The organism is Pseudomonas sp. NFPP28 (genome assembly GCF_900115535.1).
Classification (GTDB): domain Bacteria; phylum Pseudomonadota; class Gammaproteobacteria; order Pseudomonadales; family Pseudomonadaceae; genus Aquipseudomonas; species Aquipseudomonas extremorientalis.
Window position 1 is genome coordinate 1 of sequence record NZ_FOWT01000010.1, and the last position, 111,351, is coordinate 111,351.

The 111,351-nt window shown below is 59.2% G+C and carries 122 protein-coding genes, 4 tRNA genes and 1 rRNA gene (1 of these 127 only partly in view); 87 read left to right on the forward strand and 40 right to left on the reverse strand.

Annotated features, from left to right (window positions below; genetic code table 11):
* The first annotated feature begins 174 nt into the window (after positions 1–174).
* The 50 genes from rrf to bfr all read left to right on the forward strand — a co-directional run bounded on the left by rrf (position 175) and on the right by bfr (position 35,871).
* Positions 175–290 (forward strand): 5S ribosomal RNA (gene rrf / locus BM110_RS23965).
* A gap of 159 nt (positions 291–449) precedes the next feature.
* Positions 450–1,409, forward strand: a complete 960-nt coding sequence (gene birA / locus BM110_RS23970; protein ID WP_093125520.1) for a bifunctional biotin--[acetyl-CoA-carboxylase] ligase/biotin operon repressor BirA — start codon at positions 450–452, stop codon at positions 1,407–1,409.
* Positions 1,399–2,145 (forward strand): pantothenate kinase, encoded by a 747-nt coding sequence (locus BM110_RS23975; RefSeq protein WP_092250506.1) that lies wholly within the window; start codon positions 1,399–1,401, stop codon positions 2,143–2,145. Before birA ends, BM110_RS23975 begins: the two co-directional genes overlap by 11 nt.
* 7 nt (positions 2,146–2,152) lie before the next feature.
* A complete protein-coding gene (locus tag BM110_RS23980) occupies positions 2,153–2,599 on the forward strand; it encodes a hypothetical protein (RefSeq protein ID WP_092250509.1) in 447 nt (148 codons plus the stop codon).
* Between the two features lie 143 nt (positions 2,600–2,742).
* Positions 2,743–2,827 (forward strand) — tRNA-Tyr (locus tag BM110_RS23985).
* Between the two features lie 24 nt (positions 2,828–2,851).
* Positions 2,852–2,925: transfer RNA gene (locus tag BM110_RS23990), tRNA-Gly, on the forward strand.
* Between the two features lie 25 nt (positions 2,926–2,950).
* Positions 2,951–3,026: transfer RNA gene (locus tag BM110_RS23995), tRNA-Thr, on the forward strand.
* Positions 3,027–3,187: 161 nt separating this feature from the next.
* Positions 3,188–3,263, forward strand: a tRNA-Trp gene (locus BM110_RS24000).
* Positions 3,264–3,308: 45 nt separating this feature from the next.
* The gene (secE, locus tag BM110_RS24005) at positions 3,309–3,677 is read left to right on the forward strand and encodes a preprotein translocase subunit SecE (RefSeq protein ID WP_071489830.1); all 369 of its coding nucleotides are present in this window, start codon (positions 3,309–3,311) and stop codon (positions 3,675–3,677) included.
* A gap of 9 nt (positions 3,678–3,686) precedes the next feature.
* Positions 3,687–4,220 carry a transcription termination/antitermination protein NusG gene (nusG, locus tag BM110_RS24010; protein ID WP_003176436.1) on the forward strand — a complete coding sequence of 178 codons (534 nt, stop codon included), beginning with the start codon at positions 3,687–3,689 and terminating at the stop codon, positions 4,218–4,220.
* 117 nt (positions 4,221–4,337) lie between these two features.
* A complete protein-coding gene (gene rplK / locus BM110_RS24015; RefSeq protein WP_003176435.1) occupies positions 4,338–4,769 on the forward strand; it encodes a 50S ribosomal protein L11 in 432 nt (143 codons plus the stop codon).
* On the forward strand, positions 4,769–5,464 hold the full coding sequence (gene rplA, locus BM110_RS24020; RefSeq protein WP_003232403.1) for a 50S ribosomal protein L1: 696 nt from the start codon (positions 4,769–4,771) through the stop codon (positions 5,462–5,464). Before rplK ends, rplA begins: the two co-directional genes overlap by 1 nt.
* Before the next feature lie 200 nt (positions 5,465–5,664).
* Positions 5,665–6,165 carry a 50S ribosomal protein L10 gene (rplJ, locus tag BM110_RS24025; protein WP_016969477.1) on the forward strand — a complete coding sequence of 167 codons (501 nt, stop codon included), beginning with the start codon at positions 5,665–5,667 and terminating at the stop codon, positions 6,163–6,165.
* 78 nt (positions 6,166–6,243) lie between these two features.
* Positions 6,244–6,609: a 50S ribosomal protein L7/L12 gene (rplL, locus tag BM110_RS24030; protein ID WP_071489831.1), complete on the forward strand. Its 366-nt coding sequence runs from the start codon at positions 6,244–6,246 to the stop codon at positions 6,607–6,609.
* Positions 6,610–6,828: 219 nt separating this feature from the next.
* On the forward strand, positions 6,829–10,902 hold the full coding sequence (gene rpoB, locus BM110_RS24035) for a DNA-directed RNA polymerase subunit beta (RefSeq protein ID WP_010206926.1): 4,074 nt from the start codon (positions 6,829–6,831) through the stop codon (positions 10,900–10,902).
* Positions 10,903–10,966: 64 nt separating this feature from the next.
* Entirely contained in the window at positions 10,967–15,166 is a 4,200-nt protein-coding gene (gene rpoC, locus BM110_RS24040; RefSeq protein ID WP_071489832.1) for a DNA-directed RNA polymerase subunit beta', read from the forward strand.
* A 217-nt stretch (positions 15,167–15,383) separates the two neighbouring features.
* Positions 15,384–15,755 (forward strand): 30S ribosomal protein S12, encoded by a 372-nt coding sequence (gene rpsL / locus BM110_RS24045; protein WP_002555494.1) that lies wholly within the window; start codon positions 15,384–15,386, stop codon positions 15,753–15,755.
* A gap of 118 nt (positions 15,756–15,873) precedes the next feature.
* Complete coding sequence (gene rpsG / locus BM110_RS24050; protein ID WP_002555493.1) at positions 15,874–16,344, forward strand: 30S ribosomal protein S7; 471 nt, start codon at positions 15,874–15,876, stop codon at positions 16,342–16,344.
* A 30-nt stretch (positions 16,345–16,374) separates the two neighbouring features.
* Positions 16,375–18,480: an elongation factor G gene (gene fusA, locus BM110_RS24055; protein WP_010206921.1), complete on the forward strand. Its 2,106-nt coding sequence runs from the start codon at positions 16,375–16,377 to the stop codon at positions 18,478–18,480.
* A gap of 30 nt (positions 18,481–18,510) precedes the next feature.
* Positions 18,511–19,704, forward strand: a complete 1,194-nt coding sequence (gene tuf / locus BM110_RS24060) for an elongation factor Tu (RefSeq protein WP_010206920.1) — start codon at positions 18,511–18,513, stop codon at positions 19,702–19,704.
* A 159-nt stretch (positions 19,705–19,863) separates the two neighbouring features.
* The gene (rpsJ, locus tag BM110_RS24065) at positions 19,864–20,175 is read left to right on the forward strand and encodes a 30S ribosomal protein S10 (RefSeq protein WP_003186070.1); all 312 of its coding nucleotides are present in this window, start codon (positions 19,864–19,866) and stop codon (positions 20,173–20,175) included.
* A gap of 81 nt (positions 20,176–20,256) precedes the next feature.
* Positions 20,257–20,892: a 50S ribosomal protein L3 gene (gene rplC / locus BM110_RS24070; protein ID WP_003194649.1), complete on the forward strand. Its 636-nt coding sequence runs from the start codon at positions 20,257–20,259 to the stop codon at positions 20,890–20,892.
* A 12-nt stretch (positions 20,893–20,904) separates the two neighbouring features.
* On the forward strand, positions 20,905–21,507 hold the full coding sequence (gene rplD, locus BM110_RS24075) for a 50S ribosomal protein L4 (RefSeq protein WP_003176424.1): 603 nt from the start codon (positions 20,905–20,907) through the stop codon (positions 21,505–21,507).
* Positions 21,504–21,803 (forward strand): 50S ribosomal protein L23, encoded by a 300-nt coding sequence (rplW, locus tag BM110_RS24080; RefSeq protein ID WP_002555488.1) that lies wholly within the window; start codon positions 21,504–21,506, stop codon positions 21,801–21,803. The genes rplD and rplW overlap by 4 nt, the downstream gene beginning before the upstream one ends.
* Positions 21,804–21,817: 14 nt before the next feature.
* Entirely contained in the window at positions 21,818–22,642 is an 825-nt protein-coding gene (gene rplB / locus BM110_RS24085) for a 50S ribosomal protein L2 (protein WP_003186055.1), read from the forward strand.
* A 16-nt stretch (positions 22,643–22,658) separates the two neighbouring features.
* Complete coding sequence (gene rpsS, locus BM110_RS24090) at positions 22,659–22,934, forward strand: 30S ribosomal protein S19 (protein ID WP_003232420.1); 276 nt, start codon at positions 22,659–22,661, stop codon at positions 22,932–22,934.
* Between the two features lie 11 nt (positions 22,935–22,945).
* A complete protein-coding gene (gene rplV, locus BM110_RS24095; protein WP_003103908.1) occupies positions 22,946–23,278 on the forward strand; it encodes a 50S ribosomal protein L22 in 333 nt (110 codons plus the stop codon).
* Between the two features lie 13 nt (positions 23,279–23,291).
* Positions 23,292–23,978 carry a 30S ribosomal protein S3 gene (gene rpsC, locus BM110_RS24100; protein WP_003176422.1) on the forward strand — a complete coding sequence of 229 codons (687 nt, stop codon included), beginning with the start codon at positions 23,292–23,294 and terminating at the stop codon, positions 23,976–23,978.
* Positions 23,979–23,990: 12 nt separating this feature from the next.
* On the forward strand, positions 23,991–24,404 hold the full coding sequence (rplP, locus tag BM110_RS24105; RefSeq protein ID WP_003176421.1) for a 50S ribosomal protein L16: 414 nt from the start codon (positions 23,991–23,993) through the stop codon (positions 24,402–24,404).
* Positions 24,404–24,595, forward strand: a complete 192-nt coding sequence (gene rpmC / locus BM110_RS24110) for a 50S ribosomal protein L29 (RefSeq protein ID WP_002555481.1) — start codon at positions 24,404–24,406, stop codon at positions 24,593–24,595. The genes rplP and rpmC overlap by 1 nt, the downstream gene beginning before the upstream one ends.
* A gap of 2 nt (positions 24,596–24,597) precedes the next feature.
* Entirely contained in the window at positions 24,598–24,864 is a 267-nt protein-coding gene (gene rpsQ / locus BM110_RS24115) for a 30S ribosomal protein S17 (RefSeq protein ID WP_003176419.1), read from the forward strand.
* Between the two features lie 23 nt (positions 24,865–24,887).
* Positions 24,888–25,256, forward strand: coding sequence for a 50S ribosomal protein L14 (gene rplN, locus BM110_RS24120; RefSeq protein ID WP_002555479.1), 369 nt, complete (start codon positions 24,888–24,890; stop codon positions 25,254–25,256).
* 11 nt (positions 25,257–25,267) lie between these two features.
* Complete coding sequence (gene rplX, locus BM110_RS24125; RefSeq protein WP_003176416.1) at positions 25,268–25,582, forward strand: 50S ribosomal protein L24; 315 nt, start codon at positions 25,268–25,270, stop codon at positions 25,580–25,582.
* Positions 25,583–25,604: 22 nt separating this feature from the next.
* Entirely contained in the window at positions 25,605–26,144 is a 540-nt protein-coding gene (gene rplE, locus BM110_RS24130) for a 50S ribosomal protein L5 (RefSeq protein WP_003194642.1), read from the forward strand.
* A 13-nt stretch (positions 26,145–26,157) separates the two neighbouring features.
* Complete coding sequence (gene rpsN, locus BM110_RS24135) at positions 26,158–26,463, forward strand: 30S ribosomal protein S14 (protein ID WP_003176414.1); 306 nt, start codon at positions 26,158–26,160, stop codon at positions 26,461–26,463.
* Between the two features lie 206 nt (positions 26,464–26,669).
* Positions 26,670–27,062 (forward strand): 30S ribosomal protein S8, encoded by a 393-nt coding sequence (gene rpsH / locus BM110_RS24140; RefSeq protein ID WP_010206883.1) that lies wholly within the window; start codon positions 26,670–26,672, stop codon positions 27,060–27,062.
* A 12-nt stretch (positions 27,063–27,074) separates the two neighbouring features.
* The gene (gene rplF, locus BM110_RS24145) at positions 27,075–27,608 is read left to right on the forward strand and encodes a 50S ribosomal protein L6 (protein ID WP_003194640.1); all 534 of its coding nucleotides are present in this window, start codon (positions 27,075–27,077) and stop codon (positions 27,606–27,608) included.
* A gap of 10 nt (positions 27,609–27,618) precedes the next feature.
* Positions 27,619–27,969 carry a 50S ribosomal protein L18 gene (rplR, locus tag BM110_RS24150; RefSeq protein WP_003186037.1) on the forward strand — a complete coding sequence of 117 codons (351 nt, stop codon included), beginning with the start codon at positions 27,619–27,621 and terminating at the stop codon, positions 27,967–27,969.
* A 3-nt stretch (positions 27,970–27,972) separates the two neighbouring features.
* The gene (gene rpsE, locus BM110_RS24155; protein ID WP_093514287.1) at positions 27,973–28,473 is read left to right on the forward strand and encodes a 30S ribosomal protein S5; all 501 of its coding nucleotides are present in this window, start codon (positions 27,973–27,975) and stop codon (positions 28,471–28,473) included.
* Positions 28,474–28,475: 2 nt separating this feature from the next.
* Entirely contained in the window at positions 28,476–28,652 is a 177-nt protein-coding gene (gene rpmD, locus BM110_RS24160) for a 50S ribosomal protein L30 (RefSeq protein ID WP_003176408.1), read from the forward strand.
* A 3-nt stretch (positions 28,653–28,655) separates the two neighbouring features.
* Entirely contained in the window at positions 28,656–29,093 is a 438-nt protein-coding gene (gene rplO / locus BM110_RS24165) for a 50S ribosomal protein L15 (protein ID WP_003176407.1), read from the forward strand.
* Positions 29,094–30,422 (forward strand): preprotein translocase subunit SecY, encoded by a 1,329-nt coding sequence (gene secY / locus BM110_RS24170; protein ID WP_003176406.1) that lies wholly within the window; start codon positions 29,094–29,096, stop codon positions 30,420–30,422.
* 28 nt (positions 30,423–30,450) lie between these two features.
* Entirely contained in the window at positions 30,451–30,567 is a 117-nt protein-coding gene (gene rpmJ, locus BM110_RS24175) for a 50S ribosomal protein L36 (RefSeq protein ID WP_002555468.1), read from the forward strand.
* A gap of 129 nt (positions 30,568–30,696) precedes the next feature.
* The gene (gene rpsM / locus BM110_RS24180; RefSeq protein ID WP_003194635.1) at positions 30,697–31,053 is read left to right on the forward strand and encodes a 30S ribosomal protein S13; all 357 of its coding nucleotides are present in this window, start codon (positions 30,697–30,699) and stop codon (positions 31,051–31,053) included.
* A gap of 30 nt (positions 31,054–31,083) precedes the next feature.
* Positions 31,084–31,473, forward strand: coding sequence for a 30S ribosomal protein S11 (gene rpsK / locus BM110_RS24185; RefSeq protein ID WP_002555466.1), 390 nt, complete (start codon positions 31,084–31,086; stop codon positions 31,471–31,473).
* 18 nt (positions 31,474–31,491) lie between these two features.
* Positions 31,492–32,112, forward strand: a complete 621-nt coding sequence (rpsD, locus tag BM110_RS24190) for a 30S ribosomal protein S4 (RefSeq protein WP_003176404.1) — start codon at positions 31,492–31,494, stop codon at positions 32,110–32,112.
* A gap of 22 nt (positions 32,113–32,134) precedes the next feature.
* Positions 32,135–33,136 carry a DNA-directed RNA polymerase subunit alpha gene (rpoA, locus tag BM110_RS24195; protein ID WP_003176403.1) on the forward strand — a complete coding sequence of 334 codons (1,002 nt, stop codon included), beginning with the start codon at positions 32,135–32,137 and terminating at the stop codon, positions 33,134–33,136.
* Positions 33,137–33,177: 41 nt separating this feature from the next.
* The gene (gene rplQ / locus BM110_RS24200) at positions 33,178–33,564 is read left to right on the forward strand and encodes a 50S ribosomal protein L17 (protein WP_003176402.1); all 387 of its coding nucleotides are present in this window, start codon (positions 33,178–33,180) and stop codon (positions 33,562–33,564) included.
* Between the two features lie 238 nt (positions 33,565–33,802).
* Positions 33,803–35,251 carry a catalase gene (locus BM110_RS24205; RefSeq protein ID WP_092250512.1) on the forward strand — a complete coding sequence of 483 codons (1,449 nt, stop codon included), beginning with the start codon at positions 33,803–33,805 and terminating at the stop codon, positions 35,249–35,251.
* Positions 35,252–35,406: 155 nt separating this feature from the next.
* Entirely contained in the window at positions 35,407–35,871 is a 465-nt protein-coding gene (gene bfr / locus BM110_RS24210) for a bacterioferritin (RefSeq protein WP_033900044.1), read from the forward strand.
* 65 nt (positions 35,872–35,936) lie between these two features.
* Here the strand turns inward: bfr and uvrA are convergent, their stop codons facing one another.
* Complete coding sequence (gene uvrA / locus BM110_RS24215) at positions 35,937–38,771, reverse strand: excinuclease ABC subunit UvrA (RefSeq protein ID WP_071489834.1); 2,835 nt, start codon at positions 38,769–38,771, stop codon at positions 35,937–35,939.
* Positions 38,772–38,949: 178 nt separating this feature from the next.
* Between uvrA and BM110_RS24220 the strand changes: the two genes are divergently transcribed.
* Positions 38,950–40,344, forward strand: a complete 1,395-nt coding sequence (locus BM110_RS24220; RefSeq protein WP_071489835.1) for an MFS transporter — start codon at positions 38,950–38,952, stop codon at positions 40,342–40,344.
* A 9-nt stretch (positions 40,345–40,353) separates the two neighbouring features.
* The gene (locus BM110_RS24225) at positions 40,354–40,869 is read left to right on the forward strand and encodes a single-stranded DNA-binding protein (RefSeq protein WP_003232445.1); all 516 of its coding nucleotides are present in this window, start codon (positions 40,354–40,356) and stop codon (positions 40,867–40,869) included.
* Between the two features lie 57 nt (positions 40,870–40,926).
* On the opposite strand, the gene BM110_RS24230 is transcribed toward BM110_RS24225, so the two are convergent.
* Complete coding sequence (locus BM110_RS24230; protein WP_175538865.1) at positions 40,927–41,844, reverse strand: LysR family transcriptional regulator; 918 nt, start codon at positions 41,842–41,844, stop codon at positions 40,927–40,929.
* A 101-nt stretch (positions 41,845–41,945) separates the two neighbouring features.
* On the opposite strand from BM110_RS24230, the gene tam reads away from it, so the two are divergent.
* Positions 41,946–42,707, forward strand: coding sequence for a trans-aconitate 2-methyltransferase (gene tam / locus BM110_RS24235; RefSeq protein ID WP_093125540.1), 762 nt, complete (start codon positions 41,946–41,948; stop codon positions 42,705–42,707).
* Positions 42,708–42,728: 21 nt separating this feature from the next.
* Here tam and BM110_RS24240 read toward each other — a convergent pair whose 3' ends face one another.
* Positions 42,729–43,289, reverse strand: a complete 561-nt coding sequence (locus tag BM110_RS24240; protein WP_093125544.1) for a cysteine hydrolase family protein — start codon at positions 43,287–43,289, stop codon at positions 42,729–42,731.
* 96 nt (positions 43,290–43,385) lie between these two features.
* Here BM110_RS24240 and BM110_RS24245 point away from each other — a divergent pair, with 96 nt between their 5' ends.
* The 3 genes from BM110_RS24245 to BM110_RS24255 all read left to right on the forward strand — a co-directional run bounded on the left by BM110_RS24245 (position 43,386) and on the right by BM110_RS24255 (position 46,371).
* Entirely contained in the window at positions 43,386–44,345 is a 960-nt protein-coding gene (locus BM110_RS24245; RefSeq protein ID WP_093514289.1) for a GlxA family transcriptional regulator, read from the forward strand.
* Positions 44,346–44,516: 171 nt separating this feature from the next.
* On the forward strand, positions 44,517–45,626 hold the full coding sequence (locus tag BM110_RS24250; RefSeq protein ID WP_093514290.1) for a DUF3182 family protein: 1,110 nt from the start codon (positions 44,517–44,519) through the stop codon (positions 45,624–45,626).
* Positions 45,616–46,371, forward strand: coding sequence for an alpha/beta hydrolase family protein (locus BM110_RS24255; protein WP_092250535.1), 756 nt, complete (start codon positions 45,616–45,618; stop codon positions 46,369–46,371). Before BM110_RS24250 ends, BM110_RS24255 begins: the two co-directional genes overlap by 11 nt.
* A gap of 4 nt (positions 46,372–46,375) precedes the next feature.
* Here the strand turns inward: BM110_RS24255 and BM110_RS24260 are convergent, their stop codons facing one another.
* The 3 genes from BM110_RS24260 to BM110_RS24270 are packed head-to-tail and all read right to left on the reverse strand — an operon-like array spanning position 46,376 to position 49,351.
* Positions 46,376–47,323: a lysylphosphatidylglycerol synthase domain-containing protein gene (locus BM110_RS24260; protein ID WP_071489843.1), complete on the reverse strand. Its 948-nt coding sequence runs from the start codon at positions 47,321–47,323 to the stop codon at positions 46,376–46,378.
* On the reverse strand, positions 47,313–48,575 hold the full coding sequence (gene clsB / locus BM110_RS24265) for a cardiolipin synthase ClsB (protein WP_093514291.1): 1,263 nt from the start codon (positions 48,573–48,575) through the stop codon (positions 47,313–47,315). The genes BM110_RS24260 and clsB overlap by 11 nt, the downstream gene beginning before the upstream one ends.
* Complete coding sequence (locus tag BM110_RS24270) at positions 48,572–49,351, reverse strand: endonuclease/exonuclease/phosphatase family protein (RefSeq protein WP_071489845.1); 780 nt, start codon at positions 49,349–49,351, stop codon at positions 48,572–48,574. The genes clsB and BM110_RS24270 overlap by 4 nt, the downstream gene beginning before the upstream one ends.
* A 171-nt stretch (positions 49,352–49,522) precedes the next feature.
* Here BM110_RS24270 and BM110_RS24275 point away from each other — a divergent pair, with 171 nt between their 5' ends.
* Positions 49,523–51,628: a mechanosensitive ion channel family protein gene (locus BM110_RS24275; RefSeq protein WP_093514292.1), complete on the forward strand. Its 2,106-nt coding sequence runs from the start codon at positions 49,523–49,525 to the stop codon at positions 51,626–51,628.
* Between the two features lie 56 nt (positions 51,629–51,684).
* On the opposite strand, the gene BM110_RS24280 is transcribed toward BM110_RS24275, so the two are convergent.
* Entirely contained in the window at positions 51,685–55,953 is a 4,269-nt protein-coding gene (locus tag BM110_RS24280; protein WP_093514293.1) for a DEAD/DEAH box helicase, read from the reverse strand.
* A 141-nt stretch (positions 55,954–56,094) separates the two neighbouring features.
* On the opposite strand from BM110_RS24280, the gene BM110_RS24285 reads away from it, so the two are divergent.
* A complete protein-coding gene (locus BM110_RS24285) occupies positions 56,095–56,979 on the forward strand; it encodes a sugar nucleotide-binding protein (protein WP_083351508.1) in 885 nt (294 codons plus the stop codon).
* A gap of 92 nt (positions 56,980–57,071) precedes the next feature.
* Here the strand turns inward: BM110_RS24285 and BM110_RS24290 are convergent, their stop codons facing one another.
* The 5 genes from BM110_RS24290 to BM110_RS24310 form a co-directional block, all read right to left on the reverse strand.
* Positions 57,072–57,770, reverse strand: coding sequence for an OmpW/AlkL family protein (locus tag BM110_RS24290; RefSeq protein ID WP_071489849.1), 699 nt, complete (start codon positions 57,768–57,770; stop codon positions 57,072–57,074).
* A gap of 94 nt (positions 57,771–57,864) precedes the next feature.
* Positions 57,865–58,377 carry a DUF3299 domain-containing protein gene (locus BM110_RS24295; protein WP_071493720.1) on the reverse strand — a complete coding sequence of 171 codons (513 nt, stop codon included), beginning with the start codon at positions 58,375–58,377 and terminating at the stop codon, positions 57,865–57,867.
* 11 nt (positions 58,378–58,388) lie between these two features.
* Entirely contained in the window at positions 58,389–59,654 is a 1,266-nt protein-coding gene (locus BM110_RS24300) for an ABC transporter permease (protein WP_016978529.1), read from the reverse strand.
* Position 59,655: 1 nt separating this feature from the next.
* A complete protein-coding gene (locus BM110_RS24305; protein ID WP_093514294.1) occupies positions 59,656–60,366 on the reverse strand; it encodes an ABC transporter ATP-binding protein in 711 nt (236 codons plus the stop codon).
* A gap of 150 nt (positions 60,367–60,516) precedes the next feature.
* Entirely contained in the window at positions 60,517–61,119 is a 603-nt protein-coding gene (locus BM110_RS24310; protein ID WP_092250553.1) for a DUF2796 domain-containing protein, read from the reverse strand.
* Positions 61,120–61,250: 131 nt separating this feature from the next.
* Here BM110_RS24310 and BM110_RS24315 point away from each other — a divergent pair, with 131 nt between their 5' ends.
* On the forward strand, positions 61,251–61,592 hold the full coding sequence (locus tag BM110_RS24315) for a hypothetical protein (RefSeq protein ID WP_092250554.1): 342 nt from the start codon (positions 61,251–61,253) through the stop codon (positions 61,590–61,592).
* Here the strand turns inward: BM110_RS24315 and trxA are convergent.
* Positions 61,589–62,461, reverse strand: a complete 873-nt coding sequence (trxA, locus tag BM110_RS24320; protein ID WP_092250557.1) for a thioredoxin — start codon at positions 62,459–62,461, stop codon at positions 61,589–61,591. The two genes, BM110_RS24315 and trxA, sit on opposite strands and share 4 nt — an antisense overlap.
* Positions 62,462–62,746: 285 nt before the next feature.
* On the opposite strand from trxA, the gene BM110_RS24325 reads away from it, so the two are divergent.
* Positions 62,747–64,219, forward strand: a complete 1,473-nt coding sequence (locus BM110_RS24325) for a trypsin-like serine peptidase (protein WP_092250560.1) — start codon at positions 62,747–62,749, stop codon at positions 64,217–64,219.
* A gap of 33 nt (positions 64,220–64,252) precedes the next feature.
* On the opposite strand, the gene BM110_RS24330 is transcribed toward BM110_RS24325, so the two are convergent.
* Together BM110_RS24330 and BM110_RS24335 are read right to left on the reverse strand one after the other, a co-directional pair.
* Complete coding sequence (locus tag BM110_RS24330) at positions 64,253–64,906, reverse strand: class I SAM-dependent methyltransferase (RefSeq protein WP_092250563.1); 654 nt, start codon at positions 64,904–64,906, stop codon at positions 64,253–64,255.
* Entirely contained in the window at positions 64,903–65,358 is a 456-nt protein-coding gene (locus tag BM110_RS24335) for a YbaY family lipoprotein (RefSeq protein ID WP_093125597.1), read from the reverse strand. The genes BM110_RS24330 and BM110_RS24335 overlap by 4 nt, the downstream gene beginning before the upstream one ends.
* 140 nt (positions 65,359–65,498) lie before the next feature.
* Here BM110_RS24335 and nrdR point away from each other — a divergent pair, with 140 nt between their 5' ends.
* The 11 genes from nrdR (at position 65,499) to BM110_RS24390 (ending at position 73,689) form a co-directional block, all read left to right on the forward strand.
* Positions 65,499–65,963, forward strand: a complete 465-nt coding sequence (gene nrdR, locus BM110_RS24340; protein WP_010206843.1) for a transcriptional regulator NrdR — start codon at positions 65,499–65,501, stop codon at positions 65,961–65,963.
* Positions 65,960–67,096 (forward strand): bifunctional diaminohydroxyphosphoribosylaminopyrimidine deaminase/5-amino-6-(5-phosphoribosylamino)uracil reductase RibD, encoded by a 1,137-nt coding sequence (gene ribD / locus BM110_RS24345; RefSeq protein WP_071489858.1) that lies wholly within the window; start codon positions 65,960–65,962, stop codon positions 67,094–67,096. The genes nrdR and ribD overlap by 4 nt, the downstream gene beginning before the upstream one ends.
* 47 nt (positions 67,097–67,143) lie before the next feature.
* Positions 67,144–67,806: a riboflavin synthase gene (locus tag BM110_RS24350; protein WP_071489859.1), complete on the forward strand. Its 663-nt coding sequence runs from the start codon at positions 67,144–67,146 to the stop codon at positions 67,804–67,806.
* Between the two features lie 15 nt (positions 67,807–67,821).
* Positions 67,822–68,913 carry a bifunctional 3,4-dihydroxy-2-butanone-4-phosphate synthase/GTP cyclohydrolase II gene (ribBA, locus tag BM110_RS24355; RefSeq protein ID WP_093514295.1) on the forward strand — a complete coding sequence of 364 codons (1,092 nt, stop codon included), beginning with the start codon at positions 67,822–67,824 and terminating at the stop codon, positions 68,911–68,913.
* Between the two features lie 90 nt (positions 68,914–69,003).
* Positions 69,004–69,480 carry a 6,7-dimethyl-8-ribityllumazine synthase gene (gene ribE / locus BM110_RS24360; protein WP_003176356.1) on the forward strand — a complete coding sequence of 159 codons (477 nt, stop codon included), beginning with the start codon at positions 69,004–69,006 and terminating at the stop codon, positions 69,478–69,480.
* Complete coding sequence (gene nusB, locus BM110_RS24365; RefSeq protein ID WP_093514296.1) at positions 69,477–69,977, forward strand: transcription antitermination factor NusB; 501 nt, start codon at positions 69,477–69,479, stop codon at positions 69,975–69,977. The genes ribE and nusB overlap by 4 nt, the downstream gene beginning before the upstream one ends.
* Positions 69,978–69,995: 18 nt before the next feature.
* Positions 69,996–70,961: a thiamine-phosphate kinase gene (thiL, locus tag BM110_RS24370; protein ID WP_093125603.1), complete on the forward strand. Its 966-nt coding sequence runs from the start codon at positions 69,996–69,998 to the stop codon at positions 70,959–70,961.
* Between the two features lie 66 nt (positions 70,962–71,027).
* Entirely contained in the window at positions 71,028–71,747 is a 720-nt protein-coding gene (locus tag BM110_RS24375) for a substrate-binding periplasmic protein (protein ID WP_092250575.1), read from the forward strand.
* Positions 71,748–71,876: 129 nt separating this feature from the next.
* Positions 71,877–72,494 (forward strand): GTP cyclohydrolase II, encoded by a 618-nt coding sequence (gene ribA / locus BM110_RS24380; RefSeq protein WP_016978544.1) that lies wholly within the window; start codon positions 71,877–71,879, stop codon positions 72,492–72,494.
* Positions 72,491–72,910, forward strand: coding sequence for a nuclear FMR1 interacting 1 family protein (locus tag BM110_RS24385; RefSeq protein WP_093125609.1), 420 nt, complete (start codon positions 72,491–72,493; stop codon positions 72,908–72,910). The genes ribA and BM110_RS24385 overlap by 4 nt, the downstream gene beginning before the upstream one ends.
* A complete protein-coding gene (locus BM110_RS24390) occupies positions 72,907–73,689 on the forward strand; it encodes a cobalamin-binding protein (RefSeq protein WP_093125614.1) in 783 nt (260 codons plus the stop codon). The genes BM110_RS24385 and BM110_RS24390 overlap by 4 nt, the downstream gene beginning before the upstream one ends.
* Here the strand turns inward: BM110_RS24390 and BM110_RS24395 are convergent.
* The 6 genes from BM110_RS24395 to BM110_RS24420 form a co-directional block, all read right to left on the reverse strand.
* On the reverse strand, positions 73,686–75,575 hold the full coding sequence (locus BM110_RS24395) for a TonB-dependent receptor domain-containing protein (RefSeq protein ID WP_093514297.1): 1,890 nt from the start codon (positions 75,573–75,575) through the stop codon (positions 73,686–73,688). The two genes, BM110_RS24390 and BM110_RS24395, sit on opposite strands and share 4 nt — an antisense overlap.
* A 140-nt stretch (positions 75,576–75,715) precedes the next feature.
* On the reverse strand, positions 75,716–77,614 hold the full coding sequence (gene dxs, locus BM110_RS24400) for a 1-deoxy-D-xylulose-5-phosphate synthase (RefSeq protein WP_093514298.1): 1,899 nt from the start codon (positions 77,612–77,614) through the stop codon (positions 75,716–75,718).
* 110 nt (positions 77,615–77,724) lie between these two features.
* Positions 77,725–78,612 (reverse strand): (2E,6E)-farnesyl diphosphate synthase, encoded by an 888-nt coding sequence (ispA, locus tag BM110_RS24405; RefSeq protein WP_093514299.1) that lies wholly within the window; start codon positions 78,610–78,612, stop codon positions 77,725–77,727.
* Positions 78,609–78,851 (reverse strand): exodeoxyribonuclease VII small subunit, encoded by a 243-nt coding sequence (locus tag BM110_RS24410; RefSeq protein ID WP_003176346.1) that lies wholly within the window; start codon positions 78,849–78,851, stop codon positions 78,609–78,611. Before BM110_RS24410 ends, ispA begins: the two co-directional genes overlap by 4 nt.
* Before the next feature lie 158 nt (positions 78,852–79,009).
* Positions 79,010–79,387, reverse strand: a complete 378-nt coding sequence (locus tag BM110_RS24415; protein ID WP_093514300.1) for a MerR family transcriptional regulator — start codon at positions 79,385–79,387, stop codon at positions 79,010–79,012.
* Entirely contained in the window at positions 79,326–79,970 is a 645-nt protein-coding gene (locus tag BM110_RS24420; protein WP_093514301.1) for an NAD(P)H-dependent oxidoreductase, read from the reverse strand. The genes BM110_RS24415 and BM110_RS24420 overlap by 62 nt, the downstream gene beginning before the upstream one ends.
* Positions 79,971–80,156: 186 nt before the next feature.
* On the opposite strand from BM110_RS24420, the gene BM110_RS24425 reads away from it, so the two are divergent.
* Positions 80,157–81,188 (forward strand): PDDEXK nuclease domain-containing protein, encoded by a 1,032-nt coding sequence (locus BM110_RS24425; protein ID WP_093514302.1) that lies wholly within the window; start codon positions 80,157–80,159, stop codon positions 81,186–81,188.
* A gap of 15 nt (positions 81,189–81,203) precedes the next feature.
* Here BM110_RS24425 and BM110_RS24430 read toward each other — a convergent pair whose 3' ends face one another.
* The 3 genes from BM110_RS24430 to ycaC (BM110_RS24440) all read right to left on the reverse strand — a co-directional run bounded on the left by BM110_RS24430 (position 81,204) and on the right by ycaC (BM110_RS24440) (position 83,016).
* Positions 81,204–81,638: a hypothetical protein gene (locus BM110_RS24430; protein WP_093514303.1), complete on the reverse strand. Its 435-nt coding sequence runs from the start codon at positions 81,636–81,638 to the stop codon at positions 81,204–81,206.
* A 29-nt stretch (positions 81,639–81,667) separates the two neighbouring features.
* The gene (locus BM110_RS24435) at positions 81,668–82,234 is read right to left on the reverse strand and encodes a hypothetical protein (protein WP_093125643.1); all 567 of its coding nucleotides are present in this window, start codon (positions 82,232–82,234) and stop codon (positions 81,668–81,670) included.
* A gap of 149 nt (positions 82,235–82,383) precedes the next feature.
* Positions 82,384–83,016 carry an isochorismate family cysteine hydrolase YcaC gene (gene ycaC / locus BM110_RS24440; protein WP_071489873.1) on the reverse strand — a complete coding sequence of 211 codons (633 nt, stop codon included), beginning with the start codon at positions 83,014–83,016 and terminating at the stop codon, positions 82,384–82,386.
* A 208-nt stretch (positions 83,017–83,224) separates the two neighbouring features.
* Here ycaC (BM110_RS24440) and BM110_RS24445 point away from each other — a divergent pair, with 208 nt between their 5' ends.
* Together BM110_RS24445 and BM110_RS24450 are read left to right on the forward strand one after the other, a co-directional pair.
* Entirely contained in the window at positions 83,225–83,989 is a 765-nt protein-coding gene (locus tag BM110_RS24445) for a type IV toxin-antitoxin system AbiEi family antitoxin (protein ID WP_093514304.1), read from the forward strand.
* Positions 83,979–84,911, forward strand: a complete 933-nt coding sequence (locus BM110_RS24450; protein WP_092250899.1) for a nucleotidyl transferase AbiEii/AbiGii toxin family protein — start codon at positions 83,979–83,981, stop codon at positions 84,909–84,911. The genes BM110_RS24445 and BM110_RS24450 overlap by 11 nt, the downstream gene beginning before the upstream one ends.
* 66 nt (positions 84,912–84,977) lie before the next feature.
* Here BM110_RS24450 and ycaC (BM110_RS24455) read toward each other — a convergent pair whose 3' ends face one another.
* The 11 genes from ycaC (BM110_RS24455) to BM110_RS24505 all read right to left on the reverse strand — a co-directional run bounded on the left by ycaC (BM110_RS24455) (position 84,978) and on the right by BM110_RS24505 (position 95,422).
* Entirely contained in the window at positions 84,978–85,610 is a 633-nt protein-coding gene (gene ycaC, locus BM110_RS24455; RefSeq protein ID WP_093514305.1) for an isochorismate family cysteine hydrolase YcaC, read from the reverse strand.
* Positions 85,611–85,628: 18 nt separating this feature from the next.
* Positions 85,629–86,018 (reverse strand): hypothetical protein, encoded by a 390-nt coding sequence (locus BM110_RS29940; protein ID WP_256575455.1) that lies wholly within the window; start codon positions 86,016–86,018, stop codon positions 85,629–85,631.
* Between the two features lie 89 nt (positions 86,019–86,107).
* The gene (locus tag BM110_RS24465) at positions 86,108–86,884 is read right to left on the reverse strand and encodes a LexA family transcriptional regulator (RefSeq protein ID WP_092248102.1); all 777 of its coding nucleotides are present in this window, start codon (positions 86,882–86,884) and stop codon (positions 86,108–86,110) included.
* Between the two features lie 215 nt (positions 86,885–87,099).
* Entirely contained in the window at positions 87,100–87,627 is a 528-nt protein-coding gene (gene ppa, locus BM110_RS24470) for an inorganic diphosphatase (protein WP_003219382.1), read from the reverse strand.
* 109 nt (positions 87,628–87,736) lie between these two features.
* Entirely contained in the window at positions 87,737–88,552 is an 816-nt protein-coding gene (locus tag BM110_RS24475) for a M90 family metallopeptidase (protein ID WP_092248105.1), read from the reverse strand.
* A 6-nt stretch (positions 88,553–88,558) separates the two neighbouring features.
* A complete protein-coding gene (locus tag BM110_RS24480; protein ID WP_028618093.1) occupies positions 88,559–89,215 on the reverse strand; it encodes a DedA family protein in 657 nt (218 codons plus the stop codon).
* A 306-nt stretch (positions 89,216–89,521) separates the two neighbouring features.
* Complete coding sequence (locus BM110_RS24485; protein WP_017528964.1) at positions 89,522–89,980, reverse strand: GNAT family N-acetyltransferase; 459 nt, start codon at positions 89,978–89,980, stop codon at positions 89,522–89,524.
* Positions 89,981–90,072: 92 nt separating this feature from the next.
* Positions 90,073–90,906: an ethanolamine ammonia-lyase subunit EutC gene (gene eutC / locus BM110_RS24490; RefSeq protein ID WP_092248108.1), complete on the reverse strand. Its 834-nt coding sequence runs from the start codon at positions 90,904–90,906 to the stop codon at positions 90,073–90,075.
* On the reverse strand, positions 90,903–92,297 hold the full coding sequence (locus tag BM110_RS24495; protein ID WP_093125660.1) for an ethanolamine ammonia-lyase subunit EutB: 1,395 nt from the start codon (positions 92,295–92,297) through the stop codon (positions 90,903–90,905). The genes eutC and BM110_RS24495 overlap by 4 nt, the downstream gene beginning before the upstream one ends.
* A gap of 52 nt (positions 92,298–92,349) precedes the next feature.
* On the reverse strand, positions 92,350–93,783 hold the full coding sequence (eat, locus tag BM110_RS24500; protein ID WP_092248114.1) for an ethanolamine permease: 1,434 nt from the start codon (positions 93,781–93,783) through the stop codon (positions 92,350–92,352).
* Between the two features lie 118 nt (positions 93,784–93,901).
* Positions 93,902–95,422, reverse strand: a complete 1,521-nt coding sequence (locus BM110_RS24505; protein ID WP_093125664.1) for an acetaldehyde dehydrogenase ExaC — start codon at positions 95,420–95,422, stop codon at positions 93,902–93,904.
* A 272-nt stretch (positions 95,423–95,694) separates the two neighbouring features.
* Here BM110_RS24505 and BM110_RS24510 point away from each other — a divergent pair, with 272 nt between their 5' ends.
* The 5 genes from BM110_RS24510 to BM110_RS24530 all read left to right on the forward strand — a co-directional run bounded on the left by BM110_RS24510 (position 95,695) and on the right by BM110_RS24530 (position 101,189).
* Positions 95,695–97,611 (forward strand): sigma-54-dependent Fis family transcriptional regulator, encoded by a 1,917-nt coding sequence (locus BM110_RS24510; RefSeq protein ID WP_093514306.1) that lies wholly within the window; start codon positions 95,695–95,697, stop codon positions 97,609–97,611.
* Positions 97,612–98,101: 490 nt separating this feature from the next.
* Complete coding sequence (locus BM110_RS24515) at positions 98,102–98,839, forward strand: hypothetical protein (RefSeq protein WP_256575456.1); 738 nt, start codon at positions 98,102–98,104, stop codon at positions 98,837–98,839.
* Between the two features lie 97 nt (positions 98,840–98,936).
* Positions 98,937–100,286: a UDP-N-acetylmuramate:L-alanyl-gamma-D-glutamyl-meso-diaminopimelate ligase gene (gene mpl, locus BM110_RS24520; protein ID WP_093125669.1), complete on the forward strand. Its 1,350-nt coding sequence runs from the start codon at positions 98,937–98,939 to the stop codon at positions 100,284–100,286.
* Complete coding sequence (gene ubiX / locus BM110_RS24525) at positions 100,283–100,912, forward strand: flavin prenyltransferase UbiX (protein WP_093125672.1); 630 nt, start codon at positions 100,283–100,285, stop codon at positions 100,910–100,912. The genes mpl and ubiX overlap by 4 nt, the downstream gene beginning before the upstream one ends.
* Complete coding sequence (locus BM110_RS24530; protein ID WP_071493681.1) at positions 100,905–101,189, forward strand: YceK/YidQ family lipoprotein; 285 nt, start codon at positions 100,905–100,907, stop codon at positions 101,187–101,189. The genes ubiX and BM110_RS24530 overlap by 8 nt, the downstream gene beginning before the upstream one ends.
* A 53-nt stretch (positions 101,190–101,242) precedes the next feature.
* On the opposite strand, the gene BM110_RS24535 is transcribed toward BM110_RS24530, so the two are convergent.
* From BM110_RS24535 to BM110_RS24545, 3 genes are all read right to left on the reverse strand, one after another.
* Positions 101,243–101,884 (reverse strand): oxidoreductase, encoded by a 642-nt coding sequence (locus BM110_RS24535; protein ID WP_092248126.1) that lies wholly within the window; start codon positions 101,882–101,884, stop codon positions 101,243–101,245.
* Positions 101,885–101,913: 29 nt separating this feature from the next.
* On the reverse strand, positions 101,914–103,632 hold the full coding sequence (locus BM110_RS24540; protein ID WP_092248130.1) for a C13 family peptidase: 1,719 nt from the start codon (positions 103,630–103,632) through the stop codon (positions 101,914–101,916).
* 105 nt (positions 103,633–103,737) lie between these two features.
* Positions 103,738–104,193: a MaoC family dehydratase gene (locus BM110_RS24545; protein ID WP_071489885.1), complete on the reverse strand. Its 456-nt coding sequence runs from the start codon at positions 104,191–104,193 to the stop codon at positions 103,738–103,740.
* A gap of 163 nt (positions 104,194–104,356) precedes the next feature.
* Here BM110_RS24545 and BM110_RS24550 point away from each other — a divergent pair, with 163 nt between their 5' ends.
* The 3 genes from BM110_RS24550 to BM110_RS24560 are packed head-to-tail and all read left to right on the forward strand — an operon-like array spanning position 104,357 to position 106,035.
* Positions 104,357–104,710 (forward strand): CidA/LrgA family protein, encoded by a 354-nt coding sequence (locus tag BM110_RS24550; RefSeq protein ID WP_015886074.1) that lies wholly within the window; start codon positions 104,357–104,359, stop codon positions 104,708–104,710.
* Positions 104,707–105,423: an LrgB family protein gene (locus BM110_RS24555; RefSeq protein ID WP_092248136.1), complete on the forward strand. Its 717-nt coding sequence runs from the start codon at positions 104,707–104,709 to the stop codon at positions 105,421–105,423. Before BM110_RS24550 ends, BM110_RS24555 begins: the two co-directional genes overlap by 4 nt.
* A gap of 21 nt (positions 105,424–105,444) precedes the next feature.
* Positions 105,445–106,035 (forward strand): LON peptidase substrate-binding domain-containing protein, encoded by a 591-nt coding sequence (locus BM110_RS24560; protein ID WP_058427778.1) that lies wholly within the window; start codon positions 105,445–105,447, stop codon positions 106,033–106,035.
* Here the strand turns inward: BM110_RS24560 and BM110_RS24565 are convergent.
* Positions 106,032–107,348: a bifunctional DedA family/phosphatase PAP2 family protein gene (locus BM110_RS24565; RefSeq protein WP_071489886.1), complete on the reverse strand. Its 1,317-nt coding sequence runs from the start codon at positions 107,346–107,348 to the stop codon at positions 106,032–106,034. The two genes, BM110_RS24560 and BM110_RS24565, sit on opposite strands and share 4 nt — an antisense overlap.
* A gap of 16 nt (positions 107,349–107,364) precedes the next feature.
* Positions 107,365–108,048 (reverse strand): DNA-3-methyladenine glycosylase, encoded by a 684-nt coding sequence (locus tag BM110_RS24570; RefSeq protein WP_093126020.1) that lies wholly within the window; start codon positions 108,046–108,048, stop codon positions 107,365–107,367.
* Positions 108,049–108,222: 174 nt separating this feature from the next.
* Between BM110_RS24570 and BM110_RS24575 the strand changes: the two genes are divergently transcribed.
* The 5 genes from BM110_RS24575 to mrdA form a co-directional block, all read left to right on the forward strand.
* Positions 108,223–109,488 carry a glutamate-5-semialdehyde dehydrogenase gene (locus BM110_RS24575; RefSeq protein WP_092248139.1) on the forward strand — a complete coding sequence of 422 codons (1,266 nt, stop codon included), beginning with the start codon at positions 108,223–108,225 and terminating at the stop codon, positions 109,486–109,488.
* A complete protein-coding gene (nadD, locus tag BM110_RS24580) occupies positions 109,488–110,132 on the forward strand; it encodes a nicotinate-nucleotide adenylyltransferase (RefSeq protein ID WP_071489888.1) in 645 nt (214 codons plus the stop codon). The genes BM110_RS24575 and nadD overlap by 1 nt, the downstream gene beginning before the upstream one ends.
* 69 nt (positions 110,133–110,201) lie before the next feature.
* Positions 110,202–110,696, forward strand: coding sequence for a ribosome silencing factor (gene rsfS / locus BM110_RS24585; protein ID WP_003176298.1), 495 nt, complete (start codon positions 110,202–110,204; stop codon positions 110,694–110,696).
* A gap of 9 nt (positions 110,697–110,705) precedes the next feature.
* Complete coding sequence (gene rlmH, locus BM110_RS24590) at positions 110,706–111,173, forward strand: 23S rRNA (pseudouridine(1915)-N(3))-methyltransferase RlmH (RefSeq protein ID WP_003176297.1); 468 nt, start codon at positions 110,706–110,708, stop codon at positions 111,171–111,173.
* A 15-nt stretch (positions 111,174–111,188) separates the two neighbouring features.
* Positions 111,189–111,351 carry the beginning of a penicillin-binding protein 2 gene (mrdA, locus tag BM110_RS24595; protein ID WP_071489890.1) on the forward strand. It continues 1,736 nt past the right edge of the window, so only the first 163 of its 1,899 coding nucleotides appear in the window; it begins with the start codon at positions 111,189–111,191; its stop codon lies off the right edge, out of view.

A 111,351-nucleotide genomic window follows, 5' to 3' on the forward strand; every position in this document is an offset into this window, starting at 1 on the left:
GCCCGTGAGGCTTGACCATATAACACCCAAGCAATTTGACTACTCTAACGAGCATCAGATTGCGGTGTGTGAAGACGAAATGAACCGAAAGTTCGACGTTCACAAAACACCGAAAGCTGTCACATACCCAATTTGCTGAAGCGAGGCCCAGGCCGCGACTCAGTACCCGAATTTCTTGACGACCATAGAGCATTGGAACCACCTGATCCCATCCCGAACTCAGTAGTGAAACGATGCATCGCCGATGGTAGTGTGGGGTTTCCCCATGTGAGAGTAGGTCATCGTCAAGATTAAATTCCAGAACCCCTGATTGCTAACGCAGTCAGGGGTTTTGTTTTGGGCGGTCGGAAAGTGCGCTGAGTGTGGCCTCCAGCGCTAAAGTCCAGCCTTTCTATGCAATGACCCTGCGCATGGCTATCATGCGTGCCTCATTGTAAGGCGATGCTTGCATGCTGACGTTGTTGAAACTTCTGAAAGATGGCCGATTCCATTCCGGAGAAGCACTGGGTGCCGCCCTCGGCGTCAGTCGCAGTGCTGTATGGAAGCAGCTGCAGCACCTGGAGGCAGAGTTGAATCTGCCAATTCATAAGGTGCGAGGCAAGGGGTATCAGCTGGCATCCCCATTGGTGTTCTTGAGTGCTGAAGAGATTTCGCGGAGTGCGCCATCGCTGAGATGGCCCGTTCATATCTCCGACTCCATTGACTCCACTAATGCTGAAGCTTTGCGGCTGGTAGACGCTGGATGCGCGGCGCCGTTCCTGGTGCTCGCGGAGCAGCAAACTGCGGGAAGAGGTAGGAGAGGGCGAAAGTGGGTCAGTCCGTTCGCGCAAAACGTTTATTACAGCCTCGTATTGCGTATTGAGGCGGGTCTGCGCCAACTGGAGGGACTAAGCCTGGTTGTGGGTTTGGCGGTCGTGCAGGCCTTGCGCGAGTCTGGTGTTCAGGGCCTGGCCTTGAAGTGGCCGAACGATGTTTTGGTAGGGCAGAAGAAAATTGCTGGAATTTTGCTGGAATTGGTAGGTGATCCCGCGGATATCTGCCACGTGGTCCTGGGAATAGGTATCAACGTGAATATGCAGAGGGCTGACGAGGTCGATCAACAATGGACCTCGGTGCAGCTTGAGACGGGGGTTCAGGTGGATCGCAACCTTCTGGTGTCGCAACTGGGGCGGCAGCTGCAAGGCTACCTTGAGCGGCATCGGGAAGGCGGTTTTGTCGCGCTTCAGGGAGAGTGGGAGCAAAATCACGCTTGGCAGGGCCGGCCGGTCTCCCTTATCGCGGGTGTCCACCAGGTCGATGGGGTTGTGCTGGGTGTAGATCGCCAAGGGGCATTGCGCTTGAGTGTTGATGGCGTTGAGAAAGTATACAGTGGTGGTGAGTTAAGCCTGAGGTTGCGTGATGATTCTTGAGCTCGACTGTGGGAATAGCTTTATCAAATGGCGTGTACTTGCTGATAGCCCCAGTGCCTCGTCGGAGGGGGTGGTTGGTTCGGACCTGGCTTTGATTGAAAGCCTGTTGGCCCTTCCTGGATTGTTGCTGACGCGCTGTCGCTTGGTGAGCGTTCGTGCGCTGGAAGAAACAAGCAAGTTGGTCGCGGCTCTGCATGAGGCGTTCGGTATTACTGTTTCGTGCGCTGCTCCCGCGCGTGAAATGGGCGGAGTGCGCAACGGTTACGAAGATTTCGAGCGTCTCGGCCTTGACCGCTGGTTGGCGATGCTAGGTGGATTCAAGCTCGCGCGAGGCGCTTGCCTGGTGCTTGATTTTGGTACGGCAGCCACAGCGGATTTCATTGCGGCCGATGGCGAGCACTTGGGCGGTTTCATTTGCCCGGGTATGCCTCTCATGCGCAACCAACTGCGCACTCACACGCGTAAAATACGCTACGACGACGCAGCTGCTGAAAGGGCGCTTGAGCGCCTCTCCCCTGGCCGTACGACCGTCGAGGCAGTGGAGCGCGGCTGCACACTGATGCTGAGAGGGTTTGTACTCACTCAGTTAGAGTTGGCGCGAAGCTACTGGGGTGATGACTTCATCGTGTTCCTGACTGGGGGGGACGCTGATTTAGTGGCTGATGCAGTGCCGCAGGCGCGGCTCGTGCCCGATCTGGTGTTTGTCGGTTTGGCGATGGCTTGTCCTTTGTCCTGAGGTGGTTATGCGTTGGTTGTTTTTGCTTTTACTTGTCCTCAACGCCTTCTATTACATTTGGCATCAGCAAGAAGCGCCGCTGCGCGCCAAGGATGTCACGCCTCTAAGCCTGTACAGGGGAGCGCAGCAGGATATTCGGCTTCTCAGCGAATCTTCTGATGCCGTGGTGCGCAGAGACCGCGTAAAAGCATCTGAAGCGCAAAATACTTGCTTGTACATCGGTGGTTTTGCGGATCAGCGTCAAGCACAGTCTGTTGAGCAGCGGCTCACAAGTCTGGATATAAAGGTCAAGCTTCTATTGCTCAATACTACAGACGCCTCCGGCTATTGGCTTCGAGTAGCCCCTGAAAGCCGACGCCTGGCTGACGATCTGCCCTTTGAAAACCTTGCTAAGGAATTCAATGAGTTAAAACATAAAATAATGTTGTGCGAAGGCGTTGCAACTCTCGAATAGTTTGCATAGAATGGCGCCCGCTTCGCAGTGAAGACCTTCTAGGCCTACAGTGTGAAGCGAAGGTCAATGCAGCTAACCTCATATTTTTAAATGAGAAAATGCTTGACAGAAGGTCGGCGTAATGTAAAATGCCGGCTCGCTTAGGAGGGGTTCCCGAGCGGCCAAAGGGATCAGACTGTAAATCTGACGTCTACGACTTCGAAGGTTCGAATCCTTCCCCCTCCACCATTTTTAGCGTGAGCTGCAAGCTCCGCGGGTATAGTTTAGTGGTAGAACCTCAGCCTTCCAAGCTGATGATGCGGGTTCGATTCCCGCTACCCGCTCCAAGTTTGCAGGTTGTGCAGGTGTTTTGCTCTTGTAGCTCAGTTGGTAGAGCACACCCTTGGTAAGGGTGAGGTCAGCGGTTCAAATCCGCTCAAGAGCTCCATATAACAAGGCAGATATGAAAATATCTGCCTTTGTTTTAACAGCTGCCTCGGCTTGAAGGTGTTGAGACTGGCGTTATTGCCAGGTGATTTCAGGTCTAGTGGGGTTGGTTGTTGTAAAGTCTTTTTCGGGCCTGCATAATGGTCGGCCTGATTTTGTTTTAGGTCAGTAGCTCAATTGGCAGAGCGACGGTCTCCAAAACCGTAGGTTGGGGGTTCGATTCCCTCCTGACCTGCCAGATTCACGTGGTGTGTCTGGCTTTCTTTTCACAGGATCTTCATAGATGACTCCTAAGGCTGAAGCTCAAAGCTCTCGTTTCGATCTGGTCAAGTGGCTCGCTGTAGTCGCCTTGGTGGTCGTAGGCGTTGTTGGCAATCAGTACTACTCTGCTTCGCCGATCCTGTACCGCGTGCTCGCATTGCTTGCCCTAGCTGCTGTGGCTGCCTTTGTGGGCCTGCAGACCGCCAAAGGCAAATCTTTCGCGATCCTGGTAAAGGAAGCTCGCACCGAAATTCGTAAAGTCGTTTGGCCGACTCGCCAAGAAACCACGCAGACCACGTTGATCGTTGTGGCTGTTGTTCTGGTTATGGCGTTGCTGTTGTGGGGTCTTGATTCCCTGCTCGGCTGGCTTGTTTCCTTGATTGTTGGCTAAGGGTGTCCCGTGGCTAAGCGTTGGTACGTTGTTCATGCTTACTCGGGTTACGAGAAGCATGTTATGCGCTCTTTGCTGGAGCGCGTAAAGCTGGCAGGCATGGAAGATGGCTTCGGCGAAATTCTGGTTCCCACTGAAGAAGTGGTTGAAATGCGGAATGGTCAGAAGCGCAAAAGCGAACGCAAGTTCTTCCCTGGCTATGTGCTGGTTCAGATGGACATGAATGAAGGTACTTGGCACTTGGTCAAGGACACTCCTCGTGTCATGGGTTTCATTGGCGGTACCGCTGATAAGCCTGCTCCTATCACCGACAAAGAGGCAGAAGCGATTCTGCGCCGCGTTGCTGATGGTAGCGACAAGCCTAAGCCGAAGACGCTTTTCGAGCCGGGTGAGGTTGTTCGTGTCACAGATGGTCCGTTTGCTGATTTCAACGGTACTGTCGAAGAAGTTAACTACGAAAAGAGCCGGATCCAAGTGGCAGTGCTCATTTTCGGTCGCTCTACTCCGGTAGAGCTGGAGTTCAGCCAGGTCGAGAAGGTCTAGCTGAGCAAGCATCCCAACCCCGCAGCCTTAGGCTGTGGGGTTTTGTCGTCACTGGGATAAACGCGCAAGTAACCGGGGAGCCTTTCGAGGCGTTTGAACCCGTAATTGGAGTGCCTCATGGCCAAGAAGATTACCGCTTACATCAAGCTGCAAGTGAAGGCCGCTCAGGCCAACCCTAGCCCACCCGTCGGTCCAGCTCTGGGTCAGCACGGCGTGAACATCATGGAATTCTGCAAGGCCTTCAACGCCCGTACTCAGGGTCTTGAGCCAGGTCTGCCGACTCCAGTGATCATCACTGTATACAGCGACCGTAGCTTCACTTTCGAAACCAAGTCGACTCCGGCTTCGGTTCTGTTGAAGAAAGCTGCTGGTCTGACTAGCGGTTCCGCTCGTCCTAACACCGTTAAGGTTGGCACCGTAACTCGTGCTCAGCTGGAAGAAATCGCGAAAACCAAAAACGCGGATCTGACTGCAGCTGATATGGATGCAGCCGTGCGTACCATCGCCGGCTCTGCTCGTAGCATGGGCCTTAACGTGGAGGGTGTGTAATGGCTAAGCTGACCAAGCGCCAAAAGGCTATCGCCGGCAAAATCGAAGCAGGCAAGGCCTACAATTTTGTAGACGCCGCTGCCCTGCTGACCGAGCTGTCGACTGTCAAGTTCAGCGAGTCTGTTGACGTTGCTGTAAACCTGGGTGTTGACCCACGTAAATCCGACCAGGTCGTTCGTAGCGCTACTGTGCTGCCACACGGTACTGGCAAGACTGTACGTGTAGCTGTCTTCACCCAAGGCCCAGCAGCTGAAGCTGCTCTGGCCGCTGGCGCTGACCGCGTTGGCATGGACGACCTGGCTGCCGAAATGAAAGGCGGCGACCTGAACTACGACGTAGTTATTGCATCCCCGGATGCAATGCGCGTTGTAGGTCAGTTGGGTCAGATCCTGGGTCCACGTGGTCTGATGCCTAACCCGAAAGTCGGTACCGTAACGCCAGACGTAGCCACCGCGGTTAAAAACGCCAAGGCTGGTCAGGTTCGTTATCGCACCGACAAAAACGGCATCATTCACACCTCCGTTGGCAAAGTCGGCTTCGATGCCGTCAAGCTGAAGGAAAACGTTGAAGCCCTGATCGCTGATCTGAAGCGTATCAAGCCAGCTTCTTCGAAAGGTATCTACGTCAAGCGCGTTACCCTGAGCACTACTATGGGCCCAGGTCTGGTCATCGACCAAGGCTCACTGGACGTATAAGACACAGATTGGTGCGAGCGATCGCGCCAATTGAAAAAAATTGGGGTCCCTGCCTGGCGGGGGCTATCCAAGACCGTAGGCGACGCAAGTCTTAAACCACAAGCCTACGCAGATGGTGCTCCCGGTTCCTTACCGAATCAGACACCAAAACGACATCCGGCTCCGGCCAGATGAAACGGTAACAAGCAGGAGTTAAACCCGTGGCAATTAATCTCGAAGACAAGAAGGCCATCGTCGCTGAAGTCAACGAGGCTGCCAAAGCTGCTCTGTCCGCTGTCGTGGCTGATGCCCGTGGTGTGACAGTAGGCGCTATGACCGGACTCCGTAAAGAGGCTCGTGAAGCTGGCGTATACGTACGTGTTGTACGTAACACCCTGCTCAAGCGCGCTGTTGCTGACACTGAATACAGTGTCCTCAACGACGTGTTCACCGGCCCGACTCTGATCGCGTTCTCCAAGGAACATCCAGGCGCTGCTGCCCGTTTGTTCAAGGAATTCGCCAAGAGTCAGGATAAGTTCGAGATCAAGGCAGCTGCGTTCGAGGGCAAGTTCCTCGCAGCTAACCAAATCGACGTACTGGCAACACTGCCGACCCGCGACGAAGCCATTTCGCAGCTGATGAGCGTGATTCAAGGCGCTACCAGCAAGCTGGCTCGTACTCTGGCCGCAGTTCGCGAGCAAAAAGAAGCTGCCGCAGCCTAAGGCTGAGCGACTTCTCTCGCGTATTTTTGTTTATTTCGATGGCCGAGTAGGCCGTCCCCCAATTCAGGAAATACAGCAATGTCTATCTCCCAAGACGATATCCTCAACGCCGTAGCTGAAATGTCGGTTCTGCAGGTTGTTGAGCTGATCAAAGCTTTCGAAGAAAAATTCGGCGTTTCCGCTGCCGCTGCTTCCGCTGGCCCAGCTGTTGCTGCTGTTGCTGCTGAAGAGCAAACCGAATTCAACGTCATGCTGGTAGAAGCTGGCGAGAAGAAAGTAAACGTGATCAAGGCAGTACGTGAACTGACCGGTCTGGGCCTGAAAGAAGCCAAGGCTGTAGTTGACGGCGCTCCTGCCCAGGTTCTGGAAGCAGTGTCGAAAGACGCCGCTGACAAAGCTAAAGCAGTGCTGGAAGAAGCAGGCGCTAAAGTCGAGCTGAAGTAAGCATCGACCTTGCGTCTCCAGCCCAAGCGTTAAGCTGAAGGCTGATGGCTGGTGGCTCTTGCCACCGGCCTTTTTCCGTTCTTGGCTGTCGACTCGGTCGCCGCCACTAACGCGCTGTAACCACCCGATGCGGTGGTGCAAACCATGGGGTTTGCAAGATTTTCTGGCTGCTCCCGTCGGAGGGGCCAAACAAGCAGGTGACCAAGCTGGGGAACGCTGATGGCTTACTCATATACTGAGAAAAAACGTATCCGCAAGGACTTTAGCAAGTTGCCGGACGTCATGGATGTCCCGTACCTTCTGGCTATCCAGCTGGATTCGTATCGTGAATTCTTGCAGGCGGGAGCGACCAAAGATCAGTTCCGCGACGTGGGCCTGCATGCGGCCTTCAAATCCGTTTTCCCGATCATCAGCTACTCCGGCAATGCTGCGCTGGAGTACGTCGGTTATCGCCTGGGCGAACCGGCATTTGATGTCAAAGAATGCGTGTTGCGCGGTGTTACGTACGCCGTACCTTTGCGGGTAAAAGTCCGTCTGATCATTTTCGACAAAGAATCGTCGAACAAAGCGATCAAGGACATCAAAGAGCAAGAAGTCTACATGGGCGAAATCCCATTGATGACCGAGAACGGTACCTTCGTTATCAATGGCACCGAGCGTGTGATCGTTTCCCAGCTGCACCGTTCCCCGGGCGTGTTCTTCGACCACGACCGCGGCAAGACGCACAGCTCCGGCAAGCTCCTGTACTCCGCGCGGATCATTCCGTACCGTGGTTCGTGGTTGGACTTCGAGTTCGACCCGAAAGACTGCGTGTTCGTGCGTATCGACCGTCGTCGCAAGCTGCCGGCCTCGGTACTGCTGCGCGCGCTCGGCTACACCACTGAGCAAGTGCTGGACGCTTTCTATACCACCAACGTGTTCAGCCTGAAGGATGAAACCCTCAAGCTGGAGCTGATCGCTTCGCGTCTGCGTGGTGAAATTGCCGTCCTGGACATCCAGGATGAAAAAGGCAAGGTCATTGTTGAAGCTGGCCGCCGTATCACTGCGCGCCACATCAACCAGATCGAAAAAGCCGGTATCAAAGAGCTGGAAGTGCCTCTGGACTACGTCCTGGGTCGTACTACCGCCAAGGTCATCGTTCACCCGGCTACAGGCGAAATCCTGGCTGAGTGCAACACCGAGCTGAACACCGAGATCCTGGCCAAAATCGCCAAGGCTCAGGTCGTTCGCATCGAGACCCTGTACACCAACGACATCGACTGCGGTCCGTTCATCTCCGACACGCTGAAGATCGACTCCACCAGCAACCAATTGGAAGCGCTGGTCGAGATCTATCGCATGATGCGTCCGGGCGAGCCACCAACCAAAGACGCTGCCGAGACCCTGTTCAACAACCTGTTCTTCAGCCCTGAGCGCTATGACCTTTCTGCGGTCGGCCGGATGAAGTTCAACCGTCGTATCGGTCGTACCGAGATCGAAGGTTCGGGCGTGCTGTGCAAGGAAGACATCGTCGCGGTACTGAAGACCCTGGTCGACATCCGTAACGGCAAAGGCATCGTCGATGACATCGACCACCTGGGTAACCGTCGTGTTCGCTGTGTAGGCGAAATGGCCGAGAACCAGTTCCGCGTTGGCCTGGTACGTGTTGAACGTGCGGTCAAAGAGCGTCTGTCGATGGCTGAAAGCGAAGGCCTGATGCCGCAAGACCTGATCAACGCCAAGCCAGTAGCTGCGGCGGTGAAAGAGTTCTTCGGTTCCAGCCAGCTGTCCCAGTTCATGGACCAGAACAACCCGCTCTCCGAGATCACCCACAAGCGCCGTGTCTCCGCACTGGGCCCGGGCGGTCTGACCCGTGAGCGTGCCGGCTTTGAAGTGCGTGACGTACACCCGACGCACTACGGTCGTGTTTGCCCGATCGAAACGCCGGAAGGTCCGAACATCGGTCTGATCAACTCCCTGGCCGCTTATGCGCGCACCAACCAATACGGCTTCCTCGAGAGCCCGTACCGTGTGGTGAAAGACGCTTTGGTCACCGACGAGATCGTTTTCCTGTCCGCCATCGAAGAAGCTGATCACGTGATCGCCCAGGCTTCGGCCACGATGAATGACAAGAAAGTCCTGGTCGACGAGCTGGTAGCTGTTCGTCACTTGAACGAGTTCACCGTCAAGGCGCCGGAAGACGTCACCTTGATGGACGTTTCGCCGAAGCAGGTAGTTTCGGTAGCAGCGTCGCTGATCCCGTTCCTGGAGCACGATGACGCCAACCGTGCGTTGATGGGTTCCAACATGCAGCGTCAAGCTGTACCGACCCTGCGCGCTGACAAGCCGCTGGTAGGTACCGGCATGGAGCGTAACGTAGCCCGTGACTCCGGCGTTTGCGTCGTGGCTCGCCGTGGCGGCGTAATCGACTCCGTTGATGCCAGCCGTATTGTGGTTCGTGTTGCCGATGACGAAGTTGAAACTGGCGAAGCCGGTGTCGACATCTACAACCTGACCAAATACACCCGCTCGAACCAGAACACCTGCATCAACCAGCGTCCGCTGGTGAGCAAGGGTGATCGCGTTCAGCGTAGCGACATCATGGCCGACGGCCCGTCCACCGACATGGGTGAACTGGCGCTTGGTCAGAACATGCGCATCGCGTTCATGGCATGGAACGGCTTCAACTTCGAAGACTCCATCTGCCTGTCCGAGCGTGTTGTTCAAGAAGACCGTTTCACCACGATCCACATTCAGGAACTGACCTGTGTGGCCCGTGACACCAAGCTTGGCCCAGAGGAAATCACTGCAGACATCCCGAACGTGGGTGAAGCTGCACTGAACAAGCTGGACGAAGCCGGTATCGTCTACGTAGGTGCTGAAGTAGGCGCAGGTGACATCCTGGTCGGTAAGGTCACTCCGAAAGGCGAGACCCAGCTGACTCCGGAAGAGAAGCTGCTGCGTGCCATCTTCGGTGAAAAAGCCAGCGACGTTAAAGACACCTCCCTGCGCGTACCTACCGGTACCAAAGGTACTGTCATCGACGTACAGGTCTTCACCCGTGACGGCGTCGAGCGTGATGCTCGTGCACTGTCCATCGAGAAGACCCAGCTCGACGAGATCCGCAAGGATCTGAACGAAGAGTTCCGTATCGTTGAAGGCGCGACTTTCGAACGTCTGCGTTCCGCCCTGGTAGGCCATAAGGCTGAAGGCGGCGCAGGTCTGAAGAAGGGGCAGGACATCACCGACGAAATCCTCGACGGTCTTGAGCACGGCCAGTGGTTCAAACTGCGTATGGCTGAAGATGCTCTGAACGAGCAGCTCGAGAAGGCCCAGGCCTACATCGTTGATCGCCGCCGTCTGCTGGACGACAAGTTCGAAGACAAGAAGCGCAAACTGCAGCAGGGCGATGACCTGGCTCCAGGCGTGCTGAAGATCGTCAAGGTTTACCTGGCAATCCGTCGCCGCATCCAGCCGGGCGACAAGATGGCCGGTCGTCACGGTAACAAAGGTGTGGTCTCCGTGATCATGCCGGTTGAAGACATGCCGCACGATGCCAATGGCACCCCGGTCGACGTCGTCCTCAACCCGTTGGGCGTACCTTCGCGTATGAACGTTGGTCAGATCCTTGAAACCCACCTGGGCCTCGCGGCCAAAGGGCTGGGCGAGAAGATCAACCGTATGATCGAGGAGCAGCGCAAGGTCGCCGACCTGCGTAAGTTCCTGCACGAGATCTACAACGAGATCGGCGGTCGCAACGAAGAGCTGGACACCTTCTCTGACCAGGAAATCCTGGATCTGGCGAAGAACCTGCGCGGCGGTGTTCCAATGGCTACCCCGGTGTTCGACGGTGCCAAGGAAAGCGAAATCAAGGCCATGCTCAAACTGGCGGATCTGCCAGAAAGCGGCCAGATGCAGCTGTTCGACGGCCGTACCGGCAACAAGTTCGAGCGTCCGGTTACTGTTGGCTACATGTACATGCTGAAGCTGAACCACTTGGTAGACGACAAGATGCACGCTCGTTCTACCGGTTCGTACAGCCTGGTTACCCAGCAGCCGCTGGGTGGTAAGGCTCAGTTCGGTGGTCAGCGTTTCGGGGAGATGGAGGTCTGGGCACTGGAAGCATACGGTGCTGCTTACACTCTGCAAGAAATGCTCACAGTGAAGTCGGACGATGTGAACGGTCGGACCAAGATGTACAAAAACATCGTGGACGGCGATCACCGTATGGAGCCGGGCATGCCCGAGTCCTTCAACGTGTTGATCAAAGAAATTCGTTCCCTCGGCATCGATATCGATCTGGAAACCGAATAACACGTGACGCGAATCGAGAGCGGGGCAGTGATGCCCGCTCTCTGCTCCGCCAGGAGGAAAGGCCTTGAAAGACCTACTGAATTTGCTGAAAAACCAGGGTCAAGTCGAAGAGTTCGACGCCATCCGTATTGGGTTGGCATCGCCTGAGATGATCCGTTCGTGGTCGTTCGGTGAAGTTAAAAAGCCGGAAACCATCAACTACCGTACGTTCAAACCTGAGCGTGACGGCCTGTTCTGCGCCAAGATCTTTGGCCCGGTAAAGGATTACGAGTGCCTGTGCGGTAAGTACAAGCGCTTGAAGCACCGTGGTGTGATCTGCGAGAAGTGCGGCGTTGAAGTTGCACTGGCCAAGGTTCGTCGTGAGCGCATGGCGCACATCGAACTGGCTTCGCCGGTTGCCCACATCTGGTTCCTGAAATCGCTGCCGTCCCGTATCGGCTTGCTGATGGACATGACCCTGCGTGATATCGAGCGCGTTCTCTACTTCGAGAGCTATGTCGTTATCGATCCAGGCATGACCACCCTTGAAAAAGGTCAGTTGCTGAACGACGAGCAGTACTTCGAGGCGCTGGAAGAATTCGGTGACGATTTCGATGCTCGCATGGGTGCCGAAGCTGTCCGCGAACTGCTGCACGCTATCGACCTGGAGCACGAGATTGGCCGTCTGCGTGAAGAAATTCCGCAAACCAACTCCGAAACCAAGATCAAGAAGCTGTCCAAGCGTCTGAAGTTGATGGAAGCCTTTCAGGGTTCCGGCAACTTGCCAGAGTGGATGGTGCTGACCGTTCTGCCGGTTCTGCCGCCTGACCTGCGTCCACTGGTACCGTTGGATGGTGGTCGTTTCGCGACTTCCGACCTCAACGACCTGTACCGTCGCGTGATCAACCGTAACAACCGCTTGAAGCGCCTGCTTGATCTGTCCGCTCCGGACATCATCGTGCGCAACGAAAAGCGTATGTTGCAAGAAGCTGTCGATGCCTTGCTCGACAACGGTCGCCGTGGCCGCGCTATCACCGGTTCCAACAAGCGTCCTCTGAAATCCCTGGCTGACATGATCAAGGGTAAGCAAGGTCGTTTCCGTCAGAACCTGCTCGGTAAGCGTGTTGACTACTCTGGTCGTTCGGTAATTACCGTAGGCCCGACCCTGCGTCTGCACCAGTGCGGTCTGCCTAAGAAGATGGCACTTGAGCTGTTCAAGCCATTCATCTTCGGCAAGCTGGAAATGCGCGGTCTCGCGACCACCATCAAAGCGGCCAAGAAAATGGTCGAGCGCGAACTGCCAGAGGTTTGGGACGTTCTCGCTGAGGTGATCCGCGAACACCCGGTTCTCCTCAACCGTGCACCGACCCTTCACCGTCTGGGTATCCAGGCGTTTGAACCGGTACTGATCGAAGGTAAGGCTATCCAGCTGCACCCGTTGGTCTGTGCTGCGTACAACGCCGACTTCGACGGCGACCAAATGGCCGTGCACGTACCGCTGACACTGGAAGCCCAGTTGGAAGCGCGTGCATTGATGATGTCGACCAACAACATTCTGTCGCCAGCCAACGGTGAGCCAATCATCGTTCCGTCGCAGGACGTTGTATTGGGTCTGTACTACATGACGCGTGAAGCGATCAACGCCAAGGGCGAAGGTCGTGTGTTCGCTGACCTGCAAGAAGTTGACCGTGTGTTCCGTGCCGGCGAAGCCGCATTGCACGCCAAGGTCAAAGTGCGGATCAACGAAACCGTCAACGACCGTGACGGCGGCAGCGTGACCAACACTCGTATCGTCGACACCACTGTCGGCCGTGCGCTGTTGTATCAAGTTGTGCCAAAAGGTCTGTCGTACGACGTCGTCAACCTGCCGATGAAGAAAAAGGCGATCTCCAAGTTGATCAACCAGTGCTACCGCGTGGTTGGTTTGAAAGAGACCGTGATCTTCGCTGACCAGTTGATGTATACCGGTTTTGCTTACTCGACCATTTCCGGCGTTTCCATCGGCGTTAACGACTTTGTTATCCCGGATGAAAAAGCCCGCATCATCGGCGCTGCCACCGAAGAAGTGAAAGAAATCGAAAGCCAGTACGCCTCCGGCCTGGTAACCCAGGGTGAGAAGTACAACAAGGTAATCGACCTTTGGTCCAAGGCGAACGATGAAGTTTCCAAGGCGATGATGGCCAACCTCTCGAAAGAGAAAGTCATCGACCGTCATGGCGACGAAGTTGACCAAGAGTCCTTCAACTCGATGTACATGATGGCCGACTCGGGCGCACGGGGTTCTGCTGCGCAGATCCGTCAGCTCGCCGGTATGCGTGGCCTGATGGCCAAGCCGGACGGTTCCATCATCGAAACGCCGATTACTGCGAACTTCCGTGAAGGTTTGAGCGTACTTCAGTACTTCATCTCGACTCACGGTGCTCGTAAGGGTCTTGCGGATACCGCGTTGAAAACCGCTAACTCCGGTTACCTGACTCGCCGTCTGGTAGACGTTGCACAAGATCTGGTTGTAACCGAGATCGATTGTGGTACCGAGCACGGCCTGCTGATGACGCCGCACATTGAAGGCGGTGACGTTGTAGAGCCGTTGGGTGAGCGCGTATTGGGTCGTGTTATTGCCCGTGACGTGTTCAAGCCAGGCACCGAGGAAGTTATCGTTCCTGCCGGCACCCTGGTAGACGAGAAGTGGGTCGAGTTCATCGAACTCAACAGCATCGACGAAGTGATCGTTCGCTCGCCGATCAGCTGCGAAACCCGCTACGGCATCTGCGCCAAGTGCTACGGCCGTGACTTGGCTCGTGGTCACCAGGTGAACATCGGTGAAGCGGTCGGCGTTATCGCTGCCCAGTCCATCGGTGAGCCGGGTACCCAGCTGACGATGCGTACGTTCCACATCGGTGGTGCGGCAAGCCGGACCTCCGCAGCCGACAGCGTTCAGGTGAAGAATGGCGGTACTGTCCGCCTGCACAACCTGAAGCACGTAGAGCGAGTGGATGGCCACCTGGTTGCCGTGTCCCGTTCCGGTGAGCTGGCAATCGCTGATGACTACGGTCGTGAGCGTGAGCGTTACAAGCTGCCGTACGGTGCTGTGATTTCGGTTAAAGAAGGTGACAAGGTCGACGCTGGCGCAATCGTGGCCAAGTGGGACCCGCACACTCACCCAATCGTTACCGAAATGAAAGGTACCGTGACCTACGTGGGCATGGAAGAAGGCATCACGATCAAGCGTCAGACTGACGAATTGACCGGTATGACCAACATTGAAGTACTCGACGCGAAAGATCGTCCAGCTGCCGGTAAAGACATCCGTCCTGCCGTGAAGATGGTCGATGACAACGGCAAGGACTTGTTGCTGCCAGGCACTGACGTAATCGCTCAGTACTTCCTGCCAGCCAACGCCCTGGTCGGTGTAGCGGATGGTGCGAAGATCGCGATCGGTGATGTTATCGCGCGTATCCCGCAAGAAACTTCGAAAACCCGTGACATCACCGGTGGTCTGCCGCGTGTTGCCGACTTGTTCGAAGCTCGTCGTCCGAAAGAAGCGTCGATTCTGGCTGAAGTCAGCGGCACCATCGCGTTCGGTAAAGAGACCAAGGGCAAGCGCCGTCTGGTCATTACTCCGAACGACGGTAGTGATCCGTATGAAGAGCTGATTCCGAAGTGGCGTCACCTGAACGTGTTCGAAGGCGAACAGGTAAACCGCGGCGAAGTTATCTCCGACGGCCCGAGCGATCCACACGACATCCTGCGTCTGCTGGGTGTGAGTGCGCTGGCCAAGTACATCGTTAACGAGATCCAGGACGTTTACCGCCTGCAAGGCGTGAAGATCAACGATAAGCACATCGAGACCATCCTGCGTCAGATGCTGCGTAAAGTTGAAATCGCTGAATCCGGCGATTCCAGTTTCATCAAGGGCGACCAGATGGAACTGACTCACGTGCTGGTGGAAAACGAGCGCTTGGCGACCGAAGACAAATTCGTGTCCAAGTTCACTCGCGTGCTACTGGGTATCACCAAGGCGTCGTTGTCGACTGAATCGTTCATCTCGGCGGCCTCCTTCCAGGAGACCACTCGCGTACTGACCGAAGCAGCGGTAACCGGCAAGCGCGATTACCTGCGCGGCCTGAAAGAAAACGTGGTTGTGGGTCGTCTGATCCCGGCCGGTACCGGTTTGGCTTACCACAGCGAGCGTAAACGCCGCCGTGATGCTGACAAGCCGTTGCGCGTAAGCGCCAGTGAAGTGGAAGCTGCACTGACCGAAGCGCTGAACTCCAGCGGTAACTGAGTTCTGCGATAAATAAGTCCGGGCCCTGGTAGCCCCCATTCGTCGGATCGAGGCAGTTTTGTCCCGGTTCGATGAGAGGGGATGTCGGGGCCTTGCCTTGACTGGGGGCAAGATCCTCTTTAGACTCTTGTACCCCTAAATTTGGCGGGAATTCGTTCCTGCCATTTTGCTTTTCTTGCAAGACAATAGCGTCGCAAGACAACAGTGGAGCTAGTAGATGGCAACTATCAACCAGCTGGTACGTCAGCCGCGTAAGCGTATCGTCGAGAAATCCGACGTGCCTGCGCTGCAGAACTGCCCGCAACGTCGTGGCGTATGCACTCGCGTGTATACCACTACGCCGAAAAAACCTAACTCGGCACTGCGTAAAGTATGCCGTGTGCGCCTGACCAACGGTTTCGAGGTTTCCTCGTACATCGGTGGTGAAGGTCACAACCTGCAAGAGCACAGCGTGGTACTGATCCGCGGCGGTCGTGTAAAAGACTTGCCAGGTGTTCGTTATCACACCGTTCGCGGCTCCTTGGATACTTCCGGCGTTAAAGGTCGTAACCAGGGTCGTTCGAAGTACGGTACCAAGAAGCCTAAGTAGTAGCGGCTTTTTGTAACACTGAATCATCTTATTTTCTGAGTCGATAAGAGTAAGGTCGGAGGCGTCCCGAAAGGGCACCGATTCCGAGCGAACCTGAAGACCGTTTGAGGGCTTATCCATGCCAAGAAGACGCGTAGCAGCCAAGCGCGAAGTGCTTGACGATCCAAAATACGGAAGCCAAATTCTGGCCAAGTTCATGAACCACGTGATGGAGAGCGGCAAGAAAGCCGTTGCCGAGCGTATCGTTTATGGCGCGCTGGAAAAGGTTAAAGAACGCAAGAACAGCGACCCCCTGGAAATCTTCGAGAAAGCTCTCGACGCCATCGCTCCGCTGGTCGAAGTGAAGTCGCGCCGTGTAGGCGGTGCTACTTACCAGGTTCCGGTCGAAGTTCGTCCGTCCCGTCGTAACGCTCTGGCAATGCGCTGGTTGGTAGACTTCGCCCGTAAGCGCGGCGAGAAGTCTATGGCTCTGCGTTTGGCCGGCGAGCTGTTGGACGCTGCTGAAGGTAAAGGTGCTGCTGTTAAGAAGCGTGAAGACGTGCACCGTATGGCTGAAGCTAACAAAGCTTTCTCGCACTACCGCTTCTAATCTTAGCTTCACTAATTTTGCGAGGGCTTTATGGCTCGTACTACTCCGATTAGCCGCTACCGTAACATCGGTATCGTTGCTCACGTGGATGCTGGTAAAACCACCACCACCGAGCGCGTACTGTTTTACACCGGCAAAAGTCACAAAATGGGCGAGGTGCATGACGGCGCCGCGACCACAGACTGGATGGTTCAGGAGCAGGAGCGTGGTATTACCATTACTTCTGCTGCTATTACCGCCTTCTGGAAAGGTTCCGAGAAGCAGTACAAAGACGAGCATCGCTTCAACGTAATCGATACCCCAGGCCACGTAGACTTCACCATTGAAGTTGAGCGTTCCCTGCGTGTACTCGACGGTGCTGTCGTTGTGTTCTGCGGTACTTCGGGTGTTGAGCCTCAGTCGGAAACCGTATGGCGTCAAGCCAACAAATACGGCGTTCCACGTCTTGTTTACGTAAACAAGATGGACCGTGCTGGCGCCAACTTCCTTCGCGTGATCGGTCAGATCAAACAGCGTCTGGGTCACACCCCGGTGCCAATCCAGTTGGCTATCGGTTCCGAAGACAACTTCCAGGGTCAGATCGATCTGATCAATATGGAAGCGGTTTACTGGAATGACTCCGACAAAGGCATGGTGCCTGTTCGCAAGCCTATCCCTGCAGAACTGCAGGAACTGGCTGACGAGTGGCGCAACAACATGGTTGAGGCTGCGGCCGAAGCCAGCGAAGAGCTGATGAACAAGTACCTCGAGGGTGAAGAGCTCACCAACGTGGAAATCAAGGCTGCTCTGCGTCAGCGTACTATCGCTGGTGAGATCGTCCTGGCTGTTTGTGGTTCTTCCTTCAAGAACAAGGGTGTTCCCCTGGTTCTCGACGCCGTTATCGACTACCTGCCGGCTCCAACCGACATTCCTGCTATCAAGGGTACTAACCCTGATAACGAGGAAGAAGAAATGGAGCGTCACGCCGATGACAGCGAGCCGTTCTCGGCTCTGGCGTTCAAGATCGCAACCGACCCATTCGTGGGTACTTTGACCTTCGTCCGCGTTTACTCGGGCGTGTTGGCCTCCGGCGACGGCGTGATCAACTCGGTTAAAGGCAAGAAAGAGCGCGTGGGTCGTATGGTGCAAATGCACGCAAACGCCCGTGAAGAGATCAAGGAAGTACGCGCTGGTGACATCGCGGCCCTGATCGGCATGAAGGACGTCACCACGGGCGAGACTTTGTGCGACGCTGCCAAGCCAATCATCCTGGTTCGCATGGACTTCCCGGAGCCGGTTATTTCGGTTGCCGTAGAGCCTAAGACCAAGGATGACCAGGAAAAAATGGGTATCGCTCTGGGCAAGCTTGCTCAGGAAGATCCATCTTTCCGCGTCAAGACTGATGAAGAGACTGGTCAAACGATCATCTCCGGCATGGGCGAGCTGCACCTGGACATCCTGGTTGACCGGATGCGCCGTGAGTTCAACGTCGAAGCCAACATCGGTAAGCCTCAGGTTTCCTATCGTGAGCGCATCACGAAGAACTGTGAAATCGAAGGCAAGTTCGTTCGTCAGTCCGGCGGTCGTGGTCAGTTCGGTCACTGCTGGATCCGTTTTGCTCCTGCTGACGAAGGTCAGGAAGGTCTGCAATTCGTGAACGAAGTGGTAGGTGGTGTGGTTCCTAAGGAATACATCCCTGCTATCCAGAAGGGTATCGAAGAGCAGATGAAGAACGGTGTTGTTGCCGGCTATCCGCTGATCGGCCTGAAAGCAACCGTTTTTGACGGTTCTTACCACGACGTCGACTCCAACGAGATGGCGTTTAAGGTGGCTGCTTCCATGGCAACCAAGCAACTGGCCCAGAAGGGCGGTGGTGAGTTGCTTGAGCCAATCATGGCGGTAGAAGTTGTTACACCTGAAGACTATATGGGTGATGTCATGGGCGACCTTAACCGTCGTCGCGGCATGATCTTGGGTATGGAAGACACGGTTTCCGGCAAAGTGATTCGCGCCGAGGTTCCGTTGGGTGAGATGTTCGGTTACGCGACCGACGTTCGCTCCATGTCCCAGGGTCGCGCAAGCTACTCTATGGAATTCAAAAAATACAACACAGCTCCGGCGCACATCGCTGAAACTGTATCCAAAAAACAAGGCTGATTCAGTCCTTTAGGCAAGGAGTTAATTGTCGTGGCTAAAGAAAAATTTGATCGTTCCCTACCGCACGTAAACGTTGGCACCATCGGCCACGTTGACCACGGTAAAACCACTCTGACCGCTGCTCTGACTCGCGTCTGCTCCGAAGTTTTCGGTTCGGCTCGTGTTGACTTCGACAAGATCGACAGCGCACCAGAAGAAAAAGCTCGTGGTATCACCATCAACACCGCTCACGTTGAGTACAACTCGACTATTCGTCACTACGCTCACGTTGACTGCCCAGGTCACGCTGACTACGTGAAGAACATGATCACTGGTGCTGCCCAGATGGACGGCGCGATCCTGGTTTGCTCGGCCGCTGATGGTCCGATGCCACAAACCCGTGAACACATCCTGCTGTCCCGTCAGGTAGGCGTTCCGTACATCGTGGTTTTCCTGAACAAGGCTGACCTGGTAGACGACGCTGAGCTGCTGGAACTGGTTGAGATGGAAGTGCGCGATCTGCTGAGCACTTACGACTTCCCAGGTGACGACACTCCGATCATAATCGGTTCTGCTCGTATGGCTCTGGAAGGCAAAGACGACAACGAAATGGGCACCACTGCCGTTCGTAAACTGGTTGAGACTCTGGACAGCTACATCCCAGAACCAGTTCGTCTGACCGACAAGCCGTTCCTGATGCCAATCGAAGACGTATTCTCGATCTCCGGTCGCGGTACTGTTGTGACTGGTCGTATCGAGCGCGGTATCGTTCGCGTTCAAGATCCACTGGAAATCGTTGGTCTGCGTGACACTACCGTCACCACCTGCACCGGTGTTGAAATGTTCCGTAAGCTGCTCGACGAAGGTCGTGCTGGTGAGAACTGCGGCGTTCTGCTGCGTGGTACCAAGCGTGACGACGTTGAGCGTGGCCAGGTTCTGGTTAAACCAGGTTCGGTTAAGCCTCACACCAAGTTCACCGCAGAAGTTTACGTTCTGAGCAAGGAAGAAGGCGGTCGTCACACTCCGTTCTTCAAAGGCTACCGTCCACAGTTCTACTTCCGTACTACTGACGTGACCGGTAACTGCGAACTGCCAGAAGGCGTTGAAATGGTAATGCCAGGCGATAACATTCAAATGACTGTTACCCTGATCAAAACCATCGCAATGGAAGACGGTCTGCGCTTCGCTATCCGTGAAGGCGGCCGTACCGTTGGTGCTGGCGTTGTAGCTAAAATCATCGAGTAATCATCTCTTCTGAGATAGCTCGGTTTTTTTGAGAAGGCCCCCGCTTAGCGGGGGCCTTTTTTATTGGGTTGACACCCATCGGGGGCGTCTATAGAATTGCGCCTCCTTTTAACGGGCGCATTGCGCCCGGTGGGAATAGCAGCCGGAGTCTGAAATCCAATGCAAAATCAGCAAATCCGTATCAGGTTGAAGGCTTTTGACCATCGCCTGATCGACCAATCCACCCAGGAAATCGTGGAAACCGCGAAACGTACTGGTGCTCAAGTGCGTGGTCCAATTCCACTGCCTACCCGTAAAGAGCGGTTCACCGTTCTGGTCTCCCCGCACGTCAACAAAGACGCGCGTGACCAGTACGAGATCCGTACTCATAAGCGCGTACTGGACATCGTCCAGCCAACGGATAAAACCGTTGATGCACTTATGAAGCTCGATCTGGCGGCCGGTGTGGAAGTACAGATCAGCCTCGGCTAAGACTCGGGTCTTAGTCGTGTAACGCTCTGAAATGGGCGGCCATAGCGGGTGAAAGCCCCGTACACTCATGAGGTTTACAACATGACTATTGGTGTAGTCGGTCGTAAATGCGGTATGACCCGTATTTTCACCGAAGAAGGTGTCTCCATTCCGGTCACGGTCATTGAGATCGAGCCGAATCGCGTCACCCAGTTCAAAACTGAAGAAACCGATGGCTATCGTGCAGTGCAAGTCACTGTCGGCGAGCGTCGTGCTTCGCGTGTGACTGCTGCTCAAGCAGGCCACTTCGCTAAAGCAAACGTTGCAGCTGGTCGCACCGTTATGGAGTTCCGTCTTGAAGACGGCGACTACCAGGCTGGCGATCTGATCAACGCTGAAATCTTCGCTGCTGGTCAACTGGTTGATGTAACCGGTCAGTCCAAAGGTAAAGGCTTCCAGGGTACGATCAAGCGTTGGAATTTCCGTGGACAAGACAACACTCACGGTAACTCCGTTTCCCACCGCGTCCCGGGCTCTATTGGCCAGTGCCAGACTCCTGGTCGTGTATTCAAGGGCAAAAAAATGTCCGGTCATATGGGCGCTGAGCGCGTGACCGTGCAGTCCCTCGAAGTAGTGCGCGTCGACGCTGAACGCAATCTGTTGTTGGTCAAGGGTGCTGTTCCTGGCGCTACTGGCGGCAACCTGGTTGTACGTCCAGCGGCCAAGGCTCGCGGTTAAGGGGAAGCTGACATGCAATTAAATGTAAATGACGCTCAAGCGATCGAAGTTTCCGAACTGACATTTGGCGGCGAATTCAACGAGACGCTGGTTCACCAAGCAGTCGTGGCCTACATGGCCGGCGGCCGTCAAGGTAGCAAGCAGCAAAAGACCCGTTCCGACGTACGTGGTGGCGGTAAGCGCCCTTGGCGTCAGAAAGGTACTGGCCGTGCTCGTGCCGGTACTATCCGTAGCCCAATCTGGCGTGGCGGCGGTACCACTTTCGCAGCTCGTCCGCAGGATCACTCGCAGAAGCTCAACAAGAAGATGTACCGCGCAGCTCTGCGCTCCATCCTTGCTGAACTCGTGCGTACTGACCGTCTGGTCGTGGTTCAGGACTTCGCTGTTGAAAGCCCGAAAACCAAAGATCTGCTGGGCAAACTGAACAACATGAGCCTGACCGACGTTTTGATCGTGTCGGAAGCTGTTGATCAGAACCTGTACCTGGCTGCTCGCAACCTGCCACACGTTGATGTACGTGACGTGCAAGGTTCCGATCCAGTTAGTCTGATCGCATACGACAAGGTGTTGATCACCGTGTCGGCCGTGAAGAAATTCGAGGAGCTGCTGGGATGAACCAGGAACGCGTATTTAAAGTTCTGCTTGGCCCGCACGTTTCCGAAAAGGCTACGGTTCTGGCTGACAAGAAAGGCCAGTTCGTTTTCAAGGTTGCAACTGACGCAACCAAGCTGGAAATCAAGAAGGCCGTCGAAAGCCTGTTCAGCGTGAAAGTAGAGCGTGTTACTACCCTGAATGTTCTGGGTAAGAGCAAGCGCACTGCTCGCGGTCTGGGCAAGCGTAATGACTGGAAGAAGGCAGTTATCTCCCTTCAGCCAGGCCAAGATCTCGATTTCAGCAGCAGTGCTGAGTAAGGAAGGGGTGCATCATGGCAATCGTTAAATGCAAACCGACTTCCCCTGGCCGCCGTTTTGTGGTCAAGGTGGTCAACCAGGAGCTGCATAAAGGCGCTCCTCACGCACCGCTGCTCGAGAAAAAATCGAAGTCTGGTGGTCGTAACAACAATGGTCGCATTACCACTCGTCACATCGGTGGTGGCCATAAGCAGCATTATCGTCTGGTCGACTTCCGTCGCAACGACAAAGATGGCATCGCTGCCACTGTCGAGCGCATCGAATACGATCCAAACCGTACTGCTCACATCGCTCTGCTGCTGTACGCAGATGGCGAGCGTCGCTACATCATCGCCCCTAAAGGCGTGAGCGCTGGCGACCAGCTGATCGCAGGTGCCCTGGCACCGATCAAGCCGGGCAACGCTCTGCAACTGCGCAACATTCCAGTTGGTAGCACCGTACACGGCATCGAATTGAAGCCAGGTAAAGGCGCGCAAATCGCTCGTTCCGCTGGTGCTTCGGCTCAGCTGATCGCTCGTGAAGGTGTCTACGTGACCCTGCGTCTGCGTTCTGGTGAGATGCGTAAAGTGCTGGCTGAATGCCGCGCGACCCTGGGCGAAGTCTCGAACTCCGAGCACAGCCTGCGTTCGCTGGGTAAAGCTGGTGCCAAACGCTGGCGTGGCGTTCGCCCAACCGTTCGTGGTGTTGCCATGAACCCGGTTGACCACCCACACGGTGGTGGTGAAGGTCGTACCTCTGGTGGTCGTCATCCGGTATCGCCATGGGGCTTCCCGACTAAGGGCGCGAAGACTCGTGGTAATAAGCGTACCGACAAAATGATCGTCCGTCGTCGCAAGTAAATAGAGGGATACGACAGTGCCACGTTCTCTGAAAAAAGGTCCTTTTATTGATCTTCACCTACTGAAGAAGATCGAAGTGGCGGCGGAAAAGAACGATCGCAAACCAGTTAAGACCTGGTCGCGTCGTTCGATGATCCTGCCACAAATGGTCGGTCTGACCATTGCTGTACACAACGGTCGCTTGCACGTCCCAGTTCTCGTGAACGAAGACATGGTCGGCCACAAACTAGGCGAGTTTGCCGGTACCCGCACTTATCGTGGGCACGTGGCAGACAAGAAAGCCAAGCGTTAAGGGGTAAGGAAATGGAAGTAGCCGCTAAGTTGTCGGGCGCTCGAATCTCCGCCCAGAAAGCCCGCTTGGTCGCCGACCAGATCCGCGGGAAGAAGGTGGGCGAAGCGCTCAACCTGTTGGCTTTCAGCAGTAAGAAAGCCGCCGAGATCATGAAGAAAGTGCTGGAGTCGGCCGTAGCCAACGCCGAGCATAACGAAGGCGCAGACGTTGATGACCTGAAGGTCAGCACCGTTTTCGTCAACGAAGGGCGTTCGCTGAAGCGCATCATGCCACGTGCCAAAGGCCGTGCTGATCGCATCGTCAAGCGGTCTTGCCATATCACTGTCAAGGTTGCTGACAAGTAACGGAGTCGAAGAGATGGGTCAGAAAGTACATCCCATTGGCATTCGCCTGGGAATCGTCAAGGAGCACACCTCCGTCTGGTACGCAGACGGTCGGACTTATGCGGACTACTTGTTCGCTGATCTGAAGGTGCGTGAGTATCTCCAAGACAAACTAAAAAGCGCGTCCGTAAGCCGTATCGATATCCATCGTCCGGCGCAAACTGCACGTATCACCATCCACACCGCTCGTCCAGGTATCGTTATCGGGAAGAAAGGTGAAGATGTTGAGAAACTGCGTCAGGACCTGACCAAGCAAATGGGTGTGCCTGTGCACATCAATATCGAAGAGATCCGCAAGCCGGAGCTCGACGGTATGCTGGTTGCGCAGAGCGTAGCTCAGCAGCTGGAGCGTCGCGTAATGTTCCGTCGCGCTATGAAGCGCGCTGTACAGAACGCCATGCGCATTGGTGCCAAAGGCATCAAAATCCAAGTGAGCGGTCGTCTCGGCGGTGCTGAAATCGCACGTACTGAATGGTATCGCGAAGGTCGTGTGCCACTGCACACCCTGCGTGCCGACATCGACTATGCCAACTACGAAGCTCACACCACTTACGGTGTGATCGGTGTAAAGGTTTGGATCTTCAAAGGCGAAGTAATTGGTGGTCGCCAAGAAGAACTGAAACCACAAGCACCAGCGCCTCGTAAAAAAGCTGCTAAGTAAGGGGTACGCCAAATGTTGCAACCTAAGCGTACGAAGTTCCGCAAGCAGATGACAGGCCACAACCGTGGTCTGGCTCAGCGCGGTAGCAAAGTCAGCTTCGGCGAGTTCGCGCTGAAGTCTGTAGCTCGTGGTCGTCTCACCGCTCGTCAGATCGAGTCAGCGCGTCGTGCTCTGACCCGTCACGTAAAACGTGGCGGCAAGATCTGGATCCGTGTATTCCCGGACAAGCCGATCTCCAAAAAACCTCTCGAGGTTCGGATGGGTAAAGGTAAGGGTAACGTGGAGTACTGGGTAGCCCAGATTCAGCCAGGCAAAGTCCTGTATGAAATCGAGGGTGTTTCTGAAGAGCTGGCGCGTGAGGCTTTCGCCCTGGCTGCTGCAAAGCTGCCGCTCGCCACCTCCTTTGTTAAACGGACGGTGATGTGATGAAAGCGAATGAACTTCGTGAAAAATCCGCACAGCAGCTGAACGAGCAACTGCTCGGCCTGCTGCGCGACCAGTTCAATCTGCGTATGCAGAAAGCAACTGGCCAGTTGGGGCAGTCTCATCTGCTCTCGCAAGTTAAGCGTGACATCGCTCGCGTGAAGACTGTGCTCAACCAGCAGGCAGGTAAGTGATCATGGCTGAAGCCGAAAAGACTGTCCGTACGCTGACTGGCCGTGTTGTCAGCGACAAGATGGACAAAACCATCACCGTTCTGATCGAGCGTCGCGTTAAGCACCCGATCTACGGTAAATATGTTAAGCGTTCGACTAAGCTGCACGCGCACGACGAAACCAATCAGTGCCACATCGGCGACAAAGTCACTATTCGTGAAACTCGTCCGCTGGCCAAGACCAAGTCTTGGGCACTGGTTGATGTTCTCGAACGCGCTGTGGAAGTCTAAGGACTAGGGGTCGGAGAAATTATATGATTCAGACTCAATCCATGCTCGATGTGGCCGATAACAGCGGCGCTCGCCGTGTTATGTGCATCAAGGTGCTGGGTGGCTCCCATCGTCGTTACGCTGGTATCGGTGACATCATCAAAGTTACCGTGAAGGAAGCAATTCCTCGCGGTAAGGTGAAAAAAGGCCAAGTGATGACTGCTGTTGTAGTCCGCACTCGTCACGGCGTACGTCGTGCTGATGGCTCCATTATCCGCTTTGATGGCAACGCTGCTGTTCTTCTGAACAACAAGCAAGAGCCGATCGGCACCCGTATCTTTGGGCCAGTGACCCGTGAGCTTCGTACTGAGAAGTTCATGAAGATCGTCTCGCTCGCCCCAGAAGTGCTGTAAGGAGATCCGACATGCAAAAGATTCGTCGTGACGACGAGATCATCGTGATCGCCGGCAAAGACAAAGGTAAGCGCGGTAAGGTGCTTAAGGTTCTCGCTAATAACCGTCTGGTTATCGGTGGTCTGAACCTGGTCAAGCGTCATACCAAGCCTAACCCGATGTCGGGCGTGCAGGGCGGTATCGTCGAGAAAGAAGCTCCGCTGGACGCTTCTAACGTCGCCATCTTCAACGGCGAAACCAACAAGGCTGACCGCGTTGGTTTCAAAGTAGAAGACGGTAAGAAAATTCGTGTCTTCAAGTCGACCCAAAAAGCGGTTGATGCTTGAACACTGCTAGGTAGATTAGACCATGGCACGACTACAAGAGATTTACCGGAAGGAAATCGCCCCTAAGCTTAAGGAAGAACTTAAGCTTGGGAACGTGATGGAAGTTCCGCGCGTTACCAAAATCACCCTGAACATGGGTTTGGGCGAAGCGATCGGTGACAAAAAAGTCATCGAGCACGCTGTTGCTGACCTGGAAAAGATCACCGGCCAGAAAGTCGTTGTGACTTACGCTCGGAAATCCATCGCTGGCTTTAAAGTCCGTGAAGGTTGGCCGATCGGCGTCAAAGTGACCCTGCGCCGTGAGCGTATGTACGAATTCCTGGATCGTCTGCTGTCGATCTCCCTGCCTCGGGTTCGCGACTTCCGCGGCCTGAATGCCAAGTCCTTCGATGGTCGTGGTAACTACAGCATGGGCGTGAAAGAGCAGATCATCTTCCCGGAAATCGACTACGACAAGATCGATGCTCTCCGCGGTCTGGACATCACCCTGACCACCACTGCCAAGAACGATGATGAAGGTCGCGCCCTGTTGCGTGCTTTCAAATTCCCGTTCCGCAACTGATTGGAGTAGGACCATGGCCAAGATGAGCATGAAAAACCGCGAGCTGAAACGTCAGCTCACGGTTGCCAAGTACGCCAAGAAGCGTGCAGCACTGAAAGCAATCATCGTTGATCTGAACGCAAGTCCAGAAGCGCGTTGGGAAGCTACAGTTGCTCTGCAGAAGCAGCCACGTGATGCAAGCGCTTCGCGCATGCGTAACCGCTGCCGCCTGACTGGTCGTCCACACGGCGTTTACCGCAAGTTCGGCCTCGGCCGTAATAAACTGCGTGAAGCGGCAATGCGTGGTGACGTACCTGGTCTGGTTAAAGCCAGCTGGTAAGTACTTTCAACGTCCAGGTGGTCGATGTCGCAAGATACTGACCGCCGGTGACCTTGAATCTGGAACAAGCCCCTTTTGGGGCTTGTTTCATTTCTGGAGTGTGTCTAAAATACGCGGCTCGCCTGAGCCCGTGTGTTTTACCCGGAGATTCTCGGCGACATATGTAGCCGCAAGGCTAATTTTTTTGTATTAGGAGCGTCTAGCCCATGAGTATGCAGGACCCGTTAGCGGACATGCTAACTCGTATCCGTAATGCCCAGATGGCTGAAAAGTCCGTCGTAAGCATGCCATCTTCCAAGTTGAAGGTTGCTGTTGCCAAAGTCCTGAAAGACGAAGGCTACATTGCGGGTTATCAGATCAGCAGCGATGTAAAAGCACTGCTGTCCATCGAGCTGAAGTACTTCGAAGGCCGTTCGGTCATCGAGGAAGTGAAGCGCGTTAGCCGTCCAGGCCTGCGTCAGTACAAGTCCGCTGAAGATCTGCCGAAAGTTCGTGGCGGTCTGGGCGTGTCTATCGTCTCCACCAACAAAGGTGTGATGACGGATCGTGCTGCGCGCGCTGCCGGTGTCGGCGGCGAAGTTCTTTGCACTGTGTTCTAAGGGGGGATAAGCATGTCTCGCGTCGCTAAGAACCCCGTTAAGCTGCCAGCCGGTGTCGAAGTCAAATTCGCAGGCCAACAGCTTTCGGTGAAGGGTGCCAAGGGTACTCTTGAACTGAACATCCATTCGTCCGTTGAGATCGTTGAAGAAGCGGGTGAGCTGCGTTTTGCTGCTCGCAATGGCGATCAACAAACTCGCGCAATGGCCGGTACCACGCGTGCGTTGGTAAACAACATGGTCCAAGGCGTAAGCCAAGGCTTCGAGCGTAAGCTCCAGCTGGTCGGTGTTGGTTACAAAGCGCAAGCAAAAGGCACGGTTTTGAACCTGGCCCTTGGCTTCTCGCACCCTGTGGATTACGAACTGCCAGCGGGCATCACTGCTGAGACCCCTAGCCAGACCGATATCCTGATCAAGGGCATCGACAAGCAGCTGGTAGGTCAAGTGGCCGCTGAGATCCGCGACTTCCGTCCACCAGAGCCGTACAAAGGCAAAGGTGTGCGCTACGCGGACGAAGTCGTCCGTCGTAAAGAAGCCAAGAAGAAGTAGGGCATAGCAAATGACCGACAAAAAAGTTACTCGACTGCGTCGCGCTCGCAAAGCACGCCTGAAAATGCACGAACTCGAAGTCGTGCGTCTCTGCGTGTTCCGCTCGTCGCAGCACATCTACGCCCAGGTCATCTCGGCCGACGGCAACAAAGTCCTGGCAAGCGCCTCGACTTTGGATAAAGAACTGCGTGATGGTGCCACCGGCAACATCGACGCGGCCACAAAGGTTGGCCAGCTGGTCGCTACGCGTGCTAAGGCCGCTGGCGTCTCGCAAGTGGCTTTCGACCGCTCTGGCTTCAAGTACCACGGTCGCGTGAAAGCGCTGGCTGATGCTGCTCGTGAAGCTGGGCTGGAGTTCTAAGTTATGTCAAATAACGACCAAAAGCGCGACGAAGGCTACATTGAGAAGCTGGTTCAAGTTAACCGCGTAGCCAAAACCGTTAAAGGCGGCCGTATCTTCACTTTCACCGCGTTGACCGTGGTAGGTGATGGTAAAGGGCGTGTTGGCTTCGGCCGTGGCAAGTCACGTGAAGTGCCTGCTGCAATCCAGAAAGCAATGGAAGCTGCTCGTCGCAACATGATCCAAGTTGATCTGAACGGCACCACGCTGCAGTACGCAATGAAGTCCGCCCATGGCGCTTCGAAGGTGTACATGCAGCCTGCTTCTGAAGGTACCGGTATCATCGCTGGCGGCGCTATGCGTGCTGTCCTCGAAGTTGCTGGCGTTCAGAACGTTCTGGCCAAGTGCTACGGCTCGACTAACCCGGTAAACGTGGTTCACGCCACTTTCAAAGGTTTGAAAGCTATGCAATCTCCTGAGTCCATCGCTGCCAAGCGTGGTCTGAATGTCAAGGAGATCTTCTGATCATGGCTACCGTTAAAGTAACGCTGATCAAAAGCATGACCGGCCGTATCCCTAACCACAAACTGTGCGTTAAAGGTCTGGGTCTGCGTCGCATCGGTCACACTGTAGAAGTCCAGGATACTCCCGAGAATCGCGGGATGATCAACAAGGCTTACTACATGCTGCGTGTAGAGGGTTAATCGATGAAACTCAATGATCTGAGTCCAGCGCCGGGTTCCCGTCGCGAAAAGCATCGTCCGGGCCGTGGTATCGGTAGCGGTTTGGGTAAGACTGGTGGCCGTGGCCACAAAGGTCAAACCTCCCGCTCCGGTGGCACCATCGCTCCAGGCTTTGAAGGCGGTCAACAGCCGCTGCATCGTCGCCTGCCTAAGTTCGGTTTCGTATCCCTGAAAGCCATGGATCGCGCAGAAGTGCGTCTGTCCGAGCTGGCTAAAGTGGAAGGCGACATCGTTACTGTGCAGACCCTGAAAGATGCCAACGTGATCAACGTCAACGTACAGCGTGTGAAAATCATGCTGTCCGGTGAAGTGACTCGCGCTGTCACTATCGGCAAGGGAATCGGCGCCACCAAAGGTGCGCGTTCGGCTATCGAAGCAGCTGGCGGCAAGTTCGAGGAATAAATGGCTAAGCAAGGTGCTCTCTCAGCGCTCGGCAAAGGCGGTATGTCTGAACTTTGGGCTCGTCTGCGTTTTCTGTTCCTGGCGATTATCGTCTACCGAATAGGCGCACACATCCCGGTTCCAGGTATCAACCCGGACCGACTCGCAGACCTGTTTCGACAGAATGAGGGGACCATTCTTAGCTTGTTCAACATGTTTTCCGGCGGTGCGCTGGAGCGGATGAGCATCTTTGCACTGGGGATCATGCCGTACATCTCGGCATCGATCATCATGCAGCTGATGACCGCCGTCAGTCCGCAGCTGGAACAGTTGAAGAAGGAAGGTGAAGCTGGCCGTCGCAAGATTAGCCAGTACACCCGCTACGGCACTGTCATCCTCGCCCTGGTTCAAGCTATCGGCATGTCCGTTGGCCTAGCCGGGCAGGGTGTTGCGTTCACTGGTGACTTTGGCTTCCATTTCGTCGCGGTATCCACGTTTGTGGCTGGTGCGATGTTCATGATGTGGCTGGGTGAGCAGATTACTGAGCGTGGTGTTGGCAACGGTATCTCGATGTTGATTTTCGCAGGTATCGTCGCCGGTCTTCCGAGAGCGATTGGGCAGTCTTTCGAGTCTGCACGTCAGGGTGATATCAATATCTTTGCCTTGGTTGCCATCGGTTTGCTGGCAGTAGCGATTATCGGTTTTGTGGTGTTCATTGAGCGTGGTCAGCGTCGTATTGCTGTTCACTACGCCAAGCGTCAGCAGGGCCGTAAGGTTTTTGCTGCGCAGACCAGCCACTTGCCGCTGAAAGTGAATATGGCCGGCGTTATTCCGGCAATTTTCGCGAGCAGCATTTTGCTGTTTCCGGCTTCGTTGGGTACCTGGTTTGGTCAGTCTGAAAATATGGGCTGGCTGCAGGACCTCTCTCAGTCGATCGCTCCTGGTCAGCCGTTGAATATTCTGCTGTTTAGTGCAGGGATTATTTTCTTCTGCTTCTTCTATACGGCGTTGATGTTCAATCCGAAAGACGTAGCGGAAAACCTGAAGAAGTCCGGTGCCTTTATTCCGGGCATCCGTCCAGGTGAGCAGTCTGCGCGCTACATTGATGGCGTTCTGACTCGTTTGACCCTGTTCGGTGCTCTATATATGACGGCCGTGTGCTTGTTGCCCCAGTTCCTGGTGGTTGCAGCAAACGTTCCGTTCTACCTTGGCGGGACCTCGTTGCTGATCGTGGTCGTGGTTGTGATGGACTTCATGTCCCAAGTACAATCGCACCTCGTTTCGCACCAGTACGAATCCCTGATGAAGAAAGCCAACCTGAAGGGCTACGGCAGCGGCATGTTGCGCTGAGTACCCCATAAGGTTCGAGGAGTTGGTGATGAAAGTTCGTGCATCGGTGAAAAAGCTGTGCCGTAACTGCAAGATTATTCGCCGCGAAGGTGTTGTTCGAGTAATTTGCAGCGCGGAACCGCGTCACAAACAGCGCCAAGGCTGAGTGTGATCCGCTTGAAGCCCGGCAGCTAGTGCGCTGCCGGGTTGATTATTTGTTATTACAGCGATATTATCTCGCGCCCTATTTCTTGGCTTCCGGGGCGTAGGTAGCTGTCAATTGGAGTCCCACTGAATGGCCCGTATTGCAGGCGTTAACATTCCAGATAACAAGCACACTGTTATCTCGCTGACCTACATCTATGGTGTTGGTCGCACTACTGCGCAGAAAATTTGCGCAGTCGCTGGTGTAAATCCAGCCGCTAAGATCAAGGATCTGAGCGACGAGCAGATTGAACAGCTGCGTGGCGAAGTGGCGAAGTTCACCACTGAAGGTGACCTGCGTCGCGAAATCAACATGAAAATCAAGCGTTTGATGGACCTCGGTTGCTATCGCGGTCTGCGTCATCGTCGTGGTCTTCCAGTACGCGGTCAGCGTACCAAGACTAACGCGCGTACCCGTAAAGGTCCGCGTAAGCCGATCCGCAAGTAATCGCCCCAGCGAATCGACAGGAAAATTATCATGGCAAAACCTGCTGCTCGTCCTCGTAAAAAAGTTAAAAAGACAGTGGTTGATGGCATCGCCCACATCCATGCTTCTTTTAACAACACCATCGTGACCATCACCGACCGTCAAGGTAACGCGCTTTCTTGGGCTACCTCCGGTGGTTCGGGTTTCCGCGGTTCCCGCAAGTCCACCCCGTTTGCTGCTCAAGTAGCTGCTGAACGTGCTGGTCAAGCTGCGCTGGAATACGGCCTGAAAAACCTCGACGTTAACGTCAAAGGTCCAGGTCCAGGTCGTGAGTCTGCTGTCCGTGCTTTGAACGGCTGTGGCTATAAGATCGCCAGCATCACCGACGTGACGCCAATCCCGCACAACGGGTGCCGTCCGCCGAAGAAGCGCCGCGTGTAATCCAGGAGATTGTAAAGAATGGCTCGTTACATTGGTCCAAAATGCAAACTCGCTCGTCGCGAAGGCACCGATCTCTTCCTGAAGAGCGGCGTGCGCGCGATCGAATCGAAGTGCAACATCGAAGCAGCACCTGGTATCCACGGCCAACGCCGCGGTCGCCAGTCCGACTACGGCACCCAACTGCGTGAAAAGCAGAAGGTCCGTCGTATCTACGGCGTTCTCGAGCGTCAGTTCAGCGGCTACTACAAAGAAGCTGCTGGCAAGAAAGGTGCAACCGGTGAAAACCTGCTGCAACTGCTCGAATGCCGTCTGGACAACGTTGTATACCGTATGGGCTTTGGTTCGACTCGTGCCGAATCCCGTCAGCTGGTATCGCACAAGTCGATCAGCGTTAACGGTCAGACCGTAAACGTTCCGTCCTACCAGGTTCGTGCTGGTGACGTGGTCGCAGTTCGCGAGAAAGCAAAAAACCAACTTCGCATTGTCCAAGCTCTCGATCTGTGTGCCCAACGTGGCCGCGTAGAATGGGTAGAAGTAGACACTGAGAAGAAGTCGGGCGTTTTCAAGAACGTTCCTGCTCGCAGTGATCTGTCCGCCGACATCAACGAAAGCCTGATTGTCGAGCTCTACTCCAAGTAAGGGCTAGAAAATAGGTGCATCCATGCAGATTTCGGTAAATGAGTTCCTGACACCCCGCCACATTGATGTGCAGGTTGTCAGTCCAACCCGCGCTAAGATCACTCTCGAGCCTCTCGAGCGTGGTTTTGGCCACACCCTGGGCAACGCGCTGCGCCGCATCCTGTTGTCCTCAATGCCCGGCTGTGCAGTAGTCGAGGCCGAGATTGACGGTGTGCTCCACGAGTACAGCGCCATCGAAGGTGTACAGGAAGACGTAATTGAAATCCTGTTGAACCTTAAAGGTCTGGCTATCAAGCTGCACGGCCGTGACGAAGTTACGCTGACCTTGTCGAAGAAGGGTTCGGGGGTGGTTACCGCTGCCGATATTCAGCTGGATCATGATGTCGAGATCGTTAACCCCGATCACGTAATCGCTAACCTGGCGTCTAACGGCGCTCTGAACATGAAGCTCACCGTAGCTCGTGGTCGTGGTTATGAACCGGCCGACTCGCGTCAGAGCGATGAAGACGAAAGCCGCAGCATTGGTCGCTTGCAGCTTGACTCTTCGTTCAGCCCGGTTCGCCGCATCGCATACGTGGTGGAAAACGCCCGTGTCGAGCAGCGTACTAACCTGGACAAGCTGGTTATTGATCTGGAAACCAACGGTACTCTGGATCCTGAAGAGGCTATCCGCCGCGCTGCAACCATCCTGCAACAGCAGTTGGCTGCGTTCGTCGACCTCAAGGGTGACAGCGAACCAGTGGTAATCGAGCAGGAAGACGAGATCGATCCGATCCTGCTTCGCCCGGTTGACGATCTGGAACTGACTGTACGTTCGGCTAACTGCCTTAAGGCGGAAAACATTTACTACATCGGCGACCTGATTCAGCGTACCGAAGTAGAACTGTTGAAGACTCCGAACCTGGGCAAGAAATCCTTGACTGAAATCAAGGACGTTCTGGCCTCCCGCGGTCTGTCCCTCGGCATGCGCCTCGACAACTGGCCGCCTGCAAGTCTTAAGAAGGACGACAAGGCGACTGCCTGATCGTCGTAATCACCGAACGTGAGTTTGGTAAGGAATGAACCATGCGTCATCGTAAAAGTGGTCGTCACCTGAGCCGTACCAGCTCGCACCGCAAGGCCATGTTCCAAAACATGGCGGTGTCGCTGTTCGAGCACGAGCTGATCAAAACTACACTGCCGAAAGCTAAAGAACTGCGTCGCGTTGCTGAGCCGCTGATTACTTTGGCCAAGACGGACAGCCTGGCTAACCGCCGTCTGGCTTTCGACCGTACTCGTTCGAAAGCTATCGTTGGTAAGCTCTTCAACGACCTGGGCAAGCGTTACGCTACCCGTGAGGGTGGCTACCTGCGCATCCTCAAGTGCGGTTTCCGCGCTGGCGACAACGCGCCTATGGCGTACGTCGAGTTGGTTGATCGTGCTACTGCTGGCGAAGCTGTAAGCGCCGAGTAAGACGACAAGCTGTAACGAAGAACCGGGCCTAGTGCCCGGTTTTTTGTGCGAGTAAGAAAAGCGCGATTTGTACAAGCTTCCGTCGATTGTGCTTGGCACTATGGCACGAGGGGAGTTTGGTAGTTATTTTCTATCGAAGCCTACAATTTAATGAATTTGTAGGCGTCATGTTGATGATCAATACTCCCTGCAAGCCGATTAGCCGGCAGTTCCAAGTCCGACCTGAGGGAAATTGAGCATGAGCCAGAATAAAATCCTTACGACCGCCAGCGGTGCTCCCGTTGCGGACAACCAGAATTCCCGTTCCGCAGGCCCGCGCGGCCCGTTGCTCCTCGACGATTTTCACCTGATTGAGAAGCTCGCTCACTTCAACCGTGAAAACATCCCTGAGCGCCGTGTACACGCCAAAGGCTCGGGTGCCTATGGCACTTTCACAGTCACCAAAGACATTACCCAATACACCAGTGCTAAGTTGTTCGAGTCCGTCGGCAAGCAGACGCCGACCTTCCTGCGCTTTTCTACGGTAGGTGGTGAGCGCGGTTCGGCTGATACCGAGCGCGACCCACGCGGCTTCGCCCTTAAGTTCTACACCGAAGAAGGCAACTGGGACATCGTGGGTAACAACACCCCTGTGTTCTTCATTCGCGATCCATTGAAGTTTCCTGACTTCATCCATACCCAGAAGCGCTTGCCGCAAAGCAACCTGAAAAGCGCGCAAATGATGTGGGACTTCTGGTCTCACTCCCCTGAGGCGTTGCACCAGGTCACCATTCTGTTTTCCGACCGTGGCATTCCCGATGGCTACCGCCATATGCACGGTTTTGGCAGCCACACCTATAGCCTGATCAACGCCAAGGGCGAGCGTCACTGGGTCAAGTGGCACTACAAAACCAAACAGGGCATCAAGAACCTGGCACCGGCCGAAGCTGCGCGTTTGGCCGGTACTGACCCTGATTACGCCCAGCGCGATCTCTTTGATGCGATCGAGCGCGGTGACTTCCCGAAATGGCGCGTGTGCATCCAGATCATGACCGAGGCCCAGGCCAACGCTCATTACGAGAATCCTTTCGATGTGACCAAAACCTGGTCGCAGAAGGAATTCCCTTTGATCGAAGTCGGCGAACTGGAGTTGAACCGCAACCCGCAGAACTACTTTGCTGAAGTGGAGCAAGCCGCATTCGGTCCGAGCAATATGGTTCCAGGCGTAGGCCTGTCGCCAGACCGCATGCTGCAAGGTCGTGTATTCGCCTACGCAGATGCCCACCGCTACCGCGTTGGTACCAATCACCAGCAACTGCCGGTGAACGCCCCACGTAGCCCAGTAAACAGCTACCAGCGTGATGGCTCGATGGCATTCGGCAGTAACGGTGGTGCGGCGCCTAATTACGAGCCGAACAGCTACGCCGATGCACCGAAGCAAGCGCCACAGTATGCAGAGCCTGCACTGGCACTTAATGGCGCGGCTGACCGCTACGATCACAGAGAGGACACTGATTACTACAGTCACGCAGGTGCGCTGTTCCGCCTGATGAGCGATGAGCAGAAAGCGTTGCTCACCAACAACATTGCCGGCGCAATGGGTGGCGTTTCCAGCGACGTCGTTCAGCGCCAGCTGCAACACTTCTACAAGGCTGATCCTGCTTATGGAGAAGCAATCGCAAAGGCGTTGGGTGTATCGCTTAGCTGACTCTAAACGATAAGCAGAACCGCCCTCATTTGGGCGGTTTTTGCGTTAAATCCGCTACTTTTCTCGGAAAATCTTCACTTTTCTGCCGTTGGTCCCGTGACCTTCGAGTCATCATGGTTCAAACTACAGACTTTCAAGCAGGGAGATGTAGGGCGATGCAAGGTCACCCCGACGTAATCGATTACCTCAACACGTTGCTGACGGGCGAACTGGCGGCTCGTGACCAATATTTCATCCATTCGCGCATGTACGAAGACTGGGGCTTTACCGAGCTCTACGAGCGTATCAACCACGAAATGGAAGAAGAGGCACAGCACGCCGACGCACTGATGCGCCGTATCCTCATGCTCGAAGGCACGCCGCGCATGCGTCCGGATGACCTGGATGTGGGCACCACGGTCCCTGACATGCTCGCCGCCGACCTGCGCCTCGAGTACAAGGTCCGTGCCGCGCTTTGCAAAGGCATCGAGCTCTGTGAACAGCACAGCGACTTTGTCACTCGGGAAATCCTGCGGGTGCAGTTGAATGATACCGAAGAAGATCACACCTACTGGCTGGAAAAGCAGTTGGGCCTGATCAAGTTGATTGGCCTGGAGAATTACCTGCAATCGCAGTTCTGATTCCCGGCAGCAAAAAGCCCCTGTCACTGCAAAGTGACAGGGGCTTTTCATTGGGCCCGAAAAAGTCAGGCCCGGTCGCGTTCCAACAGTGGTTTCAAGTAGTAACCAGTGTGTGACTGCGGCATTTCGGAAACCTGCTCCGGCGTACCTACGGCGATAATCTGACCGCCCTTGGAACCACCTTCCGGCCCCAGGTCTACCAGCCAGTCGGCCGTCTTGATCACATCAAGGTTGTGCTCGATCACCACCACGGTATTGCCGTGGTCGCGAAGGCGGTGCAGCACGTCCAACAGTTGCTGGATATCCGCGAAGTGCAGGCCGGTGGTCGGCTCATCAAGGATATACAAGGTCTTGCCGGTGTCGCGCTTGGACAGCTCACGAGACAACTTCACCCGTTGTGCTTCACCACCAGACAGCGTCGTAGCTGACTGCCCCAGCTTGATATATGAAAGGCCTACATCCATCAGGGTCTGTAGCTTGCGCGCCAGCGCCGGAACCGCGTCAAAGAACTCGCGCGCTTCCTCGATGGTCATCTCGAGGGTTTCATGGATGCTCTTGCCTTTGTATTTGATCTCCAGCGTCTCGCGGTTATAGCGCTTGCTCTTGCATACATCGCACGGTACGTAGATGTCCGGGAGGAAGTGCATCTCCACCTTGATCAAGCCATCGCCCTGGCACGCTTCACAGCGACCGCCCTTGACGTTGAACGAGAACCGGCCCGGTCCGTAGCCCCTTGAGCGTGATTCCGGAACACCCGCAAACAGCTCACGAATCGGTGTGAACAGTCCGGTGTAGGTCGCCGGATTGGAGCGTGGTGTACGGCCAATCGGGCTTTGGTCGATATCGACCACCTTATCCAGGTGTTCCAGGCCCTTGATGCTGTCATGGGCCGCCGCTTCCAGGGTGGTCGCGCCATTCAGGGCGGTGGCACTCAACGGGAACAGCGTATTGTTGATCAGGGTCGACTTGCCCGAGCCGGAAACACCGGTCACGCAGGTCAGCAGGCCCAGTGGAATTTCCAGGTCGACATTGCGCAGGTTGTTGCCACGCGCGCCCTTGAGGTGCAGCGCCAGCTTTTTGTTGCGTGGCGTACGTTTGGCGGGTACTTCGATCTTCACGCGGCCGGACAGGTACTTGCCGGTCAGCGAGTCCGGGTGCGCCATGACTTCGGCAGGCGTGCCCTCGGCGACAATGTGCCCACCATGCACACCCGCGCCCGGGCCGATGTCGACCACGTAATCCGCCAGGCGAATCGCGTCTTCATCGTGCTCGACCACGATCACCGTGTTACCGATATCCCGCAGGTGTTTCAACGTACCCAGCAGGCGATCGTTGTCACGTTGATGCAAACCAATCGACGGCTCATCAAGGATGTACAGCACACCCACGAGGCCGGCACCAATCTGGCTGGCCAGGCGAATCCGTTGGGCTTCGCCGCCGGACAAGGTATCGGCGCTGCGATCCAGCGACAGGTAATCCAGGCCTACGTTGACCAGGAACTGCAGCCGCTCGCGAATCTCCTTGAGGATCTTGTCGGCGATCTCCCCACGGCGACCGGTCAGTTTGAGCACGCCAAAGTATTCGCAGGCATCACCGATCGGCAGGCTGGTCACCGCCGGCAAGGTCTTTTCGCCCACCCATACATGCCGCGCCTCACGACGCAGGCGCGTGCCGCGGCAATCCGGGCAAGGCTGGGTGCTGAGGAATTTCGCCAGCTCTTCGCGCACGCTGGCCGATTCAGTCTCGCGGTAGCGACGCTCAAGGTTCGGCACAATGCCTTCGAATGGGTGGGAGCGCTTGACGATATCGCCACGGTCGTTCAGGTACTTGAAGTCGACGTTCTGCGAGCCGCTACCATGCAGGATGACCTTCTGCTGGTCCGCCGGCAGTTGGTTGAAAGGCACTTCCAGGCTGAATTTATAGTGCGACGCCAACGACCCCAGCATCTGGAAGTAATAGACGTTGCGCCTATCCCAGCCGCGAATGGCCCCCTCCGCCAGCGTCAGGTCACCGTTGACCAGGCGCTTGATGTCGAAGAACTGCTTCACGCCCAGGCCATCACAAGTCGGGCAGGCGCCGGCCGGGTTGTTGAAGGAAAACAGCTTGGGTTCCAGCTCGCTGATGGCGTGGCCGCAGATCGGGCAGGCAAACCGGGCGGAGAAGATGATCTCTTCGCCTGGCTCGTCGTCCATCGGCGCCACCAGTGCAATACCGTCGGCCAGTTTCAATGCGGTTTCGAAGGATTCCGCCAGGCGCTGCTGCAGGTCGGCGCGCACCTTGAAGCGGTCGACCACGACATCGATCGAATGCTTCTTCTGCTTGTCGAGCTTCGGCGCTTCGTCCAGTTCATACAGCTTGCCGTTGATCCGCGCACGCACAAAACCTTGCGCACGCAGCTCTTCGAAAACGGAAAGATGTTCGCCCTTGCGCTCACGGATCACCGGTGCCAGCAGCATCAGCTTGGCACCTTCCGGCTGGGCCAGCACCAGGTCGACCATCTGGCTGACGGTCTGGGCTTCCAGGGGAATGTCGTGGTCCGGGCAACGCGGAATACCCACGCGTGCATACAGCAGGCGCAGGTAATCGTAGATTTCGGTAATGGTGCCCACGGTGGAACGCGGGTTATGGGAGGTCGACTTCTGCTCGATGGAAATGGCCGGCGACAGGCCTTCAATAGTGTCGACGTCGGGCTTTTCCATCATCGACAGGAACTGCCGGGCATAGGCCGACAGGGATTCCACATAGCGGCGCTGGCCTTCGGCATACAGCGTGTCGAACGCCAGCGACGATTTGCCGGACCCGGACAAGCCGGTGATGACGATCAGTTTGTCCCGGGGCAGGGTCAGGTCGATGTTCTTCAGGTTGTGGGTTCTAGCCCCACGAATCAGGATCTTGTCCAAGATGGCCTCGCACGGCGGGCGTAAATAATGCCGGAGTATACGGCTAAAGACTGGATGAATATACACTATCAAAAGGCCGCTTGCAGCCTTAGATGAAAGCTGCGCGGCAAAGCGCCGCATATACCCTCTCAATCGATGGGACTGGTAGAATCGCCGCCGGTTCACACGAGGTTTTTCCATGCACGATCCCCACAGCGAACGCATGAGTAGCGGCGAGACCCGAGCGGCAAGCGGTCTGGCCCTGGTGTTCGCCTTCCGTATGCTGGGCATGTTTATGGTGTTGCCGGTGCTGGCGACCTATGGAATGGATCTCGCAGGCGCAACCCCCGCGTTGATCGGCCTGGCGATTGGCGCCTATGGCCTGACCCAGGCGATTTTCCAGATCCCGTTCGGGATCATTTCCGACCGTATCGGTCGCCGCCCGGTGATCTACCTGGGGCTGATCGTGTTCGCCCTCGGCAGCGTGCTCGCGGCTCAATCCGATTCCATCTGGGGCGTGATCGCCGGGCGCATCCTGCAAGGCGCGGGCGCGATTTCCGCTGCGGTCATGGCGTTGCTGTCCGACCTGACCCGCGAACAACATCGCACCAAGGCCATGGCCATGATCGGCATGACCATCGGCCTGTCGTTTGCCGTGGCCATGGTGGTGGGGCCCTTGCTGACTCGCGCGTTTGGTTTGCACGGGCTGTTCCTGGCCACAGGCGGTATGGCACTGTTCGGCATCGTGATCGTGGCCTTCATGGTGCCGCGCTCCACTGGCACGTTGCAGCACCGTGAGTCAGGCGTCGCGCGCAAGGCCCTGTTGCCGACGCTCAAGCACCCGGACCTGCTGCGCCTGGATTTAGGTATCTTCGTATTACACGCCATGCTGATGTGCAGCTTTGTCGCCTTGCCTCTGGCCTTGGTAGAAAAAGCCGGCCTGCCCAAGGAGCAGCACTGGTGGGTCTACCTTACTGCGCTGCTGATTTCGTTCTTCGCCATGATCCCCTTCATCATCTACGGCGAAAAGAAACGCAAAATGAAACGAGTTTTGCTCGGCGCCGTCGCGACGCTGATGCTCACTGAGCTATTCTTCTGGCAGTTCGGCGACAGTCTGCGGGCGCTGGTAATCGGCACGGTGGTGTTCTTCACCGCGTTCAACCTGCTGGAGGCGTCGCTGCCTTCGCTGATCAGTAAAGTTTCACCGGCCGGCGGCAAAGGGACGGCGATGGGGGTGTATTCCACCAGCCAGTTCCTGGGTTCCGCACTGGGCGGCATCATGGGTGGCTGGATGTTCCAGCATGGCGGTTTGTCGGTTGTGTTCCTTGGATGCGCAGGTCTGGCTGCCCTCTGGCTGGCCTTTGCTGTTACCATGCGCGAACCTCCCTATGTGACGAGTCTGCGCTTGCCGTTATCGCCCGAAGCGATCCGCGAAGCCGGTCTGGTCGAGCGCCTTAAGGCCGTTACTGGGGTTACCGATGCCGTGGTTGTTGCTGAAGAAGCCGCCATCTACATCAAATTGGACACCGAATTATTGGATCGCGCGACGCTCGAGCAACTGGTCAACCCAGTGCCGACAGCGCGCCCAGCCTAGGAGAACGTTATGGCCCGTGGGGTTAACAAAGTCATATTGGTCGGTACGTGCGGCCAGGATCCCGAAGTTCGCTACTTGCCTAACGGTAACGCCGTGACCAACCTGAGTCTGGCGACCAGCGAACAGTGGACCGACAAGCAGACCGGCCAGAAGGTCGAGAAAACCGAATGGCACCGTGTGTCGATGTTCGGCAAGGTCGCAGAGATCGCCGGCGAGTACCTGCGCAAAGGTTCGCAGGTCTACATCGAAGGCAAGCTGCAGACCCGCGAGTGGGAAAAAGACGGCATCAAGCGTTACACCACTGAAATCGTGGTCGACATGCAAGGCACCATGCAACTGCTGGGCGGCCGTCCACAGGGCGACCAACAGGGCCAGGGCGGCATGTCCAACTCGGCTCCGCGTCCACAGCAGTCGCGCCCGCAGCCAAGCCAGCAGCCACAGCGTGAGTCGCGTCCAGCGCCACAACAGGCCGCGCCGCAACCGGCTCCGGATTTCGACAGCTTTGATGACGATATCCCGTTCTGAGGTTTAACACCCGGAACACACAGAACCCCCGCTGGCTCAGGCCTCGGGGGTTTTTTATCACCCGCGATCAGCTTCAGTCGAGGCGGCGGTGACAACCATCTCCTTGAACCGCTGCAGCATCGCCGAACCGTCATCGATCCGCGTCGCCAAATGCAACGGCGCCACCAGGCTGCGGCACTCCGTCAATTCCCGATAAACGATGCCATCCCCGCGCAAGCGCTGCATCGACGCCGGCACGATGGATACCCCAAGTCCAGCAGCCACCAGGCTTAGGGTCGCGGTCATGCGCGGAGCTTCCTGCACCACCTGCGGGCTGAACCCTGCTTCACGGCAGGCCACCAGAATTGCGTCGTACAAACCCAGCCCCACACGCCGGCGGTAGAGCACGAAGGACTCGGTCGCCAATGCCGACAAGGGCAGGGGAGATCCCGGATCGATTGCCAGAGGATGATCCGTGGGCAACGCCAGCAACATGGGCTCCACCAGAATCGGTTCGTCTTGCAGCGACTGGGTTGCGCTGAGGGGCGAGCGGATAAATGCTGCATCGAGCTTTTCATGGATCAACGCGTCCAGCAGTTCGCCGGTCCCGGCTTCCTCCAGCACCACCGTCACGCCGACAAAGGTTTCGCGAAACCGCCGTAATACACTCGGCACAAAGGGATGCAGCGCCGCCGAGCTGGTAAACCCGATCGCCAGGCGCCCACGCTCGCCCCGTGCGGCGCGGCGCACCACCTCTGCAATCCTGTCTGCCTGGGCGAGAATCTCACGTGCTTCGTCCAGCAATGCGAGCCCGGCCGTCGTGGGCCGCACGCCACGGGGCAGGCGCTCCATCAAGACCACACCCAGTTCGGCCTCAAGGCTTTGCAGCATCCGCGTCAACGGCGGTTGCTGCATGCCCAGGCGTTCGGCAGCGCGGGTGATATAGCCTTCTTCGGCGATGGCCACAAAGGCCTTGAGTTGGCGAAGTTCCAGCATAGGTATACTTTTCAGGTATGGGAGTGCATCAATCCTGGCATTTGTTCTCATGGCTCACAAGATTTAGGCTGTGGACATCCTCAAGAAGAAGGAAAGCCGTGATGAACTGGTCAGCCAAGCAGTACACGATGTTCGAACAGCAGCGCACCCGCCCTGTCCGTGACCTGGTCGCGGCCATTCCGAACGTTGAAGTGCACAATGCCGTCGATTTAGGCTGCGGTCCCGGTAACTCGACTGAGGTGCTCGCCGAGCGCTTCCCGCAAGCGCACATCACCGGTATGGACAGTTCCGATGACATGCTGGTCGACGCCCGCAAACGGCTACCGACATTGAACTTCGAACTGGCGGATATCGGTGCCTGGAACCCTGCGCGCGCCTTCGATGTGATCCTGGCCAATGCGTCCCTGCAATGGCTGCCGGACCACGCCACGCTGTACCCGCACCTGGTCCGCCAACTGACGCCCGGCGGTACGCTGGCGGTGCAAACCCCGGACAACCTCGACGAACCCGCCCACCAGCTCGCCCGCGAAGTCGCGGCAGAAGGTCCATGGTCGGCAAAGATCGGTGCGGTCAAACACAACGAGCGCCACACGGCGAGCTACTACTACGAACTGCTGAGCAAACATTGCAGTACGGTCGATGTGTGGCGCACCACCTACCAGCACCCGTTGGCGAGCCACGCGGCAGTAGTGGAGTGGTTCAAGGCATCGGCGCTGAGGCCCTTCCTCGCGCCTTTGGCCGACAGCGAAAAAACCGCTTTCCTGCAGGAATACCAGGCGCGAATGACCCGTGCCTATCCGGCCCTGGCTGACGGCACTGTACTACTACCGTTTCCGCGCCTGTTCATCATCGCGACCCGCTGACGTCCAAAGGACAAGTGGCGGTCATGCCGCCGCTTGCGCCTTCAAATACTCATCCGCCGACACCACGCTCGCATACCCAAACGCCAGCGACGCCATGTAAGCCCCATGCACCTGCGCCGCCGGAATCACCTGCCCATTGAACTCCAGGTCCCGCGTGGCGCACGCGTCATGAATCACCGTGACCGTGTAGCCCAGGTCCGCCGCCGCCCGCACCACCGCGTCGATGCACATGTGGCTCATGCTGCCGACCACTACCAGGTCCGTGATGCTGCGCTGTTCCAACAGGGCTCGCAGGTTGGTCTCGCGGAACGCATTCACGAAATGCTTGAGCACCACCGGCTCGTTGCCCTCGTTCAACACTTTGCCATGCAGGTGCGCACCCTCGGAGCCGGGCGTGAAGAACGGTGCGTCATCGGAGGTGAACTCATGGCGCACATGAATCACCGCATCGCCCGCCTGGCGAAATGCTTGCAGCACCTGCGCGGCTTTGTCCGCTGCGGCGTCCACGCCGTCAAGTGGCCACTTGCCCTGGGGGAAGTAGTCGTTCTGGATATCGATTAGGATGAGCGCTTGCTTGGCCATGTGTGTTGCCTCGTGATGGGTTGATGGGGCCAGTATCTTAGCTGGCGCCCACACCTGGGATTGGCTGCACCGACAATAACAGGGGGAAAACTGACAATGGTCGTGGTTGAGCTGGGCGTGTTGATCTACCAGGGTGCGCAACTGGCCGCCGTGCACGGTTTGACTGACCTGTTTGGCGTGGCCAATCGCATCGCCGCCGAGCATCAATCCGCGCAGTTGCCATTGCTGCGGGTCAGCCATTGGCAGGTGGATAGCGCCGGCACACCGGTGCGTGTTTTCAGCAGCTATCCCGGTCCCGAGCAACCGATGATGGCGGTGCTGGTGCCGCCATCGATCGGCGAGTTTACAGAAGACCAGGCACACCCGGCGCTGCTGGAATGGATTCGCCAGCAACACGCGGCAGGCACGGTACTGGGCGGTGTGTGCATTGGCTCGATCATGTTGGCGCGCAGTGGGTTGCTCGACGGGCGCAGCGCCACCACCCATTGGTCCTCCGCCAAATCCTTCGCCAGCCGCTACCCGGCGGTGCGCCTGGAGGCCGACAAGCCGATCGTCGATGATGGCGACCTGATCACCACCGCCGGCTTGATGGCCTGGTCCGAACTCGGCCTGCGCCTGGTCGACCGTCTGATGGGCCCAAGCATCGCGGCCGATACCGCGCGTTTCCTGGTGATCGAGCACAGTGACAGCGCCAGCCAGTGCGGCAGCAACTTCGCGCCGATTCTTGGCCACGGTGACACAGCCATCCTCAAGGTTCAGCACTGGTTGCAGGCCAGCGGTGCGGTGGATCTTTCCCTGGCGGCAATGGCCCGGGAAGCCGGTTTGGAGGAGCGGACTTTCCTGCGGCGTTTTCGCAGCGCCACCGGTTTGAAACCCACCGAATACTGCCAGCACCTGCGTGTGGGCAAGGCGCGGCAGATGCTGGAATTCACCAACGGCACCATCGACCATATCGCGTGGACCGTGGGCTACCAGGACCCCAGCGCCTTTCGCGCCATCTTCAAGAAAATCACCGGCCTTGCGCCCAGCGATTACCGCAGCCGTTTTGGCGTGTGAATCGTGCAGAACGCCGCTGCGTTAACGCGGCGTCGTGCAGAATAAAACAGGCCAACTGCCATCGGTTTTTCCGTAACGGCTTGATTTGAAAAGCATCCTCCATGGAAGAGCCTTGGCCTGATCCCTGCAACCTTCTGCGTACACACATGGCGGGATGGCCAAGGGGGACGCATGACCCCGATTCAACGCAAGAAGCTGGTCGTTGCTCACTCCACGCGTGAGGGCGCGCCGCTGCATGAGGTCGAAACCAATCGTGCCTTGGCACGCTGGCTGGCGCAGATCCTCGGGCTCAAGTTCGGTGGAAGCTATGACGCTGATCTACACGCGGGGCGGGCGTTATACCTGCTGCCCACACAAACTCTGGTCGGTCCCGGCCAGGCGCGGGCACTGAATATCCAAGGTCCGGAGGATTTGTGGGGCGGTTATGTCGACCACGACTTCATCTGCACCAAGGCCATCAGTCATGGCTTGCTCAGCCCTGAAGCCAAAGCGCCCGAAGGGTGGTCGGGGTTGTTTGGCGAACGTGTGCGAAAAGTCGTGCTGGAGGGCTTGAGTGTCTTTGCGCTGGAGGACGCGCGGCCTGCCGCTGCACGCTTGCTGTCCAGCGGCCCCATTCGCTTGAAACCCGTGCACGCCTGCGCGGGCCGAGGCCAGGAAGTTATCCACAGCCTGGATGAATTCGAAGCGGTGCTGGCGCGACCGGATGCCGCACAACTCTTCAACCAGGGCGTGGTGCTGGAGCAAGACCTGCACAACGTGGTCACCCACAGTGTCGGCCAGAGTTTTATCGGCGATCACGTGTTCAGCTACTGCGGCGAGCAATACCTGACGAAAGATGGACAGGGTGAAGAGGTCTACGGCGGCTCCAACCTGTTGGTGGTGCCCGGTTACTACGCAGACCTGCTGCAACTCGAATTACCCGACGACGTTCGCGAGGCCATCGAGCAAGCCCAAGTCTTCGACGCGGCCGCCGATGAAGCCTATCCCGGCTTCTACGCATCACGGCGCAATTACGACATCGCCCAGGGCCTCGACAATAACGGCCAGCGTCGCAGCGGCGTGCTCGAACAGTCCTGGCGCATGGGCGGGGCCAGCAGTGCCGAAGTCGCGGCCCTGCAAAGCTTTATCAACAATCCCGGCCTGCGTGCGATCCATGTGTCCTCCGTGGAAACCTACGTGGACCAGTCCTTGCCGGCTGATGCCATCGAGGTGTATCGCGGCCCGGCGGAAAACAGCGAGTTCCTTCTCAAGTACGTGACGGTTGAATCTTATGACGGCTAGAAGCGAAAGCATTGCGATCGATATCGACGACGAACAGATGAGCGGCACCTTCCTGAGCCCCAAATCCAAAGTGCCTGGCGTGTTGTTTGTGCACGGTTGGGGTGGCAGCCAGGAGCGAGACCTTGAGCGCGCCAAAGGCATCGCCGGCTTGGGATGTGTATGCCTGACCTTCGACCTGCGCGGGCACGCTGGCACGGGTATTCCTTTGTCCCGCGTCACCCGCGAAGACAATCTGCGCGACCTGCTGGCGGCCTATGACCGACTGCTGGCTCACCCGGCCATCGACACCTCGGCGGTGGCGGTAGTGGGCACCAGTTACGGCGGCTACCTCGCGGCGATCCTCACCTCGCTGCGCCCGGTACGCTGGCTGGCGCTGCGCGTGCCAGCGCTGTACCGCGACCAGGAATGGCTCAAGCCCAAGCGTGACTTGGATAAGGCCGACCTGATGGATTACCGCAGCACCTTGGTCCACGCCGAAACCAATCGCGCCTTGCATGCGTGTTCGGCATTTACCGGGGATGTATTGATCGTCGAATCGGAAACCGATGACCACGTGCCCCACGCGACCATCATGAGCTACCGTGCGGCGTGCCAGCAGACCCATTCCCTGACCCATCGCATCATCGATGGCGCCGACCACTCCCTCAGCGATCCGGTGTCCCAACAGGCGTACACCTCAATCCTGGTGGATTGGATCACCGAGATGGTGGTGGGCGAACGGTTGAGCATCATCCAGTCCCAGTAAGGGTTCAGGCGGGTGTTTTCTTCACCCGCAACGCCTTGGCCTTGGCCTCCACACCGAGGTACATCACCAACGCGATCAGCAGCGGCAAGATGAAGTAAATCGCCCGATACGCGATCAATCCGGCGAGCAGACTGCCCCGCGACGCCTCATGCTGCAGCAGTGCAATAAACACCGCCTCCAGCACGCCCAGCCCGGCGGGAATATGGGTGAGCACCCCGGCAATCGCGCTGATCAGCAACACGCCCAACACCAGTGGATAGTCCAGCTTGGCCGGCAGCAGGGTGAAAATCACCGCCGCCATCAGCGACCAGTTCAACGCGCCGAGCAGCAACTGCAGGCACGCCATGCGCACTGACGGCAGGTTGATTTCCATGCCGCGAATCGTCCACGCGCGCTTCTTCGAAAACTGGCAGGCCACCAGATAGCCGAGGCTGGCCAGTACCAACAACGCGCCAATGCCCTGCAATGCCGTGGTGCTGACCTTCCACCCCGGCGGCATGGTCACCAGGCCGCTGCTGAACACCACCCCGGCAATCGCCATGTAGCCAAACCAATTGGTGGCCAGGCTCAGGCCGAGAATCTTGGCGATATTGCCGGTGCTCACGCCCAGGCGCGAATACAGGCGATAACGCATGGCGATGCCGCCCACCCACGCGCTCAAGTTGAGGTTGAAGGCGTAGCTGATGATGCCCACCGGCAGGATCTGCTTCCACACCAGGTTCTGGCGGATGTAGGTGCGGCCGATCAAGTCGAAGCTGGCGTACACCAGAAAGCTGCACAACGTCAGTGCCCCCGCGATCACCAGAGTGCGCACCTTGAAGTCACCCAGGGTCTGCAGCACTTCGCTCCAGTCGATACGCCGCGCCAGCAGAGTGAACAGCACGATCAGCACCAGGAAAAAGGCGATAGTCAGCGGTTTCTTCCAGCGTTTGAACCGGGATTCAGCGGTCATTGGCCTGGCTCTCGATGGGTTTCAATCGTGGCTTGTGCGCCGGCAGCCATCCCGTCAACGCTGGGAAGTGGCGCATCACATGAAATACCAGAAAGCCCACGGTCAATCGCCACAGCCACAAGCGCGGTTTGCGGTTTTCCGGCATGGTCTGGCAATGATTGTTGGCGAGTGTTTCCAGACGTTCGTATAAGTGTTGGTTGAAGGCTCGGTCGCGTATCAACACGTTGGCTTCCAGGTTCAGCGACAGGCTCAACGGGTCCAGGTTGCTCGACCCAACGGTGCTCCATTCGTCATCCACCAACGCGACTTTGCCGTGCAGGGGGCGCTGGCAATACTCGTGGATCACCACCCCGTCCTTGAGCAGATAGTCGTAGAGCATCCGCGCCGCCAACTTGGCCAGCAGCACATCGGGCTGGCCCTGCATGATCAATTGCACCCTCACGCCACGGCGCGCGGCGTTGCGGATTTCCCGCAGCAAGCGGTAGCCGGGGAAGAAATAGGCGTTGGCAATCACCGCACGTTTTTGCGCCTTGCTCAGTGCGTGGATGTACGCCTCTTCAATATCATCGCGATGTTGCACGTTGTCGCGGTAAATCAGCCGCACCAGGCCATCGCCCTGGTCGGTGGACCACAACGAAGGCCGCTGCTCGCGCCGCCGCCAGCCACGTCGCGCGCGGACTTGGCGACCACTTTGCGCCAGGGCAAAATGATGCAGGTCCGCCACCGCCGGGCCCACCACCCGCACTGCATAATCCTGCTTGGCTTCTGGACCGAAATCTCCCAAATGATCGGCGGAGAAATTGATCCCGCCAATAAACGCCACCTGCGCATCCACCACCACAATCTTGCGGTGCAGGCGACGAAACCAGTTGGTGCGAAAGCCCAGTGTCTTGGACGCCGGGTCAAACATCTGCACCGTCACCCCGGCGTCCGCCAGTTCACCGAGAAACGAGGGCGTCAGCTCACCGCAACCAAAACCGTCCAGGCTTGCCACCACTTTCACTCCACGCTGCGCGGCCTCGATCAGGATGCCGTGCAGCTCATGACCCACCTTGTCTTCGAAGAGAATGAAGGTCTCCAGCAGAATCTCACGCTGCGCCGCGCGCAGGGCTTCGAACACCTTGGGAAAATACGCCTCGCCATTTTCCAGCAACTCGATCTGGTTGCCACTCTGCCAGCCATAATCCAGGTCGCGGGCCTTGGCTTCGTCCGGCGGCTGGTCGGTGGAGATATGTTCCACGGCCACGTTCATAGCTCGATCTCCACCGATAGCGGCACATGGTCGGAGAGGTGGGACCATGGCCGCGTCGTCAGCACCCTGGGGTTATGCACCTTCAGGTTGCGTACATAAATCCGGTCCAGCGGCAGCAATGGCAACCGCGCCGGGAAGGTGCGCGCGGGTTTGCCCATGGACTCGATAAACACTTCCTTCAAACCCGCCTTGCTCAGGTCGGCCTTCTGGCGCCAATCGTTGAAATCACCGGCCACCACTAACGGTGCATCGGCCGGGATTTCGCTGATGCGCTGCTCGATCAAGCGTAATTGCTGCTGGCGGTGCACTTCACGCAAACCCAGGTGGATGCAGATCGCATGGATCTCCTGGCCGGTGCCCGGCAAGCGCAGCACGCAATGCAGCAGGCCCCTGTTTTCATGGCCGCTTTGGGAGATATCGAGATTGTCGTAACGCACGATCTGGAACTTCGACAGCAACGCATTACCGTGGTCGCCATGGGGATAGACCGCGTTGCGCCCGTAGGCGAATTGCGGCCAGATACTGTCGGCGAGGAACTCGTACTGCGGCATGTTCGGCCAGTCACTGAAGCGCTGGGGGTGGCGCTCGTGGGTGCCGTGGATTTCCTGCAGGAACACCATGTCGGCGCCCACGCTGCGCACGGCTTCACGCAATTCGGGCAGGATGAAGCGTCGATTCAGTGCGGTGAAGCCCTTGTGGATATTGACCGTCAACACCGTGAAGCGAGTGATGGCGACGCTGGGGGTGATGGGCACCCAGTCGGGAATCGCAGCCATAGTTGCTCCTGTGAAAAAGTGGTGGGGCCTGGCCCTCGTTTATGGCTGACTGTGATTTTTGACGGAAAGTTTCCAGCGTCCTACAGAAGGCATAAAGATGCCGCTGAAGGGGAACGATCAACGCGCAAACCCGTCAGTTCCTTACAGACCCTTCTGAAGGAGCTCGGTGTTTTGCTGAATCTCAAGACTGCATTACTGCTCGGCGCGCTGCTGTTTTGCGGCAGCGGTGCGCTGCAAGCGGCGGCCACCGCGCCGGAACCTGAAGCGCCGGCCAAGCCAGAGTTGCTGGTGGAAGGCGGCCTTCTCGGTGCGATCAGTTCCAGCATTGATGATGTGCAGCAAAAGCTGGACCTCAACCAGAACTTCATTGACGAATGGCGCCTGCGGGCCGACCGGGCTGCCAACGAAGTCGGTCGCCTGGTCAACCAGACCGCTGAGCGTTCCCCGTGGAGCGTGGCCGGGGACTTCCTGTTGCTGTCCGGTGTGTGGATCGGCGCCTTTACGCTGCTGACGTTACTTGGGCGCGTGATAGTGAGACGACTGGGGCAACGCAGGTTTTTCGAACGGCGCAAACGCCTCCTTGCGGTGCTGGGCTATGTGGTGCCTTACACGATCCCGGCGCTGATATGCCTGCCCCTGACCTTGTATGTCAGCCATTTCCTGCCCACCTCCGTCGGGCGGGCGCTGGCGCTGTGTTTTGCCTATGCCACCAGCAGTGGCATCTTCTCCACGTCAATGCTGCTGTGTGTGATCGTCATGTTCAATGTCGGCCACAAGCGCCCGGCGGTGCAGATCATTCGCGGCTACTGCCCCAAGCCGCTGTTCCTCATCGGCTTTCTCGCCGCCCTCAGCGACGCCTTGACCAGTCCGCAGATCGCACGCCAACTGGGCGGCAATATCACCAGCAGCATTGCGGTATTCACCGGCCTGCTTGCGACAGTAATCTTTGGCGTATTAGTGGTTCGCCTGCGCCGTCCGGTCGCCCACCTGATCCGCAACCGGCCGTTGGCGCAGCGCATGAAACATCCGGCGCTCCAGCAATCTCTGCGGGTGTTTTCCGGGTTGTGGTACTGGCCGATCCTGTTGATGGTACTGGTCTCGGCAATCAACTTGATCGGTGCCGGCGACGATAATCAGAAGGCCCTGCGTTGCGCGTTGTTCACCACGATCCTGCTGATCGGCACGGTATTCCTCAGCACCGTGTTGCAACACCTGTTCAAATCCCGCAGCCAGGTGGCGATCCAGCGCAGCAGCGCCTACAAGGAACGTTTTCTCAGCCTGTTGCACGCGATCCTGCGCATCGCCATGGCCATTGCCTTTATTGAAATCCTCGGGCGGATCTGGGGCGTGTCCCTGTTCGAGTTCGCCCAGCGCAACTCGGTGGGCCGCGCGATCAGCGATTCGCTGAGCAGCATCGGCCTGATCCTGCTGATGACCTGGCTGTTCTGGGTGGTACTCGACACGGCGATCCAGGAAGCCTTGAAACCACCGGTCAACAAGCGCTCCAGTCGCCAACCGAGCACGCGGGTGAAAACCATCCTGCCGCTGCTGCGCAATGCGGTGAAGATCGTTCTGGTAGTGATCTGCGCGATCACCACCATGGCCAACCTCGGGATCAACGTCGCGCCGCTGCTGGCCGGTGCCGGGGTGGTCGGCCTGGCCATTGGTTTTGGTTCGCAACAACTGGTGCAGGATGTGATCACCGGCCTGTTCATCATTATCGAAGACACGCTGTCCATCGGCGACTGGGTGGTACTCGACTCCGGTCACGCCGGCACTGTCGAAGGCCTGACCATCCGCACCCTGCGCCTGCGCGACGGCAAGGGCTTTGTGCATTCGGTGCCGTTCGGGCAGATCAAGGCGGTCACCAACCAGTCGCGGCAATTTGCCTATGCGTTCTTCTCGGTACAGTTCACCTATGACACGGATGTGGACAAGGCGGTGGAACTGATCCGCGAGGCGGGCCAGTCGATCCGCGATGACGTGTTCCTCAAGTACAACCTGCAAGGCCCGCTGGAGGTGTTTGGCGTGGACAAGATGGACCTCAACGGCGTGGTACTCACGGCACAGTTCCGCACGGTGTCGGGTGGGCAATATGCGGTGAGCCGCGCGTTCAACCAGCGCCTGAAAAAGCTTGTGGATAACTGTGATCAGGTGCACTTCGCGCAGACTTATCCACAGCAGGTGTTGCTGCCCAAGCGTACGCCGCAGGTGGATGAGCCAGATGAAGACGTGCCCGCTTCGGTGGTGCTGACCGAGCAACCGCGAACGCAGTGACCCATATGGTAAGCGGGCTTGGCCAACGCGGGACAAGCCTGCTCACCACAACAGGTTCATCGTTTGATCAGTTTTTCTTGCAACAGCGTGGTCTCGGGTGGACTCAGTTCCAGCAACATTTGTTGCGTGCCGCCGACCATTACCGCCGCCGGCAACCCATCCCGGTACACAATCCGATTACCGCTCACTGCCGGCACCTTGTTGCCGGGCAACAGTGTACCGACCAGGTTCAGCGGATCGGCCCCACACACTGCGATCAAACTCCCGTCATGGGGCCGCCGCCGTACTTCACGCAGCAGCGGGATCGCCTCCGGCAGCGCAAACTGCTCACCTGCCAAACCACTGACAAACCGCCCGCCGCGAATTTCCCCGCGTGCTTCCAGCCGGTGAAACGTGCGCAGCAGCTCGCGCCAACTCGGTAGCCAATCTGCCTCACGCTCCAGCAAGCGCCAGAACACCACGCCATAGCGGCGCAGCAGGGTCATGGCGACATGCTCAAGTGCCTCGGCTGAATGGGGCCCGGCAGCCGTTGATGAACGTCGCACCAAGGCCCAGCGCCCGGCATCGTCCATGCCGCCGACAAACGCACCGCGCCCGCGCCGGCTGCTGCGCGCCTGGCGTTTGCTGGCGGGGGTGGTCAGGGCGCGCAGGCCGGCGAAGCTGTCGGCGTTCACCAGCCCTGCGCCGACCAACTCCTGCAACGTGGTTTCCAGCTCGCTGCGCAACAGATGGGCTTCGTGGGACAGCTCATCAAAAAACAGCGCGCCGTGATCACACAGGGCCTGATGCACTTTCTGCGCCTTGGGCGACAGGGTGGTGACATCGGTAACTTCGGTCAATCCGCTCCATAACCCTACTTGGCTACGGGGCAGCAACACCACCGGCGTGCTGCGCAAGGCCATGGCGCTGGCCTTGTTGCTCAAGCGCAGCCACACCAGTTTGCCGCTGCGGCAGAGTTCGTCGAGCCATGTGGATGAATAATCCTTGAGGCGTGCGCTGAGCAGATCGTTGTCCCAGGCGGACGTGGCGGCGGCATAGCCTTCAAACTGCCCGACGATTTGCGGCAGCATCGCGCTGCCCTGGCCACGGGTGCCGCCGGACAGGTGCTGCCAGTCGAACAGAAAACGCATGAAATCCTGTAATGCCACCGGTTCGATTTCCCGGCGCAGGCGCTTGACCGTGTAGCGATGAATGCGCGCCAGCAGGTGGCGTTCGCACCACTGCTCTTGTGTGGCCTCGGGGCTGAAATAGCCGCGTAACACATAGCCTTCCTGTTCCAGGCGGGCCAGTGCTTGAGTGACCTGCGTGACCGACAACGCCAGGGGCGCGGCGATCTCGATCAGGCTCACCGGGCCGAACCCACCGAGGCGCGCGCGCAACACTTCCGTCACGGCATCCTCGTAGGTCCACGACTCATCGAAGCCGGGCAGCAACGGCAAGTTGCTCGGATAGATCGCCTGCAGGCAACCCAGGCGCTCAACGGCGACCCACAGGTTGGTGTGTAAGTGAGTGTGCAACTGATAGGCGCGGCCAGCCTTGGCCAGGGCATGCAGCCATTGCGCCCATTGCGGCGTGACTTCGTTGGCGGCGATACACGCCAGGCTCATCAGCGCCTCATGCATTTCATCCGGCCCGTTGGGCGCCGGCCAGGCTTCTTCGCGCACGGCGACGATGGCATCGGCGTCCAGCGCACCGAGGTCGTCGGTGCTTTGCGGGTCGCTCCAGCGTCGGGTGAGCACGGCCTGGGTGCGGCGTTCCTCCAGCGGCGCATCGTCGAGAAAAGTGTACGGACGGGCGCTGAGAATCTCCGCCGCCATGGGCGAGGGTGCCGGCAGGTCACGGCTGACCAGGCGCACGTCGCCGCGCTCCATGCGCCGCAGCAGGGCCAGCCAGGCGTCGCAGTCCATGGCTTCATGCAGGCAGTCGTCGAGGGTTTGTTCCACTAACGGGTGCTCGGGCACGTCGCGCTCACCGGCGAGGTTTTCCAGGCAGGCAATCTGGTCCGGGAACACGCTGGCGATCAGGTCTTCGCTTTTCATGCGCTGGATCTGCGGCGCGACCTTGCGCCCACCGGTATACCGCGGCAACGCCAAGGCCACACCGGCATTCCAGCGCCAGCGCACGCCGAACAGCGGCGCATCCAGCACGGCCTGGATCAGGATATGTTCGGCGCTTTGGCTGTTGAGGTAGCGCCACACCTCATCCAGCTCGAAGCTGTGGCTGGTGGACAGTGACAGCACGATCGCATTTTCGCTGGCCGCCGCCTGCAACTCGAAGTTGAACGTGCGGCAAAACCGCTTGCGCAGGGCCAGGCCCCAGGCACGGTTGACGCGGCTGCCGAACGGCGTGTGGATGATTAATTGGGTGCCGCCGGACGCGTCGAAAAACCGCTCCATGATCAGCGTGTCCTGGGACGGCAATGCACTCAGGGCCAGGCGTGCGCGGGCGAGGTAGTCGAGGAGCTGTTCGGCGCTGGCGCGGTTCAGGCCGAGTTCGCCGGTCAGCCAGGCCTGTGCGGCTTGCAGGTCGCCGGGTGTGGCGCCGAGCAGCGTGTCCAGTTGACCTTGCAAACGCGCCACCGCCGCCGACAGCTCGTGACTGCGCCCAGGCGCTTCGCCTAGCCAGAAGGGGATGGTCGGCGGTTGACCATGGGCGTCCTCGACCCGCACTTTGCCGGCTTCGACCCGCAAGATCCGATAGGAGGAATTGCCAAGCTGGAAGATATCCCCGGCGATGCTTTCCACCGCGAAGTCTTCGTTGACGCTGCCGATGTTCAGGCTCTGGGGTTCGAGCAACACGCTGTAGTCGGCGTTGTCGGGGATGGTGCCGCCGCTGGTCACGGCGGTCAGCTTGGCGCCGCGCCGACCACGCAAGGTGCGGGTCAGGGCGTCGCGGTGCAGGTAGGCGCTGCGCATGCCCTGGCGACCGTTGTAGCCGTCGCAGAGCATCTGCAACAGTGCCTGGTAATGACGTTCGTCGAGTTCGGCGTAGGGCGCGGCGCGATGGATCATCTCCAGCAAGCCTTGCTCCGACCATTCACGGGCGCTGACTTCGGCGATGATTTGTTGGGCCAGCACGTCCAGTGGCGCCACCGGTATGTGCAGGGTGTCCAGTTCGCCTCGACGCACGCAGTCGAGCAGGGCGGCGCATTCGATCAGATCGTCGCGGGTGGTGGCGAACAGGCGCCCTTTGGGTGTGCCGCCAACCTGGTGACCGGAGCGGCCGACCCGTTGCAGAAAACCGTTGATGGAACCCGGCGAACCGATCTGGCACACCAGGTCCACATCGCCGATATCAATCCCCAGCTCCAGGGATGCCGTGGCGATCAGCACTTGCAGCTCGCCGCCCTTGAGGCGCTGCTCGGCATCCAGGCGCATCTCCTTGGCCAGGCTGCCGTGGTGGGCAGCCACCGCAGTTTTGCCCAGGCGCTCGCTCAAGTGCCGGGCCAGGCGTTCGGCCAGGCGTCGGGTGTTGACGAACACCAGAGTGGTGCGGTGCTCGCGCGCCAGTTCGGCGAGGCGGTCGTAGACCAACTCCCACACGTCATTGGCCATCACCGCCGAGAGCGGCACGGGCGGCACCTCGATATCCAGATCGCGCGGGCGGGCGTGGCCGATATCCACAATCGCGCAGTCCCGGCCAGTGCCCACCAGGAACCGCGACACCGCGTCGATGGGCTTTTGCGTGGCCGACAAACCAATGCGCATCAGCGGCCCGGCGCACAAGCCTTGCAGGCGCTCCAGGCTCAGGGCGAGATGGCTGCCACGTTTGCCGGCGGCGATGGCGTGGATTTCATCGACGATCACCGTGCGTGTGCTGGCGAGCATCTGGCGACCGGAGTCCGAGCCCAGCAGCACGTAGAGCGATTCCGGGGTGGTCACCAGGATATGCGGCGGGCGCTTGCGCATCTGGGCGCGGTCTTTTTGTGGGGTGTCGCCCGTGCGCACGGCGGTGCGGATGATCAGCGGCGGCAGATCCAGGCGCTGCAAATGCTCGGTGATCCCGGCCAGCGGGTTTTGCAGGTTGATCTGTATATCATTGGACAGCGCCTTGAGCGGCGACACGTAGACCACCAGCGTCTCATCCGGCAGCTCACCGCCGTTGGCCAGGCCTTGGTGGACCAGGTCGTCCAGCACCGCCAGGAACGCGGTGAGGGTCTTGCCGGAGCCGGTGGGCGCGGCGATCAGGGTCGATTGGCGCTGGCGGATCAGCGGCCAGGCCTGGGCCTGGGCGCCGGTCACCGAGGGGAACGTGCTGCGCAACCAGGCGCTGACGGCGGGGTGGAAGCCGGTCAATGCGGTATCAGTGGATTCAGGAAGGCTCATGCAATGATTGATAGCCCCAGTTCCAACAAGTTGCAATGGCACAGTTAATCCGTGACGGTTGCGCGATGAACCCGCAAAATGCAACGATTCTGACCAATACCTGAATAACCTTCGTTCCAACAGACCGGGCCTGCTCAATCTATGCGAATGCGCCTTATGTTACTGGGCGGCGGGAATGCCCTCGGGCAGGCGCTGATTCGCCTCGGTGCAGAGGAAGACATCGGTTTCCTCGCACCCAAACCGCCCCAAGACGGCTGGGATGCCGCAAGCCTCACCCAATTGCTCGACGACACCCGTCCCGACGCGTTGATCAACCTCGCCTACTACTTCGACTGGTTCCAGGCCGAAGCGGTCAGCGAGCCCCGTCTGGCTGCCCAGGAGTTCGCCATCGAGCGCCTGGCCGAGCTGTGCCAGCACCACAGCATCACCCTGTTGCAGCCATCCAGCTACCGCGTGTTCGATGGCTCCCGCGCCACCGCCTACAGCGAAAAAGACGAGCCGGTGCCCCTGGGCCTGCGCGGCCAGGCGCTGTGGCGTATTGAACAGAGCGTGCGCGCCACCTGCCCGCAACATGTGTTATTGCGCTTTGGCTGGCTGCTGGATGACAGCGTCGACGGCACCCTCGGGCGCTTCCTGGCCCGGGCCGAGAAGCCGGATGAGTTGCTGATGGCGGACGACCGTCGCGGCAACCCGACACCGGTGGATGACGCGGCGCGGGTGATCATTTCGGTGCTCAAGCAACTCGATTGCGCGGCGCCGCTGTGGGGCACTTACCACTACGCCGGCCATGAGGCGACCACGCCGTTGGCGCTGGGCCAGGCGATCCTCACTGAAGCGCGCAACTACCACCCGCTGGCAATCGAATCCCCCACCGCCCAGGCCCACGCGGCCCGACCGGATGCGAGCGAAGAACCGCAACACGCGGTGCTCGCCTGCAAGAAAATCCTCCACACCTTCGGCATCAAGCCTCGGGCTTGGCGAGCGGGGTTACCGGCGTTGCTGGACCGGTTCTACCGCCATGGCTGACCCAACACAAAACCCAATGTGGGCATGAGCTAAATGTGGGAGGGGGCTTGCCCCCTCCCACATTGGTTTTTGTGTTGTTGGTCAGGTCGGTGTCAGAACTTGTAGCCGATACCCACCATGTAAACCATCGGGTCCACGTCCACATTGACCTTGGCGCGAGTGCCAGGGGCGACCGCGTTGTTTTCCACGGTGGCCTTGGTGCTGATGTCGATGTAGCGCGCCTGGGCGTTGATCATCCACTTGTCGTTGATCATGTAGTCGGCGCCGATCTGCGCGGCCCAGCCCCAGGAGTTCTCAGCCTTGAAGTTGCTGAAGCCTGCGCCTTGGGCACGGCTGCCGACGTGCTCGTCGTAGATCCAGGTGTAGTTGATACCGGCGCCCACGTACGGTTGGAAGGCCGACTTGTTGTCCAGCGGGTAGTACACGACGCTCAGGGTCGGCGGCAGGTGTTTCAGGGTGCCGAGCTTGCCGTTGGCGGCGCCGAGGGCGGTGCCCTTGATCTTCACGTCATGCTCGAACGGCGTGGCGGCCAGCAGTTCGATACCCACGTGATTGGTCAGCATGTAGGCGAAGTTCAGGCCCAACTGAGTGTCGCTGCTCATGGTCGCCTTGCCGCCCAGGTTGGCGCCGGCCAATGGGCCTTGGTCAACCTTGACGTGGCCGCTGTCGGCCTTCGGGTTCACGGTGATTGCACCAGCGCGAACCAGAATGTCGCCCGCTTCGTGAGCGTGTGCGACGGGGGCAACGAGGGCGAGCGCGAAGAGGGACGCGCCGAGCAGAGACTTGTTCATGGGAGCTCCAAAGGACGTTTAAAAGTTGTACGTCCAATGGTAAAGATCGTTCCGTTCGGTCTTTTGACTCAGCTCAATGAAAGGGCGATAAGCGTTATTCGGGCAATTCGTACATGTAAATCTTCTCGGCCTCCATCTGGTAACCGGCATCGGCCAGTTCGCTGGTGGACGGTTTGACCTGCATCGCGCCCTCGATCCAGTACGGCTGATACAGCTCATCGAGCTTCACGCCGATTTCGCTTTTGACATGCACGATCTGGTTCGACGGCGGCGGTGGCACATGGATGCACGCGCCGAAATACGGCACCAGCAAGAACTCGGTGGTGCGGCCGTTTTCGCTGACCTCCAGTGGCACGATGTAGCCGGGCAAGCGAATGTGCTGGCCATCAAGCGCTGGCACCACCGGTGCGTTGGGCAGGTCCTGCTTGGCTGCGGGTGCCGATTCCAGTGCATCCGCCATGCTGGAGAGATTGTGCAGTGGTTGCATGTTCGGCACTTCTGGCGGGGCATCCGGCGGTATCAGTTCCGACCACGTCAGTTCTTTGGGCTCGGCTGCCCAGGCGGGCAGGGCAAGCAGCAGCAACAGTGCAAACAGGACGCGACGCATCAAAGCCTTCCTCATAAACGTATGGACAGGCCATCGGCCAGGGATTGCCGATAGGCGCGCCACGCGGGCACGCTGCCCATCAACAGCGCGGCGCCCAGGATACCGGCGAGCAGCGTCCATTCATATTCGCTCGGCCACGACATCGGCAGGTCCAGACCGTAGTTGGCCTGCAGATACCCGCGCGACGCGGCGATGCACACGTAGAGCAAACCAACGCCCGCCACCACGCCGGACAGCGCCAGGGCGAAGGCTTCGAAGATCAGCAGCGTCGCGATATGCCAGGGCCGTGCGCCCACCGAACGCAAGATCGCCATTTCGCGGCGGCGCTCGTTGAGACTGGTGAGGATCGCCGTGAGCATGCCGATCAGGCCGGTAAGCACCACGAACAGCGAGATCACGAACAGCGCTTTTTCGGCGGTGCCCATCATGCTCCACAACTCTTGCAGCGCCACGCCAGGCAGAATCGCCAGCATCGGCTCGCCACGGAATTCGTTGATCTCCCGTTGCAGGGCGAAGGTGGAAATCTTGTTGTTCAGGCCGAGCATGAACGCGGTGATGGCTTGGGGCGTGAGGTCCATATTGCGCGCCTGGTCGGCGCTGATGCGGCCTTTGCCCTGGGCCGGTACGCCGTTGTGCCAGTCGATATGGATCGCTTCCATGCCGCCGAGGCTGATGTGCAAGGTGCGGTCCACCGGGGTGCCGGTGCGCTTGAGAATGCCGACCACGGTGAAGGGCTTGTCGTCGTGCTTGACCAGGCTGACCACTGCCACGCCATGGGCCAGCACCAGTTTGTCGCCAAGTTTGTAGTGCAACGCGTCGGCGACTTCGGCGCCCAGCACCACTTCGAATGGGTCGGTGGCGAAGGCACGACCGCTGGCCAGTTCGAGGTTCTGCTTGCGCCCGTACTGGTAGTGCTCGAAGTAGGACTCGTTGGTGCCCATCACGCGGTAGCCGCGATGGGAGTCGCCGAGGGAAATCGGAATCGCCCATTTCACCTGTGGGCTGGCGGCGAAGTGTTCGAAGCTGTCCCAGCGGATGTTGTTGGTGGCGTTGCCGATGCGGAATACCGAGTACAGCAACAGGTTCACCGAACCGGAACGGGCGCCGACGATCAGGTCGGTGCCGCTGATGGTACTGGCGAAACTGTTGCGCGCTTCAACGCGTACGCGCTCCACCGCGAGCAGCAAGCAGACTGAAAGCGCGATGGCGAACGCGGTGAGGATCGCGGTAAAGCGGCGGTTAGCCAGGCTGGCCATGGCTAGACGGAACAGATACATCTCAAACCTCTGCGGGCGTGGCGGCGCGATTGAGTTCGGCCAGCGACAGGTTGCGGTCGAACAGCGAGGCCAGGCTCTGGTCATGGCTGACAAACAACAAGCTGGCCCCGGCCTCGCGGCATTCGGCGAACAACAACTGAATGAACGCTTCACGGGCGTCGTAATCCAGGGCCGAGGTGGGTTCGTCGGCGATCACCAGTTCCGGTTGGCCGATCAGTGCGCGGGCTGCGGCCACCCGTTGTTGTTGGCCGATGGACAGTGAATCGGCGCGACGTTCCAACAAGCCAGGATCTTTCAAGCCCAAGTGCGCCAGCAAGGTGGCGGCGGCCTGGTCGACACTGCCGTGACGCTGCTTCGCCCGTTGTGCACGCAGCTTGGAAAAGTGACAAGGCAACTCGACGTTCTCGCGCACCGACAGAAACGGCAGCAGGTTGAACTGCTGGAAAATGTAGCCCGTGTGGTCGACGCGGAAACGATCGCGGGCGCCCGCCGACAGTTCGGTCAGCTCCTGGCCGAGCAGGCGAATGCTGCCCCGGCTGGGTTTCTGCACACCGCCCAGCAACCCGAGCAGAGTGGTTTTACCGCTGCCGCTCGGGCCTTTGAGAAACAGGGTTTCCCCTGCTTCCAGGCGGAAGGCGGGGATGTCCAGCAACTGTGGGTGACCGGGCCAGTTGAAGCCCAGGTCGGACAGTTCTATTAACGCTTGGGTCATAGGAAATCAGTGGTCTGGTGTGATTTTGATGATGACGCCGATCAAGTGTGGGAGCTGGCTTGCCTGCGATGCAAACGACTCGGTCCATCAGTAACACCGTGTTGATGCTTTCGCAGGCAAGTCAGCTCCCACAGTGATTGGGTTTTCAAATCAGAATTTGAGGGTGGCTGCCTGGTTCGTCGCTTCAACACCTTGCTGGCCGCTCGGGCCGATCAGTTGTACCTGAATTTTCTGGGTGGCGGGGAAGGTCTTGAACACCTGGGTCAGGTCCAGATTGCTCAGCGCCGTCGGTGTGGCGCAGGTGAACTGATAGTGGGCGTGGATTTCGCTGTGGTCGTGATGATGTTCGTGGGCGGCCGCGCCTTTACCGTCGGTGGCGTGGTCGTCATCGTCGGCATGATCGGCTTCAGGTTTGTCGCCGAACAGCGGGCTGTTGAGTTCCTGGGTGCTGACCACGCAGCCGGCGCCCTTGGGCAGGCTGAACAGGGCCTGTGGGTTCTCCAGCTGTTTGCGTGCGGCAGCGACCTTGGCTTTGTCGGCTGGGGTAGTGGCCTGGTGTTCGAAGCCCACGAGGTTCATGGCCGGGCTGTCAAATTCCAACTCCAGTGCCTGCCCGTCGAGTACGGCGTTAAGGCGGCCAACGCCATGTTCATGGGCGCCGAGGCTGCCGTGTTCATGCTCGTGATCGTCGTGAGCGTGGGCGACAGCCAGTGGCAGCAGGGCAAACGGCAAAGCGAGCAGCAGACGACGCATGAGAGGGCTCCAGAACATGAAAGTTTTGTTATGTGATCTTATAACAATAATGCCGGGAGTTTGAACGCCCGCTTGGCGTTGCGCAAGTCGCGTGGGAGCATGCCTGTCAGAAAAATGCAGGAGTAAGGACGATGTTGCGAATTCGTGGAACGGTCGGCGATCTGCCGGTGGATTTGACCTTGGAACTCGACGAGGGCGACTGGGCTCGGTTGGGCGCACAGTTGCAGGCTGCCCCCGCGCCAACGGCGACACCCGTTGCGCCAGTCAAACAGACCGATGATCTGTGGCAGAGCGCCCAGGAACTATTGCGCAAAGCCGGGCAGCTCAGCGGGTTGGAGTTGTTGGATCAACTGGAAGGGTTGGCCGGCGATGCTGCGTCCGGCAAGCGCTTGCTGGTGCGCTTGCGGCACAGTGCCAATGTGAAAGTGGCCAGCGGCGCCGATACGCCGCTGTACAGCTGGGTCGGCGCCTAGTACAGCGCGGCGAACAATTTGCGGCGATACACGGTGACCAGTGGATGGTCATTGCCCAGCAGTTCGAACACCTGCAGCAACGTCTTGTGCGGCAAACCTTCGCTGTAGCTGCGATTGCGGATAAACAGCTTCAGCAAACCTTCCAACGCCGCGTCGTATTGCTGGCGTGCCAGTTGTTGAATCGCCAGTTGATAGGCCGCTTCATCGTCTTGCGGGTTTTGCGCCAGGCGGCTTTTCAGCTCGGCGGCGTCGGGCAGGTCGGCAGCCTGACGCAGGAAAGTGATCTGTGCCTTGGCCCCGGCGAGCGCGGCTTTGTGATCGTCGCTTTTCACGGCATCCAGCACGGTCTGAGCTTCACCCAATTCACCGCGTTCAGCCAGGCAGCGCGCGTAGAGGATCAGCGCGGCAGCGTTGGTGTTGTCCTCGCCCAACAGCGCGACCAGCAGCGCTTCGGCATCGCTGATACGCCCATCGGCAAACAGCGCTTGAGCCTGTTCCAGTGGGTCGGCCGCAGCCGGCGGTGGCATCTGCACATGCGGCTCCAGCATCGCCCGCACCGCCGATTCCGGCTGCGCCCCGGCAAACCCGTCCACCGGCTGGCCATCCTTGAACAACACCACGGTCGGCAGGCTGCGAATACCAAAGCGCGCAACGATATCCTGCTCGGCCTCGCAATCGACCTTGGCCAGCAGCAGTTCGCCCTGATAACTCTCGGCGATCTGTGCCAGCAACGGCATCAGCGCCTTGCACGGCGCACACCACTCGGCCCAGAAATCCACCAGTACGGGCTTGTGGAACGAATTCTCGATCACCGCCTGGTCGAAGGTGGCAGTGGTGACATCGAAGATATACGGCGTGGGCTCACTCATGGGGCGTCTCGAATAAAGCGGGAATGGGGGCAACTATAAGGGCTGGCGCGGTTGGCTGAAAGCGCAAGAATCTACAGTGGGCTGATTTGTCTGGGGGGCGCCGATACCCTTTGTTGTTTTGACATGGAGTCGGGCCCTCAGGATAACTGTCTGTGTTATGAAATTACGTAAAAATTTCACAATGTAGACATAGGATTTAGGTGCGTAAAAAAATTAACTATTTACCACGATGCTCGGGAATGTTTGCGGTTCTATAAGGCTTCGTCGGTTAATGAGTTAGTGTTTATGTTTACTAAATTATCTGCATTTGTTTTTGTGGGGCTCAGTTATATATCGCAGCCTGTCAACGCTGAAATTGATATTGGCAGAGGAGTCGAGAATTTTGCGCCCGGCAGAGTACTGAATAATCAAGATGGGCTCTATGACTATTGGAGCGGTGTTGGGCGAATTCAAAGTCCCACCCGATGTGTTGGGACGCTGCTGGATACTAGAGTTGATGGAGTCGCCAAAGGTCCTGCTTATGTTTTGACGAATGGGCACTGCGTCAGTTGGGACGGGGGCGAGATTCTAAGAAATACCGACTTTGAGGGGACCATACAGTTCAAATTTTTTACAGGTCAAGAAAGTACCGCGAAAGCCTACCCGTTCAAGAAAGTCAATTGGAGCAGCATGCGCGGTGTGGATCTGGCCATTCTGGAGTTGCAGGCAAGCCTTGCCTCGGTGATTGAAGACGGTGTTCAACCTCTTTTATTTGGGCAGCGTCCTGATGAAGGCACGGATATTCTGGTGGTTGGCAGTAAAGGCATTGACCCCCTGCAGGTGGCCGCTTGCCAGTTGGAAAGCTCACCAGAAGTGGTTGAGGGTGTTTGGGTATGGCGCCATACCATGAAAAATAAGTGTAAAGGTATCGGGCCTGGCAGTTCTGGCAGCCCGATTATTGAGCGCTCTACCAATAAAATAGTAGGGCTGTTAAACACGGAGTATGATTACGGGGCGTATCAGTGTGGTATACACATGCCCTGCCAGATCAAGGATGGAAAATTTTACACGGAGATAACCAATTACGGGATTTCGACGGACAGGATCGACCGTTGCTTTGTTGACGGTGTATTTTCCGAAGACCCGGCGCGATGTGTATTGTTTCCCGCTTATTCGATTGTTGGCGATGTAGCGCGCCAACAGCAATATTATCTTCCTGAAGATTTAACTACGGGCTCGCCTGCCGTCTATCCAAAATGGAATATGCGATTCACCCTTGATAAACCGTTTTATCGCTACAAGGTGACCAGGCGGCCGAGGACGTGTGAGGTGGTGCATGGTTATAGCGACATAATAGACAGTGCTAACGCTTATATTAATGATGAGATTGGGCCGCAGGTGGGCATCCATACACTGTGTGTTATTGGTGTGGATAGTCGAGAAAGCTTGCCTTTTCCCGGGGTGATGAGAAATGCGCTGAATGCAGTGGTTGAGTTGAAGGCTGCTGATAAGAACGTTGAACCTTTGGTGCGATTTCGGAGCAATTGGTTTGGTAGATATGCTGAGTTTCGTCGTGCCCCGCCTTCGCGTAATCAATTCTTTATGAAGTACGGTCAGCCCGCGCAAGTGGATTGCACGACTCAGGATGGCTATACAGAGGTGGAATTTAAAGAGGGGCAAGGCACTTCTGTCGTTAAACTTGAGCCCCGGCCTGGCCTTGTGTGTGTCTATAGCAAAGACATCCGAGGCACTTCTTCACCGGTTGAGACTTATCCTTAGGTCCCACGTGCAAAGGCACACCGGCCTACCGTGTTAACGCCGTGAATGGTACAGGCTCACCTTGCGAAACTCCCAAGGCTCGGCCAGGTCCGGCAGGGTCAGGGCATCGAGGATGCCCAGGCGCTGATAATCCGGGTGTTGGAAGTCGCGCACGCGCGAATCCGCCACCAGCGCTTCGCGGCCACGGGTCAGGAACTGATCCAGCAGCGGCAGGTTCGCGCGGTCGTAGAGCACGTCGGCCACCAGGATCAGGTCGAAGCGATCGGCTTCGGCGAAGAAATCCGCCGAATAACCCAGCTCTACGCCATTGAGTTCGGCATTCGCCCGGCAGGACGCCAGCGCCAGTGGGTCCAGGTCGCAGGCCACCACTTCCAGGGCGCCCGCCTTGACGGCGGCAATCCCGGCCACACCGGAGCCGGCGCCAAAGTCCAGCACACGTTTACCGGCGACCCATTCAGGGTTCGCCGCCAGATAGCGCGCCAAGGCCAAGCCACTGGCCCAGCAAAAACTCCAGTAGGGCGGTTCATGCAGGATGCGCCGGGTTTCTTCGGGGCTAAAGGCGCGGTCCATGTTGTCCGCATCCAGCAGCCACAACGACAACCCAGTGCCCGGCAGCGGGCAGGGCGCCAATTGCGCGTCGCCGATCAGTTCGCTGAGGGCGGCTTGCAGGCCAAGCGGTGGTGTCATGGGGCCTTGACGAGTTGCAGGGGGCCGGTGGTCTGGGTGATCGCCTGGGTGATGCGCACGGCGGGCAGGTGCAGGATCAACTGGCCGGACTGGCTGGCGCGACCGCGCAATTCAACCCGGGCACCAGCCGGGAACGCTTCAGGATTGAAGCGCAGGCGGAAGGCCAGGGGCTTGCCGTTGCCGGTCAGCACGCTGCTGGCCAGCAATTGTTGCGGGCGCGAGCGGTCGTCGATCACCAACAGCGCCATCTCCACTTCGGCACCGGCCGGAATGTTGGTCAGGCTGCCGCTTATTTCACGCTGATAGGCGGGCAGGGGGCCGAGTTCTTCAATGCCCGGGACTTTTTTCTCTTGCGCGGGCGTCGGTTGAGGCGTGGTCGGTTTGGGGGCTTCGCTGCTGCAGGCGACCAGGAAACTGAACAGGGTGAGCAAAACAAGTGGTCGTAACTGCATGTACGGCTCCAGAAAGGACAAAATCCGTGGCTTAAAAAATATGAAACATAATAGTCAGCCTATATACCGTAAAGGCTATGGCTTGTCTTGCCACGGGGATGCGCTACCATGGCCCTCCCTTTATTTGTTGCCTGCCTACCATGCACTGTCCCTTCTGCGGTGCCAACGACACCAAGGTCATTGACTCGCGTCTGGTCGCCGAGGGCGATCAAGTGCGTCGCCGGCGCGAATGCCTGGCCTGCGGTGAACGTTTCACCACCTTCGAAACCGCCGAACTGGTATTGCCGCGCCTGATCAAATCCGACGGCAGCCGCCAGCCTTTCGACGAAGAAAAACTGCGCGCCGGTATGCAGCGTGCCCTGGAAAAACGCCCGGTGAGTGTCGAGCGGCTGGAGGCGGCGCTGGTGCATATCAAGCACAAGCTGCGTGCGACCGGCGAGCGCGAGGTCAAGAGCCTGGTGGTAGGAGAGTTGGTGATGGGCGAGCTGCAAAAGCTCGACGAAGTCGCCTACATCCGTTTCGCCTCGGTGTATCGACGCTTCCAGGACCTCAATGAGTTCCGCGAAGAGATCGACCGCCTGGCCCGGGAGCCTGCCAAAGAATGAACCCACCGTCTGCCGAACAAGCGGTGCTCGACGCCCATTACATGGCCCGCGCCTTGGAACTCGCGCGCAAAGGCTTGTACACCACCCATCCCAACCCGCGTGTAGGTTGTGTGATCGTGCGCGATGGGCAGGTTGTCGGCGAAGGCTGGCATGAGCGCACCGGCGAGCCCCATGCCGAACCCAACGCCCTGCGTGCCGCTGGTGACAAGGCCCGTGGCGCCACGGTGTACGTAACCCTCGAGCCGTGCAGCCACCATGGGCGCACACCGCCCTGCGCCGATGCCCTGGTCACGGCCGGTGTCGCCCGTGTCGTGGCCGGCATGCAGGACCCTAACCCCGAAGTGGCCGGGCGCGGCATGCAGCGTCTGGCGCAAGCCGGGATCGAGGTCTTGAGTGGCGTGCTGGAAGCCCAGGCCCGCGCGTTGAATCCGGGATTCCTCAAGCGCATGGAGCACGGCCTGCCCTTCGTGCGGGTCAAGCTGGCGATGAGCCTGGACGGCCGCACTGCCATGGCCAGCGGCGAAAGCCAATGGATCACCGGCCCTGCGGCCCGCGCTGCCGTGCAGCGCCTGCGTGCCGAGGCCAGTGTGGTGCTGACCGGCGCCGACACGGTGTTGGCCGACGGCGCCCGCCTGACCGTGCGCGCCGCCGAACTCGGCCTGGACGAAGCCACCACTGCGCTGGCCATGTCGCGCCCGCCGTTGCGCGTGCTGATCGATGGCCGTTTGCGCGTGCCGCTCAACGCACCGTTCTTCAAGGCCGGGCCGGCGCTGGTCATCACCTGCGTGACCCCGGAAAACCAGTTTCCCCGTGGCCCCGAGTGCCTGGTGGTGCCCGGCGTTGACGGCCAGGTCGACCTGCGTTCGGCGCTGGTCGCCTTGGCCGCCCGTGGCGTCAACGAAGTGTTGGTGGAGGCAGGCCCAAGCCTGGCGGGCGCCTTTGCCCAGCAAGGCCTGGTGGATGAGTACGTGATATTCGTCGCCGGCAAGTTCCTGGGCTCCGCTGCCCGGCCTTTGCTGGACTGGCCGCTTGAGAAACTGGCCGATGCCCCCCAACTCAAGATCACTGAAATGCGCGCTGTAGGCGACGACTGGCGAGTCACTGCCATCCCGCTTCCACCCGCGAGCGTATAATTCTGACCGGGCGCTCAAGTGCCCGTCCCGTTTTCCAGGAGAAGGCCATGTTCACCGGCATTATCGAATCCATCGGCAGCATCCGCGCCATGACCCCCAAAGGCGGCGACGTGCGCCTGCTGGTTGAAACCGGCAAGCTGGACCTGGGCGACGTCAAGCTGGGCGACAGCATCGCCGTCAGCGGCGTGTGCCTCACCGTCATCGACCTGCCGGGCAACGGCTTTGCCGCCGATGTCAGCCGGGAAACCCTGGACTGCACCGCGATGAACGACCTCAAGGCCGGCAGCCCGGTGAACCTGGAAAAAGCCCTGACCCCGACCACCCGCCTCGGCGGTCACCTGGTCAGCGGCCACGTCGACGGCGTCGGCGAAGTGGTAGCGCGCAGCGAAAACGCGCGTGCCGTGGAATTCCGCATCCGCGCGCCCAAAGAGCTGGCCAAGTACATCGCCCACAAAGGCTCGATCACCGTCGATGGCACCAGCCTCACCGTGAACGCCGTGAACGGCGCCGAATTTGAACTGACCATCATTCCCCACACCCTCAGCGAAACCATCATGGCGTCTTACCAGCCAGGTCGCCGGGTGAACCTGGAAGTGGACTTGCTTGCCCGTTACCTGGAGCGCCTGTTGTTGGGCGAAAAGGCCGCAGAGCCTGCAACCGGGAACATCACCGAAAGTTTTCTGGCCGCTAACGGCTACCTGAAATCCTGACCAAGGGGGTGCCGCGTGGCGCTCAATAGCATCGAAGAACTGGTTGAAGACATCCGCCAAGGCAAGATGGTCATCCTGATGGATGACGAAGACCGCGAGAACGAAGGCGACATCATCATGGCCGCCGAGGCCTGCAAGCCTGAGCACATCAACTTCATGGCCAAGTACGCCCGCGGGCTGATCTGCTTGCCCATGAGCCGCGAGCGCTGCGAGTTGCTCAAGTTGCCGCTGATGGCGCCGCGCAATGGCTCGGGTTTTGGCACCAAGTTCACTGTATCGATCGAGGCCACTACCGGCGTCACCACCGGCATTTCCGCCGCCGACCGCGCCCGCACCGTGCAAGCCGCTGCTGCCAAGGACGCCAAGGCCGAAGACATCGTCAGCCCCGGCCACATCTTCCCGCTGATGGCCCAGCCGGGTGGCACCCTGGCCCGTGCCGGCCACACCGAAGCCGCCTGCGACCTGGCGCGCATGGCCGGTTTCGAGCCCTGCGGCGTGATCTGCGAAGTGATGAACGACGACGGCACCATGGCCCGTCGTGCTGAACTCGAAGCCTTTGCCGCCGAACACAACATCAAGGTGGGCACCATTGCCGACCTGATTCACTACCGCATGATCCACGAACGTACCGTTCAGCGGATTGCCGAGCAGCCACTGGACAGCGAACTGGGCCAATTCAATTTGGTGACCTACCGTGATTCCGTGGAAGGCGACGTGCACATGGCGTTGACCCTGGGCACCATTTGCGCCGAAGAGCCGACCCTGGTGCGTGTGCACAACATGGACCCATTGCGCGACCTGCTGATGGTCAAGCAACCGGGTCGCTGGAGCCTGCGCGCTGCCATGGCTGCGGTCTCCGAGGCCGGCAGTGGTGTGGTGCTGCTGCTCGGTCACCCGCTGGATGGCGATGTGCTGCTGGCGCATATCCGCGAAACGGCGGACCACACGCCGGTGAAAAAACCGACCACCTACAGCATCGTCGGGGCCGGTTCGCAGATCCTGCGTGACCTGGGCGTGCGCAAAATGCGCCTGATGAGCGCACCGATGAAATTTAATGCGATATCCGGTTTCGACCTGGAAGTAGTAGAATACGTGCCCTCCGAATAAAGGCCGGCGATTTTCGCCCCTTGTTCGCGGTTCAAATATCACTAAGGGACGCGTCATACACGCGTCCCGGCTCTTTAAGAGATTTGTCGAATGACCCTGAAGACCATCGAAGGTACCTTCATCGCCCCCAAAGGCCGCTATGCCCTGGTGGTTGGCCGCTTCAACAGCTTCGTGGTTGAAAGCCTGGTAAGCGGTGCCGTTGACGCCCTGGTTCGCCACGGTGTGAGCGAAAGCGACATCACCATCATCCGTGCCCCTGGCGCCTTCGAAATTCCACTGGTTGCGCAGAAAGTTGCTCAACAGGGTGAATACGCGGCGATCATCGCCTTGGGCGCGGTCATTCGTGGCGGCACGCCGCACTTCGAATACGTGGCTGGCGAATGCACCAAGGGCCTGGCCCAGGTGTCCATGGAGTTCGGCGTACCGGTTGCGTTCGGCGTGCTGACCGTGGATTCCATCGAGCAAGCCATCGAGCGTTCCGGCACCAAGGCCGGCAACAAAGGCGCTGAAGCTGCCCTGTCCGCCCTGGAAATGGTCAGCCTGCTGTCGCAGTTGGAGGCCAAGTGATTTCCGACGAGAGCGACAACTTCAACCCGCGCGAGCCACGTCCAGCCGATGCTGGCAAGCCTTCGAAGAACGAGAAGCGTCGCGCTGCTCGTCAGTTGGCGACCCAGGCGCTGTATCAGCGTCACCTGGCGGGCGCGTCGTTGAACGAGATCGAAGCACAGTTTCGCGTCGACAACGATTTCACCTTGGCCGACCTGCCGTATTTCCACGACATCTTGCACGGTGTGCACGCGCACCTGACCGAGATCGACACCGCCCTGGCGCCTTGCCTGGACCTGACCATCGAAGAGCTGGACCCGGTTGAGCTGTGCGTGATGCGCCTGTCGGCTTGGGAGCTGCTGTATCGCGTCGACGTGCCGTACCGCGTGGTGATCAACGAAGGTATCGAACTGGCGAAAGTCTACGGTTCGACCGACGGCCACAAGTTCGTCAACGGCGTGCTCGACAAGCTGGCCCCGCGCCTGCGTGAAGCCGAAGTGAAGGCGTACAAGCGCTGAATCGCGCTTGAAACCTGAATGGGCGAGTTTGAGCTGATCCGCAACTACTTCGCCGCCGCGCCTTGTGCGCAGGGCGGCGAAGGCATTGCCCTGGGTATCGGCGATGACTGCGCCTTGCTGGCACTTCCCGCTGGGGAGCAGTTGGCAATCTCCACCGATACTTTGGTCGCCGGGGTGCATTTTGCCGACCCTTGTGACCCGTTCCTGCTGGGCCAGCGCTCGTTGGCCGTGGCGGTGAGCGACCTGGCGGCGATGGGCGCCACCCCCCTCGCATTTACCCTTGCCCTGACCACACCAACCGTCGATGCCGATTGGCTGCAACGCTATGCCCAGGGGTTGAACCTCATGGCGCAAAACTGTGGTGTGGGTCTGGTGGGCGGCGATACCACCCGCGGCCCCCTGAGTTTGACGCTGACCGTGTTCGGTCGCGTGCCGGCCGGGCAAGCCTTGACCCGCAGCGGTGCGCAGCCGGGTGACCTGCTGTGTGTCGGCGGCGAGCTGGGCAATGCCGCCGGCGCCTTGCCGTTGGTATTGGGCCAGCGCAGCGCCGACGCAGCCATCGCCGAGCCCTTGCTCGCTCATTACTGGTCGCCGCAACCGCAGTTGGCCCTGGGTCTGGCGCTGCGTGGCAAGGCTACGTCTGCGATGGATATTTCCGACGGGCTCCTGGCCGATTGCGGGCATATCGCGATGGCGTCAAAGGTCAGCCTGTTGATCGAACGCGAGCGGTTGCCAATGTCCCAGGCACTGTTGGCGTTTGTCGGCGATGATGACGCGCGCGTGGCAGCCCTGAGTGGGGGCGACGACTATGTGCTGGCGTTCACCCTGCCACCTGTCGAACTGGCACCGTTGCTGGCCGATGGCTGGCCGATCCATGTGATCGGCCGGGTCGAAGCGGGGCAGGGCGTCACGTTGCTCGATGGCAGCGGGCAGGACATCACCCCGGCCATCCGTGGTTATCAGCATTTTCGCGAGACACCCTGAATCGGCAAGCTGCGCTACCCTGTGTAGCGTTATCACGCATGCAAGGCCCCGTAGGAGGTCGTCACCATGGATGTGCGCCGTTGGCTGCTGATCGTACTGTGTGTCTTCACAGCGGTGGTCCAGGCGCAGGAGGTGCCCGGCAAGGTCATGCTGGCGAGTGAGGAATGGAGCGACTACACCAACAAAGACGGCACGGGCCTGGCCTGGGACGTACTGCGTCAGGTCTTCGAGCCGGCCGGCATCAACTTGCAGACCCGTTCCGTGCCCTACACGCGCTCGGTCGGCCTGGCCCAGCGCGGCGAGGTGGATGGTTGGGTCGGTTCCTACCGCGATGAAGCCGAAGGTGTGTTGTACCCCCACTGGAACTTCGATTCCGACCACATCTACGCCCTGGGGCTGGCCAGCACACCGACGCCCACCATCGCCACGCTGGGTAACTACCGCCTGGCCTGGGTGCGCGGCTACAAGTACGAGGAGTACTTGCCCAATGTGCGCCGTTTCAACCAGGTCGAGCGTCGCGATGGCATTTTGGCAATGCTGCTACATGGCCGTGCGGACTTCTACATTGATGCGTTGGCCGAGGCCAAGTACGTGCTCAGTCAGGCGGATGATCCCTCGAAGTTCACGCTGACGCCGATTGCCGAACTGCCGTTGTACATCGGGTTTGCCGATAACGAGCAGGGCCGGGGCTTGATGGCTGTCTTTGACCAGCGCATGGCGGCCCTGGTGAAAAGCGGTGAGTTAAAGCCGATATTCGAGCGCTGGAAACAACCCTATCCGTTCTGACGTGCATAGAACCAGGTCGAAGGCCAATCGAACCTATTGATCTTTATCAGCGATAATTCAGCTTAAGCGTCTGTAGGAACCTGCTGTTACAATGGCCGCCTCTGTAAAAACTGAAATCAGGAGCACACGGTGCCCGTCGTTTTCGTCGCCGCTTCCAAGCTGCCTACCCCTTTTGCCACGTTCACCATGAACGGCTTTCTCGAAGAAGCCACCGGGCGCGAGCACGTCGTGCTCAGCCTGGGCGATATCGCCGATGGCGCACCGGTGCTTGGCCGGGTGCACTCCGAATGCCTGACCGGTGATGCGTTGTTCAGCCAGCGTTGCGACTGTGGTTCGCAACTGGAGGCCGCCATGCGCGCGATCGCCCGTGAAGGCCGAGGTGTGCTGTTGTACCTGCGCCAGGAAGGCCGTGGCATTGGCCTGATGAACAAGATCCGCGCCTACGAGCTGCAAGATGGCGGCGCCGATACCGTCGAGGCCAACGAGCGCCTGGGCTTTGCCGCCGATCAGCGTGACTACGCGATCTGCCTGCCGATGCTCGAGCACCTGGGCGTCAAATCCCTGCGCCTGATGACCAATAACCCGCGCAAGGTCAAAGCCTTGACCGAGATGGGCATCACTGTGGCCGAGCGTGTGCCGCTGCACACCGGGCACAACCCGCACAACAAACTCTACCTGGCCACCAAGGCCAGCAAGCTTGACCATATGATGGGCAACGAGCACCAGGGCGAGGTCGACCGCGCGTGACCCGAGGCCAGGTGAAACGGCGACTGTCCTTCAATTGGTGGCAGTACCTGGCCCTGGCGCTGCTCCCCCTGTTGGTGCTCAACCTGGTGTTCGGCCAGGCCGAATCCCTGCTGCCGGTGCTGGCCATGCCGTTCTTCATTGCCGGCGTGGCCTCGATGTTCCTCAGCCTGCGCTACTTCAACGGCTATAAACACGCGTTGATTGCCACCTCCAAAGCCCTCGATACCCCCGAAGAACCGGCTGCCTGGATCACCCTGGCGGCGCGTCGGCGCACGGCGTTGCTGGTTGCCGCCGTACCGGCCTGGGTCGGTGCGTTGTCGGTCTTCGTCGGGTTGGAAGCGGTGCCACTGTTTCTGTTGGCGCTGTCGACCGTGGTGCTGTTCTACCTCTACCGCATTCCCCGTCAACTGGGATGATTCGCCACTGGCTGGCCGTGTTGCTGGTATTCAGTGCCCAGGCGCTGGCGGCCGAGCGAGTGGTGAGCCTGGCGCCGTCCCTGTCTGAAATCGTGGTCGAACTGGGCGCAGCCGATGTGCTGGTGGGCGTGCTCGACGGCGGCGAACGCCCGGCGGCCTTGGCGCAGGTGCCGTCAGTGGGGCATTACGGTCAGTTGGACATGGAGCGCCTGCTCAGCCTCAAGCCCGACCTGATCCTGCTCTGGCCCGGCAGCGTCGGCCCGGCCCAGCGCGAGCAATTGCAGCGCCTGAATATCCCGGTGTACGTCGCCGAACCCCATAGCCTTGAACAGCTCACCACCCAGGTCCAGGCCATTGCCGAGCAATTGGGCCGCGCTGACGCGGGTCGACAGTTGGCCGCGCAGTTGCGCCAACGCCTGGCCGAGCTGCGACAGCGCTATCAGCGCGCCGAGCCATTGCGCGTGTTTTACCAGGTATGGAATAAGCCGCTGTACACCGTGGGTGGCGGGCAGATCATCAGCGATGCGTTAAAGGTATGCGGCGCGCGCAATGTGTTTGATGACCTCAAGCTGCCGGCCCCGCAGGTGAGCATTGAGTCGGTGTTGCAGCGTGATCCCGAGATGATTCTGGTGGGCGACCAGGCGCAGAAGGAGGCCTGGAAGGTCTGGCCGACGATGGCTGAGCGGGTGCGACTGGTGCCGGATAAAGGCCTGGAGCGGCCCAGCGGGCAGATGCTGGAAGCCGTAGCCCGATTGTGTGAGGTAATCGCGTCCCGCTAGAGGTCCGGCGTCCAGGTCACGCCAACCATCAGCGCCCGGCCTTCTTCCCGGTAGCCATATTGCTGGCCTTGGTACTGATACAGCGCCCGGCTGTAGGCCTTGTCCAGCAAGTTATCGAGCTTCATGCTCAGCGTGACTTCACGGTTCAGCGTCCAACTGGCGCGCAGCCCGAGCAATCCATAGCCAGCCAACGGTTGCTGGTTCTTCGCGTCGTCGTAGCTGCTGCTGACCGCTTGCCAGCTGGCGCCGACGCCGAATTGGTCGAATTGGCGATCCAGGTCCAGGCTCACGGTGCGCCTGGCGCGACGCGCCAGCGTATGTCCGGAATCGCGATCTCGTGGATCAATCAGTGCCAGTCCCAGGCTGCCTTGCCAGCCGAACAGCTCTTGCTTGAGCGCGGCTTCGAAGCCGTTGATGCGTGCCGAACTGACGTTTTGCGGGCCGTCGCTGCCGAACACGATCGCATCCTGGATATCGGTGCGGTACAGCGAAGCTTCCAGGCGGCTGGTGTCGCTGAGTTGGCTACGCCATTGCAGTTCGTAGCTTTTCGAGGTTTCGGGCTTCAGGTTTGGGTTGCTGTTCTTGAAGCCGTATTCGTCCGGGTAATACAGGTCATTGAACGTCGGGGCGCGGAAGCCCTCGCTGTAGCTCAGCAGCAGGTCGTTGTCCGGGTTGACTGGCAACGTGAGCGTGCCGCTCCAGCTGTTCTGCCCGCCAAACTGCTGGTTCTGGTCACGCCGCAGGCCCAGCTCGGTGGAAAACCATTCGCCATGGAAGCGATGCTGCACAAAGGCCGCGCGGTTCCAGCGACTGTTTTCGGTGAGGGTGGTGGAGCCGTGGAAGCGGTCCTCGTACCAGTCACCGCCGAGAATCATGCTGTTCTGCTCATTCAGTGTCAGGTCGTTCTGCCAGTTGACCGACTCGCGGTAAGTGTTGAACACACTGAAGTCATCACTGAGGGTGTCGCGCTTGGTGTCGCGGTTCTCGCTATGGCCCAGCTCCAGGCGCGATTGCCAGCGCTCGTTGAGCGTGGCGTCGACATAGCCGCTGGCGCTGCTCACGGTGTAGTCGGTGTAGGGCTTTTGCCCCACCGTTTGCCCGGTGGCGACGTCGTAGCGGCCAAAGCTGTTGTCGTACTCCGACTTGCCGCGGTTATCCAACAGGTTGAACCCCGCCTCCAGCGCATCGCTGAAGGAATGGCTGAGGTTCAGGCTGAGGGACTGGTTGCGGTAGGCGTCATGATCGCCATCGCTGGGGAATGAGGTGTGCGTCGAGTTGATGCCGGCGGTCTCATCCAGGCTCGCGCCAAGGTTGAAGCGCGTGTATTCATCGCCACCGGACAGGCCGAGGCTGCGCTCCCAGGTCTTGTTGCTGCCAAACCCGAGCTTCAGACGCGGTTGCAGGCCTTGCCCGGCATTGCGCCGGGTAAACACCTGGATCACCCCGCCAATCGCATCGCTGCCGTAGATTACCGAACGTGAACCGCGCAGCACTTCCACCCGTTCGATCTGGTCGACGTTCAGGTAGTGCAAGCCGCTGTCGCCGGAGGTGCTATTGGCAATGCGCTGGCCGTCCACCAACACCAGGCTTTGTGCGGATTTGGTGCCACGGATATAAATTCCCGGCAGGCTGCCGCGACCACCGGTAGGCGCTACCTGCACGCCGGGTACGCGGCTGATCAGGTCAGTGAGGCTGTTGGGTTGCAGGCGGTCGATGTCGTCGCGGGTGAACACGGTGTTGGCGGCGCTGCTGTCGTTGCGCGCCTGGACCTGGCGGTTGGCGCTGATGACCACGTTGGGAAGTTTCAGTGCGTCGTCGCGGGTGTCGGCTAGCAATTCCGAAGAGGGCAGGAGCAGCAGGGGCAGGGCGAGGCGAAGGCGATTCATGGGCTGTCCATAGCATTTGAAGGTGATGCAAATCAAATGTGGGAGGGGGCTTGCCCCCGATAGCGTCGTGTCAGTCAGCAAAATTTTGGCTGATCCACCGCTATCGGGGGCAAGCCCCCTCCCACCTTTTGATCCGGTTTCTACCGGCCGATCAACGCCATGCGCTCACGCACCGACGCCTCGATACCGGCCTCGTCCAACCCACACTCGGCCAGCATCTGCGCCGGCTTGGCGTGTTCGACGTACACATCCGGCAAGCCCAGGTGCAGCACCGACTTGAGGATATTCTCCCGCGCCAGGAACTCGCTGACCGCCGCACCGGCGCCACCCATGATTGCGTTTTCTTCTACGGTCACCAGCAGCTCATGGTTGCCGGCGATCTCACGCACCAGGGCTTCATCCAGGGGTTTGACGAAACGCATGTCGACCACGGTGGCGTCGATCTTCTCGGCGACCTTGAGCGCTTCGGCCAATTGCACGCCGAATACCAGAAAGGCGGCCTTGCTGCCTTGGCGACGCACGATGCCCTTGCCGATCTCGATAGGCTCAAGGTCCTTTTCGATCACTGCATTCGGGCCATTGCCGCGCGGGTAGCGCACGGCGGCCGGGCCGTTGTACAGGTGGCCGGTGCTGAGCATCTTGCGCAGTTCGTTTTCATCACTTGGCGTCATCACCAGCATGCCGGGGATGCAACGCAGGTAGGACAGGTCGAAGCTGCCGGCGTGGGTCGGGCCGTCTTCGCCCACCAGGCCGGCGCGGTCGATGGCGAACAGTACGTCGAGGTTCTGCACTGCCACGTCATGCACCAACTGGTCGTAGCCACGCTGCAGGAACGTGGAGTAGATCGCCACTACTGGCTTGGCGCCTTCGCAGGCCATGCCGGCGGCAAACGTGACCGCGTGCTGCTCGGCAATTGCCACGTCGAAGTAGCGCAGCGGGAAACGCTCGCTGAACGCCACCAGGTCGGAGCCTTCCTTCATCGCCGGGGTAATGCCCACCAGGCGCGGATCGGCGGCGGCCATGTCGCACAGCCATTCGCCGAACACACCGGAGTACTTCGGCCCGCTGGCCTTTTTCGGCGCGGCGGCAGGAGCGTGCAGGGGTTCCAGCTTGGTGATGGCGTGATAGCCAATCGGGTCGACTTCCGCCGGGGCGAAGCCTTTGCCTTTCTTGGTGACGATATGCAGGAACTGCGGGCCCTTGAGGTCACGCATGTTGCGCAGCGTGGCGATCAGGGTCGGCAGGTCGTGGCCATCGATGGGACCGATGTAATTCCAGCCCAACTCTTCGAACAGCGTGCCGGGCACCAGCATGCCTTTGGCATACTCTTCGGTGCGCCGGGCAATTTCCCACGCGCCGGGCAGGCGCGAGAGCACCTTCTTGCTGCCTTCGCGCATGCTCGCGTACGTGCGGCTGGAAAGGATCTTGGCCAGGTAATTGGACAGGCCACCGACGTTGCGCGAGATCGACATATCGTTGTCGTTGAGGATCACCAGCATATTGGCGTCCACTTCCGGTGCATGGTTGAGCGCTTCGAACGCCATGCCAGCGGTCAGCGCGCCATCACCGATCACCGCGATCGCCTTGCGGTCGCTGCCTTGCAGGCGGGCGGCAATCGCCATGCCCAGCGCGGCACTGATGGAGGTGCTGGAGTGGCCGACGCCAAAGGTGTCGTACTCGCTCTCGGTGCGGCGCGGGAAGGCGGCAATGCCGTCCTTCTGGCGCAGGGTGCCCATTTGCTCGCGGCGGCCCGTGAGGATTTTATGCGGGTACGCCTGATGGCCCACGTCCCACACCAGCCGGTCGTCCGGGGTGTCGAACACGTAATGCAGGGCGATGGTCAGCTCGATGACGCCCAGGCCGGCACCAAAATGCCCACCGGTCTGGCCGACCGTGTAGAGCAATTCCAGGCGCAACTCATCGGCCAGGGTTTCCAGCTCGGCTTCACCGAGTCGACGCAGGCCGGCCGGCGTGACAGCACGGTCGAGCAGGGGCGTGGACGGGCGCTTGCGGGGAATCTCTTGAAACGTCGTGGGCATCAGGCGAATCGTTATAGGTATAGAAGAGGCGGCAGTTTACCTCAAGCATCGCAAACTGCCCACGCGGAGCGCCGAACTTGGCCGATATGCGGCCGCAAAGGCCGCCGTTATCAGTGCCGACGTTCGACGATATACCGCGCCAGGTCACGCAGTGGCTCGGCCGCCGCGTCGAAAGGTCGCAGGGCATCCAGGGCCTGGTCGCGCAGTTCCAGGGCATAGGCCTTGGCGGCTTGCAGCCCGAGCAGCGCAGGATAAGTCGGTTTGTCCCGAGCGATATCGGCGCCCTGGCGTTTGCCCAGGGTGGCGGTGTCACTTTCTACGTCGAGAATGTCGTCCTGCACCTGGAATGCCAGGCCAATGGCCCGCGCGTAGGTCTTCAGCGCAGCCAACTGAGCGGCTTCGGCCCGCCCGCTGGCAAGTGCTCCCAAGTGTACGGCAGCTTCGATCAGGGCACCGGTCTTGTGGCGGTGCATGTATTCCAGCGCCTGTTGATCAAGCTTCCGGCCGACCGAGCCGAGGTCGATGGCCTGGCCGCCGACCATGCCGGCCGGGCCTGCCGCCATCGCCAGGGCGGTGACCATGCGCAAGCGGATCTCGGCATTCACGCTGCTCAATGCCGGGTCCAGCAGTGCGCTGAACGCCAGGCTTTGCAGGCCATCACCGGCGAGGATCGCGCAGGCTTCATCGAAGGCTTTGTGGGTGGTGGGCTGGCCGCGACGCAAATCGTCGTCGTCCATCGCCGGCAAATCGTCATGCACCAGGGAGTAGGCGTGGATCAACTCCACCGCACAGGCCGCGCCGTTGGCCTGTTCGGCGTCTGCGCCCAAGGCTTCGCACGCTGCATAGGCCAGCAACGGACGCACGCGCTTGCCGCCATTCATCACGCTGTAGCGCATGGCTTCATAAAGACGCTTGAGTTCGGGGCTTGGCGCAACAAACAAGGGTTCCAACGCCGTATTGACCCGGGCTTGGCTACTGGCCTGATACGCGTCGATCATTCGGGCTGTTCCGCATCGAAAGGTTCTTCGGCCAACTCCCCGTCACGTTCCAGCAACACCTGCACCTTCTGCTCCGCCTGCGCCAGCGCGCTCTGGCAGTCACGGGTCAGGCCGATGCCTTGCTCAAACGCCGTCAGCGAGTCTTCCAGCGACAACTCGCCGTTCTCCAGCCGCTCGACCAGGGTTTGCAGGTCGGCGAGGGATTGTTCGAAATCGAGTGCAACTTTTTTGCGGGCCATGGCGGCTATTCCGGTAGACGGTAAACCGGCGGGACACTAGCAGACATGGGGATTCTGGGCAAATGAGCGGGGGAGGGTGTTCAGGCGGTGAGCCGAATAAGCGCCCTATTCGGCTCATCAAATGAGCCGTATACCCATTTTATTCGGCTCACCGCCGGTCAGGATCTTTGCGCCATTGACGAGCATTGTTCTTGTGATGTTTTCAACTGTGCTTCAAATGTCTGCAATCCCACGTGCATTTCCTGTAGCGCGGCAATTTTCAGGGCTAGTTCCTGCTTCTTGTCTGCGATTGCCTGGTCCGCCCGCTCCCAGGGCAATACATCGCCTACGTGACCTGCAAGAATCTCCTGCAACTCCTTGAGTTTGAACCCCAATTGCTGCGCGCACTTGATAAACATCAACAGCTCAATGTTCTGCGCCGAATAGACCCGGTATTGGCCCTGACGCCGCGGTTCTGGCAGCAGTCCGATCGCCTCATAGTGACGAATCGCCTTGATGGTCGTGCCCGACAACTGCGCGGCTTTGCCGATGTACATGAAAACTCCTTTTTTCCGTTAAAGCGCCGGCCTGTTTCAGCCATGTATCCCGCTGCGCCGCAGTGGAGCCCAGCACCGGCCCGAACAGCAGTGTCTTTGCAGTCTTGACACCACAAAGCCCCAGCGTGGTCTTGCGCATCTGGTGAATGCCCGGCATGCGATAGAACCAACGGTAATACCATGGCGGCGTGTCCAGGGTCACCAGTAGATGTGCCGTTCGGCCGTGGAGCAGTTTGTCAGGAAAAGCCTTGCCCGCTCGGTATTTAAAGGCAAAACCGGGTAGGAAGATTCGGTCGATAAAGCCCTTCATCAACGCCGGGATGCCACCCCACCAGATCGGGAAAACAAATGTCAGGTGAGTGGCCCAGAGGATGTCGGATTGCGCGCTGAGCAGGTCGGGCTCCAGCGGCTGAATCTGGGTGTAACCGTGATGAAGGACGGGGTCGAAAGCCAGGTCGCCCAAGCGTACGACACGTACTTCATGGCCGGCGGTTTTTGCCGCCTGGATGTAGGTATCGGCCAGGGCTGAACAAAAGCTGGAGGCGGAAGGATGGCCGAGGATCACCAGGGTACGCGGGGTCATGGGGAGGTCCTGAACAGGGTGTTCCAGGGTAAAGGCTGCTGTATAGGGGAGAGTCAAGTCAGTAGTCCGCAATGGCCAGCAGGACGTTTCTGTGGTTATTGAAGGGGCCTTCCTGGAACGACCTTCGCCCCTTGTGACCGTCAATGCGCCTGACTAGCCTGCCTCAAAACTCCAGAGTGACATGGCATGAGCGAACCCTGTATCGGCTTGACCGCACCACCAGCGGGCTACAGTGACTGGCTGACCGACCTGAAAGGCCGTATTCATGCGGCGCAACAGCGCGCAACACTGGCGGTGAATCGGGAATTGGTGTTGCTCTATTGGCAGATTGGCCACGACATTTTGACCCGCCAGGCGGAGCAGGGTTGGGGCAGCAAAGTCATTGATCGACTTGCCCAGGATCTGCGTGCGGCCTTTCCCCGAATGAAGGGTTTTTCGCCGCGTAATCTCAAGTACATGCGTGCTTTTGCCGAGGCGTGGTCAGATGCTGAATTTGTGCAACAGGCTGCTGCACAATTGCCTTGGGGCCACAATGTGGTGTTGCTCGATAAACTCCCCGGCCCCGAAACCCGCCGCTGGTACATAGCCCAGGCGATAGAGAACAACTGGTCGCGTAACTCGCTGGTGATGCACATCGAAAACCGCTTGTTGGAGCGCAGTGGCAAGGCGGTCAGCAACTTCGAGACCCACCTGCCCAAACCGCAATCCGACCTGGCGCGTGAGTCGCTGAAAGACCCTTACCGATTTGACTTCCTCAGCCTGGCCCTGGACGCGCAGGAGCGCGACATAGAAAACGCCTTGATCAAGCACGTCACCGACTTTTTGTTGGAGCTGGGCGCCGGTTTCGCCTTTGTCGGCCAGCAAGTACTGTTGGATGTCGGAGGCGATGAGTTCTTTGTCGACCTGCTGTTCTATCACGTGAAGCTACGCTGCTACGTGGTCATCGAACTGAAAGCCGGCAAGTTCAAACCCGAGCATCTGGGGAAACTCAGCTTTTATCTGGCTGCCGTCGATGCCCAGCTTAAACATCCACAAGACGGGCCCACCATCGGCCTGCTGTTGTGCAAGAGCAAGAACGAAGTCGTCGCCGAATATGCGTTGCGCGATAACAATCGACCGATTGGTGTAGCGGAATATCAACTGGTTGAGTCGTTGCCCGCAGAGCTGCGAACCAGCCTGCCAAGCATCGAGCAGATCGAGCGGGAACTGGCGGGTTAAAACCGACTGATAGCCTCAAAAGCCCGGCGGAATATACCCCGGCACAAATGGCACATTCAGGCATTTGCCATGCAGGATCCGGCCATCCTCAATCCTGAACAGCACGATCTTCTTCGTCTTATCCACCGTGGCTTCCAGCTTGCAATCCGAACTGTGTCCGACCTGCTGGTAATACTCCGTGTACACCATCCCGTTCCCGGTGTGATTCATTGAAGTCCCGGCGGCTTCAGTGGTCGTCCATGAAGAGGATTTGTGCCAGGTCATCACCACCTGCGTGTCGCCATTGGGCGCATTCTGCTTTTTCATCGAGTCGGGCTTGCCGAATAAATCAAAGGCCTCTTGCACGTCCCGGCCTTCCCAGCGCGATTGTGCAATCAGGTGGCACCCGTTTATAAACAGCACTGCGGGCAACAAAAGCCCAGCCAGCAACAGCCTTGTCAATGTAGGCATGGTGAATCCTTCTTGTAGGTGAGTGTTGCTCAGCGCTTGTTGCCCAGCATGTCGTCGAGGTCATCGATCATCTGGCTCTTCTCCTGAGTCGGCCCCAATTGCTGGAACATGGCCTTGGTGGTCTGGATCATCTGCAGGTGGGTCATCTTGCCCATGGCGATGGTGTCCTTGCTCTTGCCCGGTTCGCAGACATACGCGAGCGTGCGGTCGAGCCAGAACTCCTTTGGCGTCTGCCACGTGTTGGAGACCTTCAAGTGCGTGAGGGTGTAGGAAAATGGCGCAACCGACTGCCCGTTAAGAAAGCGCAGCTTGCGCGTGGAGCACTGCACTTCGATGTTGTACACATCGATCATGGGCTTGCCCGGTTCTTCATACACCACCGTGACGGCCACCAGTTTTGCGCCCTTGTTGTGGTTCGACGGCACCACCGAAGTGCGATCGGCCACATACATCACGTTTTTATGGGCCCGACCGCTGCCGTAGATGATCGACCAGTCGCCGATCGGTGTTTCTTCATCGGCCAATACCGACGGTGTGCTGGTCAGCAAAATGGGCAACAGTGCCAGGCAGCGCCCGATTTTGGTTAAGGTATTCAATAGCGTCCTTCCTTGAGACTCGAAATAAGCGAAGGACTTTAGTGGTGAGGCGGTGCCGTCTCAATTAGGGCGAGTGTGCTAATGGCGCATTGCTAGTTAACCAAAAAAGCCTGCGTTTCAAGGCAGGCTTAGTGTGTGCAGCGGTTGAATTAGTCCTTACGCGCCGTCAACGCCGCATACCCATTCATCAAGTTGCGATAGTTGGGAATGCGCTGGGACAACAGATTCCCCAGGCCTTCGATATCGTTGCGCCAGTCGCGATGCAGCTCACACGCCACCGAGAACCAGTTCATCAACTGCGCACCCGCTTGCGTCATCCGGCTCCACGCCGCCTGCTGCACCGTGGTATTGAACGTGCCCGACGCATCGGTCACCACAAACACCTCAAACCCTTCCGCCAGCGCCGACAGGGTCGGGAACGCTACGCACACATCGGTGACCACGCCGGCAATGATGATCTGCTTACGGCCAGTGGCCTTGATCGCCTTGACGAAGTCTTCGTTATCCCACGCATTGATCTGACCAGGGCGGGCGATGTAGGGCGCGTCCGGGAACATCTCTTTCAGTTCCGGCACCAGCGGGCCATTGGGGCCTTGCTCGAAGCTGGTGGTGAGGATGGTCGGCAGGTTGAAGAACTTGGCCAGGTCAGCCAGGGCGAGCACGTTGTTCTTGAACTCGTTGGGCGAGAAGTCCTGTACCAGAGAAATCAGGCCGGTCTGGTGGTCGACCAGCAGGACGACGGCGTCGTCTTTGTTCAAGCGGTTGTAGGTTGCAGTGCTCATGGTTGAATCCTTTTTTGTTCAGGTTGGTTGGGCGTTGCGTTCAACATGGGCACAGATTAATGGGTGGTCTGTGGGGGATAAATCGGTTGGGATAGGTAATACTGTCAACTCCAAGGAGACGATTGTTTATCTGTGGTTTATCGCAGAAATTGTCTCAAGGGTGGTTTAGTATTTATGGAAAATATTGCCTTATAGGTTCTTATTTATCATGAAAATAAACCGCCTGCTGGCTGGTTGGGCACCGGGTTCCGTTGCGACGCAAGCCTGGCTGCATAGCCATGGCGTCGGCCCCAGCCTGATCCAAAAGTATCAGCGCAGTGGTTGGGTAGAGCGGGTGGGCCATGGCGCGTGGAAACGCTGCGGCGATGACCTGGATTGGCAGGGCGGGGTATTCGCTTTGCAGCAAGATGCATCGGCACGTATTTGGCCGGGCGGCGCGACGGCGTTGAGTTTGCTCGGCTACAGCCATTACCTCGCCTTTGGAAAACAGACCGTCGATCTGTTCGGAACACCGGGCGCTGTGCTTGCGGGCTGGTTCCGCAAGTACCCTTGGGATGTCGACGTGAACTTCTATCCCGGTGGCCTCTTCGCGGAAATGGAAGATATGGGGTTACAAGTTTTCCAGGTCCCTTACAGCCGATTTGAGTTAAAAATCGCAACCCCGGAACGCGCCGTACTCGAGCTTATTCATCAAACCGCTGACGAGATGCTCTTCAGTCATGTCGCTGATGTGTTCACTGGTTTGGGCTCACTGAGCCCCAGGCGCCTGCAGAAGTTGCTTGACGCGTGCAACTCGATTCGCGTCAAACGTGTTTTCCTCCTGCTGGCGCGAAACGCGCGGCACGTGTGGTACGAGCGAATAGACCTTTCCAGCATTGATCTAGGTAAAGGCAAGCGCCAAATCATCCGGGGTGGTCGACTCGATAAAGAGTTCCTAATCACCGTGCCGGAGAGTTTTGCCAGTGGCGCTTGATGCCCGTTATGCCGCTCAGGTTCGATTGTTGGTCCAGGTCATCCCTCACGTAGCAGCAGAGCGGTGTTTTGCCCTGAAAGGGGGGACGGCCATCAATCTGTTCATACGTGATCTCCCTCGTCTGTCGGTGGACATAGACCTGGCGTACCTGCCCAGTTCTGATCGCCAACAGGCATTAGGCGATGTCCGTCTGGCGCTCCAACGCATCGCTGATGCGGTTGGGCAAGGCTTACCTCACGTCGGTGCGACGGTCCAGGCAAATCGAGACGATGAACTGCGAGTGCTGGTACGCAGCCCGTCTGCTCAAATCAAGATCGAAGTTTCGCCTGTGATGCGGGGCACTGTTCATGCGCCGCAAGAGCGTGATGTCGTGGCGTTGGTTGAAGATCAATTCGGGTTCGCTGCTATCCCGGTGGTCTCGTTGCCCGATTTGTACGGTGGCAAGATTTGCGCTGCGCTGGATCGACAGCACCCCAGGGATCTTTTTGACGTGATGCTGATGCTTCGCGAGGAGGGGCTGACGCGGGAAATCTTCGAGGGTTTTCTGGTGTACCTGATCAGTCATCGAAGGCCGATGAGCGAGTTGCTCGCTCCACGGTGGAAACCGCTCGCGGGCATATTCCAAGCGGAGTTTGCCGGCATGACGCGTGAGCCTGTCACGCTTGAACAGTTGGAGAGTACCCGGCATGGGTTGCTTGAGGCCATACGGCAGCAGTTTTGTGCGCAAGATGCTGCTTTTTTGCTTTCACTCAAGCGTGCAAAGCCTGATTGGGCGCTGCTGGCCCTGGACGGTATTGATAAGCTGCCGGCGGTGCAATGGAAGCTACGCAATATTGCTGGAATGTCTGTTGAAAAGCGTGAAGAGGCATTTGCAGTGCTGGACCGTGTAGCCGGACAAATGTTGGTCGGGTCACCGTTTTAACAGTGGCCTGCGCACAGCAACAAAAGCCTGCTTTTCAGGGCAGGCTTGTTGCGAGGTTCGGTTGATTTACTTCTGATGGGCCGTCAGCGCCGCATAACCATTCATCAAGTTGCGATAGTTAGGGATGCGCTGGGACAACAGGTTCCCCAGGCCTTCGATATCGTTGCGCCAGTCGCGATGCAGCTCACACGCCACCGAGAACCAGTTCATCAACTGCGCACCCGCTTGCGTCATTCGGCTCCACGCCGCCTGCTGCACCGTGGTATTGAACGTGCCCGACGCATCGGTCACCACAAACACCTCAAACCCTTCCGCCAGCGCCGACAGGGTCGGGAACGCTACGCACACATCGGTGACCACGCCGGCAATGATGATCTGCTTGCGACCGGTGGCCTTGATTGCCTTGACGAAGTCTTCGTTATCCCACGCATTGATCTGACCAGGGCGGGCGATGTAGGGCGCGTCCGGGAACATCTCTTTCAGTTCCGGCACCAGCGGGCCATTGGGGCCTTGCTCGAAGCTGGTGGTGAGGATGGTCGGCAGGTTGAAGAACTTGGCCAGGTCAGCCAGGGCGAGCACGTTGTTCTTGAACTCGTTGGGCGAGAAGTCCTGTACCAGAGAAATCAGGCCGGTCTGGTGGTCGACCAGCAGGACGACGGCGTCGTCTTTGTTCAAGCGGTTGTAGGTTGCAGTGCTCATGGTTGAATCCTTTTTTGTTCAGGTTGGTTGGGCGTTGCGTTCAACATGGGCATAGATTAATGGGTGGTCTGTGGGGGATAAATCGGGTGAAACCGGTAATACCGTCAACTCACAGGGGACAATGGTGGCTGCGTCGAAGGTGCTTGGGGAGCCGCTGGGTGCGCCGCAGAGGGCGGTGATGTATTTGATGGAGATGGCGAACAGGATGGCAATCGGACTGTAAGCCGCCCGCTTTTGGTCATTCAATTGTCCAGCAGCTTGTTGGACAATTGAATTGGGATTTTCACGGGCATTAAAAAGCCGGCTTGTGGCCGGCTTCTCGGGGACTGCCTCAGCTTGTTTTTGACAAACCTCACCAGCCTTCAAATCGCTCAGCCCACAACACGTCTGGCTGAATAGTAGGGGCATCCGCGGTAACTCCTCCGCTTCGCCAGGCAAGGTGGATAGCGTAAAGCCACCCCCTGCCAAATGTGCGGCGCATGATACCCATATTCACCTCAGTTGCCCACCTCCGGATCCGATTTAGAGCCTTCCCAGCCCAACAGATGCTCATCCAGTGGCACGGGCGGGCGGCGGTTATTCAGGGTGGACCACCAGAAAACCCACCCCACAATCTGGAAGTTCTGCTCAAAGCGTTGTTCGTAGGTGAGGTATTCGTCGGGATGCTCGCCGGCATTGTGACTGCGCATGCGCAAACCTCCGCCGGGCCTGTTGTAGAGGTATTTGATGCGCAGCATGCCGTCGTGTTCTACCGCGTAGATCTCGCCGTCGATGATTTGCGTGCGGCCTCGGTCGATGGCGAGGGTGGCGCCTTGTTGGATGATGTCGATCATGCTGTTGTCGACCATGTAGGCGCCCAAAGCGCGGTCGGGGTTTACGTTCAGGGCCTGAAGGGTGTGCTGCGAGAGGCGGATGCGCTCGTTGGAGGTGAATGAAGGGTGGAGATCGATCTCCACGTCGGTTTTTTCCGGGAGGCAGGCGGGGCCTGTGAGGTATTTGCCGCTGGCTTCGCGGGTGGTGGGCAGTCCTTTTCGTGAGCTCGGGCCATCCAGCAGGAAGTTGGCCGGTGGGTGTTTGGGGCCTTCGCCGGTGCGCAGCCAACGGCTGGAGATGCACAGCAGTTCTGCGATCTCGTTGAGTCGGCCCATGGGTACACCGCGCTTGAACCAGTTGTTCACGTGCTGGGGCGTGACACCGCGGTTCTTGGCGAAGTCGGAGGCGGAAAGATGAACTTCCTGTAGTAGCGCTTTTAAACGATCACCTGATGTATTCATAAACGCAGAGTTTACTGGCCGGAATTACAGATCAAATAAACCATGCGTTGAGTTGCGCTTGTAGGGATTTACTTAGTTGTAGCCTGATACTTCGGATTTTGATTTAAATTAAACGTTATTTATAAAACATTGAACTTTCCGTTTAATTTTTCCCACAAAAAAAAGCCCCGAATAATCGGGGCTTTTTCAATTGCCGGGGCAATGAGGAGCGGGTATCAGCCTTTGTAGGCGGCAACCGACTTCAGGATCTCGGCGCGGGCGGCGTCTGCGTTGCCCCAACCGTCGATCTTCACCCATTTGCCTTTTTCGAGGTCTTTGTAGTTCTCGAAGAAGTGTTTGATCTGCTCCAGCAACAGTGGCGGCAGGTCGGTGTATTCCTTCACGTCCACGTACAGCTGGGACAGCTTGTCGTGTGGAACCGCGATCACTTTAGCGTCGCCGCCGCCGTCGTCGGTCATGTTCAGGATGCCGACTGGACGCGCACGGATAACCGAGCCTGGGGTAACCGGGTAAGGGGTTACCACCAGCACGTCGAGGGGGTCACCGTCGTCAGCCAGCGTGTTGGGGATAAAACCGTAGTTGGCCGGGTAGAACATCGGGGTGGCCATGAAACGGTCAACGAACAGGCAGTCGCTGTCTTTGTCGATTTCGTATTTGATCGGCGCGTGGTTGGCCGGAATCTCGATGGCGACGTAGATGTCGTTCGGCAGGTCTTTGCCAGCCGGAATCTTGCTGTAGCTCATTGGGCGTTGCCCCCGTTAATTGGCCATGAAACATGGCCGGATTGGCCTAAAAGTGGCGGCGATTATAGGCACATTCTGACGCCGATGCCATGCGCCAGACGTCGTACGGTCATTCGCCCGGTGGCTGATAGCGCGGGTCGCTGGCTTGCAGTTGACTGAGGCGGGCCAGGGGATCCTGGCGATAAAAGCGGCTGAGTTGGGCGTACACCTGTGGATAACTGCTGACCAGCAAATCCGGGGCGCTGAAAAAATATTCGCTGGTGACGGCAAAGAATTCAGCGGGGTTTTCGGCGGCGTAGGGGTCGATCTCGGTCTCGGCATCCGGGTTGGCATCGAGTTGGCGATTGAGATCGTCGTAGGCGCTCTGCATCACGTTGGCCCACTCCTGCACGCGCATGTCATGGTGCAGTGGCGGCAGGCCGTTGGCGTCGCCGTTGAGCATGTCGAGCTTGTGGGCCAGTTCGTGGATGACCAGGTTGTAGCCTTCCCACTGACCGCTGGCCAGCACGCCGGGCCAGGCGAGGATCACGGGGCCTTGTTGCCAGGCTTCGCCGCTGTGTTCGCCGTCCCACTCGTGTTCGACGCCGCTGCTGTCGCGGTGACGCTGGGGGCTGAGGAAGTCGTCGGGGTACAGCACGATTTCGTGGAAGCCCTGGTACCAGTCGAGGTCGCCCAGGTTCATCAGCGGCAATTGCGCCTGGGCGGCGAGCAGCAGGCGTTGTTCCTGATGCAATTCGACGCCGGGCAGGGCGGTCAGGTGTTTTTCGGCGAGGAACAGCACGCAGGCTTCGCGCAGCCACTGGTCCTGCTCGGTGCTGATGCCGTCGAGGAAGGTCAGGTGATGGCGCACCCGTTGCCAGGTGTCATCGGCAATCGGGTGTTTGGCCAGCAAGCGCCGGCGACGCCAGGCGCTGAGGGACCACATCGCAGGTTACTGCGGCTTGGCTTCGGAGGATGTGCGGCCAAACCGGCTGCGGAACACCCCAATGATCATCGGCACGAGCGACAGCAGGATGATGAACACCACCAGCAGCGACAGATTTTTCTTGATGAACGGCACATTGCCGAAGAAATAGCCCAGGGTTACCAGGCCGCCGACCCAGAGGATGGTGCCGAATACGCTGAAGCCGAAGAAGCGCGGGTAGGGCATTTTCGCGATGCCGGCAACGAACGGCGCGAACGTGCGCAGGATCGGCAGGAAGCGCGCCAGGGTCACGGTTTTGCCGCCATGTTTGTCGTAGAAGTCGTGGGTCTTTTGCAGGTAGTCGCGACGGAAGATCTTCGAGTTCGGGTTGCTGAACAAGCGCTCCCCGGCCGTTCGCCCGATCACATAGTTGGTGCTGTCGCCGAGGATTGCCGCCAGCATCAGCAGGCCGGCCAACAGCACCGGGTCCATGCCACCACCCGCAGCGACTGCGCCGGCGATGAACAGCAATGAATCGCCTGGCAGGAACGGCATGACCACCAGGCCGGTTTCGCAAAAGATGACAAGGAACAGAATGGCGTAGATCCACGGACCGTAATTGGTTACCAGCAGGTCGAGGTAGACGTCGAGATGCAGGATAAGGTCGAGCGGGTTGAAATCCATGGATGGCACCTGTGTGAATGGCCCGGCTCAGCAGGCCTGTGCGGAAGCTCGGGTAATAAGGCTACAAGTGTATGCCGCATTTCTTACAACCCTGAAAGGTCCGCATTATACGGATTGAGAGGTGAAAAGCGTGTTGGTTTTGTAGCGAAGGATGTCGTGGTAGTTTCAGGCAAACATCCAGTCTGAACGTGGGAGGGGGCTTGCCCCCGATGGGGTAGTGTCAGTCAACACATCTGATACTGACCCAACGCAATCGGGGGCAAGCCCCCTCCCACAGCGGATTTGTGGTGTTTTTGATAGCGGTGATCAATCCTCGCTGATCGGCAGCGTGTAGTTCTTGAACTCCGTGTCTTCCCGAAACCCAATGGACTCATAGGTCTTCTGCGCCACTTCGTTGTCGCTGCTGGTCGACACGCGCAGTCGCACCGCGTGGGTCTCCTTGGCCATTTTCTTCGCCGTGCGCATCAGGTTGTCCGCCACCAATTGCCGGCGGGCGTCTTCAGCCACATAGATGTCATTGAGGATCCACACCCGCTTGAGCGACAGCGACGAAAAGCTCGGGTACAGCTGGCAAAACCCCAGCAGCTTCTTGTCATCATCATCCGCCAGGGCCAGGTAGATCACCGACTCCTTGCGCCGCAGGCGCTTCTCCAGGAAGGCCCGCGACGAATCCGGGAACGGCAACGCCCCGTAGAACTCACGGTATTTGACGAACAGCGGGGTCAACAGGTCCAGGTGTTCCAGGGTCGCTTGAGTAATCCGCATGCCAGGCCTCAACTTCCAAATGGGGGATGACCACACAAGCGGCCGTGACTCGATGCTGCCTAATGGCGCGAAAAAGCGCAATCGTGCAGCGTTCAGTCATCCGGTGAACTGAGCAGGAAATTGCCTTTCATCAGGTCAGGATCATCCGACTCGAGGGTCTGCACCTGCGCCTCGTCCTTGAGATTGACCCCCGACAGCTGCCGGCGACACGCCTCTCGCATCAAGTAAAGCAGGCGGTGGGCGGCCATGCCGTAGCTCAGGCCTTCCAGGCGCACATTGGAGATGCAGTTGCGGTAGGCGTCGGTGAGGCCGACCTTGGGGTTGTAGGTGAAATACAGGCCCAGGCTGTCCGGCGAGCTGAGGCCGGGCCGTTCGCCGATCAGAATGACGGTCATCTTGGCCCCGAGCAACTGGCCCACTTCATCCGCCACCGCCACGCGGCCCTGTTCCACCAGGATGACCGGCGACAAGGACCAACCGTCTGCGCTGCTCTGTTCTTCCAGGCGCGTCAGAAACGGCAAGGTGTGTTTATGCACCGCCAGTGCCGACAGGCCATCAGCGACCACCACCGCCAAGTCCACGCCGCCGGGGTTGGCCGATGCATGATCGCGCAGCAACTGGGCTGACTCATCGCTCAGGCGCCGCCCCAGGTCCGGGCGTTGCAGGTAGAGGTGACGGTCAGTGGCAGCACTGTGCAGCAACAGGCTGTCACGCCCGCGTTCGGCCAACTGACCGCGCAGGCCCGCATGGTCGAAGGGCAAGTGCACCGCATCCCGCGCCTGGGCGTGGGCAAACTGGAAATCCAGCTGCGCGTTAGTGGGGATGCTGGTGCCGGTGCGGCCCAGGGCTATTCGGGCTGGCGTCAGGCGGCGCAGTTCCAGCCAAGGGTTGTCAGGCAGGTCGAGTTGCACAGGCGGCTCCTTCATCCCAATTGCGCCAAGGCTTGGCGAAACGCCGGTGGCAGGCTGTTGCCGAAGTGCACCTTGCCGTCGGCTTGCGTAAAGATGCCCATTTTCGCCAGCCACTGCTCAAACTCCGGCGCTGGCTTCAAGCCCAGGGTCTGGCGGGCGTACAAGGCGTCGTGGAATGAGGTGGTCTGGTAGTTGAGCATGATGTCGTCGGAGCCGGGAATGCCCATGATGAAGTTGATCCCGGCCACTCCCAGCAGGGTCAGCAGAGTGTCCATGTCGTCCTGGTCGGCTTCGGCGTGGTTGGTGTAACAGATGTCGCAACCCATCGGCACGCCGAGCAGCTTGCCGCAGAAGTGGTCTTCGAGGCCGGCGCGGATGATCTGCTTGCCGTTGTACAGGTACTCGGGGCCGATAAAGCCTACGACGGTATTCACCAAAAATGGTTTGAAATGTCGCGCCACCGCGTAGGCGCGGGTTTCGCAGGTTTGCTGGTCGACGCCAAAGTGCGCGTTGGCCGACAGGGCACTGCCCTGGCCGGTTTCGAAGTACATCAGGTTCTGGCCCAAGGTGCCGCGATTGAGGCTCAGGCCTGCTTCGTAACCTTCCTGCAGCACACTCAGGCTGATGCCGAAGCTGGCGTTGGCCGCCTCGGTGCCGGCAATCGACTGGAACACCAGGTCCAGCGGCACGCCACGGTTGATCGCCTCGATGGAGGTGGTGACGTGGGTCAGCACGCAGGCCTGGGTGGGGATTTCATAGCGTTGGATGATCGCGTCGAGCATCTCCAGCATGGCGCAGATCGAGGCGATGCTGTCGGTGGCCGGGTTGATGCCGATCATGGCATCGCCGTTGCCGTACAACAGGCCATCGAGAATGCTCGCGGCGATGCCGGCCGGCTCATCTGTAGGATGGTTGGGCTGCAGCCGCGTGGACAAGCGCCCGCGCAGGCCCAGGGTGCCGCGAAACTGCGTGACCACGCGGATCTTCTGCGCCACCAGCACCAGGTCCTGCACACGCATGATCTTCGACACGGCGGCGGCCATTTCCGGTGTCAGCCCTGGCGCCAGGGCGCGTAGGGAATGTTCATCGGCCGCGTCGCTGAGCAGCCAGTCGCGCAAGCCGCCGACGGTCAGGTGGCTGACCACGCTAAACGCCTGTTTATCGTGGGTGTCGATGATCAGTCGGGTGACTTCATCGCTTTCATAGGGGATCAGCACTTCGTCGAGGAAGTGTTTGAGCGGGATATTCGCCAACGCCATCTGCGCCGCCACGCGTTCACCGTCGTTCTGTGCGGCGACGCCGGCGAGAAAGTCACCGGAGCGTGCGGGGCTGGCCTTGGCCATCACGTCCTTGAGGCTGTCGAAGCGGTAGGTCTGTGCACCCACCGCGTGGGAAAAACTTGCCATACAGTGTCTCCTGGGCGACGCAGGCACGTGCCTGCGTCGAGGTTTACGGCTATCAGTGCAAGGCGGCCTCTGCGGCCTGGATCGCCGCGAATTCCTCTTCGGGCGTGCCTGCTACCAAGTGATGCCGGCTGTAGAAAGCAAAGTAAGCAATTAATACTCCATAGATGATCGCGGCGCCAATCACCACCCGTGGATCCACCAGAAAGCCCGCCACCACGGCCACGCAGGCCAGCACGAGGGCAACGCCGGAGGTGAAGACGCCGCCCGGCGTGCGGTACGGACGGTCCATTTTGGGGCGACGGATGCGCAGGGTGATGTGCGCGGCCATCATCAGCACGTAGGAAATGGTCGCGCCAAACACCGCCACCAGGATCAGCAGGTCACCCTGGCCGGTCAGCGACAGGCCAAAGCCGATGATGCCGGGGATCACCAACGCCAGCACGGGCGCCTTGCTTTTGTTGGTTTCGGACAGTTTGCGTGGCAGGTAGCCGGCACGCGACAGCGCGAAGATTTGTCGTGAATAGGCGTAGATGATCGAGAAAAAGCTGGCGATCAGGCCCGCCAGGCCCACCAGGTTGACGAAGCTGCCCATCCAGGTCGAGCCGCCATAGGACAAGGCCAGCGCCTCCACCAGCGGGTTGCCGGACTTGATCAACGCGTACGTGCCGGCGCCGCCCGGTGCTATTACCAGGATCAGCAGGGCAAAACTGGTCAGCACCACAATGGCGCCAATCAGGCCGCGCGGCAGGTCGCGCTTGGGGTTCTTGGTTTCTTCGGCGGCCAGCGGCACGCCCTCGACGGCCAGGAAAAACCAGATGGCATAGGGGATTGCCGCCCACACACCCACATAACCGAACGGCAGGAAGGTGCTGGCACCCTTGGCCTCGGTCACCGGGATGTCCAGCAGGTTGGCGACACTGAAGTGCGGCACCATCGACACCAGGAACACGCCCAGGGCAATCGCAGCCACGGCGGTAATCACGAACATCAGCTTCAAGGCTTCGCCGACACCCAAGATGTGGATGCCGATAAAGATGATGTAGAACGCCAGGTAAATCATCCAGCCGCCAATGCCGAACAGCGACTCGCAATACGCGCCGATAAACACCGCGATGGCGGCGGGGGCGATGGCGTATTCGATCAGGATCGCGGTGCCGGTGAGAAACCCGCCCCAGGGACCAAAGGCGCTGCGGGCGAAGCCGTAGCCACCGCCGGCGGTGGGGATCATGGAAGACAGCTCGGCCAGGGAAAAACACATGCACAGGTACATGGTGGCCATCAGCAATGTGGCCAGGAACATCCCGCCCCAGCCACCTTGGGCCAGGCCGAAGTTCCAGCCGGCGTAGTCGCCGGAGATCACGTAGGCAACGCCAAGGCCGACCAGCAGTACCCAGCCGGCGGCGCCTTTTTTCAGTTCGCGTTGTTGGAAGTATTGGGAGTCGACTTTTTCGAAGTCGACAGAAGATCCAGTCGGTTCGCTAGGCATGGGAAAGTACCTTTCATTCTTATTGTTTTTAATTTGGCGTCTTTGTGTCGAACGCAAAATGTGGGAGGAGATAAGCCCCTCCCACATTTGATTGCATTTCAAATGTGCGAGGGGGTAATTAGAAGAAGCCCAGCGGATTAATGTCGTAGCTCACCAGCAAGTTCTTGGTCTGCTGGTAGTGATCCAACATCATCTTGTGGGTTTCACGGCCAACGCCGGACTTCTTGTAACCACCGAACGCGGCATGGGCCGGGTACAGGTGGTAGCAGTTGGTCCACACGCGGCCCGCCTTGATCGCGCGGCCCATGCGGTAGGCGCGGTTGATGTCGCGGGTCCACACACCGGCGCCCAGGCCGAACTCGGTGTCGTTGGCAATCGCCAGGGCTTCGGCTTCGTCCTTGAAAGTGGTGATGCTCACCACCGGGCCGAAGATTTCTTCCTGGAACACACGCATCTCGTTGGTGCCCTTGAGCAGGGTCGGCTGGATGTAATAGCCGCCGGCCATGTCGCCGCTAAGCTTCTCGACCTTGCCGCCGGTCAGCAACTGCGCGCCTTCGCCCTTGGCGATTTCCAGGTAGGACAGGATCTTGTCGAACTGCTGCTCGGACGCCTGGGCGCCGACCATGGTGTCGGTATCCAGCGGGTCGCCGCGTTTGATCGACTCGATCTTCTTCATCACCACTTTCATGAAGTCGTCGTAGATCGATTCTTCCACCAGTGCACGGGAAGGGCAGGTGCACACTTCGCCCTGGTTGAAGAACGCTAGCACCAGGCCTTCGGCTGCTTTTTCGATGAACGAAGGTTCGGCTTTCATGATGTCGGCGAAGAAGATGTTCGGCGACTTGCCGCCCAGCTCAACAGTCGACGGAATAATGTTCTCGGCCGCCGCATGCATGATGTGCGAACCCACCGGGGTGGAGCCGGTGAAGGCAATCTTGGCGATGCGCTTGCTGGTCGCCAGGGCTTCGCCGGCTTCCTTGCCGAAACCGTGCACCACGTTCAGCACGCCCGGTGGCAGCAGGTCGCCGATCACTTCCAGCAGCACGTTGATGCCCAGCGGGGTTTGCTCGGCAGGCTTGAGCACCACACAGTTACCGGCGGCCAGCGCCGGGGCGAGTTTCCACGCGGCCATCAGCAGCGGGAAGTTCCACGGGATGATCTGGCCAACCACGCCCAGCGGTTCGTGGAAGTGGTAGGAGGCGGTGTGTTCGTTGATCTCGGCGCTGGTGCCTTCCTGGGCGCGAATGCAGCCGGCGAAGTAGCGGAAGTGGTCGGCCGCCAGCGGGATGTCGGCGTTGAGGGTTTCACGCACGGCCTTGCCGTTGTCCCAGGTTTCGGTGATGGCCAGCAGTTCGAGGTTCTGTTCGATGCGGTCGGCGATTTTCAACAGGACCAGCGAACGGTCCTGGGCCGAGGTCTTGCCCCAGGCGTCGGCGGCGGCGTGGGCGGCGTCCAGGGCTTTGTCGATGTCTTTGGCGGTGGAACGCGGGAATTCAGCAATTGCCTTGCCGTTGACCGGCGAAGTGTTGGTGAAATAGTTGCCATCGACCGGTGCAACGAACTCGCCACCGATGTAGTTGCCGTACTTGGCCTTGAACGAAACGATGGCGCCTTCAGTACCGGGGTGTGCGTAACGCATGGTGGGTATCTCCTGGCTTTTATGTTTATTGGGAGCGCAGCGCAACGAGCGCTTGATAAGCGTAGAGCAAAGGTTGGGCCACCGCTGTGTGAGCCAGCTAAATCAAGGGGTTGGGCATTGTTGCAAGGCGTTGCTGTGGCAGGGTTGATACAGCCTGTGTGACAGTTTGTGCCGTAAACGGTACAGCCCGTGACCGGCGGGTCGGCACGGGATTGCATTGCCTGGATGGCTGGGGGATGCTGGGGGTTCTCACGCAGGGAGAATAATAAGAAATGCACAACGATCATTTCAGTCGCCATGCCCAGCAAGTCCTCACCGTGGCGCATGGTCGCGACCCATCCAGCGATCCCTCCATCGCCCGCTCCTGGCTGCGCTGCCTGGAGGACTATCACCTCGACCCTGCGCAAACCATTGCCCCCACCGTGCTTGAACACGGGCGCCTGCTGGAAAGCCGCGAGCGCCTGCAACAGGTGCTGCATATCGCCGGCAGTGAGATGAACAGCCTGCACCAGCAGCTGTCCGGCGCCGGGCATGCGGTACTGCTGACCGATGCGCGAGGCGTGATCCTCAACTGTGTCACCGCGCCGTCCGAGCGCAAGATCTTCGAACGCGCCGGGCTTTGGCTGGGCGCTGACTGGAGCGAAGCGTGCGAGGGCACCAACGGCATCGGCACCTGCCTGGTGGAGCGCCAATCCCTGACCATTCATCGTGATGAACACTTCCGTGGCCGGCATACCGGGCTGACCTGTTCGGCTAGCCCGGTGTTCGATCCCCATGGCGATCTGCTGGCTGTGCTGGATGTGTCCTCGGCCCGCGAGGCGGTGTCGCGTCAGAGCCAGTTCCACACCATGGCGCTGGTCAATCTGTCGGCGAAGATGATCGAGAGTTGCTATTTCTTGCGCCACTTTGAAAACCACTGGTTGCTGCGCTTTCACCTGCAGGCTGAGTCGGTGGGGTTGTTCAGTGAAGGATTGCTGGCGTTCGATGGCGACGGGCGCATCTGCGCGGTGAACCAAAGTGCGCTGAACCTGTTGGGGCAGTTGCGTGGCGGTCTGCTGGGCCAGCCGGTGGAGGCATTTTTCGAATGCACCCTCGATCAGTTGCTCGGCCGCGCCAGCGCCAATGCCACCGCCAGTTGGCCGTTGCGTACCCGCGATGGTCGGCATTTGTTCGCGGCGCTGCGCGGTCAGGTGCGCAGTATTCCCACACCCGTTGCCAAACCTGCGGTAGTGGAACGGCCGCGCCTGCCCGGCATCTGCCTGGGCGATCCAGCTCTGCAGCAGGACTTCAGCAAGGCGTTGCGGGTTTTCGAGCGCGATGTGCCGTTGCTGATCAATGGCGAAACCGGTTCCGGTAAAGAGGCCTTTGCCAAGGCCGTGCATCAGGCCAGCCAGCGGGCCGACAAGGCATTTGTGGCACTCAACTGTGCCGCCATCCCGGAAAGCCTGATCGAAAGTGAATTGTTCGGCTATCGGGGAGGCAGCTTTACCGGTGCGCGCAAAGAAGGCATGCAAGGCAAGTTGCAGCAAGCCGATGGCGGCACCCTGTTTCTCGACGAAATCGGCGATATGCCCCTGGCGCTGCAAACCCGTCTGCTAAGAGTGCTGGAGGACCGGCTGGTGGTGCCGCTCGGCGGTGAGCCCGAGGCGGTAAACGTACGAATTATCAGCGCCACCCATCGCAATTTGCTGGCGCGTGTGCAGGACGGCACCTTTCGCGAAGACTTGTACTACCGGCTCAATGGTCTGGAAATTTCCCTGCCGGCACTGCGTGATCGCGCGGACAAATCCCAGTTGCTGGATTTTCTGCTGGGCCAGGAGGCGGGTGAGCAACAGGTCGCGCTGGATCCTGCTGCACGCCGTGTGTTGTTGGCGTTTGCCTGGCCGGGCAATGTGCGTCAGATGCGCATGGTGCTGCGCACGCTGATCGCGCTATGTACGGACGGTCTTGTTCGGCTTGAAGACGTGCCCGCCCGTGTTCGTGGTTCGCAGACCGCACAGGCAAACAGTGTCATGCCATCGGTTGATTCATCGCTTGATGTCGCCGAACGTGGAGCGTTGCTGGCCGCCTTGGCGCAGCAACACTGGCACATGAGCCAGACCGCGGTTTTATTGGGCATCAGTCGAAATACGTTATATAGAAAGTTGCGCAAGTACGGAATCGCTCGTCAATTGCGCCAGGAATGTTAGTTGCCGGTCGCTTATTAACTGCGGCGTGTAAGTCACGGTTATCGCTCACCGTCCGAGGGGTCGGCTTTGTTTGCGCGGCATTGGTTTTCTGGAACTGGTGGTTGGTTTTTCAAGACGCAAAGGATAAGGCCAATGTGCAATTTGGCCTTGCCTGTCTCAACAACCATCCGTTTCAGAAGTTATCAGGGTGAAGGTTATGCGTATAACAGGTCAGACTCCGGCAACACCTATGCAAACTGAACAACCGTCCACCGAGTCATCAAAAGAGCCCACGGCACCGCCCATTAATTATCCCAGTGATGAAGCCCAAAACGGGCAAGAGGTACACAGTCGTCGCAAGAGAGACTTGTTTTTCAACCCGTTCAGGCGGCGTCCGCCATCACCACCGACACGGGGAAGCAGCGTTGGAGGCTCACGGCCACGCCTCAATCCCCCGCCTGCAAGCCCAGCGCCGCCGACGGGGTCTGCGGGAAGTGCCTTCAAGAGTATTTTGCCAAAGATCACTGGCCAGCCGGTGACCAATGTGATTCCGTCCCAGAGCCATGCTGCTCCCAAGAGCTTGGCCGAGGTGACGCAAAACCTGATCGTTGCAGACCGATTGCACAAGGCCGGTGTGTTTTCTACTTCCCCCAAACTCGGCACGGTGGCCCGTGATGCCTTTGTAAATGCGGGTGTCAATGGGCTCGTCAGTGCGCCACTCAGTATTGCAACCTACGCAGGGTCCGCTTGGACAGGAGAGGCGATCAAAGGCCAGTACGCCGCACAGACCCCGGTACTGCCACCGGTGCACCAACCGGCCCCCAGCACTCAGGGGACGACGCCCACGGGCAGTATTTCGACGCAGAATGCCAATGTAGACACGCGATTGGCCCTGGCCGAACTGCGTATCGAGGTCGTGGCGAATAACATCATGGCAATACGGGAGGGGACGGATGCGACGGCCCTCAAATTGGTTGAACGTGATTCACAGTCTCCGGGTGAGCGACTGGCCGCGCTTGAGGCCTTGTACGACGTCGCCGAAAATCAACTCAAGATGATCGGTGATGAAAACGACATGATCTTTCGACCTTACAAAGAAGCTTCCGGCGCAACGACCGGTACCGACAGCAGCCGGCTGGACAGCCTGGACAAGCGTTTTGAGGCGGTGAACAAGTTCATCGGCAAACTCATCGTACTCAAGGCCACCGAGTTACCCGTCGAAACAACAGCTGATACGGCGACCGTCTGAGTCCCCGGGCGGCCCTCCGGGGCCGCTTCCTGACAGCTAAAGAGTGCGATTTTCGCCCCCCTGCGCTAACCTGCCTCGATGTTTTACGAGGTCGACTATGCACATTCATATTCTCGGTATCTGCGGCACGTTCATGGGCTCGATGGCGGTGCTGGCCAAAGAGCTGGGCCACCATGTCACCGGCTCCGACGCCAACGTCTATCCGCCCATGAGCACGCAACTCGAGGCCCAGGGCATCGAGCTGACCCAAGGCTACGACCCGGAGCAATTCGACCCGGTCCCTGACCTGGTGGTGATCGGCAACGCCATGTCCCGTGGCAACCCAGCGGTCGAATATGTGCTCAACAAAGGTTTGCCTTATGTGTCTGGCCCGCAGTGGCTGGCCGACCACGTGCTGCAAGGCCGCTGGGTACTTGCTGTCGCCGGCACTCACGGCAAGACCACCACCAGCAGCATGCTGGCCTGGGTGCTTGAGCATGCGGGCATGAGCCCGGGCTTCCTGATTGGCGGCGTGCCGCAGAATTTCTCGGTGTCGGCGCGCTTGGGCGACACGCCGTTCTTCGTGATCGAGGCGGATGAATACGACAGCGCCTTCTTCGACAAGCGCTCAAAGTTCGTTCACTACCGTCCGCGCACGGCAATCCTGAACAACCTGGAATTCGATCACGCCGACATCTTCCCCGACCTGGCGGCCATCGAGCGCCAGTTCCACCACTTGGTGCGGACCATTCCAAGCGAAGGCCTGGTGATCCACCCGACCACCGAGCCTGCCTTGCAGCGCGTGATCGAGATGGGCTGCTGGACCCCGGTACAAACCACCGGCGCGGGCGGGCAGTGGCAGGTCAAGTTGCTCAGCGAAGACGGTTCCCGCTTTGAAGTGCTGTTCGAGGGCGAGGCCCAAGGCATCGTCGAGTGGGACATGACCGGCCAGCATAACGTCGCCAACGCTTTGGTGACCCTGGCGGCTGCGCGGCATGTAGGCGTAGTGCCGTCCATGGGTATCGCCGCGCTGAGTGCATTCAAGAGCGTGAAACGGCGTATGGAAAAGGTCGCCGACGTGAATGGGATTACCATCTACGACGACTTTGCCCACCACCCGACGGCGATTGCCACCACCCTGGATGGCCTGCGCAAGCGCGTTGGCGATGCGCCGATCATTGCGATTGTCGAGCCGCGCTCCAACTCCATGAAGCTTGGCGCGCACCGCGACGGCCTGCCGGAAAGCGTCAACGATGCCGACCAGGTGGTCTGGTACGCACCGGCCAATCTCGGCTGGGACCTGCCGGCGATTGCCGCCCTGTGCACGGTGCCGTCCAGCGTCTGCGACTCCATCGAAGGCATCATCGAACACGTCAAGCACCAGGCCAAGCCCGGCACTCACGTAGTGGTCATGAGCAACGGCGGCTTTGGCGGCCTGCATGGCAAGTTGGCCGAGGCGCTGAAATGAGCGGCCCGGAGCGCGTCACCCTGGCGATGACCGGTGCATCCGGCGCACCCTATGGCTTGCGTCTGCTCGATTGCCTGGTGCGTGAAGACCGCGAAGTGCATTTCCTGATCTCCAAGGCCGCGCAGTTGGTGATGGCCACCGAGACCGACGTGGCGCTGCCGCCCAAGGTGCAGGCCATGCAGGCCTTCCTCACCGAATACACCGGTGCGGCGGCGGGGCAGATCAAGGTCTACGGCAAAGAGGACTGGATGTCGCCGGTGGCGTCCGGCTCGGGAGCGCCGGCGGCGATGGTGGTGGTGCCGTGTTCCACGGGCACCTTGTCGGCGATTGCCACGGGGGCCTGCAACAACTTGATCGAACGGGCTGCTGACGTGACCTTGAAGGAGCGCCGCCAGTTGATCCTGGTGCCACGAGAAGCGCCGTATTCGAGCATTCACCTGGAGCACATGCTCAAGTTGTCGAACATGGGCGTGACCATTCTGCCGGCCTCGCCGGGTTTCTATCACCAGCCGCAGACCATCGATGACCTGGTGGACTTTGTGGTGGCGCGCATTCTCAACCTGCTGAACATTCCCCAGGACATGCTGCCACGTTGGGGCGAGCACCATTTGAGCAGCGATGAATAAGGCGCTGCTGGTCCTGCTGGCGCTGCAACTGACGGGCTGCGCCACCGCGCGTACGTTGGACGCGGCGCAACCGGGTGCGCCGGTGGTGTATGCCGGCACGCGGTTGGATTTGTATGCGATGAATGGTGGCTGCTGCGCCAAGGACAGGTTTGGTGCCGAGGCGCCGGGTTATCCTGGGGTGGATCTGCCGGCGAGTGCGTTGCTCGATACCTTGTTGTTGCCGCTGTCGGTGTTGACGGTGTTGGGCGTTGGTTTCAACGCCACGGGCGGCCTGTAACCCTGGGGCAAGCCCGCTCGCCACGAAAAAGCCCTTCAGTGGGAAGGGGCCGGTTATTTGCCGAGTTTGCGCAACTCGTCCGACTCCACCACCCGCACCCCATCCTGCTCTTCCAGCGCCAGGCGCCACATGGCGCGGGCCAGTTCGCACACTTCAATGCCGTGGTATTTGCCCGGAATCAACCGCGACAGCGGCCCGGCCAATTGCTCCGCCAAGCGCGGTTGCAAGCGTTCCCCCAGCAACAACGAAGGCCGCACGATGGTCAGCTGTGGCCAGTCCTGGGCCCTCAAGGCTTGTTCCATTTCCCCCTTGACGCGGTTGTAGAACACCGAGGATTTCGGGTCGGCGCCAATCGCGCTGATCACGATCAGGTGCCGCGCGCCCATTTCCCGCGCACGCTTGGCGAAGGCCACGACCATGTCCAGGTCAACCGCGCGAAAGGCGGCTTCGGAACCAGCTTGTTTGAGGGTGGTGCCCAGGCAGCAGAAGGCGATATCCACCCGGCCGCTCAGTTGTGGCAGGAGCACCGCCGGGTCGCCCACCGGGTTTTCCAAATGCGGGTGTTCGGCCAGCGGCTTGCGGCTGGGCGCAAGCACGCGGGTCACGGTGGGTTCGTTGAGCAGGCGGTCGAGCAGGTGTTCGCCGGTAAGGCCGGTGGCTCCGGCGAGCAAGATATGCTGAGGCGTCAGGTACATGGTGTTTCCCCCTTGTTACACGTTACAGCTTAGTTGCCTTTGGCTTCCTTGCTATTCATTGAGACGCTTTCCAGCGCCTTTCGTGCCTGCTGTTTGCGTAATAATTGCCAGTGGGCGATCACACCCTTGGGGGCCCAGATCTGCGGTTCGGAGGCTTCGAAGTTGTCCGCCTGTTCGCGTTCGGCCACATGCAGTTGCGCCAGCTTGAAGGCTTGCTGCAAGTCGTCGGTCTGGTTGAGGGCTTGGGCGAAGAGGGCGTCGCCGAAATAGGTGAAGTCGGCTTCCTCGGAGCAGCCGAAGGACACGCGGTCGGCCCGGGAGGCGGTCATGATCAGCGTGTGCTCATCCTTCAAGGCCGGGATGAAGCCGCCGGAGTAGCAGGCCGAAATCACCACGATCTTGTCGCGGTTCTTCAGCGGTGCCAGCACGGCCGCCAGCTCATCGGCTGGCAGGTCGGCCAGCTCCATGCGCGGCTGGTCCAGCACCAGTTCGTGTTCGTGGGTACCGTGGCTGGTCATGTAGATGAACACCAAGTCTTCCGGGCCGGTGCGCTCGGCCAGGGTTTGCACGGCGCGACGCAAGCTTTCGCGGGTGGCCAGGGGGCGATCGGTGATGTGGTCGCGGTGATTGACCAGGCGAATCTGCCCGCGTGCGCCGAAGCGGGTGGCGAGCATATTGCTGACGTAATCGGCTTCGCGCAGGAACACGCTTTGTTTACCGTCGCCAGCCACGGCCAGGGTGTACAGCTCCACGGCGGGGGTGGAGGCGGGCACGGCGGCGAGGGCTGCATCCAGCAGGCGGCCTTGGGCCAGCACGCCGATTTCCAGGGGGTCGGGCAGCAGCTTGCCGTCGGCGTCACGCACGCGCATGCCATTGACCCAGGTACCGGCCTGCACGGTGCCGTCGGTGAGGACCAGGGTACCTTTGCCTTGATAGTTGTCGCCGTCGAAACCGCCGATATAGAAGCTGCCATCGGTGAGGTTGAGGCGACCTTCGCCGCTAAAGCGCCAATCAGCGAACTGGCCGACGTAGTGGCTGCCATCCACACCGATCAACTCGCCCTTGCCGCTGAGCGCGCCTTCCTTGAATTGGCCGATCCACACGTCGCCATCGGCGTTCTCGTAGCGGCCCTTGCCGTTGAGTTGGTTCTGCTTGAACTGGCCGACATAGATGTCACCGTCGGCGCTGTTGAAGGTGCCGTTGCCTTCCAACTGGCCATCGACGAAATGGCCGCTGAACTGGTTGCCGCTGTCGTCGTTACGCTGGCCTTCGCCATTGGGCTTGCCGTGGGCGAACTGGCCCTGGTACTGGCTGCCGTCCGCCAGCTCCAGGCGACCAAGGCCGGAATACTGGTCGTCCTTGAATTCGCCGCGATAGGTCATCTGCCCCTCTTTGAGGGTGCCTTCGCCATTGCGTCGTCCGTTCTTGAAGCCGCCCACATAGTGGCTGCCCGCCGTGGTCAGGCTGCCCTGGCCATCGAACAGGCCTTGCTGGAACCGGCCTTTATAGACTTCGCCGTTGCTGCCATGCCATTCGCCCTGGCCGTGCCACTGGCCCTTGTCGAACTGCCCGGCGTACCAGCTGCCGTTGGGGTAGTCCACGCGGCCCTGGCCCTGCAGCAAGCCATCGACCACATCACCCCGGTAGCGGCCGCCATCAGGCAGGCGCGCATCGGGCGGCAACAGCGATTCGCCATCTCCGCAAGCGGTGAGCAACAGGGCAAGGGCGAGGGGAGCGAGTGGGCGCATAGCGGGATCCGGATAATTGAGCGCCGAGTATGCCGCAGCTGCGAGTTTCATACATAAATTTACATACCCTGTGGTGAGGTTTATTTCCCCACCACAGGCACGGCCTTATACAAAGCAGAGTGACAACGACTCGGCAATGTAAGCCGGTTTTTCCTGGCCTTCGATTTCCAGGGTGCAGGTTGCCTTGAGCAACCACTGGCCGGGCTTTTTCTCGGACACGTCGGTGAGGGTGACCGCCAGGCGCACGTTGGAGTTGACCTTCACCGGCTGGATGAAGCGCACGCTGTCCAAACCATAATTGACTGCCATCTTTAGGCCTTCGGGCATGATCAGGATGTCTTCGATCAGCTTGGGAATCAGCGACAACGACAGGAAGCCGTGGGCGATGGTGCTGCCGAATGGCGTTTGCGCGGCCTTGACCGGGTCGACGTGGATGAACTGATGATCGCCCGTGGCCTCGGCGAACAGGTTGATGCGTGCCTGGTCGATGGTGAGCCATTCGGAACGTCCCAGTTCCTTGCCGACATAGTCTTTGAGCTGCGCTACGGGTACATGGGGCATTGCGTCTCTCCTTGGTTCATCGGTGCTGTTTTTATCGATTACAGAGAACCAATGTAGATCATCATGGCCAATCGGCCCGGTCAACCCACCATGCTTTTGGCGAATGCCGGTGCATAGGGCGGGCATGCTTATAATGCGGGCGAGTTTCGAGGGGGAAGAACGGATGCTGTTACGGGGCCTGACCTGGCTGGTGCTGTTTCAATTGATCGGCACCGCGATCAATCATTTGCTGTTGCCGGTACTGCCGGGGCCGATCATCGGGCTGCTGCTGATGCTGGGTTTCCTGGTCTGGCGTGGCGAAGTCGGCGAGCCATTGAGCCTGGCCGCCAGCAGCCTGTTACGGTACCTGCCGTTGCTGCTGGTGCCGCCGGCGGTAGGCGTGATGGTGTATGCCAAGGACATCGCCGCGGACTTCTGGGCCATTGTCGGTGCGCTGGTGTTGTCACTGGTGATTGCCATGGGCTTTGTCGGCGTGTTGATGCAGCAGATGGTCAAGCGCAAGGAGAAGGATCAATGACCTTCGACTGGCAGGGCGCCTGGGCGGCGGTGATCCATCACCCGTTGTTCGGCATCGGCATCACCCTGGGTGCCTATCAACTGGTACTGGCCGGTTTCGAGAAAACTCGCTGGATCTTCCTGCAGCCTGTACTGGTTTCCATGCTGCTGGTGATCGGCGTACTGATCAGCTGTGGCCTGAGCTACGCCGAGTACCGCAAGAGCACCGAGATCATGGGCATCCTGCTGGGCCCGGCGACGGTGGCCCTGGCGGTGCCGCTCTACTTGAACCTGCGGCGCATTCGCCAATTGTTCTGGCCGATTTTTACTACGCTGGTGATAGGCGGAGTGTTGGCCACCGGCCTGTGTGTACTGCTGGGCTGGTGGTTTGGCGCCGAACACAGGATGTTGATGACCATGGCGCCCAAGTCGGTGACCTCGCCGATCGCCATGCTGGTGGCCGAGCAGATTGGCGGTGTGGCGGCATTGGCGGCGGTGTTTGTGCTGATCACCGGGGTGATCGGCGCGATGATCGGCCCGGCATACCTGTCGCGCCTGGGCGTGCACAGCCCTGAGGCGCGGGGCATGGCCCTGGGCATGACCGCCCACGCGGTCGGCACCTCAGTGGCGTTGCAGGAAAGCGAAGAGTGCGGCGCCTTTGCGGCGCTGGCCATGAGTCTGATGGGCGTGGCCACGGCAGTGTTCCTGCCGCTGGCTGTGTCGGTGATCGTTTAAACCGGGTTTAAGGAAACCTTTATGAGTCTGGCGCTGTTCCCACTCAATACCGTGCTATTCCCAGGCTGCACCCTCGACCTGCAATTGTTCGAGGCGCGCTATCTGGACATGGTCGCCCGCTGCATGAAAAAGGGCGAAAGCTTCGGCGTGGTGTGCATCCTCGACGGCAAGGAAGTGGGCCTGGCCCCGGACGGCTACGCGCTGATCGGCTGTGAAGCGCTGATCCGCGACTTCAAGCAGCAGGACAATGGCCTGCTGGGGATTCGTGTCGAAGGCGGTCGCCGGTTCCGGGTGCGTGACGCGGGCGTGCAGAAAGACCAACTGCTGGTGGCTGATGTGCAGTGGCTCGAAGAACTGCCGGATCAACCGCTGGAAGAAGAGGACGCCGACCTGCTGGCATTGCTCCAGGCGTTGGCCGAGCATCCGATGGTGGCCTCGCTGGACATGGACGCCCACGCCGACGGGCAGCAAGCCTTGGGCAATCAACTGGCGTATCTGCTGCCATTCACCGAGGCCGACAAGATCGACCTGCTGCAACTCGACGACCCGCAGCAGCGCCTGGATGCGATCCAGATGCTGCTCGATGAGTTGCAGGGCGAGTTGTTCACTTAATAGGCATAACGCAGCAGGGCGTGGGGCGTGCCGGTGAGGGCGATAAAGCTGAGCACCGCCACCAATGCTGGCAGCAACAGCCACCAGGCTTTTTGCGGCATCGCCGGCAGCGGGCTGCGGTACTGGCTGACCCCCAGGCTGAACGCACATACCGTCATCGCCAGCAGCGTGCCGGCCAGGATGTCTGTGGGCCAATGCGCGCCCAGGTAGACCCGCGACAATGCGATAAAGGCGGCGGGAATGCAGCCCAGCAGCATCCAGGTCAGGCGTAGCCGGATGGGTTGCCCGCGCCCGGCCAGGACCGCGAGGGCCAGGAAAAACGCAAACGCGCCGGATGCATGGCCGCTGGGCATACTGAAACTGGTCAGTGGGTCTGTGAGGATTTCCGGGCGGCCACGGGCGAAAAACAACTTGGTTCCGGTGTTGATCACCGCCGCACCGGCGAGGGTCGCGCCGACAAACACCGCATGGCGCCATTGCCGAGCCACTAGCAGCAAGCCGGTAAACACGGCGCTGGCGACGAACATCTTCTTGAATTCGCCCAGTTGGGTGATGCGCACCATCACTTCGTCCAGCCAGGGGCTGCGGTGCTCCTGTACCAGGGCGCTCAGGCCCTGGTCAAAGTCATTGAGGTGGGGGTAGCCGATAAACAAGGCGATCAACATCGTCAGGCTGGCGCAACCGATCCAAAGGGTAGCGCGACGATGGCCACGCAGGCTGCTGTTCAGGCTCAGGCCCACCACCACCGCGATACAGGCTGCTACCACTCCCGCTTCAGGCCAGAAACCCTCCGGCAATGGCAGGCGGAACGCGGCGCCGGTCGCCCAGCCTGGCAGCAGGTACGCCACCGACCAGCCCGCCGCCGCCACGAGGCTGACAATCGCAAAACGCGGGAAGGGCATGTCGCACATCCCGGCCACCATCGGCAGCATGGGCCGCAGCGGGCCGATGAAGCGCCCGACCAGCAGGCTGGCAATGCCGTACTTGTGGAAGTAGGTTTCGGCGCCGTTCATCCATTCCGGGTGATGACGCAAGCCGGGCAAGCGCCGGATGTTCTGGTGGAAATGTCGCCCCAAGTAGTAGGAAACCCCGTCACCCAACAATCCGCCGAGGAAGCCCAGCAGCAGGGTCTCGCTCAGTGACAGCGCACCGCTGCCGGCGAGGGCGGCAATGGCAAACAACAATACCGTGCCCGGCACGATCAGCCCGGCGATGGCCAGGCACTCCACGCAGGCGACGATAAACACCGCGACCGCCAGCCATTCGGGGTTCAGGGTCAACCAGCCGGTAATGCTATCGAGCCATTGGCCCATACAATCCACTCCATGCTCAAATCAAAAAATAATCGCGGCCTTCGACCTGGCCCCTGCGCAGCGGGTTCCGCGTGCAATAAGGCGCGTAGCCAGCATCGACGAAGCGGTACATCAGGTGTTCATCACGCCCGCTGGGAATCCCCAGGCGGGTGGTCTGGATGATCTGGGTCGGGGTCTGCCCCACATCTTCCACGTAGAGCCGTTCCTGATCGAAGCGCTTGGCATCCCACATCGGCACCTTCAGACCCAAGGCCTTACACAGCAGGGTCTGGCCGGCGCACAGTTTTTGCGAGGCGCGGGGACTGCCGTCGGGGGTCGGGTTGTTCAACAACATCTGTGCCAGGCTGGCCGGGCCTGATACGTCATCGACCCATGGATAGGCCGATTTGATCAACACGGCATTGCCTGGTCCATGGGCGCTGAAGTTCAGCGAATCGCCACCCCGGGCGTAGTACATGTAGATATGCCCGCCATCCAGAAACAAAGCCTTACGCTTTTCTGTGTAGCCCAATGAGGCGTGACTGCCTTTTTCCGCCACGTAATAGGCTTCGGTTTCAATAATCCGCGCCGAAAGCCAGGTTTCACCGACGCGATGGCGGATGACTTTGCCGAGCAATTCCTGCGCAAGCAGTTGCGCGTCACGGTCGAAGAAGCAGTCGGGCAGGGCGCTGGCGGGGAGTTGCGGCGATGAACTGGGCATGGCGGTCAGGGTAAATACGGCTAAATGTGACGGAATCATAACAACTCCCACCTTAATTACCGCTGAACCCCAGGTTTTTACAGTTCATTTCGACCATCCGCCCCTCACCGCTGTCAGTCGGGCGGCGTCACAGCTATAATCTGCCGCTTTCCTCCCTGCCAAGACTCCCTGACCATGACTGAGTCCGTTCTTGACTACATGACCCGCCTGGGTCGCGCTGCCCGTCAGGCCTCGCGGTTGATCGCCCGTGCGAGCACTGCGCAGAAGAACCGTGCCCTGCTGGCCGCCGCCGATGCCCTGGATGCTTCGCGCTCCGAGCTCAGCGCCGCCAACGAGCAAGACCTGGCCAACGGCCGCGCCAGTGGCCTGGAGCCGGCCCTGCTGGACCGCCTGGCACTGACTCCGGCACGTATCGACGACATGATCGAAGGCCTGCGTCAGGTGGCCAAGCTGCCTGACCCCATCGGTGAAATTCGCGACATGCGTTACCTGCCGTCCGGCATTCAGGTCGGCAAGATGCGCGTGCCCCTGGGCGTGATCGGTATCATTTACGAGTCGCGTCCGAACGTGACCATCGACGCCGCGAGCCTGTGCCTGAAGTCTGGCAACGCCACCATCCTGCGCGGCGGTTCCGAGGCGATCAATTCCAACCGTGCCATCGCGGCCTGCATCCAGCAGGGCCTGGCCGTGGCCGAGTTGCCCGCCGAAGTGGTGCAAGTGGTGGAAACCACCGACCGCGCCGCCGTGGGTGCGCTGATCACCATGCCGGAATTCGTCGACGTGATCGTGCCGCGTGGCGGCAAGAGCCTGATCGAGCGCGTCAGCCGCGATGCCAAGGTGCCAGTGATCAAGCACCTGGACGGCGTGTGCCACGTGTACATCGACATCGCCGCCGACATCGACAAGGCGATCCGCATCGCCGACAACGCCAAGACTCACCGCTATGCCCCGTGCAACACCATGGAAACCCTGCTGGTGCACGTCGGCATTGCCGAGCGCGTGCTACCGCCGCTGGCTGCCATCTACCGCGACAAGGGCGTTGAACTGCGCGGTTGCGAGCGCACCCGTGCGCTGCTGGGTGCGGACGTGATCGAGGCGACCGAGCTGGACTGGTACACCGAATACACCGCGCCGATCCTGTCGATCAAGATCGTCGATGACCTCGACGAAGCCATCGAACACATCAACACCTACGGCTCCAAGCACACCGACGCCATTGTCTCCGAGCATTTCAGCGATGCCCGGCGCTTCCTCAACGAAGTGGATTCCGCCTCGGTGATGATCAACGCTTCGACACGCTTTGCCGACGGCTTCGAATACGGCCTGGGCGCAGAGATCGGGATTTCCACCGACAAGCTCCACGCCCGTGGCCCGGTCGGGCTGGAAGGCCTGACCAGCGAGAAGTACGTGGTGTTCGGCGACGGTCATGTGCGCACTTGATGGGTAAACGCATCGGGCTGCTCGGCGGTACCTTCGACCCCGTGCACATCGGCCATTTGCGCAGTGCCCTGGAAGTTGCGGATGCCCTCGCGCTGGACGAGCTGCGCGTGATGCCCAATGCGCGGCCGCCCCATCGCGATACGCCGCAGGTATCGCCGCAGCAACGCCTGGAAATGGTGCGCCTGGCGGTGGAAGGCATAACGCCGCTGGTGGTGGACGACCGCGAGCTCAAGCGCGATAAACCGTCCTACACTGTTGACACCCTGGAGCTGATGCGCGCCGAGTTGGCCGCGGATGACCAGTTGTTTTTGCTTCTGGGCTGGGACGCTTTTTGCGGCCTGCCCTCTTGGCATCGCTGGGAGGAACTCCTCCAGCATTGTCACATCCTGGTTCTGCAACGCCCGGATGCCGACAGCGAACCGCCGGATGCCTTGCGCAACCTGCTGGCCGCGCGGTCGGTAAGTGACCCCTTGGCCCTGACCGGGCCGAACGGGAATATTGCATTCGTCTGGCAGACCCCGCTTGCGGTGTCCGCCACCCAGATCCGTCAACTGCTGGCCAGCGGGAAGTCGGTACGTTTCCTGGTGCCTGACGCGGTCCTGGCCTACATCGATGCGCACGGGCTTTACCGTGCGTCGAACTGAAAAGGCGCGCTTGAACGCACGAAAAATCGTACGGCAGGCGCCCGAACATACGAGCAAAACGAGTTTTATATGACGAACAAAGACGTAAGCAAAGTTAAGCGCAAAGGCACTTTCAAAAGCGCGCCGCTGCCGGTTGAAGCCCACGTAGGCCCGGAACTGGCCGGCGAAGAGCTGGTAAAGGTCGCCGTGGCTGCCCTGGAGGACGTCAAGGCCCAGGATATCCAGGTGCTGGACGTGCGCGACAAGCAGAGCATCACCGACTTCATGATCATCGCCACCGGTACCTCGAACCGCCAGATCGGCGCGATGCTCGACAAGGTCCGCGAAGCCGTCAAAGCCCAAGGCGTGAAGCCGCTGGGTGAAGAAGGCAAGGGCGACAGCGACTGGGTGCTGCTGGACATGGACGATGTGATCGTTCACATGATGACCTCCAACGCTCGCCAGTTCTACGACCTGGAGCGTCTGTGGAAAGGCGCCGAGCAGAGCCGTGCCGCCGATGGCAAGCACCACAGCCCGGAAGTGGGCCACGCGCACTTCGACAAGCTGAACAAAGACCAGGAATAAGGAACGGCTGTGCGCCTGCGTCTGATTGCTGTCGGTTCACGCATGCCCAAGTGGGTGGAAGAAGGCTGGCACGAGTATGCCAAGCGTCTGCCCGCCGAGCTGTCGCTGGAACTGGTAGAGATACCGCTCAATACCCGGGGCAAGAATGCCGACGTGGCGCGCTTTATCCGTCAGGAAGGCGAAGCCATGCTGGCCAAGGTCGGCCCCAACGAGCGCATCGTCACCCTCGAAGTGCACGGCAAGCCCTGGAGCACCGAGCAGCTGGCGGTGGAACTGGATCGCTGGCGCCTGGACTCGCGTACGGTCAACTTCATGGTCGGCGGTCCCGAAGGGCTGGCGCCGGAAGTCTGTGCGCGGGCGGACCAGCGCTGGTCGCTGTCGGCGCTGACGCTGCCGCACCCGTTGGTAAGGATCCTGATCGGTGAACAGCTGTATCGCGCCTGGACAGTCCTGTCCGGGCACCCTTACCACAAATAATCTGCGCCCCTCCCGATGACCCAACCGATCCGCATCAAGGACCACGAGAAAGACGCACGTCTCGTACGCGCACGCGTGGTGTTTGGCGCGATCATGGTGGTGGCGTTGTTGGGCGTACTGATCGCCCGTCTGTATTTCCTGCAGGTGATCCAGTACGACTATCACTCCACGCTGTCGG

Coding starts and splice junctions, on each gene's coding strand:
- birA (WP_093125520.1), top strand. CDS start 450: ATGCTGACGTTGTTGAAACTTCTGAAAGATGGCCGATTCCATTCCGGA.
- BM110_RS23975 (WP_092250506.1), top strand. CDS start 1,399: ATGATTCTTGAGCTCGACTGTGGGAATAGCTTTATCAAATGGCGTGTA.
- BM110_RS23980 (WP_092250509.1), top strand. CDS start 2,153: ATGCGTTGGTTGTTTTTGCTTTTACTTGTCCTCAACGCCTTCTATTAC.
- secE (WP_071489830.1), top strand. CDS start 3,309: ATGACTCCTAAGGCTGAAGCTCAAAGCTCTCGTTTCGATCTGGTCAAG.
- rplK (WP_003176435.1), top strand. CDS start 4,338: ATGGCCAAGAAGATTACCGCTTACATCAAGCTGCAAGTGAAGGCCGCT.
- rplA (WP_003232403.1), top strand. CDS start 4,769: ATGGCTAAGCTGACCAAGCGCCAAAAGGCTATCGCCGGCAAAATCGAA.
- rplL (WP_071489831.1), top strand. CDS start 6,244: ATGTCTATCTCCCAAGACGATATCCTCAACGCCGTAGCTGAAATGTCG.
- rpoB (WP_010206926.1), top strand. CDS start 6,829: ATGGCTTACTCATATACTGAGAAAAAACGTATCCGCAAGGACTTTAGC.
- rpsL (WP_002555494.1), top strand. CDS start 15,384: ATGGCAACTATCAACCAGCTGGTACGTCAGCCGCGTAAGCGTATCGTC.
- rpsG (WP_002555493.1), top strand. CDS start 15,874: ATGCCAAGAAGACGCGTAGCAGCCAAGCGCGAAGTGCTTGACGATCCA.
- fusA (WP_010206921.1), top strand. CDS start 16,375: ATGGCTCGTACTACTCCGATTAGCCGCTACCGTAACATCGGTATCGTT.
- rpsJ (WP_003186070.1), top strand. CDS start 19,864: ATGCAAAATCAGCAAATCCGTATCAGGTTGAAGGCTTTTGACCATCGC.
- rplC (WP_003194649.1), top strand. CDS start 20,257: ATGACTATTGGTGTAGTCGGTCGTAAATGCGGTATGACCCGTATTTTC.
- rplD (WP_003176424.1), top strand. CDS start 20,905: ATGCAATTAAATGTAAATGACGCTCAAGCGATCGAAGTTTCCGAACTG.
- rplW (WP_002555488.1), top strand. CDS start 21,504: ATGAACCAGGAACGCGTATTTAAAGTTCTGCTTGGCCCGCACGTTTCC.
- rplB (WP_003186055.1), top strand. CDS start 21,818: ATGGCAATCGTTAAATGCAAACCGACTTCCCCTGGCCGCCGTTTTGTG.
- rplV (WP_003103908.1), top strand. CDS start 22,946: ATGGAAGTAGCCGCTAAGTTGTCGGGCGCTCGAATCTCCGCCCAGAAA.
- rpsC (WP_003176422.1), top strand. CDS start 23,292: ATGGGTCAGAAAGTACATCCCATTGGCATTCGCCTGGGAATCGTCAAG.
- rplP (WP_003176421.1), top strand. CDS start 23,991: ATGTTGCAACCTAAGCGTACGAAGTTCCGCAAGCAGATGACAGGCCAC.
- rpmC (WP_002555481.1), top strand. CDS start 24,404: ATGAAAGCGAATGAACTTCGTGAAAAATCCGCACAGCAGCTGAACGAG.
- rpsQ (WP_003176419.1), top strand. CDS start 24,598: ATGGCTGAAGCCGAAAAGACTGTCCGTACGCTGACTGGCCGTGTTGTC.
- rplN (WP_002555479.1), top strand. CDS start 24,888: ATGATTCAGACTCAATCCATGCTCGATGTGGCCGATAACAGCGGCGCT.
- rplX (WP_003176416.1), top strand. CDS start 25,268: ATGCAAAAGATTCGTCGTGACGACGAGATCATCGTGATCGCCGGCAAA.
- rplE (WP_003194642.1), top strand. CDS start 25,605: ATGGCACGACTACAAGAGATTTACCGGAAGGAAATCGCCCCTAAGCTT.
- rpsN (WP_003176414.1), top strand. CDS start 26,158: ATGGCCAAGATGAGCATGAAAAACCGCGAGCTGAAACGTCAGCTCACG.
- rpsH (WP_010206883.1), top strand. CDS start 26,670: ATGAGTATGCAGGACCCGTTAGCGGACATGCTAACTCGTATCCGTAAT.
- rplF (WP_003194640.1), top strand. CDS start 27,075: ATGTCTCGCGTCGCTAAGAACCCCGTTAAGCTGCCAGCCGGTGTCGAA.
- rplR (WP_003186037.1), top strand. CDS start 27,619: ATGACCGACAAAAAAGTTACTCGACTGCGTCGCGCTCGCAAAGCACGC.
- rpsE (WP_093514287.1), top strand. CDS start 27,973: ATGTCAAATAACGACCAAAAGCGCGACGAAGGCTACATTGAGAAGCTG.
- rpmD (WP_003176408.1), top strand. CDS start 28,476: ATGGCTACCGTTAAAGTAACGCTGATCAAAAGCATGACCGGCCGTATC.
- rplO (WP_003176407.1), top strand. CDS start 28,656: ATGAAACTCAATGATCTGAGTCCAGCGCCGGGTTCCCGTCGCGAAAAG.
- secY (WP_003176406.1), top strand. CDS start 29,094: ATGGCTAAGCAAGGTGCTCTCTCAGCGCTCGGCAAAGGCGGTATGTCT.
- rpmJ (WP_002555468.1), top strand. CDS start 30,451: ATGAAAGTTCGTGCATCGGTGAAAAAGCTGTGCCGTAACTGCAAGATT.
- rpsM (WP_003194635.1), top strand. CDS start 30,697: ATGGCCCGTATTGCAGGCGTTAACATTCCAGATAACAAGCACACTGTT.
- rpsK (WP_002555466.1), top strand. CDS start 31,084: ATGGCAAAACCTGCTGCTCGTCCTCGTAAAAAAGTTAAAAAGACAGTG.
- rpsD (WP_003176404.1), top strand. CDS start 31,492: ATGGCTCGTTACATTGGTCCAAAATGCAAACTCGCTCGTCGCGAAGGC.
- rpoA (WP_003176403.1), top strand. CDS start 32,135: ATGCAGATTTCGGTAAATGAGTTCCTGACACCCCGCCACATTGATGTG.
- rplQ (WP_003176402.1), top strand. CDS start 33,178: ATGCGTCATCGTAAAAGTGGTCGTCACCTGAGCCGTACCAGCTCGCAC.
- BM110_RS24205 (WP_092250512.1), top strand. CDS start 33,803: ATGAGCCAGAATAAAATCCTTACGACCGCCAGCGGTGCTCCCGTTGCG.
- bfr (WP_033900044.1), top strand. CDS start 35,407: ATGCAAGGTCACCCCGACGTAATCGATTACCTCAACACGTTGCTGACG.
- BM110_RS24220 (WP_071489835.1), top strand. CDS start 38,950: ATGCACGATCCCCACAGCGAACGCATGAGTAGCGGCGAGACCCGAGCG.
- BM110_RS24225 (WP_003232445.1), top strand. CDS start 40,354: ATGGCCCGTGGGGTTAACAAAGTCATATTGGTCGGTACGTGCGGCCAG.
- BM110_RS24230 (WP_175538865.1), bottom strand. CDS start 41,844: ATGCTGGAACTTCGCCAACTCAAGGCCTTTGTGGCCATCGCCGAAGAA.
- tam (WP_093125540.1), top strand. CDS start 41,946: ATGAACTGGTCAGCCAAGCAGTACACGATGTTCGAACAGCAGCGCACC.
- BM110_RS24240 (WP_093125544.1), bottom strand. CDS start 43,289: ATGGCCAAGCAAGCGCTCATCCTAATCGATATCCAGAACGACTACTTC.
- BM110_RS24245 (WP_093514289.1), top strand. CDS start 43,386: ATGGTCGTGGTTGAGCTGGGCGTGTTGATCTACCAGGGTGCGCAACTG.
- BM110_RS24250 (WP_093514290.1), top strand. CDS start 44,517: ATGACCCCGATTCAACGCAAGAAGCTGGTCGTTGCTCACTCCACGCGT.
- BM110_RS24255 (WP_092250535.1), top strand. CDS start 45,616: ATGACGGCTAGAAGCGAAAGCATTGCGATCGATATCGACGACGAACAG.
- BM110_RS24260 (WP_071489843.1), bottom strand. CDS start 47,323: ATGACCGCTGAATCCCGGTTCAAACGCTGGAAGAAACCGCTGACTATC.
- clsB (WP_093514291.1), bottom strand. CDS start 48,575: ATGAACGTGGCCGTGGAACATATCTCCACCGACCAGCCGCCGGACGAA.
- BM110_RS24270 (WP_071489845.1), bottom strand. CDS start 49,351: ATGGCTGCGATTCCCGACTGGGTGCCCATCACCCCCAGCGTCGCCATC.
- BM110_RS24280 (WP_093514293.1), bottom strand. CDS start 55,953: ATGAGCCTTCCTGAATCCACTGATACCGCATTGACCGGCTTCCACCCC.
- BM110_RS24285 (WP_083351508.1), top strand. CDS start 56,095: ATGCGAATGCGCCTTATGTTACTGGGCGGCGGGAATGCCCTCGGGCAG.
- BM110_RS24290 (WP_071489849.1), bottom strand. CDS start 57,770: ATGAACAAGTCTCTGCTCGGCGCGTCCCTCTTCGCGCTCGCCCTCGTT.
- BM110_RS24295 (WP_071493720.1), bottom strand. CDS start 58,377: ATGCGTCGCGTCCTGTTTGCACTGTTGCTGCTGCTTGCCCTGCCCGCC.
- BM110_RS24300 (WP_016978529.1), bottom strand. CDS start 59,654: ATGTATCTGTTCCGTCTAGCCATGGCCAGCCTGGCTAACCGCCGCTTT.
- BM110_RS24305 (WP_093514294.1), bottom strand. CDS start 60,366: ATGACCCAAGCGTTAATAGAACTGTCCGACCTGGGCTTCAACTGGCCC.
- BM110_RS24310 (WP_092250553.1), bottom strand. CDS start 61,119: ATGCGTCGTCTGCTGCTCGCTTTGCCGTTTGCCCTGCTGCCACTGGCT.
- BM110_RS24315 (WP_092250554.1), top strand. CDS start 61,251: ATGTTGCGAATTCGTGGAACGGTCGGCGATCTGCCGGTGGATTTGACC.
- trxA (WP_092250557.1), bottom strand. CDS start 62,461: ATGAGTGAGCCCACGCCGTATATCTTCGATGTCACCACTGCCACCTTC.
- BM110_RS24325 (WP_092250560.1), top strand. CDS start 62,747: ATGTTTACTAAATTATCTGCATTTGTTTTTGTGGGGCTCAGTTATATA.
- BM110_RS24330 (WP_092250563.1), bottom strand. CDS start 64,906: ATGACACCACCGCTTGGCCTGCAAGCCGCCCTCAGCGAACTGATCGGC.
- BM110_RS24335 (WP_093125597.1), bottom strand. CDS start 65,358: ATGCAGTTACGACCACTTGTTTTGCTCACCCTGTTCAGTTTCCTGGTC.
- nrdR (WP_010206843.1), top strand. CDS start 65,499: ATGCACTGTCCCTTCTGCGGTGCCAACGACACCAAGGTCATTGACTCG.
- ribD (WP_071489858.1), top strand. CDS start 65,960: ATGAACCCACCGTCTGCCGAACAAGCGGTGCTCGACGCCCATTACATG.
- BM110_RS24350 (WP_071489859.1), top strand. CDS start 67,144: ATGTTCACCGGCATTATCGAATCCATCGGCAGCATCCGCGCCATGACC.
- ribE (WP_003176356.1), top strand. CDS start 69,004: ATGACCCTGAAGACCATCGAAGGTACCTTCATCGCCCCCAAAGGCCGC.
- thiL (WP_093125603.1), top strand. CDS start 69,996: ATGGGCGAGTTTGAGCTGATCCGCAACTACTTCGCCGCCGCGCCTTGT.
- BM110_RS24375 (WP_092250575.1), top strand. CDS start 71,028: ATGGATGTGCGCCGTTGGCTGCTGATCGTACTGTGTGTCTTCACAGCG.
- BM110_RS24390 (WP_093125614.1), top strand. CDS start 72,907: ATGATTCGCCACTGGCTGGCCGTGTTGCTGGTATTCAGTGCCCAGGCG.
- BM110_RS24395 (WP_093514297.1), bottom strand. CDS start 75,575: ATGAATCGCCTTCGCCTCGCCCTGCCCCTGCTGCTCCTGCCCTCTTCG.
- dxs (WP_093514298.1), bottom strand. CDS start 77,614: ATGCCCACGACGTTTCAAGAGATTCCCCGCAAGCGCCCGTCCACGCCC.
- ispA (WP_093514299.1), bottom strand. CDS start 78,612: ATGATCGACGCGTATCAGGCCAGTAGCCAAGCCCGGGTCAATACGGCG.
- BM110_RS24410 (WP_003176346.1), bottom strand. CDS start 78,851: ATGGCCCGCAAAAAAGTTGCACTCGATTTCGAACAATCCCTCGCCGAC.
- BM110_RS24415 (WP_093514300.1), bottom strand. CDS start 79,387: ATGTACATCGGCAAAGCCGCGCAGTTGTCGGGCACGACCATCAAGGCG.
- BM110_RS24420 (WP_093514301.1), bottom strand. CDS start 79,970: ATGACCCCGCGTACCCTGGTGATCCTCGGCCATCCTTCCGCCTCCAGC.
- BM110_RS24425 (WP_093514302.1), top strand. CDS start 80,157: ATGAGCGAACCCTGTATCGGCTTGACCGCACCACCAGCGGGCTACAGT.
- BM110_RS24430 (WP_093514303.1), bottom strand. CDS start 81,638: ATGCCTACATTGACAAGGCTGTTGCTGGCTGGGCTTTTGTTGCCCGCA.
- ycaC (WP_071489873.1), bottom strand. CDS start 83,016: ATGAGCACTGCAACCTACAACCGCTTGAACAAAGACGACGCCGTCGTC.
- BM110_RS24445 (WP_093514304.1), top strand. CDS start 83,225: ATGAAAATAAACCGCCTGCTGGCTGGTTGGGCACCGGGTTCCGTTGCG.
- ycaC (WP_093514305.1), bottom strand. CDS start 85,610: ATGAGCACTGCAACCTACAACCGCTTGAACAAAGACGACGCCGTCGTC.
- BM110_RS29940 (WP_256575455.1), bottom strand. CDS start 86,018: ATGCCCCTACTATTCAGCCAGACGTGTTGTGGGCTGAGCGATTTGAAG.
- BM110_RS24465 (WP_092248102.1), bottom strand. CDS start 86,884: ATGAATACATCAGGTGATCGTTTAAAAGCGCTACTACAGGAAGTTCAT.
- ppa (WP_003219382.1), bottom strand. CDS start 87,627: ATGAGCTACAGCAAGATTCCGGCTGGCAAAGACCTGCCGAACGACATC.
- BM110_RS24475 (WP_092248105.1), bottom strand. CDS start 88,552: ATGTGGTCCCTCAGCGCCTGGCGTCGCCGGCGCTTGCTGGCCAAACAC.
- BM110_RS24480 (WP_028618093.1), bottom strand. CDS start 89,215: ATGGATTTCAACCCGCTCGACCTTATCCTGCATCTCGACGTCTACCTC.
- BM110_RS24485 (WP_017528964.1), bottom strand. CDS start 89,980: ATGCGGATTACTCAAGCGACCCTGGAACACCTGGACCTGTTGACCCCG.
- eutC (WP_092248108.1), bottom strand. CDS start 90,906: ATGAAGGAGCCGCCTGTGCAACTCGACCTGCCTGACAACCCTTGGCTG.
- BM110_RS24495 (WP_093125660.1), bottom strand. CDS start 92,297: ATGGCAAGTTTTTCCCACGCGGTGGGTGCACAGACCTACCGCTTCGAC.
- eat (WP_092248114.1), bottom strand. CDS start 93,783: ATGCCTAGCGAACCGACTGGATCTTCTGTCGACTTCGAAAAAGTCGAC.
- BM110_RS24505 (WP_093125664.1), bottom strand. CDS start 95,422: ATGCGTTACGCACACCCCGGTACTGAAGGCGCCATCGTTTCGTTCAAG.
- BM110_RS24510 (WP_093514306.1), top strand. CDS start 95,695: ATGCACAACGATCATTTCAGTCGCCATGCCCAGCAAGTCCTCACCGTG.
- mpl (WP_093125669.1), top strand. CDS start 98,937: ATGCACATTCATATTCTCGGTATCTGCGGCACGTTCATGGGCTCGATG.
- ubiX (WP_093125672.1), top strand. CDS start 100,283: ATGAGCGGCCCGGAGCGCGTCACCCTGGCGATGACCGGTGCATCCGGC.
- BM110_RS24530 (WP_071493681.1), top strand. CDS start 100,905: ATGAATAAGGCGCTGCTGGTCCTGCTGGCGCTGCAACTGACGGGCTGC.
- BM110_RS24535 (WP_092248126.1), bottom strand. CDS start 101,884: ATGTACCTGACGCCTCAGCATATCTTGCTCGCCGGAGCCACCGGCCTT.
- BM110_RS24540 (WP_092248130.1), bottom strand. CDS start 103,632: ATGCGCCCACTCGCTCCCCTCGCCCTTGCCCTGTTGCTCACCGCTTGC.
- BM110_RS24545 (WP_071489885.1), bottom strand. CDS start 104,193: ATGCCCCATGTACCCGTAGCGCAGCTCAAAGACTATGTCGGCAAGGAA.
- BM110_RS24550 (WP_015886074.1), top strand. CDS start 104,357: ATGCTGTTACGGGGCCTGACCTGGCTGGTGCTGTTTCAATTGATCGGC.
- BM110_RS24555 (WP_092248136.1), top strand. CDS start 104,707: ATGACCTTCGACTGGCAGGGCGCCTGGGCGGCGGTGATCCATCACCCG.
- BM110_RS24560 (WP_058427778.1), top strand. CDS start 105,445: ATGAGTCTGGCGCTGTTCCCACTCAATACCGTGCTATTCCCAGGCTGC.
- BM110_RS24565 (WP_071489886.1), bottom strand. CDS start 107,348: ATGGGCCAATGGCTCGATAGCATTACCGGCTGGTTGACCCTGAACCCC.
- BM110_RS24570 (WP_093126020.1), bottom strand. CDS start 108,048: ATGCCCAGTTCATCGCCGCAACTCCCCGCCAGCGCCCTGCCCGACTGC.
- BM110_RS24575 (WP_092248139.1), top strand. CDS start 108,223: ATGACTGAGTCCGTTCTTGACTACATGACCCGCCTGGGTCGCGCTGCC.
- nadD (WP_071489888.1), top strand. CDS start 109,488: ATGGGTAAACGCATCGGGCTGCTCGGCGGTACCTTCGACCCCGTGCAC.
- rsfS (WP_003176298.1), top strand. CDS start 110,202: ATGACGAACAAAGACGTAAGCAAAGTTAAGCGCAAAGGCACTTTCAAA.